Genomic DNA, 114,908 nt, shown 5'->3' with positions numbered 1-114,908 from the left:
GATCATGCTCGGCGGCGACCACTCGATTGGCTTTCCCTGCGTGCGCGGCATCGCCGAATGCACCTCGAAACGCATCGGCATCATCCATTTCGATCGCCACATCGATATCCAGGAAAAGGATCTCGACGAACGCATGCACACGACGCCGTGGTTCTGGGCGACCAATCTGCCAAACGTCTCGCCGAAGAATCTCATCCAGCTCGGTATCGGCGGCTGGCAGGTGCCGCGCGACGGCGTGAAGGTGGCGCGCGAGCGCGGCACCAATGTGCTGACGATCGACGACATCGAAAAGCTCGGTTCGGAGAAGACTGCCGAGATCGCGCTCGAGCTCGCCTGGAAGGACGCCGACGCCGTCTACATCTCCTTCGATGTCGACAGTATCGATTGCGGTTTCGTGCCGGGCACCGGCTGGCCGGAACCGGGCGGCTTCCTGCCGCGCGAGGCGCTGAAGATCCTCGGGCTGGTTGCGGCAGAAGGGCTCTGCGGTCTCGAGGTCGTTGAGGTCAGCCCGCCCTACGACACCTCCGACATCACGGCGCTTTTCGGCGTACGGGTGGTGGTGGAGGCGCTGGGCTCCCTCGTAGCGCATGGCAAGCTCGGCTCCCACAAGCACCTGATCGACATGCCGGTGAGCTTCTGAGGAGACGGCCATGCACGGCGGACATCATCACCACCACGGCGCGCGCTCGCACCACCATGATCATGATCACGGTCACGACCGTCATGTAGGTCCCGGCCATAACCGGCAACGTGACACCGTACAATGGCAGGTGCCGCATCGCCCCGAAAGCAAGGACCTGTCGCCGCCGCACGAACGTGACCTCGATCTCGTCGAGGCGACTTTCGTCGAGAACTTCGCCCGTGCGAGCGATCCGACGAGCTTTCTCAGGCTCGCGGGGATTCCCTTCGCCGGCGTCGACGTTTCCGGGAACGCCCTGCATCTGCTTCGTGTCGAGACCGCGGATCTTGCCGACGTCGGCGCGGTCGTGCCGCTCCTCGGCGGCGGCGGCGTACGCTACGACGTGCTGCCCGCGCGCATGACCTCGCGCCGCCACGACCTGGGCTTCCTCTACCACGACGGCAAAGCGGTCGTCCGGCTTTCGTTCGCCGAGGCACGCAAGCTCGAGGACCGGACCGACGCCTCGCATTTCGACATCGAACCGACCGAATGAATTCTTCCTTCAGAAAGGCAACGTCATGATTTTTCAGACCATCGCTGCGCTCGCCGCCCTCCTAATCACTTTGCCCGGTCAGGCCCTGGCCCATATCGGCGACCATGTCCACGGCATCGAAAGCGGCTTCCTCCACCCCTTCTCAGGCCTTGATCACCAGCTCGCCATGGTCGCCGTCGGGCTGATTGCCGCGCGGCTTGGCGGCCCGGCACTCTGGCAATTGCCAGTCGCCTTCGTCTCGGCCATGGTCGCGGGAGCAGCAGTAGCCATGACCGGCATGACCGTGCCGCTCGTCGAAGCGGCGATCCTCGCCTCCGTGATCATCTACGGCGCAGCGCTGATCATAGACGCGAACGTGCCGGTCACTCTGGCTGTCACGGGCACCGCCGCCTTCGCCTTCTTCCATGGCTTGGCACATGGAGCCGAGGGGCCGGCCGCCGCTCCCTTCGGCTATATCCTCGGGTTCATCGGCGGCACGGTGATCCTGCACATGGCCGGCATCGCCGCTTGCCGTGGGATTGCCCGATATGACGTGGCCGCAGCGGCGTTTCGCATCGCCGGCACGGTGATCGTGAGCGCCGGTGTCGGGCTCGCCTACGTTGCGTAACGCGCGAGGAGATGGATATGCGCCCCATAGCCGATATGTTGATTTGCTGGCGACAGGTCGTCTTCGCGGGTATGGCTTCCCGCTTTGCTGGTCTGCAGAGCCTGCATCCAGCCTCGCCCTGGCGACCACCCGCGCGCAGAGCGAGGTTGAAAAAAGCACTGCGCAAACGTGATAAAGGCAAGTGTGAAGCTCGCATTTGTCGAGGCGGGCTGCGCACCGCAGACCTCCTTGGCCGGTACCGCCGCGACACCTCGCTCGTAGAACACGCTTCCGCAAGCGCATCCACGCGATATGTTGTCGTGACTAGAGACTCCAACTGCGAGGCCTTTCATGACGGAGCGACAACAGAGCCACCTCCGAGAACGCATGACGATCCGTGGCGATATTGATGCGGCCTCGTTCGTTCCCTGGATCCGGCGCCATGCAGCCAAGCTCGGGCTCTCGCAGTCCGTATCCCATGCCGGTTCGGATCGGATCGAACTTGAGATCGCCGGACCGGCGGATCTGATCGACATGATGGAGATGGGATGCTCGCTCGGCCCCATCGACGTCTGGGTCGAAACGATTGACCGCATACCGATCGACCGCGGAAGCGACTAACGCGGCCGCTCGATCATCCACTGCCTTTTATTTCATCAATATTGCCAATGCAGAATAATTATGCAAACGTGATGACACTGAGCAGCAAGCCGTCCGCGTCCACTTCGGATTTGCACCAGTAAAGCGTTGGTATCATTTAGAGAGTTGAGTTATGCTATCCGAGTGGACGCCAGTCGCTCTTTCCGCGGATTTGCCAGCAGGAACCGTCATGCCGGCACGGACACCCGCCGGACCGATTGCCCTCTGGCGAAGTCAGTCCGGGCATGCGGCGGCCTCGGCGGACCGTTGCCCGCATCGCGGTATGCGCCTGTCTCACGGCTTCGTGCGTGGCGAGGCTCTTTCCTGCATCTATCACGGCTGGAGTTATGCCCGGACTGGAAACTGTCTGCGCATCCCGGCCCATCCAGCTCTCACGCCGCCGGAAACGATCCGCGTAGAAACGCATGAGGTCAAAGAGTCCGGCGGAGTCATATGGGTGGCGGTCGGAGAACCCACAAAGCAGCCGCCGCGACTCGAAGGCCTTGCTCCGTTGCGTTCGCTGACGGCGCATGCCGGCATCGCCGTGCTTGAGGCTGTGGCGGGCGCGAAGGCCGATCCTGAGGGACTTGTCTGGCAGGTGCAGAGTTCGCAAGAGATCCGGCTGCTGCTTGTCCCGCAGGAAGACGACCAAACATTGATCCATGTTCTGCTGGACGACAAAAGCAGTGCGTCCCAGCGCGTCGCCGCCTCCCGTGCCACCGAGAGCTTGCGACGGACGGCCGAATATCTTCAGGCGAAAGGCATTGCGTCATGACCGAGGACGCCATGATCGACGAGTGGTATCCCGTCGGCCTCTTTAGCCAGATCGAGGACGGATGGAAAACGGCCCTGATGGGAGAGCCGATCGAGGTGGCATTCGCCCCCGGGGGCGAAGTCAAAGTAACATCTGAAGATGGGCGGACGCTCCCCGTTCGCGTCCGCTACGGTCACGTCTGGTCGTCGCTCGGCAAACCGCGGAAAGACCTTTTTGCGATTCCCGAAGCTGACCAGCCCGGGCGACGATTTGTCGAAGTCGGCGTGGTTCGGGTCCGCTGCTCACCGCTCCGCGCAGTGGAGAACTTTCTCGACATCGCGCATTTCCCTTTCGTGCACACCGACATCCTGGGCGCAGAGCCGCATACGGAGGTGCAGGACTACAAGGTCGAGATCCGGCAGAATGAGGATGAGGTCTGGGCGACGCAGGTGAAATTCTACCAGCCCCAGGCTGCCAAATCGGCAAGCGGCGGCATCACGACGGAATACATGTACCGCGTGCCGGCGCCGACCTGCTGCGTTCTCTACAAGACGTGTCCGCCCCGTCCGGGCGAGTGGGACGTCATCACCCTCTTCGTCCAGCCGCTTGCCGAAGACCTGTGCGATGTCTGGCCGTGGATGGCTCTTTTCGACGATGTCACGCCGATGACCGACCTCATCCACTTTCAGCAGACCATCTTTCTGCAGGACCGGTCGATTCTTGAAAACCAGATCCCCCGGCTCCTGCCGCTCGACCCAGGGATGGAAATCCCCACGAGAGCCGACTTGACGTCGGTCGCCTACCGACGCTGGCTGAAACGCCACAACTACACATACGGCGCACAGCTGGTGGCGCAATGAAGCTCTACGATTACGTTCTCTCTCCCAGTTGCTACAAGGTGCGCCTCATGGCAGCACTCACCGGCGTGAAGCTGGAAATCCGGCCGGCGGACTTCCATCCCGGCGCCGAGCATCGCGGCCCTGAGCTCATGGCGCTCAATCCGGCGGGTTCCATCCCAATCCTCGAAAACGGCGACCTCATCCTTACCGAATCCGCCGCCATGCTCGTCTACCTGGCCGCACAGGCGGGGCCGGAGTGGCTCGGCATCGGCTCACCGGAGGAAAGCGCGCGCGTCCAGCAGTGGCTCTCGTTCTCGCACCGGCTGACGGCGAGCCTCGGAGGCGCGCGCCTCTATGAAATGCTGCTGCGTCCGGGGGACATCGCCAAACTTCAAGCGCAGGGCATCTCGGCGCTTCGCGAGCTCGAAGCTGGCCTGGTCGAACAGGGCCTGCGCGGCATGCGGTTCCTCGCCTGCGACCAGCCGACGGTTGCTGATATCGCATGCTTTCCCTACGTCGCACTCGCGCCCGACGGCGGTGTACCGCTCGACCCCTATCCCGCCATCCGGCTCTGGTCCCGCGCAATCCGCGGCCTCGAACACTTCGTCGAGATGCCTGGGATTCACCGGCTGCACGAGCTGAAGCCTGAACCTGATGTCGAACCGGGGGAGGTTTGACGTGCCCGGTTACCTGTTGCGGAACTGCGCGGCGATCATCGCGGACGACGGCAGGGGGCCGACCGTCTACCGCAACGTAGACTTGCTGACGAATGGTCCCGCGATAGACAAAATCGGCGAAGGCCTTCACAAAGGAGAGTTGCCTGCCGGGACGATCACGCACGACGCCACCGGCTGGTTCGTATATCCGGGCCTCGTCAACACGCACCACCACTTCTTCCAGTGCTTCGTGCGCAACCGCGCGGATCTCGATTGGACGAAGCTTTCGGTGATCGAATGGCTCGACCGTATCTATCCGATCTTCTCGCGACTGACCGAGGACTGCTTCTACCATGCCTCGCTCACGGCAATGGCCGAGTTAATCAAGCACGGCTGCACGACGGCGTTCGACCACCAGTACTGCTTCCCGCGGCACGCCGGCAAACGGCTGATCGACCGGCAGTTCGAGGCCGCCGATCTTCTTGGCATGCGCTTTCATGCGGGTCGCGGCGGCAACACGTTGCCGAAATCCGAAGGCTCGACCATTCCAGACGCCATGCTGGAAACGACCGACGAATTCATTGCCGATTGCACCCGCCTGATCGACACCTATCACGATGCCGGCCCCTTCAGTATGCGGCAGGTCGTGGTCGCACCCTGCCAGCCCGTCAACTGCTACCGCGAGACGTTCGTGGAGTCGGCGGCGCTGGCGCGCGATCGCCGCGTGCAGTTGCATACGCATGTGGGCGAAGGCGAGAGCCCGGTCATCGAGGCCCGGCACGGCATGCGGACGGTGGACTACTGCGCGGAGCTCGGCTTTGCCGGCCCCGATACCTTCTATGCCCATTGCTGGGAACTGACCCACGACGAACTGCGAACGATGGCCGCGAGTGGGACCGGTATCGCTCACTGCCCCGAGCCGGTCTATCTGGTCGGCGCCGAGGTAACGGATATTCCGGCCATGTCGGCCTTCGGTCTCCGGGTGGGTCTCGGCTGCGACGGAGCTGCCTCGAATGACAATTCAAACCTGATGCACTGCGTGCACTCCGCCTACATGCTGCAGTGCCTGAAAGCGTCGACGCGCGCGCATCCCGTCCCGCCCCCGGTCGACTTTCTCGGCTATGCCACCGCCGGTGGTGCGGCCCTCCTCGGCCGCCGCGACATCGGTCGGCTCGCCCCCGGCATGGCCGCCGACCTATTTGCAATCGACACACGGCGCATGGACTACGTCGGCACACGGCATGATCCGCTGAGCCTGATTGCCAAAGTGGGCATCGGTCTGCCGACCGACATGACCATGATCAACGGCCGCATCGTCTGGGCGAAGGGTGAATTCATCGGGCTCGACGAGGCGCGGCTGTTCGCGGAGGCCGAGGCCGCTCTCGCCACAGTGGAACTTTAAGACACAAAACAGGGGAACTGACATGCTGACAAACCTGACTCGCAGGACACTGATGAAGGGCGTTGCCGCCTCCGGCCTCGCCAGCGCGCTCGGCGGCCAGGCCGCCATGGCGGCCGACGAGCCGCTCGGGATCACCCTCGTAATCCCCTCCCCGGTAGGCGATGTCGGTTGGGGCCATGCGCTCGCCGCCGGCCTCGAGCCGGTCAAGGCCGCTTACGGCGACAAGGTGAAGGTCACCGTCATCGAGAACATTCAGGAAGGTCCGGACGCCGACCGCATCATGAACAAGACCGTCGCCGACGGGAATAACATCCTGATCGCAGGCTCGTTCGGCTATCAGAACGGCGCTCTGCAGATCGCTCGCCGGAATCCGGCCGTCACCGTGCTGCATGCCTCCGGTTTTCAGGTGGCTCCGAACTTCTCGCCTTTTGCGGCCAAGTATTTCCAGGGGACCTACTTGCTTGGCATGGCTGCCGCCGCGCTCTCCAAGACCGGCAAGCTGGGCTCCGTATCCGCCTTCGCCATCCCGGAGCTGATCACGTCCATCAACGCCTTCACTCTGGGCGCCCAGGCGGTGAACCCTGATATCGAGGTGTCGGTCGTGTGGGTGAACTCGTGGTTCGACCCGGCCAAAGAGCAGGAAGCGGCAAAGGCTCTGATCGCGCAGAAGTGCGATGTGATCTTCTCAAACGCGCAGGATACGCCGTCCGTCATCGCAGCCTGCGAGGAGGCCGGCGTCTATGCGTTCAACCTCAACTCGTCGATGAAGAGCTACGCTCCGAAGACCTATCTCGGCTGCGTGGCGACCGACTGGTCGCCTTTCTTCAAGGCCTCGGTCGACGCCCATGTCGCCGGCACGTTCAAGGGCGCCAATGCCTTCCTCGGCGTCGCCGACAAGGTCGTCGAGGTTGTCGACTGGAATCCGGATATTCCGGCCGACATCATGACCAGGATCAAGGAGATCGAGGCGAAGATCGCCGATGGCAGCTTCTCGCCTTTCACCGGGCCGATCACCAGGGCCGACGGCAGCGAAGCGGCCGCCTCCGGTGCAACGCTCACCGATGGCGAGATCGTCGCGATGGACTGGCACGTCAAGGGCGTCACCACGCCCCTGCCGAAGTGAGCCATGACCGCTCCCCTCCTGTCGCTTCGCGGCATTTGCAAAAGCTACGGCCAGATCCAAGCCAATCAGGGCATCGGTTTGGACGTGGCTCCACAGTCGATTCATGCGATCCTCGGAGAGAACGGAGCGGGCAAATCGACGCTGATGAAGCTGATCTACGGCGTCGAGCAGCCAGACGGCGGAACCATCGTCTGGGAAGGAGAGCCCTTGAACCTTGCCTCCCCTGCGGAGGCGAGGCGCAAGGGGATCGGGATGGTCTTCCAGCACTTCTCGCTCTTCGAGACCCTGACGGTCGTGGAGAACATTCAACTGGTCGTTCCCGACCGGAAAGCCGATCTCACGGAGCGCATACAGACGCTTGGACGCGAATTCGGCCTCGAAGTCGATCCGCTCGCCCATGTGCACGCGCTTTCCGTCGGCGAGCGGCAGCGGGTGGAGATCATCCGATGCCTGATGATTAAGCCGAGGCTGCTGATCCTCGACGAACCCACCTCCGTCCTGCCGCCGCAATCGGTGGACAAGCTCTTCGATACCCTGCGACGTCTGCGCGACGGCGGTGTTTCCATCCTGTTCATCTCCCACAAGCTCGAGGAAATTCGGGCGATCTGCGACAGGGCGACCATCCTGCGCGCCGGGCGCGTCACCGGCCATGTGGACCCGCGCGAACATGATGCGCATGACCTTGCCCGCATGATGATCGGCCGCGACATGCCGGAGCCGATGCCGGCGCTTCCCCAGTCTGGCGGAGAAAAGCGGCTTGAGATCGTCGGCCTCGACTACCGGCCGGACGACCCTTTTGCCGTGGCGCTGTCCAACGTTAACCTCACGGTCCGTGCCGGCGAAATCCTTGGAATAGCCGGGATTTCGGGTAACGGGCAAAGCGAGCTTGCCGCGTTGATATCCGGCGAAGCGGTCCTGCCGGGGGAACAGCGGGACCGGATCTACATGATGGGCAAGGATGTCGGCACGCTCGACGCGGCTGCCCGACGGCAGCTTGGATTTGCGTTCGTCCCCGAAGACCGGCTCGGACGCGGTGCCGTACCTGAAATGTCGCTCGTTCTCAACAGCCTCCTGACCGCGCATCCGCTCGGCCTTCTCAGGCAAGGTCTCGTCGACAAGGCGAAGGCGAAGGCGTTCACCAACGAGTGCATCCGTCAATACGATGTCCGCACGCTCGGCCCAGACGCGGAAGCCGGCGCGCTCTCCGGCGGCAATCTGCAGAAATTCATTGTCGGCCGCGAGATCATGCTTTCTCCGAAACTGCTGTTCGTGGCGCAGCCGACCTGGGGCGTCGACGTCGGCGCCGCTTCCGCCGTCCGCAGTCGGCTCGTCACGCTGCGAAATGAGGGCACGGCCATCCTCGTCATTTCCGAGGAACTCGAGGAGCTTTTCGAACTCTGCGATTCCATCCAGGTGCTGCACCACGGCACGCTGAGCCCGCCACTCGTCACACGGGACACGCGACCCGAGGAGATCGGCCGATACATGATCGGCGCACATCCTTCGCGCGAGAAGGCTCTGGCATGAGCGCTTTTTCTGCAGCCTTGCTTCCCACTCTTGTCCGCCGGGAGCGCGCCTCGCTTGCCGCGACGGTCCTTGCGCCTCCCGTCGCCCTGGCCGTGGCGACCGTTCTCAATCTCGGGCTCTACGTCCTGATGGGCCGCGATCCAGTCGCCGTCCTATACGCGATGCTTCTCGAGCCGTTCCTGTCCTGGGCGTCGTTCTCAGAGGTGCTGCTGAAGACGGGGCCCCTCCTCCTCATCGCACAGGGCCTCGCGATCGGCTTTCGCGCGAAGGTCTTCAACATCGGTGCCGAGGGCCAGTTCATTCTGGGAGCGATATTCGCCTCGGCCATTCCTGTATGGTTCCCGCAGGCAACGGGCCAGTGGATCTGGCCGGTGATGCTGCTCGTTGGGGCAGTCGGTGGCGCCCTGTGGGCTTCGATTACCGCCTTCTGGCGCGTCAGACTCAACGCGAACGAGATCCTCGTGTCACTGATGCTGAGCCTCGTTGCCGCGCAGTTCCTCAACTACCTGCTCCTTGGCCCCTGGAAGGATCCCAACGGCTTCAACTTCCCTCAGTCCGTCATGTTCCAGTATGACGCGATGGTGCCGGTCCTGATCTCCGGTACCCGTGTCAACGTCTCGCTTCTCCTGACGATCGCCCTGTCGATTGCGGCATGGATCTTCATGCAGAAGAGCTTTGTCGGCTACAAGCTCCAGGTCGGCGGCCTCGCGCCGCGTGCCGCCCGCTACGCCGGTTTCAACGAGGGGTGGGCGATCTGGCTTTCTCTTCTGATCGGCGGATGCGCGGCCGGTCTTGCCGGCGCAGCCGAGGTTAGCGGTCCCCTTGGCCAGCTACAGCGCTCGATTTCGACCGGTTATGGCTATGCGGCCATTATCGTCGCTTATCTCGGCGGCCTGCATCCGATCAGCATCGTTGTCTCGGCTCTCTTCATGGCGATCCTCTACATCGGGGGGGACAATGCCATGGTGTCGACAAATCTGCCGATCGCCGCGGTCCGCGTCTTTCAGGGCAGTCTGCTGCTCGCCTATCTCATCGCAATCGCCTTCGTGCGATACCGTCTCGAATGGCGCCGTCCCGTCTACCGGAGCCAGCCATGAACGCCATCGAGTTCATTCTCGCCGGAATGCTCGCGGCTGCGACACCGTTTCTGCTTGCAGCTCTCGGAGAGCTGGTCGTCGAGCGGGCCGGGGTTCTTAACCTGGGCGTGGAGGGCTTGATGGCATTCGGCGCAGTGCTCGCCTTCATTGTCGTCTATCATGGCGGGGGGCACCTCCTGGGTTTCGTCGCCGCAGGTCTCGGCAGTGCCCTCCTCTCTCTCGTTTTCGCTCTCGTCGCGCTCGGATTTCGCGCGAACCAGGTGGCGACAGGCCTTGCCATAGGTATCCTCGGCCAGGGTCTCTCGGCGCTGTTCGGCAAGACCTATGAAAGCCTTACGGTCAAGGGGCTTCCCAGGCTTGCATTACCATGGCTTTCGGAAATCCCGCTGGTCGGCCGCCTGTTCACTCAGGACATCGTCGTCTGGCTGTCCCTTGCCGCGACCCTCGCCATCTGGGTGATGTTTGCCTGCACGAAGGTCGGCCTCGTCGTCCGGGCGACCGGCGAGAACCCGAAAGCGGCTCACGCCATCGGCTATTCGGTCGTTGCCATACGCTTCGCCGCCGTTGCAATTGGCGGAACGATGGCAGGCTTTGCCGGAGCCTATGCGGCCGTTGTCTACACACCTCTGTGGGCCGACGGGATGATTGCCGGGCGCGGCTGGATCGCAATCGCACTCGTCGTCTTCGGAACATGGCTCACCGCCCGGATCTTCCTGGGGGCATGCCTCTTTGGCGCCGTATCGCTCATGGGCCTCGCAGCCCAGGCGACCGGACTCGACGTTCCGTCACAAGTGCTTGCGAGCCTGCCTTATCTGGTCACGATTGTCGTACTCGGCATCATTTCGGCAGACCGGCGCCTGCTGAAGCTGAACGGCGTCGCCTCGCTCGGCGAACCCATCGAACGTTAGTATAACACGAGGTGTGCCACGCAAAATCTCACGCTCTGAACGGATTCGATCGGTCGGCCCCGCAGTCGAGCTCGCCCGGCCAGGGACCGCCTGTATTCGGATAGAAGTGAAACGGTCAGCCTTGCCAGGGATCGACGACAATGACGCCGGTGCCTTCGAAGTCTCTGGTGTTTCGCGTCACGACGATCATGTCATGGACGAGAGCCGTCGCCGCAATCAGCGCGTCGGCCTCATTGCGCCGGTCGGGGATGTGCAGGTGCGCGCAACGTGTCGCAACCGCATCGTCTACCGGCAGAATACGGGCCGGCGAATTCCGGGCGCACGTGACTGTCAAGCCAAGAACGCAGTCGAGCACCTTGTGCGGCGTCCCGGCGCTGTACCCCGAGGACACCGCGCTCCAGCTCAAGCATGGTGATGGCCGAAAGGAAGAAGCGAGTCGCATCCTCCGCTCCGACCCACGCCACTACATTGGCATCGGCCTGGCGGTCGCCGACCTTGCGCAATTCGGAAATGACATTGGTATCCAGCAGGTACCTCAAGACAAGTCCACTTCGCGCGGCCCGATTTCAACGCGGTGCGGCTCAAAATCGATCGCCGAGAGGCCAGGCATGGCGAGCGCGTTGACAAGACTGCGGTGCTTACCTGTCAAGCGCTCAAATTCATCATAGGTCATTAGGACATGGGAAGGCTTGCCGCGGTCGGTTATGATGACCGGGCCGCCTTTGGCTGCCTTCTTAGCGCTACTCACGTCATGGTTCAGCTCTCGGCTGGAAAGGGTCGTGATACCCACGGCTCACCTCCATGTAGGTAATTACCTACATATAGCATCAGAGGAAGAAATAACAAGTGCAGCGGGACCCCAGCTACCCCAGCGGGCACATCAGCTCTGATGGAGGAATCCGGCGCCGCACCGTTCCAGTCGATACATTATGCGATCTTTTCAGCACAGAACCAGAACAAGCTAGGATTCTTCGTCGAATACGCCATCGCAAACAACGCCCGTTCCCTGCCAGTCGCATGTTTAGCGTAGGGACGAAAGCACCTACAGCAGCGCGGCAAGGATCAGCGCCGCGTAGGTGAGCTGGTGCAGCAGTTGATCGGCTCCGTGCATGGCCCAGTAGGCCCGGGTCGTAGCATCCGCGCGGCTATGCTGTGACAGCAATGCCTTGCAATAATCTATGAGGTAGTGAGTTAGGAATTCCGCGACTACGAGAATGGTGACACGCATCAACCCGATTCCGGCCAGCATCAGCGCCGGCACGGTTCCGAGCGCGTGCCCGCCCGCATGCACATAGCCGCCGATCATGCGGAAATTGCCCTTGCCGCGCAGGATCCAGGCTGGCTGCAGCACATAATCAACGAGGTAGTGCTTGAGTTGCAGGCACGCGAGCATCGCCACCGTCGTAATCGCCATTTCCATCGCTTCCTCCCGCGGACCGAACGTTTGGCTGGTCAATCGTATGTACGCCAACGGGCTTGGCCTTGCCGCGGACCGCCGCAAGCCCGAGCGGCCTCGTTATTGGCTCTGCCCCGAGCTCGCGCATGGTCGCGTCGCTGATCACGATTTCGACGCCGCGCTCCTTGGCCACATTCACCAGCCGGCTCGCGAGATTGACCGTGTCGCCGATGGCGGTGTAGCTCAGCCGCTCGGCGGAGCCGATATTGCCGATCAGCGCCGTGCCGCTGTTGATACCGATGCGCACGCGGATCGCATTCTCGCCGGCCGCAATTGGCGGCTCGTCATGCATTGCCCTCCGGATCGCGACAGCCGCGCGGCAGGCGCGGGCGGCATGATCCGCCTGCTTGCCCGGCGCATTCCAGATCGCCATAACCGCATCCCCGATAAACTTGTCGACCGTGCCACCCTCCGCATGAACAGCGGCGACCGCAATAGTCAGGAAGCGCGTCAGATGCGGCTCGACGCCGGGTCCGAGCCTCTCCGTCAGCTCGGTGAAACCGGGTAGGTCCGCGAACATGACGGTCGCCTCGCAGAGCTCGCCGCCGGGCTTCGGCTCAATGCTGCCTTCGACCAGCGGTCGCACGACATCGAGCGGCATGTAGCGGGCAAAGGCCGAAAGACCGACGGCCATGCGCTTCAATGCCTGGGAGAAATCGTTGAGCTCGGCGAGGAAGGTCGGGTGATGGCGGACGCTTTCCAGCGAGAAGCGCTCGACCGCACGCAATTGCTCCGCCAGCCGGGCGAGCGGACGGGCAAAGAGAAAATTTGCAAAGCCGACGGCAGTTGCTGCGGCAAGCGCGGTCATGGCGAGCACGACTATGGCTATGCGGCGGATATTCTTGTCGATACCGCCTGCGAAGATCGAGCGCGGGGTGGCGGTAACTAGGCGCCAGTTCTCGAACGGCAGGCGCGACGACGACACGAAGACGGGCCCGAGCAAAGCGTTTGGCACTACAGCTCGGAAGGCGTCGACCTTGTTGGCCGCGACAGCCTCGGCGGCCGCCGCCGCCACGGCATCGGAGGCCGGAAAGTCGGAAAAATGCGCCGCCATCACGCCGTCGGAAGGTTGCGATGTCGCAAGTACCCGCCCGCGCTCGTCAAGAACGAAGGCTTTCCCGAGCACTGGTAGTTCTTGCGCCTGCAGCGCCTCGGAAAGGCGCCGGAGGCTAACAGCCACCATCACCACGCCGGTAAACTTTCCGAAGCTCACGACGCGCTTCGACAGCACCACCGCGGGTTCGAAACCGTTCGGCAGCACATTGGTGACCGTCCAAACGGGCTCTCCGGTTTCCTTGCCCAATCGATACCAGGGGGCGCCGAGTGCCACATAGGCGCTCTCCGCCTTGATGCGCTCCTCGAAAAATATGTCGCCCGGGATCGGTCGGTAGAGATCGCGCCGCAGCGGACGGAGCTCGCCGGCTTCCGCGGCGCCGATTTCGACCATCTCGATCCGGCCGTCGGCGGTCGCATGCGACCCGAAAAAGCGCCCATCCGGAAAGCCGAAGCCGATCCAGGCGATCGCCGGCTGCTCGCGCAACAGCGACAGGAACAGGAACTCGCGCTTGACCTCGTCATTGGCGCCGATCGCCCCCTGGAAGAAGATGGAGCGGACAACTTCGGCGGTGCTCGTCACGAGCGACAGCGTGCGGGACAGGTCGTTCCTGACGGATCCCGCCGTCTGGGCATCGAGACTGGCGACGATCTCCTCGATGTTCTCGCCGGCTGCGCGCTGCCAGATGAGATGGATCAGCGCGGCGGTGGAGAGCACCGCTAGCATGAGGATCACGATAATGACCTGGGCCAGCTTCGGGCGGTACATCGCTAGGTGTCGTGTTGGCCGGTGATCAGCCGCGCGGCGCGATCGTTGCGGACATAGGCGACCGCCCAGTCGAGAAAGACGACGAGGCGATTACGGAAGCCGACGAGGAACCAGAGATGGGCGAAGTTCCAGACGAGCCATGCGGAATAGCCGGAGAGCCTGGCCTTGCCGAAATCCGCAACCGCTGCCTTGCGGCCGATGGTCGCGAGATTGCCGTGGTCACGATAACGGAAGGGCGCCGATTGCCGTCCCGCCATGTCGCCGAGAATGGCGTGGGCCGCGTAACGCCCCATCTGCTTGGCTGCTGGCGCCACGCCCGGTACAGGACGTCCGGCCGCACCGGTCACCGAGGCCGTGTCACCGATGACGAATATTTTGTCATGCCCCGGCGGATTTAGACGCCGGTCGACCAAGACCCGTCCGGCGCGGTCCGCCGCCGCACCGATCCACTTGGCGGCGCGCGAAGCCATGACGCCTGCGGCCCAGAGAATGCAGGCGGAGCCGATTTCAGTTCCGTCGGCCAGCCGTACGCCGCTGTCATCACAGCCGGCGACGGCATTGCCGAGCAGGACCTCGACGCCAAGCCTCTCGAGTTGTCTCTGGGCCTTTCTCGAAAGGAAGGGCGGCATCGCCGGCAGTATCCGCTCACCCGCTTCGACGAGCACGACCCGGGCGGAGGATGAATCGATGCGTCGGAAATCACGAACGATCGTTCTTCGCGAGAGCTCGGCGATCGCGCCGGCGAGTTCGACACCGGTCGGCCCGCCGCCGACGACAACAAAGGTCAATAGCGTCTGGCGCAAACGGGCGTCATCGGTCACCTCCGCCCGTTCGAAGGCGGAGAGGATGCGCGCGCGGATCGCCGTCGCATCCGTGATTGTCTTCAGGCCCGGGGCGTGGTCCGCCCAGGCATCGTTGCCGAAATAAGTGTGGCGGGCGCCGGTTGCGACGATCAGGTAGTCATAGGGGATGCGCCGGCTGCCGGTCACGACCCATCGCGCGGCGGTATCGACCGCCTCAACCTTGTCCATCAGGACCGTGGCGTTCGACTGCCGCGAAAGAATGCGGCGGATGGGCATGGCAATCTGCGCCGGTGAGAGTCCCGCGGTCGCGACCTGGTAAAGCAGAGGCTGGAACAGGTGATAGTTTCGCCGGTCGATGACGGTGACTTCCACCGGCGCGCGGCGAAGCGCCATCGCCGCGTTCAAGCCGCCGAAGCCCGCCCCGAGAATGACCACGCGCGGCCGATGCTTTGCCTTGTTCGTGCCGGCCGCAACCTCGCCCGGCACGGAGGCGCTCTGAACAGGCGTCACCGACATCGCTCAGCCTCCGGCACGGACGCGTCGGGCGACCAGATGATCGACGGAAAACACGCCGGCGCCGCGCGAGAGGATGAGCAAAAGCAGGCTCGTCCACATCAGATGCTCGACCCAATGATCCGGGTAGACGAAGATCTGGATGGTGGCGACGACCCCAAGCAGCATCAGTGAGGCGAGCCGCGCGAGCAGTCCCAATCCGAGCATCGCCGCGCCACTGAGTTCCGCCGCTGTCGCCATGAGGGCGGTCAGCCCGGGATCGAGCAGCGGCAAGCGATATTCGAAGGAGAACAGCTGGAGCGTGACCGGCCACGAGGCGAGCTTCGTCTGGGCGGACTGCCAGAATACCTCTGCGACCGCCACGCGCGATGCCAACTGCACGATCGATAGCGGCAGGGCGGTCGCCCACTCCACGACAGTGTCGTGAACCCTGTATATCGTTCTGGAAAAACTCATCGGTGTTGCGCGCATCGTGGTCATGACACTCTCTCCCGTTGGTTGGAAGACTCCTTCGTGCGATGGATGCTGACGACGAGCTCGCTGACGAATAGGCCCGTCAGCGCTCGAGCGATATCGAACTCGGGCGAGTGGCGGCAGGCGCGGGCGACCGCGGCCTCGAGTCCCCTGCCCCGCATCAACACGTGCCAGAAAGCAAACTCCGCGGCGTCTAGGCACAGGAACCGAACGGTGTCGGCATGTCTCCACAGCGCAATGCGCTCCGGCTCGCGTTTGAAATGGGCGAGCCTGTCGGGATCGCCTCCCTGCTGGTGCGCCGCCCATATGCTGAGGGCGGGCCAGCGGCAGGGAACAAGTCGCAGCGAAGGCTGTAGAAAGAGCGCGAAGGACCCGCTCGAAACCCCCTCGTAGAGCTCGATGAGTGTGCTTGGCCGCTCCAATGGCGCGTCGAGCGCTTCGGCGATCTTCCACTCCAGGCGCGCCACCTCGGAAACGAACGGCATATCGGCGGTTCCCTCGAAGCGCGCGAGGAATGGCGCAAATCCTGCGCCGTAACGCGAAAGGCGCGGCTCTTGTGGCGGGCTGTTCCGGATGAAGCAGCCGGCCACATAACCGAAGTAGCGCTCGTCGAGCAGCCGCACCGTCACGGGAAACACGGCCTTCAACGTCGTCGTGAGCGAGACCAGCGTATTGTTGCGGTAGATATTGAGCCGCTTTGCGGGGTCGAAGCGACCCCGCTCGAGAAGTGGCAGGATATCGGCAGGCCCGGTCGTCAGAACCGCACGCGCGACGACGCGCTGCAGGGTTTCAATGGAGGACATGGCCGTCCCTCCTGTAATGGTCTGCTGCGCACTTGCCGCAAGCGGCTCTAACTGCTGCGATGGCAGCGAGCGCCGGGAAACGGATGCCACTCGCGTCGTCGCGGCGGGGGAGCGTCATTGTCTCGAAGCGGCTGTCCGGCACGGCGACCGGCGGCTCCTCCGGGCGCTCGTCGAAGGCGATACGGCGGGCGAGCATGTCCGCCCACATGGCTTCGCCCAATAGGGCCCCGAGCGGCGGCACATCCGTGTCCCACTCGATCAGTGTCGGTCGTGGGCCGATCCTGCGGAGAGCGTGGGCATAGAGCGACCAGACGGCCGGCGGCACACGCGACCCATGGTCGTCGACGAGAATGACGTCGCCGTCCACTTCGTTGACCGCGTGGCCGGCAAGGTGGATTTCGCCGATCGCGTCGGCAGGAAGGGCGTCGATGAAGGCCAGTGCATCGAAATCGAGGTTGCTTGCGGAGACATGGACGTTGTTGACGTCCAGCAGCAAGCCGCAACCGGTCCGGTTGACGAGCTCGCTCAGGAACTCGGCCTCGGTCATGCTCGATTCTGCGAAGGCCAGATAGGCCGAAAGGTTTTCGATGAACACCTGGCGCTTGAGCGTGTCCTGCAGTCGGCCGACGTTCCCGGAAACGATGGCGAGCGCCTCGTCGTCGTAACGGAGCGGCAGGAGGTCGTTGAGGTAGGCGCCGTCGGCGACGCTCCAGGCAAGGTGCTCCGAGACGATCGCCGGCTGGAAGCGTTGGCAGACGAGACGCAGGCGCTCCAGATGCGCTCGGTCGAGACCTGAGGCGCTGCCGAGCGACAGTCCGACGCCGTGCACCGAAAGCGGATAAACGTCGCGCAGCTTCTCGAGCGCATCCACGGCCGCTGATTGCCCCATATAGTTTTCGGCGTGGACTTCCAGCCAACCCGCAGCAGGCCTGCGGGAAAGCATCTCGGCAATGTGTATCGAACGGAGGCCGATGCCCGCAGCGCACGGCACCGGGTGGGTTGGAAACGTCTTGGGCATCGGTCTACTCCCTTTTTTGCTTGTTGTCGGAGGCCGTCAGGCCTTGGGGGCGTTGCTGCCGCCGGCGATTTTTCCGCAGGTGCCGGCAGGCACGTAGATCCAGGCGTCAGCCTGGTCGTCCATCGTCGAGGTGCCGGCGCAGGAATGGGTTGCCGTCTGGCAATCGTTCTGCCCGGCTTTGACGATGCCGTAGCACTTCTCGAACGAGAACTCGGGCTGGGTGGCTGGGCCTGCCGAGGCCGTCGAAGCCGAGACGGAGGCGATCGCCGCAAGCGCGGAACCGATGAGTGTGCGAGTGTTGATCATTGAACATCTCCTGGATCTGACGTTGTTCAGACCGGACATCGGCCTGATGCAGGCAAGCTTCGCAGACCGCTCTCGCTCTTTGAAATGCTGTTCAGGCATGGTTTCGATAGGGACGAACTATCCGCCGGCGATGGGGGCACCGGAGATGAAAAAAAGCCCCCGGGAGGGGGCAAGACTGCCATCGGGAGGGAGATGGCAACGAGGGCTTGCGCGCACTCCGTGGCGACGCGCTGCGATGGTCGGGAAGCGTCGAACGCCCTAAAGATAACGCGTACTGATATCGACGCTCGAACGCTTCCCTATCGCTTCGTAGTTCGCCATCAGCCAGTCCTCCGCGCACTGCCGGCCGCGGTCACGGAGGTCTACGAGGGCTCCCCACTCGGCATTGAGCTTGCTGGAGACGCTGAGGTTTCTCATCGTCTCGTCGTCGGATATCCCATGCACGAAGATGCGCTTGAGACCGAGGGAATTACCCGCCTCCGACTCAGTCAGTTGCGTCACGAAGGCGATTGCCCGCATCTCTCTGAGCAGCGACGAATTGAAGCTTATTTCGTTGATCCTGTTCAGGATTTCGGCCGCTGTCCGCGGCAGTTCCGTTCGCTCAAGCGGATTGATGTGCACCACCAGCACATCCGGCGTATCGCAGCCGTAGATCAGTGGGAAAATAGCCGGGTTCCCCATATAGCCGCCATCCCAATAGGCTTCGCCGTCGATTTCGACGGCCTGGAAGAGGAACGGCAGGCAGGCGGATGCCATCACCGAATCGATCGAGATCTCGTCGTTGGAAAAGACCTTCACCTTGCCGGAGCGCACATTGGTCGCGCAGATGTTCAGCTTGACCGGACAGCGGGACATTCGGATCGCCTCGAGGTCGATCGACTGCTCCAACACTTGGCGAAGCGGATTATAGTTCAGCGGGTTGAACTGATAGGGCGACAAGAGTCGCGTTACCATGTCGAAAATGACAAAGGCCGGCGAAAACTCCAATGATTTCGACCCGGTCATGCGGTCGAGCAGGCTCGGCTGCAGCGGACTGAAGGCGGCCGCATGGCTGATGCGGCGCCAGAAATTGGCGAGCGCCCTTTGCGCGCCACTCCGTCCGCCTTCCGCGAGCCCATAGGCCAGGACAGCGGCGTTCATTGCCCCGGCGCTGGTCGCAACGATGCCTTCGAAAAACAGGTTAGGCTCGTCGAGCAGCCGGTCGAGGACGCCCCAGGTGAATGCGCCATGCGCACCGCCACCCTGAAGTGCGAGGTTAATCGTCCGCGGCGGCCGCCTCTCGGCCATGGAGGACCTTTCCTGGTCCTCTCGAGCTGGCATGTCCACTTTGGCGTGCTTGTTCATGGCTCTCCTCCTCTTCGCATGTTGAAATCAGTGGGCCGTCCATCCCCCATCGACAGGGATCGCCGTGCCGGTTATCGAGGCCGCCGCGGTGCTGCACAGGAAGACGCTCAGCGCCCCCATTTCTTCGACTGTTGCGAAACGCTTCGTCGGCTGGTTCTTCAGGAACACGTCTCGGATTACGGAATCGCGAGCGACACCGTGGGACTTTGCCTGGTCGTCGATTTGCTGCTCGACCAGCGGCGTCCACACATAGCCGGGACAGATCGCATTCGCCGTAACGCCGAACTCGGCACCTTCCAGGGCCACGACCTTGGTGAGTCCGACGAGACCATGCTTCGCCGCCACATAAGCTGATTTAAACGGAGATGCGACGAGTCCATGAGCGGAGGCGACGTTGATAATCCGGCCGTACCCGCGGGCCCGCATCTGCCCATAGGTCGCCTGGACGAGATGAAAGGCGGCGGAAAGGTTGATAGAGAGGATCGCGTCCCACTTGGCCTCGGGGAATTCGGCGATCGGGGCGACATGCTGTATACCGGCATTATTGACGACGATATCCACCTGTCCGAAGCGGGCGCCGGCGCGCTCGACCATCATCCGGATCGCCTCCGGCCTCGACATGTCGGCGCTGTCATAGGCGACGTCGACGTCGTTCTCCTCCGCCATCTCGGCCCGCTGCCGCTCAATCTCGGCCGGGTCACCGAACCCATTGAGCATCACTGCCGCGCCCGCCTTGGCCAGCGCCTGGGCGATGCCTAGACCAATGCCGCTGGTGGAGCCGGTCACAATGGCGCTGCGGCCATCGAGCGTTCTGCGCCCGAGCATTGCATCGGTTTCAACGTCGGTACTCTTCAGCATGTCCACGTCTCCTCAAGTTCGGCCAAAGGGCCTTTTCCGGGAGAGAATGGCGCTGTATTCATTTCAACTGAAATGCCACTGTGCTATGAATTCGATAGGTGAATTGCATTGGCGATGACGACGCGTGCGTAGGAAGTTCGTTGCCTCGACTTCTGCACTCCGCGGCGTCAGGGATTGATGGCGTGTCGCTAGCAACGCTTTGAAGTGTTCCTTTTAGCTTCGGGGTCCGATCCGAAGGAATTGCCGTAGAAAGTCTTCCGGGGGGGACAGGTATGGACATTCACCATGTTCGCTATTTCCTGGCAGTCTGCGAAACGCGCAACTTCACGCGGGCGGCCGAGAATTGCCATGTGACTCAGCCAGCGTTGAGCCGCGCTGTTCAGCAGCTCGAGGACGAAGTCGGTGGGCTTTTGTTCCGACGCGAGCGCAACCTCACCCATCTGACCGACCTTGGAAACTTGCTGCGGCCTCGCTTTCAGTCGATCGTGGACGAGTTATCGGGGGTTCGGCAGGAGGCCTCGCGTTTCCTCTGTCTCGAGGATGCTCATGTGAAGGTCGGCATCATGTGCACGATCGGGCCGCGCCGCTTCACCGGCCTGCTCAGCGACTTCAACATACGGCACCGCGGCATTCAGCTCCAACTTGTCGAAGGCGTGCCGACCAAACTTTCCGAACTGCTTGAGGCCGGAGAAATCGACGTCGCCATCATGGCGAGCAGTGACCAGTTCCCCGAGCGTTTCGACGTGACGCCGCTGTTTCGCGAACGGTTCATGCTCGCGTTTCCCGCCGGTCATCGCCTCTGTCAGTATGATGCCATACCGATCACGGCGATCGACGGCGAGATCTACCTCAGGCGGGTGAACTGCGAATACTGGGACTATCTGTCGGACCTTTGCGACTCGTTCGGAGTGAAGACCCGGGTTTCCTATTCGAGCGAGCGTGAGGACTGGATTCAGAACATGGTGGCCGGTGGCCTCGGGATCTGCTTCATTCCCGAATACAGCGCAGTCATTCCTGGACTACAGGTGCGCCCCGTTGCCGAACCGGAGGTCACGCGGGAGGTATGTCTTGTCACCGTCGCCGGTCGGCGGTTCTCCCCGGCCGTCGCCACCTTCGTCGGCGCGGTGAAGTCTTACGGCTGGGCGGCACCGCATTCCGGCATCGACATGCGGCGCACCCCCGACGCCCATGCCGATGCGCCCCCTCTGCCGCAATAGCTCTGGGCTATGGAAATCAAAAGCAGGCGGCATTTCTTTGCCGGCCAAATATCCCGCAATCTCCTTGTGTCCGCCGGAATATCTCCGGCGTGATCGACAAAGGAGAACCCCACATGCCCCGAAAGCTCATTTCAGGAAACCTGCCCTTGACGGTCGCTGCAACGCTCGGCCTCTTCGCCTCCACCAGCGCGGCGATGCCCGCTTTTGCCGGGGAATGCCCTACCGATCAGGTGACGGCAAGGGCCATGGAACCAGGCGCGACTGCCCCGCAAGGCGTAACCGACGACGTCCTCGCCTCGATTGACCTCTCGTCGAAGGGTGGTGACTGGAAGGGAAATGCGCTTAGGTTTCGCAAGCTCGTCGTCCAGCCGGGCGGCGTCGTGCCGTGGCATTCGCATGAGGCACGACCCGCCAACATATTGATCGTCGAAGGCTCGATCACCGAATATCGCAGCACCTGCAAGGTCCCGATCGAGCACAAGGCTGGCGAAGTCACCGCCGAATTCGGCGGCCTTGCCCACTGGTGGAAGAACAACGGCTCGAAGCCCGCCGTGCTCTATTCGGCCGATATCCTGCCGCCAATGGCCGAGCACGCCGACACCATGTGAGCCAAGCCAACGATCGCACATCATTTCAATCCGGACGTTTCCGGCCGCTGGCGGGAAACGTCCCCGTTTCCGGAGAAAGGTGATGAACCTAGATCAGGCCTCACTGCCGACGCCCCTATCCGTTCTCTCGACCCCGGCAGCCGACCGTTGGCACTTCGGCGTCATTGCACTCATCGCGTTCCTGACCCTCGTCGATCTCTTCGCTGCTCAGGCCATACTTCCGTCCCTGCAGAGAGAGTTCGAGGTGAGCCGCGCCACCATGGGCTTCGCGGTGAACGCCAGCACGTTCGGCATGGCGGCTGCAGGTCTTGCGGTCGGCATCTTCGGGCGCAACCTGGACCGGCGAAACGGAATCTGGATCAGCCTCGCACTGCTTGCGGTTCCGACCGTCTTGCTCTCGACCACCCGGGACATCGCGATCTTCGCTGCCTTGCGGGTCGCGCAGGGCCTGTGCATGGCCACCGCATTCACCCTTACCATGGCCTATCTCGCCGAACACTTCCCGGCCGAGCGGGCAACCGGAGCTCTCGCGGCATATGTCACCGGCAATGTCGCCAGCAACCTCTTCGGCCGCATTCTCTCGGCGGCAGTTGCCGATCTCGGCGGATTGTCGATCAACTTCCAGATCTTCGCGCTTCTCAACCTGGCGGGCGCGGCCCTCGTCTGGACGACATTGAGTCGGACGAAGCGCATGATGCCGGACCGACGCAGGCGAAGCAGGAGCGGAAACTTGCTCTCGGTGCTCGGTAATCGACGCCTGCACAGCGTGCTCGCCATCGGATTCCTGATCCTGTTCGTCTTCATAGGGACTTACACCTATGTCAACTTCCGTCTCGTCGAGCTCGGGCTATCGCCGATGCAGCTCGGCCTCGTCTACTTCGTTTTCCTGCCGTCGCTCTTCACCACTCCGCTGGGCGGGCTAATCTCGCGCCGTCTCGGCGCCGCAGCCGGCATCGTGCTCACGCTGCTTCTCGCCGTCCTCGGGTTGGTCGCCCTTATCAGCAGCAATCTCATCGTGGTGCTTGGGGGCCTCGCTCTGGTCGCAGTCGGCACCTTTCTCGCGCAAGCGCTGGCGACCAGCCAAGTCAGTCGCATCGCTGACGCGGAGAAGGCGGCAGCAAGCGGCGCCTATCTGGCCTCCTATTACACCGGCGGGCTCTTCGGCAGCCTGGTGGTCGGCAAGATCTACGATCTTTTCGGATGGAACACCTCAGTCCTGGTGCTCGTCGCGATGCTCGTTTTCGCCATGCTTTCCGCCGTGCCACTGCGCGCCATGAGGCCCGGTTATCGAAATGGACAACAGACGGCATTATCAAATCGCAGCGGCCGACCGCATCCTTGAGACAGCCCGTTTGGGGCAGTAAGAGGAGCTAGGAAATGATGAAGGTTAGCAAGTCAGTACGGTCAGCCGCCCTAATTGCAGCCACGATCACGGTGTCAGCCCAAATGTCCACGGCCAAGGCCGGGGACAGCGAAGGCATCGTCACCGTAAAGAGCCGCTATTCGATCAGCGAGACGGTCAACCGCATCAAGCGCAGCGTCGCGGAAAAGGGCATCACCCTCTTCGGCGTCATCGATCAGGCTGAGCTCGGCAACGCCGCCGGGAACAAGGTGCGGCCTTCGCGCTTGGTGATGTTTGGCAATCCGGCGCTCGGCACGACCTTCATCACCGCGAATCCCCTCGCCGGCCTCGACTGGCCAGTCCGGGTCCTCGTCTATCAGGCGAAGGACGGATCCGTCTACGCGGCGTACACAGACTTCGACTGGATCGCAAAACGCCATCAAATACGAAGCAGGAATCGCGAGTTCGCCATGGGATCCGAGGTGATCCAGGCAGTCACTGGCAGTGTGAAGGAGTAGAGCCGGAAAAGGCGAGGCGCCCACCCCTCTCCACCCAACAGGGTGGGCGTCCTGCCACACCGCGCGAAATGCCTAATCGGATCCCCGTCCGACTACAAACAAGCTAACGTGAGGCCGATCGCTGTCTGCATCGTGCTTGGACTGATGCATTTAATCGGCAGCGTTGTTCTGTATTTCACTCATTGATCTATGTGCACGCGGCGATAAGCCAGAGGGCCACCCATATTCGTCCGGTGAGGTCGATTGTTGCGGAAATAGCGGTATCGCCTCGCAGTCGCCAAATTGGTACTCAATTCGAAAGCGGCGCGGAAAATTTTCGCCACTGAGGGCGACGGTGGGGGCCGGGGAACACTAGTCGCATTAGGCTGCCGCCTTCAAGAAGTCGAGGGCGGGAACGGCGCGCTTCGGATCGATTTCGTAAGTCTCGGCGGTTACGACCCCTTGCACGACGAAGGGGTCGGCGGCGATACGCGCATCGTACAGATTACGGCTTTCGCCATGAGCGAGGATTGCGCCGCCCGCGGTGGGCTGAAGGGAGCCCACGCAGAGAAACACGCCATCGGCAAAGCCCTGCGCGATCCAGTCGTTGTGTGCCGCCATGAATTTCGGCGCCGCGGTACGGTTCTTTGCGAATCTCAGGAAAGTGACGAACATCGGTGCTCCTCGGTCAAGTGGATTGCGAAAGGTCCGGTATGGACGCTAGCCAGCGTTCGATCCCGGCCACCTCGTTGCGGATGAATGCCTCGTCCTTGAAGGCGGTCGCCATCACCGCCACCCCTTGCGACCAGGCCAGAAGATGCAGCGCCAGCGTCTCTGCCCGATCAAGGGCGCCAAGTTCACGGATCTGTCCGGCGAGCCAGTCGCGGAATAGGCCGAAGATTTCGGTCGCGCGGCCCTGCGCGGCATGGTCGAGCTTGGCGAGTTCAGAACAAAGTGTTCCGGCTGGGCAGCCGAAATCCATGATCCGCTTTCGGTTGGCGATCAGCATATGAATGAAGGACAGTATGCGCACGCGCGGACCTTCGCCCTCGGCCTGCCAGCCGTCGAGCATTGCCCGTGTCCGCTCCATTCGGCGGGCAATCACGGCGTCCAGGATGTCGTCCTTGGTCTTAAAGTGGTGATAGAAATTCCCGCGTGAGATACCCACGGCTGCGGCGATGTCAGCAAAGGAGGTGGCCTCGAATCCGCTCTCGTAGAAGAGGGCGTCCGCCTCTTCGACAACCAAGTCGCGAGTTGACTGTGCTGGCATTTACCTGCGACGCCCTGTTTGACACATGAGAACTAGGACGATTGTCCTAGTTCTGTCAAGAGAACGTAAATCGAGAGCGGCTTCTTCCATCGGACTTCCCCTACCACCCGTTCTGCGACGGTGTTTGCGAATGCTTGGGTGATCAAGCTCTGCTTCTGGCGTTCTATAAAGCTGTTCGGCAGAACCACGCCGAAGGGCTGGCTCCCACCCAACCGAGACGATCGGAAGCCGGCAAAATGCCGCCCAGTCCGGGATGTCGACTCCTATCCCTCGCCTTGAGATCCCATCAGGGTGGATAACGGCCTGCACCGTGGCAGAGTGAGGGGGCTTTGTTCATGAAAATCACTTCCTTCTTGTGCTGGATTTCGTTTCGAGTGGATTGGGAAAACGGGAGCGGTCAGAGGCAAGCCTTCAATCGCGGGATCCTCCGGCGCCGGCCAGCTTGTCCGTCCAGCGTCGGAACACCGCGCTCGCATTGACTCCTCCGAAGCCGAAGCCGTTAGAGATCGCGTAGTCCATCTCCAATGGCCGCGCCTGGTTCGCCACGAAGTCGATTCCGGCGCCGGCCGGATCAGGAGCGCTCAAGTTGAGCGTCGGCGGGGCTATCTGCTCCCTAAGCGCCAGGATCGTGAAGATGGCTTCAAGCCCGCCGGCAGCTCCGAGCAGGTGTCCGGTCGCCGACTTCGTTCCGCTGACAGCTATGGCGGAGTCTGTACCGAAGACCCTCTTGATCGCCGCGATTTCCCCCAGGTCGCCGACTGGCGTCGAGGTCGCGTGCGCATTGAGGTGGCGAATTTCGCGCGGCGAGATTCCGGCCTGGGCAATCGCGATCTCCATCGCGCGACGCGCACCGTCGCCGTCCTCGGGACCGGAAGTGACGTGGTGAGCGTCCCCAGTCGTGCCGTAGCCGACGAGCTCGGCGAGCGGTTTCGCGCCGCGCGCAAGCGCGTGGCTCAATGCCTCGATGACCAGGATGCCGGCGCCTTCGCCCATGACGAAGCCGTCGCGCAACATGTCGAAGGGGCGCGAGGCCCGATCAGGCGCTTCATTGAAGCCGGTCGAAAGAGAGCGTGCCGCAGCAAAACCACCAAGGCTGACGACATTCATGCATGCTTCCGTGCCGCCGCACACCGCGATGTCGGCCTCATTGGCGCGGATAAGACGGGCCGCATCGCCGATCGCTTGAATGCCGGCCGCACACGCCGTCACCGGTGCGCCGATCGGCCCTTTGAAGCCGTAACGGATGGAAATCTGTCCCGCTGCCAGGTTCACCAGGAAAGACGGCACAGTGAACGGTGAAAGACGCCGGACACCGCGCTGATCAACCGTTCGCACCGCCTCAGTTATGGCCAGAAACCCGCCGATGCCGGAAGCGATGATCGTCGCGGTCCGGGCCTGGTCATCTTCCGAGCCCGGCTTCCATCCCGCCTGCGCAAGCGCCTCTTCTGCCGCCGCCAGTGCGAAGAGGATGAATCGGTCAACCTTGCGCTGATCCTTTGGGGCAAAGACGGTATTCGGATCGAAGCCCGCCTCGGGGTCTTCTTCCAGAGAGGGAACCATTCCACCGACCTTCGCCGGCAGGTCCCCCACGACATCGTCAGGAAGCCGTCGGATGCCCGAACGCCCAGATAAGAGCGTAGACCAGGAAGTCGTCACGTTGGATCCGAGGGGGCTGACTGCTCCCATGCCTGTGATAACGATACGACGCATGTGATCTCCAAACTGTCATTTTGTGCCATCCGTCTGCACGCCGTGCAGACGCTCGATCGGCGATTGCCGCTTATTTATTTGGCAATAGTCTCGGCCGAGTGATCTCGAGACCCAGTCCCACGGCCGGGCGGGCAAGGATCCGGGAAGGCAGCGTGCGAACGCGCGAGCAATGACGCCATTGGCGGGAAGTGGACATCTCACGCGTTTCTTGCGGAGGCGGCGATTCGCCGAACTTCGTCGGCGGCTGCCTCGAGAAAGCGCTGCGACATCGCTTCATCATTCAGGATACGAGAGATCGTCACGGCACCCACCATCAGCGACAGCATCGCCATGGCCTTGCCATAGGTCTTTGGGCTTTCCGCCTCCGGCATCAGTTCTTCGAGAATTTGAAGATGCGCTTGGATGCCGTCCTGGAACGGGGCTCTCACTTCCTCGGCTTGACGCGCCGCATCAGCACCAAGCGCCACCAACGGGCAACCGTCGCTCTTCTCTTCGCGATGCCCCATCGATAGGTAGAGCTCAATAACGGCCTCGAGGGGCTCAGGGCTTGCAGCAGCAACAGCCGACCATCTTCGGGTAGCGTGCTCCATCGCTCGCCTCGATGCCTGTGCCGCAAGATCGTCCTTGGATTCGAACTGCTTGTAGAATCCGCCTTGTGTCAGGCCGGCACCCTTCATCAGATCCTTGAGCCCAATGCCATCAAAGCCGTGCTCTCGAAAAAGCCGGCTCGCCGCATTGATGACCGCTTCGCGATTTGCCTCAGCCTGTGCTCGACTAACTCTCATGATCGACCTCAGATTAGATTTCACTTGACATCTATATCATGGTTAGATTTAGATCGCAATCTAATAGAGGCGACGCCCGTCAACAAGGGTCATCTGACATGAAGCGCAAATTTCTTCTCACATCGATCGGCCTTGTGGCTGCAGCCGGTGGCGCGGCGTATGCGTTCGTTTTCGAACCGCCAGCAGGCGACGCGGAGGCCGCGGATCCCCGCGTCGCTTCGCCACTTGTAAGGGTGGTGGAGGCGACGAAGCCGAAAAGCGCCGAGCGAGCCTTTACAGGTACGATCGCCGCGCGGGTTGAGAGCAATCTTGGTTTCCGGGTGCCGGGCAAGATCGTTCAGCGCCTCGTGGATATCGGTGAACAGGTGAAGGCGGGCCAGGCGCTCCTGCGGATCGATGAGACCGATCTACAACTTGCCCTCACCGCCAAGCGCAACGCTGTCGCTGCAGCACGCGCTATCCTGGTTCAGGCGCGTGCGGACGAGAGGCGCTACGCTGTTCTCGTGAAGAACGGACTGGCGGCAACGCCACAGCGTTACGAGCAGGCGAAGGCGGCGCTCGACACCGCGACGGCACAGCTCGCCGCCGCGGAAGCGGAAGCGAGGGTCGCGGAGAACGAGGCGACCTATTCTGTCCTGGCGGCGGATGCGGATGGAACGGTGGTCGAGACGCTCGGGGAGCCGGGGCAGGTTGTCTCCGCCGGTCAGACGGTGGTTAGACTTGCCCACGCCGGTCCCCGCGAGGCCGTTATCGCACTTCCCGAGACGCTCCGGCCGGCGATCGGCTCGGTGGCCGGGGCCAGCCTGTATGGGGGCGACGAGCGTCGCTACACGGCACATCTGCGGCAGTTATCGGACTCCGCCGATCCCAGGACCCGTACCTACGAGGCCCGCTATGTGCTCGACGGCGGGTCCGCGGCAGCACCGCTCGGCGCCACGGTTACCATTCGGATTGCAAACCAGGCGAGCCAGCCGGAGGTCCAGGTGCCGCTGGGAGCGGTGCTCGACGATGGCGAGAGGACTGGCGTTTGGGTGGTGGATAGCGCCACCTCGATCGTACACTTTCGGCCCGTCAAACTTGTTCGCGTGACCAGCGAGGCCGCCATGATCTCTGGATTGAACTCTGGCGATCCGATTGTTTCGCTTGGCGCGCATCTCCTGCAGGAAGGCGCTCGCGTCAGGATTGCCCCTGAGTGGAGTAACTGATGATGAGCCTCAATCTTTCCGCGATCGCCGTTCGCGAACGGGCTGTCACCCTGTTCTTCATCCTCCTGCTGGTGGCCGCCGGTGCCTACGCCTTCCTCATGCTTGGACGGGCAGAGGATCCCAACTTCACCATCAAGACCATAACGGTCACGACGGCATGGCCGGGCGCGACGGCACGCGAGATGCAGGACCTCGTCGCCGAACCGCTGGAGAAGCGGCTTCAGGAGCTGACCTGGTACGACCGGGTGGAGACGACCACACGGCCAGGCTATGCGTATATGACGGTCACGCTGAAGGACAGCACACCGCCGTCCGTCGTGCAGGAGGAGTTCTACCAGGCCCGCAAGAAGCTCGGGGATGAAGCCCGCAAGCTGCCATCCGGCGTCTTCGGCCCCTTCGTCAACGACGAATATTCGGACGTGAGCTTCGCCCTTTATGCGCTGAAGGCCAAGGGCATGCCGATGCGTGAGCTGGCCAGGCAGGCCGAGGTGATCCGACAGGATCTCCTTCACGTGCCCGGCGTCAAGAAGATCAACATCCTCGGTGAACGTCCCGAACAGATCTTCGTCGAGTTTTCCTATGCCAAACTGGCGACCCTCGGCGTGTCAGCACAGGATATTGTTGCCGCCTTGCAGCGGCAGAACACTGTCACACCGGCAGGCTCGATCGACACAAAGGGACCGCAGGTCTTCATCAGGGTCGACGGCGCTTATGACAGTGTCCAGGCGATTGCCGACACACCGATCGCCGCTGCGGGGCGGACGCTGAAGCTCTCCGACATTGCCGAGGTCCGCCGCGGCTACGAGGATCCTGCCACCTACCTGATCCGGCGCCAGGGCGAGCCGACCATCATGCTGGCGGCTGTCATGCAGAAGGGCTGGGACGGTCTCGCGCTCGGCAAGGCGCTGGAGGATAGGACTGCGGCGATCGCACAGGGACTGCCGCTCGGCATGACGCTCGACAAGGTGACCGACCAGGCCGTCAACATAACCTCGGCGGTCGACGAATTCATGATGAAGTTCGCCATGGCGCTCGGCGTGGTGCTGGTGGTGAGCCTGCTCAGCCTGGGCTGGCGCGTCGGCATCGTCGTGGCGGCTGCCGTCCCGCTGACGCTTGCGGTCGTCTTCCTCATCATGCTGGAAACCGGCCGGTTCTTCGACCGCATTACGCTCGGCGCCCTCATCCTGGCGCTCGGCCTTCTCGTGGACGACGCCATCATCGCCATAGAGGTGATGGTGGTGAAGATGGAAGAGGGCATGGACCGCATCAAGGCGGCTGCCTATGCGTGGAGCCACACTGCCGCGCCAATGCTGTCGGGGACACTCGTGACGATCGCCGGCTTCCTGCCGGTGGGCTTCGCGCGCTCGACCGCCGGCGAGTACGCCGGCAACATCTTCTGGGTGGTGGGCTTCGCCCTCATCGTCTCCTGGATCGTCGCGGTGGTCTTCACGCCCTACCTCGGCGTCAAGATGCTGCCCGCGGTCAAACCGATCGAAGGCGGGCACGAGGCGATTTACAACACACCGAACTATCGGCGTCTGCGACGGCTCATCACCTTTGCGGTGCGCCACAAGTTTCTGACCTGCGCCATTGTCGGCATTGCCTTCGCGCTTTCTGTAGTCGGCATGGGCGCCGTCAAACAGCAGTTCTTCCCGACGTCCGACCGCCCGGAGGTGCTGGTGGAGGTTCGCCTGCCGCAAGGCACCAGCATTGAGACGACGACGGCGACCGTCGAGAAGCTCGAAAACTGGCTGGACGAGCAGCCTGAGGCCAAGATTGTCACGAGCTATGTCGGTCAGGGCGCTCCCCGCTTCTTCTTTGCGATGGCACCGGAGCTGCCTGACCCCGCCTTCGCCAAGATCGTCGTGCTGACGCCCGACGCGGAGGCGCGCGAGGCTTTGAAGCATCGGCTGCGCGAAGCCGTGTCACAGGGCCTTGCACCTGCGGCCTATGTACGCGTCACCCAGCTTGTGTTCGGGCCGTACACCCCGTTCCCGGTCGAGTTTCGGGTGATGGGACCTGATCCCGCCCAGCTATACAGCATTTCCGAGAAGGCCCTCGACATCATGCGCGGCGTCCGGGACGTGCGGCAGGCCAACCGCGATTGGGGCAATCGCACGCCTGTTCTCCGCTTCATCCCGGATCAGGAGCGACTGAACCTCATCGGCCTCTCGCCGGCCGAGGCGGCCCAGCAACTGCAGTTCCTCCTCAGCGGTATCCCCGTTACGCAGGTGCGCGAGGACATTCGCAACGTTCCGATCGTCGCACGCAGCGCCGGCGGCGAGCGGCTGGATCCGACGCGTCTGGCGGATTTCTCGCTGATGAGCCGCGACGGCCGCCCGATTCCGCTGGACCAGATCGGCCACTCGGAAATCCGTCTGGAAGAGCCGATCCTGAAGCGCCGCGATCGCACGCCCGTCATCTCGATCCGCTCGGACATCAATGAGGCGACCCAGCCTCCGGAGGTCTCCAAGCAGATCATGACCGCCCTTCAGCCGCTGATCGCATCGCTCCCGGCCGGCTATCGCATCGAGCTGGGTGGATCGATCGAGGAGGCTGGCAAGGCGAATACCGCGCTGGGCAAGGTTTTCCCGGCCATGATTGCCGCCATGCTGATCGTCATCATGCTGCAGGTGCGATCCTTCTCGACGATGGCCATGGTCATGCTGACGGCACCGCTTGGCCTTGTCGGCGTCGTGCCGATGTTGCTCACCTTCAATCAGCCCTTCGGCTTCAACGCCATTCTGGGCCTGATAGGACTGGCGGGCATCCTGATGCGCAATACGCTGATCCTGACCGAACAGATCAAGGAGAACCGTGCTGCCGGCCTTGATGACTATCACGCCGTCATCGAGGCCACGGTGCAACGCACGAGGCCCGTGATCCTGACCGCACTTGCCGCCGTGTTGGCCTTCATTCCCCTCACACATTCCGTCTTCTGGGGATCGATGGCGTATACGCTGATCGGCGGCACGGGGGTCGGCACGGTGATGGTCCTGCTCTTCCTTCCGGCGCTCTACGCCGCGTGGTTCAGGGTCAAGCCGACTGCAGATGAGATCCATGAGGATCCGACAGAGGAACTGGAAGTGTGCCCAGCAATGGCGGCCGAGTAGGGCTGGGTCGTCGTGCGGACACAGTGCAAGGTCTCGCGCGCTGGCCCTGCCTGGACACACGCAAAGCCGGTTGCACGATCTTGCCGCTACAGATTCACAGTGAGCCCGGTAGATCCGATTCACCGGTTCTGGAGAAAACCATGGATCTTCTGGTCCGAACGGGAATTGATTCCGACGAGGTACGCGCGCGCATCCTGGAAGTGGCGGAGGAGCACTTTCGCCGTATCGGCTACGCTAAGACGTCCGTGGCCGATATTGCCTCCGAACTCGGCATGAGCCGCGCGAACGTCTACCGTTTCTTTCCCTCGAGGGAGGCAATCAAGGAGTCCATCTGCAGGCGGGTCTTGAACGGTACCGTTGAGGTCGCCTTTACGATCGCACGCAGGAGCGCGCCGCCCTTGGAGAAGCTCGAGGAGCTCCTGACCGCCGTTCACCACCACAACAAGACGAAACTGCTCAACGACAGGCGCATGCATGACCTGATTGTAACGGCCATGCGGGAGAACCGGCCGGTCATCAAGGCGCATACTGAGCAGATGGTGACGATCTTAGAGGTAATCATCCGCGAGGGCATTGAAACGGGCGAGTGCGAGGTGGAAGATCCCGCCGAAGCGGCGCGCGCAGTCAAGACCGCGTTCATGCCGTTCTTCCATCCTATTCTGATCGAGCACTGCCTTCGACACGGCGAAGACACCGAAGCGGGCCTGCGTGAGCAGATCCGGTTCATCCTAAAAGCGCTCGGTAGGTCGGACGATGCCCGCTGACCAGCCGGATGCGGACCTAGTCTTAGTCTAAGTCTAAGTGCAAGGATCGCCTGCAGGAAGGGCGGCAGAACATCGAGGCTGGAGCACCGGCGCGTAATTCGCCGAGCTGCGCGCCCTCCTGGGACCTACCAATGACGATCCACTCACCAGAGTGGCCAGTGTGTTCGCCGGCTGCGCCAATTCTCACAATGCCCCGTAGCACAAATTCATGATCCATTAACCAACTGAATTAACGCTTATAATCTCACAAACGGAATGAACTCGGCCCAATGTCACCCAGACGGCGATTTTCGCGTCGCATCACTATCGATAGGGCCCCAGGATCGACAGTGATGGATTTGAGCCTGTTTTCTTACCGTTTGCGGCGCCTTTGCTGCTACTCTGAGGCGGATCCTCAAGATGGAGCCTGTCCCAAACGACGTCCCGACCGCGCCTCCAACCCTTGATTTCGCCTCACTAGTAATCAATATTAATCACTGTGATTGATATTGAATCGGCAGGGGCCAAATATGGAAACGAAGGTGCTGACGGCGCACGTACCACTGCCCCTCGCCGAGAAAGTCGATCAGATCGCGGCACGGCTTGAGCGCTCGCGCGGGTGGATCGTCAAGCAGGCGCTGACCGCCTGGGTCGATCAGGAAGAGGAGCGCCGACGCTTGACTCTGGAAGCGCTTGCCGACGTCGACGCTGGCCGCGTTATCGATCACCAGGCCGTCCAGGCCTGGGCCGACAGTCTAGATGATGACAAGCCGCTACCCTTGCCGCTGTGACGAAGCTTGAGTGGACGAGTAAGGCAGTCGCCGATCTAGGGCGCCTCTATGATTTCCTGGCACCGGTAAATCGGCAAGCTGCGGCTCGTACTGTGCAATCGTTGACGAGCGCTCCAGCACGCCTGCTCGAACAACCGCGCATCGGCGAACGGCTGGAGGAATTCGACCCTCGAGAGATTCGGCGAATTCTCGTTGGCCATTACGAAATACGGTATGAGATTCGGCGGTCGACGATCTCCGTGCTGCGGCTTTGGCATACGCGTGAAGGCCGTTAGGAAAGCGCCAGTCGGAAAGGCGTTCATGTGGCAAAGGGAATCCTGTGACAATCGGCGAGGATGCGATCCTGCGCCGCGCCGAGGACTCGACGCGCTCGACGCCATCCTGCCGTTCGACCGTCGCGACCAGCTCGCCGAACTACCTACTGACGACGACGTCGCCACGCTCAAGTATCTCGCCGACGAGGGTATGGGCGAACACGTTGCGGGCGCTTGCCTCGGATTTGGGCTATCTCGAGGCCTGGCGCCAACTGGCGACGGGCGCCCCCCTCCCCTGGCCGGCGCCGGAATCGCTGCTCCTGAAATTCGTTGCCCACCATCTCGGGATCCGGTCAAGCGTGCCGACGATCCGGCCCACGGCAATGCCGGCGGAGGTCGGGGCCGAATTGCGCGCCGAACGCCTGCTCAGGGCCTGCGGCCCGCACGCACCGGGCACGGTGCGCCGGCGGCTGACCATCTGGTCGATCCTGACGCGTTGGCGTGGCCTGACCGGCGCTTTAGTTCCTCGAAACATGCGCCAGCGATCGGCTGGTGGGCGTGCGTGATCGGGCCCTGCTTATAACCGCGTTTGCCTCCGGCGGCGGCCGCCGGTCGGAAGTGTCGGGACTGCGGGTCGAAGATCTTGTTGACGAGGAACCGGTGCGCGCCGATCCGGCCGACAAGAACTCCCCTTCTCTCCCTTGACTCAGTATTCACCTCGGCCACACGAAGACGACCATTTGCGACGACCAGCGAGCATGTGCTGCTGATCGGCCGGCCAGTGACCGCCTTGAAGCAGTGGCTGGCGGAAGCAGCGATCAAGGGTGGGCCGGTGTTCCGGCGCATCGATCAATGGGGCAATGTCGACCGGCGGGCGCTGACGCCGCAATCGGTCAACCTCGTCCTCAAGGCTCGCGCCAAACAGGCCGGGCTCGATCCGAAGCTGTTTTCGGCGCATGGGTTGAGGTCGGACTATGTGACGGAACCTGCCCATCGTGACATTCCACTGCCGGAGGCGATGCAGCAGTCGCGGCACAAGTCGGTGACGCAGGCGGCGAGCTACTACAACAACGCGGAACGGACGAGCGGCCCGGCTGATCGTCTAGGCGAGACTACGCGCCGAACAATGTATCGGCTCGCCTCTCAAACGACTGCCATTCTTCAGGCTCCGCTTCCGGCTCCGAAGTATCGTTCCGGTCAGCGGCCGATGCTGCCCTACCCCACGCTTCAGCACGCTGCATCAGCGACACCATCTCTCCCTTCAAGCGATACGAGCGTTGCAGGTCGGCGGCGTGCTCAGCGTTCTGGCGGGGATCGTAGAACACGCCGATCGCCGCGCCGGCTGCCTGCCGTGCCGCCTCCAATTGTTCTTTCAAGCTCTCCAACTCGGTTTTCGCTGCAAAATACTGTTTCATCACCGCTATCAGCTCGCGGTCACTGGCGCTGATTTCCACGATCCCTCCTCCTTGGAATTCCTCTTTGCGGGCATTGAGCAATAAGAATGGCAGAATCCGGATAGAGTTCCTGTGAAAACGACAAAAGCCCGGCGCGGGAGGAGGTGCGCCGGGCTCCGATAAGTGACCGACAGCCTGGGAGAAAACTGCTGTCCGTCGGATCGAAGCGATTCGGGAGGAGATGAATCGCCTCGATACTTCGAACGTGGTATCGCGGGGCAACATATTCAAGAGCGTTCACGCCGCGGCCGAGTGCAGCATTGTTACCAGTCGCTGAATGCTTCACACGGAAAAGGCCGAGTTGACCCCGGCCTTTCCAAGGCTCGCGTCTGAGGAATCGGTTAGGCCTGCAAATTGTCCGCCGACATCTTGCCGGACTTACGATCCGCCACCAGCTCGTAGGTGATCTTCTGACCATCCTTCAACTCCCGCAGGCCCGCCCGCTCCACTGCGGAAATGTGTACGAAGACATCGGCGCCGCCGTCGTCGGGCTGGATGAAACCAAAGCCTTTTGTTGCGTTGAACCATTTTACTGTACCCGTTGCCATAGCGTCTTCCCTTGATCCTGGCCTGCCGAACCCTTTGCCGGTCAGGCTCGTCATATGCGGCAGCACAGATAGACCGTTCTGGATTCGACGGAAAGCCGAATTATTGGCGGAACGGAAGTTGGGACGGGTGGCGGCTAGTCATCTTACCGTCTAACGGCCCTCAGTCCGTTTGCCTTTCCTATCTCTGGTTTTGGAAACGGTGCTCGTTTTCAGCGGCTTCGCGCTGTCTGGCTGCTTCTTCACCGCGGATTTTGGCGTCTTTTTCGCTTTGGTAGCAATTGCAGGTTCGTGGGGTTCGCCAAGAACCGCAGCATTTTCCAGCACCTCTGCCCCATTGATTTTTCCTGACTCAAGTTCGTTCGCAGCCTGAAACCAATACTTGAGACCATCATCCTCCGGTCGCCCTGCTCTCTCCCACAGCTCATAGGCCCGCTTCCTGATCAGTTCTTCCTTGTCCGTCTTCATGACAACGCTCCTTGTCGACTGAGGTGGGAAACGGCGGCGGGCGGCTGTGAAGCCTGATTTCGTGCTGATGATGAATTTAAGGCGGATGGCCCATCCTCGCAATCGCCACTAGTTTTTTGCGCGTTGCTTCAGGCGAATACTGACCGGACGTCCTTCGGTTTGTTGGACTTCAAACTGGTTTGTCTTGCGAATGAGATCGCTGAGCTTTCGGAACCCGAAGGTGCGCGAATCAAAGTCCGGCGCCAAATTGAGCAATTGCTTGCCCACCGCGCCAAGATTGACCCAGCCGTCGTCGGTTTCCTCTTGGGCAAGAACCTTTTTGATCAACGGCACAGCGGCGCTCGCCGGTTGCAAGGACTTTCCGGCCGACGCGGCGCTCTGATCGTCTTTCAATGCGCCCGGAAGAAGATTCTCGGTGTAGAAGAACCGACGGCAGGCCTGGCGGAAACTCTCCGGAGTTTTCTGTTCGCCAAAGCCAAAGACGTCGATGCCCTGCTCGCGGATACGTGCGGCAAGGCGCGTGAAATCACTATCGGAAGAGACGAGGCAGAAGCCATCAAAGCGGCCGCTGTGCAAAAGATCCATGGCGTCTATCACAAGCGTGATATCGGAAGCATTCTTCCCTGTCGTGTAGGCGAACTGCTGTTGCGGGATGATGGCATGTTTCGCGAGCACCTCCGCCCAGGCTTTGGAACGCGTGCCCGAGAAGTCGCCATAGATCCGACGGACGCTGGCTTCGCCGATCTTTGCAACCTCTTCGAACAACCCGTCGACAATCTTTGCCGAGGTGTTGTCGGCATCGATGAGAACAGCGAGGCGTGGTGATCGTGACTCAGACGGCATGCGACGTTCCTTTCCTCCAATTCGGACTTAGCTTAGCAGCCGCTCCGCAATCGGCCTATCCAGCTTTCATGTCCGCACTCTTACTTTGCCCGCATCAGGGCTAGCTGCCGGCCGAGTTGATATGGCCTGCCTTTCCAATAATGCAGCCGACGGCAAATGTGGTGCTCCCCAAGCCCGTAACATCGTAAGGGATGGGCTGACGCCCGGCATCGGCCGCACCACGACAGCGGCTGTCATCGGGTCGGAAGTTGCCGTTCCCCGTCCCCCGTCCGGCCGGTAATCGCAAATTTGCCAGTCAAAAGGATGGGGAATTCGAATCCATGTGCCGCGCTGTGCCGCGCTCGAGAGGCCCTTATGCTGGAGGCCGAAAAACCCTGACAGCTGTCAGGCCTGACAGCTGTCAGGGTTTTGATATTCCGGTTCCCATTCACCCCACCTGTTTGTCACTTTGCCTATCTGCTCTCAGAAGCGCCATGAGAACCGGCCCAAGCGAGAATTCGCCGCGCGTCGCCTTGCGTGTGAGCTCCCGGAGATATCCGCCCGGTGAATTGATATGCCCGCCGCGCTCGAGGATACAGGCAATCGCCGCCGCCGCATTTTTCCGGCCTCATCACCTCGCAGGCCTCCTGATAGGCCGACGGGCTGACGCCCAGCATTGACCGGACCACCACCGCGGCCGACATAAGCAGGACATCTCTTTGTCAAGACGGGCTGCTGCGCGCCAATTCGGGCCAATGCGCTTTTCCCGCACCGCAGCAATTTCATGCGCGGCGCGTCTATGTTACGAAGGCGGGGCCGGCCCTGCCGGGGGACGCAGAAAGACACGAGGGACCATGGCGGCACGCCAGCGCATCATTCCCGTTCGACGAGAATACAATCGCTGGGTCGCCAACCAGACGCTCGAAGACTATGCCCTGCGCTTCACCGCCAAGAGCGCGCGGCGCTTTTCCTCCGAGCGCATCTCGCAGACGGCGATCGGCGCCATCTCCTTCCTGGCGCTGGAGGCGATCGGCGGCGCCATCACGATGTCCTACGGGACCACCAATGCGATCGTCGCGATCCTTGTCGCGAGCGTGATGATCCTGCTGGTCGGTTGGCCGATCAGCCGCTATGCCATCCGCCACGGCGTCGACATCGACCTTCTGACGCGCGGCGCGAGCTTCGGCTATATCGGCTCGACGATCACCTCGCTCATCTATGCGAGCTTCACCTTCATCCTCTTCGCGATCGAAGCGTCGATCATGTCCGGGGCGCTGGAATTGGCGCTCGGCGTGCCGCTGTGGATCGGCTACATCGTCAGCGCCGTCATGGTGATCCCGCTGGTGACCCACGGCGTGCGACTGATCAGCAAGTTCCAGCTCGTCACCCAGCCCTTCTGGATCGTCCTCAACATCCTGCCGTTTGCCTTCATCGCGCTTGCGGATTGGGAAAAGGTTGGCCTGTGGCTCGCCTATGCCGGCATCCACCACGCCTCCGGACCAGCCGGCACCGTCGCGCCCTTCGATCTCGTCGAATTCGGCGCGGCTTCCGCGGTAATCTTCGCGCTGATGGCGCAGATCGGCGAGCAGGTCGACTTTCTGCGCTTCCTGCCGCCGGACGGGCAGCGCAAGCTGCATCACCCCATCGCGGTGTTTCTCGCCGGCTCCGGCTGGGTGATCGTTGGCGCGCCGAAACTGTTGGCCGGCTCCTTTCTCGTCGTGCTCGCGCTCAGCGCCGGCGTGCCCTCGACCAGGGCCGCCGACCCGGCACAGATGTATTACACCGCCTTCGGCTATATCGTCCCGTCGGAGACGGCTGCGCTCATGCTGATGGTCGCCTTCGTCGTCGTCTCGCAGCTGAAGATCAACGTGATGAATGCCTATGCCGGGTCGCTCGCCTGGTCGAACTTCTTTTCACGGCTCACCCACAGCCATCCGGGCCGCGTCATCTGGCTGGTCTTCAACGTGGCGATCGCGCTGCTCCTGATGGAGCTCGGCATCTACCGTCTGCTCGAGGAGACGCTCGGCATCTTCTCGATCATCGCCATGGCCTGGCTCTGCACCATCTCAGCCGATCTCTTCGTCAACAAGCCGTTTGGCTTGTCACCCCCCGGCATCGAGTTCAAGCGCGCCCATCTCTACGACATCAATCCCGTCGGCCTCGGCACCATGGGGGTATCGGCGCTGCTGGCGCTCGCCGCGCATTTCGGCGCCATGGGCGAGGTTGCCGCCTCGCTCGCGCCTTATATCGCCCTCGTCACGGCCTTCGTCGTCTCGCCGCTCATCGCCTGGTGGACGGAGGGCAAGTTCTATCTCGCCCGCAAGCCGCGCAAAAGCTGGTTCCGCGAGAGCGAGATCACCTGCTCGATCTGCGAGCATCCGTTCGAACCGGAGGACATGGCCTGGTGCCCGGCCTATGCGGCGCCGATCTGTTCGCTCTGCTGCTCGCTCGACAGCCGCTGCCACGACATGTGCAAGCCGAAGGCGCGGCTGAACACGCAGATCTCCACCGTCGCCAAGGCTTTGCTGCCGGATATGGTCGTGGCGAAGCTCGCGACAAGGCTCGGCCGCTATGCGATTTCGGCGGTCATCTCGATCACCGGCATCGGCATAATCCTGGCGATGATCGCCCACCAGACGACCGCCGCCTCGCCGGAGACCGCAGCCGTCGTCGAGCGGACCATCGCCGTCGTCTTCTTCGTCTTCGCCATCCTTGCTGGCGTCGTCTCCTGGTTCTATGTGCTTGCCCACGACAGCCGCGTCGTGGCGGAGGAGGAATCCTCCCGCCAAAACACGCTGCTCCTGAAAGAGATCGCAGCCCATAAGAAGACCGACGCAGCGCTGCAGAACGCCAAGGAAGCGGCCGAATCTGCGAACCGCGCCAAAAGCCGCTACGTCGTCGGCTTGAGCCACGAGTTGCGAACGCCGCTCAACGCCGTGCTCGGCTACGCTCAGATCCTCGAACGCGACGAGACGATCCCGTCGTCGCGGCAGGGCGCGATCAAGGTGATCAAGCGCAGCGCCGACCATCTTTCGGGGCTGATCGACGGCCTGCTCGACATCTCCAAGATCGAGGCCGGCAAGCTGCAGGTCTATTCGAACGAGATCAACATTCACGACTTCCTCGACCAGATCATCGACATGTTCCGCCCGCAGGCGCAGGCCAAGGGCATCGGCTTCGAGCACAACCGGGCCGCCTCGCTGCCGCAATATGTGCGCACCGACGAGAAGCGGCTCCGGCAAATCCTCGTCAACCTGCTTTCGAACGCGGTGAAATTCACCGATCAGGGCCACATCCGCTTCGAGATCGCCTATCGCAGCCAGGTGGCGACCTTCACCATCGAGGATAGCGGCCGCGGCATCAGCGACAAGGACCTGCCGAAGATCTTCGATCCCTTCCAGCGTGGCGACGCGGAACACCGCATGCCCGGTCTCGGTCTGGGGCTCACCATAACGCGTCTGCTGACCCAGACGCTCGGCGGGGAAATCTCCGTCACCAGCGAAAAGAACAGGGGCACCGCCTTCAAGGTGCGGCTGATGCTGTCCGCCATCGACCGCCCGGCGGCCTTCAAGGACCCGGTGCGCAAGATCCGCTCCTATAGGGGAGCGCACCGCACCATCCTCGTCGTCGACGACAATGCGGACCACCGCGACCTGATGCGCGAGGTGCTCGTGCCGCTCGACTTCACCGTGCTGACGGCGGCAAGTGGCGCCGATTGCCTGGCGCTCATCGAAGCGACGCGGCCCGACCTCCTCCTGATCGACATCTCGATGCCCGGCATGAACGGCTGGGAACTGGTGACAAAGCTGAGGGAACACGGCCAGACGGCGCCGGCGATCATGCTGTCCGCTAATATCGGCGACGGCTCGGCGGCCGGCGCGATCGGTCACAACGACACGCTCGCCAAGCCCTTCGGCGTGCGCCAGCTCACAGACAAGCTGGCAATCCATCTCGGCCTGGAATGGATCCACGAAGGCGACGTCAAGGACCTGTCGCCCATTGGCAAGACCGGTACCGTGACAAGCCCCGGCGACCATCACGTCAGGGAATTGATCCAGCTCGGCGAAATCGGCTACGTGAGGGGCATCGAGGCGAGATTGACGGAGATTGCCCTGAACCCGGAGAACCAGCCCTTTGCCGAGGCGGTCAGCGCCTACGTCCGCGCCTTCGACCTGTCGGGCTACGACGCCTATCTGAAACGGCTGCTTTCCGAGGAGACGAACGCCCGTGCCTGAGGCCACCAACCCGCGTGACATCGTGCTGCTCGTCGACGATTCTCCAGAGGCTCTCGGTTTCCTGACCGAGGCGCTGGAGCAGTCCGGTTTTTCCGTGCTGATCGCCACTTCCGGCAATGCGGCGCTCAACATCGCCGACCGCATCACGCCTGACATCATCCTGCTCGACGCGGTGATGCCCGGCATGGACGGGTTCGAGGCCTGCACCCGGCTGAAGGCGAATGCCTCGGTCGCCCAGGTGCCGGTAGTGTTCATGACAGGGCTCACCGAGACGGAACACGTGGTGCGGGCGCTTGAGGCCGGCGGCGTCGACTACCTCACCAAGCCGATCAATATCGACGAACTGTGCGCCCGCATCCGCGTCCATCTTTCCAATGCGCGTTCGGCCCAGAGCGCCCGCGTCGCGCTCGACGCCGCCGGCCGGCATCTGCTTGCCGTGCGCGGCGACGGCACGGTGCGCTGGTCGACGCCGCAGGCGACCCGCCTCGTCAACGCCGCCACCGGCAGCGACGACGGACTTGCGATCGTCACTGCCCGCATCGCCGCGTGGATGCGGGAGCGGCAAGGCGGCGAAAGACAGGGCAACCTGTCGCTCCATCGGGCCGGCCAGACGGGCCTGCAGATTTCCTATCTCGGCGCGATCGGCGCCAACGAATATCTCTTTCGGCTGACCGCCGAAAACGGCATGAACGACGACGAGATGCTCCGCCAGCATTTCCAGCTCACCCAGCGCGAATCGGAGGTGCTGCTGTGGATCGCCAAGGGAAAATCCAACCGCGACATTGGCGAGATCCTAGGCTTGAGTTCGCGCACCGTCACCAAACATCTCGAACAGATCTATGTGAAGCTCGGCGTCGAGAACCGCGCTTCGGCGGCGGTCAAGGCCACGCAGGTGCTGCACGGGATCTGAGTATCCTCGTTAGTTCCAGAAAAAAGGCGCGAACCGAGTTAACGGACCGCGCCAAATTCGCACTTATCGTGCGTTGCCCTGGGAGGCAAGTTATTCGGCAGGCTGAACCACCGCCGGATTGGTCTCGATGGATGCATCGCCGCCAAGCGCGACCGAGAGCTGCGCCTGGTCGAGCTCGCCTTCCCACTTCGCCACGACCAGCGTCGCGACGGCGTTGCCGACGAAGTTGGTGAGCGCCCGGCACTCGGACATGAAGCGGTCGATCCCTAGGATCAGCGCCATGCCGGCAACCGGCACGGACGGCACGACGGAGAGCGTCGCGGCGAGCGTGATGAAGCCTGCGCCAGTGATGCCGGCAGCACCCTTCGAACTCAGCATGGCAACGAGCAGGAGCAGGATCTGGTCGCCGTAGGACAGCGGCGTGTCGGTCGCCTGGGCGATGAACAGCGCTGCCAGCGTCATGTAAATGTTGGTGCCGTCGAGATTGAAGGAGTAGCCGGTCGGAATGACCAGGCCGACGACCGAGCGCTTGCAGCCGGCCTTCTCCATCTTGTTCATCAGGCCCGGCAGTGCGGCTTCAGAGGACGAGGTGCCGAGAACGAGCAGCAGCTCCTCCTTGATGTAGCGGACGAGCGCCACGATCGAGAAGCCATTGTAGCGCGCCACGGCGCCGAGCACGACGAAGACGAACAGGAACGATGTGAGATAGAAGGTGCCGATCAGCATGGCGAGGTTGGCGATCGAGGCGACGCCATATTTGCCAATGGTGAAGGCCATGGCGCCGAAGGCACCGATTGGGGCGGCCTTCATCAGGATCGCCACCAGCCGGAAGATCGGCAGCGTCAGTGCCTGCAGGAAATCGACGACCGGCTCGGCCTTCTTGCCGACCATGGCGAGCGAGATGCCGAAGAGCACCGAGATGAACAGCACCTGCAGGATGTCGCCCTCGGCGAAGGCGCCGACGAGCGTCGTCGGAATGATGTTCATTAGGAAGCCGGTGATCGACTGCTCATGGGCTTTCGCCGCATAGGTGCTGATCGCCTTCGCATCGAGCGAGGCCGGATCGATATGCATGCCCGCACCCGGCTGCACGACATTGGCGACGATGAGACCGACGACGAGCGCGAGGCTGGAGAAGGTCAGGAAGTAGATCATCGCCTTGCCGGCGACGCGGCCAACCTTGGCGAGATCGGTCATGCCGGCAATGCCGGTCGCGACCGTCAGGAAGATGACCGGTGCGATGATCATCTTGACGAGCTTGATGAAGGCGTCGCCGAGCGGCTTCAGCTGAGTGCCGAGCTCAGGGTAGAAATGCCCGAGCAGGATGCCTGCGGCAATCGCCGCCAAGACTTGGACATAGAGATGGCGGTAAAAGGGTGTCTTGCCGCGGACCTCCGCGGAATGTTCGATGATCATGTGTTATCCTCCACGTGGGTCGCCCAGTCCGGCAACGCGCCGGGCCTCCCGGGCCACTTTTCCGAAGATCGACAGCGCGCGGCTGCCTTGTGGAGATCGTGAGCAACAAGCGTGCCAGTTCGCCGCTTATGCTTCAGGCCTTTGAAATCGCTTGGTTTTTGCCGAGCGACCCAAGCACACCGCGTCGCGCGTGCGGAAATCCGCACAGCGCGGCTGGCGCTCTGGGCGAAAACATGCACAATGTCGCTATGTTGAAATACCCGCCGGGCACGGACGAGTTGGGCGCGCTGCGTCGCCGGGCGTGGCAATCATGGCTCGTCTTCGCGGCCGTGACGCTCATATTCCTGGTCGCGGGCCTGCTCTTCGCCGGCGCCTATGGCCGATCGCAGGCGCTGGCCGACCTTGCCGAGCAGAGCCGGCTCGATGCCAGCCTGAAGGCCTCGCTGCTAAGGGCGGTCGTCGAACGGCAGCGGGCTCTGCCCCTGGTTCTTTCCGACGACACCGCCATTCGCGAAGCGCTGGTCTCGCCCAACCCTCGATCGCTGGAGCCGATCAATCGCAAGCTCGAAAGTCTCGCGACAAGTGCCGAAGCGGCCGTCGTCTATCTGATCGACCGCGATGGCGTCGCGGTAGCCGCCAGCAATTGGCGGGAGGCGACGAGCTTCGTCGGCAACGACTACGCCTTCCGCGACTATTTCCGCCAGGCGATGCGCGACGGCAAGGGCGAGCATTTTGCCATGGGAACGGTGAGCAGGCGGCCTGGCCTCTACATCTCGCACCGTGTCGACGGGCCGGAGGGACCGCTCGGCGTCATCGTCGCCAAGCTCGAATTCGACGGCGTCGAGGCCGACTGGCGTGTCACGGACAAACCGACCTATGTCACCGACCGCCGCGGCATCGTGTTGATCACCAGCCTGCCCTCCTGGCGCTTCATGGCGACGAAAGAAATCCCCGACGACCGCGTCGCCGACATTCGCGAGAGCCTGCAGTTTGGCGATGCGCCGCTGCTGCCGCTGCCCTTCCATCGGATCGAAGCCTGGCCGGACGGCTCCTCGACGCTGGAGGCGCTGCTGCCCGGTGATGGCAGCGAGGCATTCCTGCGCATAGAAACGCTAGTGCCGTCGACGACCTGGCGGCTCGAACAACTGTCGCCGCTCAAGGCAGCGCTCGCGGCGGGCGCACGGGAGATGCGGCTCATCATGCTTGCCGCACTGGTGCCGCTTCTCGCGCTTGCCGCCCTTCTCTTGCGCCGGCGACAGCTGGTCGCGATGCGGTCGGCGGCGGAGCGGCTGGCGCGCAACGAGCTCGAAGTGAAGGTCGAGGAGCGGACGCGTGACCTCAGCATGGCACGCGACCGCCTCGAAACCGAGATCGCCGACCACCGGCATACGGCCGAGAAGCTGCAGGCCGTCCAGCAGGATCTCGTCCAGGCGAATCGGCTGGCGATCCTCGGCCAGGTCGCCGCCGGGGTCGCCCATGAGATCAACCAGCCGGTCGCGACGATCCGTGCCTATGCGGACAATGCCCGCGTCTTCCTCGACCGCGGCCAGAGCGCAACGGCCTCCGAGAACATGACGAGCATCGCCGAACTCACCGAGCGCGTCGGCGCCATCACCGACGAGTTGCGGCGCTTCGCCCGCAAGGGTCACTTCGCCGCCGAGCCGACGGCGATGAGGGACGTCGTCGAGGGGGCGCTTCTGCTGTTGCGCAGCCGCTTTGCCGGCCGCATGGACGCGATCCGCATCGAACTGCCGCCGGACGGCCTCAAGGCGCTCGGCAATCGAATCCGGCTCGAACAGGTGCTGATCAACCTGTTGCAGAACGCGCTGGAAGCGATCGGCGACCGCGACGGCGCTGCGATCCGGGTGCGATGCGAGGAGACGGCGGGTGGCATCTTGCTTACGGTCGCCGACAACGGCCCAGGCATTCCGGCCGCCATCCGGGACGAGCTGTTCACCCCCTTCAACACCTCCAAGGAGGAAGGCCTCGGTCTCGGACTGGCCATCTCGAAGGAGATCGTCTCCGACTATGGCGGAACGATCGAGGTCGATAGCGGCCTGTCCGGAACGACATTCACCGTGCATCTGAAGAAGGCTGACATGCTATGAGCGGCGCCCCCTCCGCGTTCCTGATCGATGACGACCGCGACCTGCGCAGGGCAATGCAGCAGACCCTGGAACTCGCTGGCTTTACGGTCGCGCCCTTCGCCGGTGCATCGGAGGCGCTCGCGGAACTCGATCCCGGGTTCGAGGGGGTTGTCATCAGCGACATCCGCATGCCGGGCATGGACGGGCTGGCCCTCTACCGCAAGATCGCCGAGCTCGACGCGGACCTTCCGGTCATCCTGGTGACCGGCCATGGCGACATACCGATGGCCGTCCAGGCCATCCAGGACGGCGTCTATGACTTCATCGCCAAGCCGTTTGCCGCCGACCGGCTAATCCAGAGCGCCCGGCGGGCGGAGGAGAAGCGTCGGCTGGTGATGGAGAACCGCGCGCTTCGGCAGGCGGCGGAGGCGGCTTCCGAAAGCCTGCCGCTGATCGGCCAGACGCCGGTGATGGAACGGCTGCGGCAGACGCTGAGGCATATCGCCGACACCGACGTCGACGTATTGGTCGCCGGCGAGACCGGCAGCGGCAAGGAGGTCGTGGCGACGCTTCTGCACCAGTGGAGCCGGCGCCGGAGCGGCAATTTCGTCGCCCTGAATTGCGGCGCGCTGCCCGAAACGGTGATCGAGAGCGAGCTTTTCGGCCACGAGCCCGGCGCCTTCACCGGCGCCGTCAAGAAGCGCATCGGCCGGATCGAGCATGCGAGCGGCGGCACGCTGTTTCTCGACGAGATCGAGGCGATGCCGCCGTCAACGCAGGTCAAGATGCTGCGCGTGCTCGAAGCCCGCGAGATCACGCCGCTCGGCACCAACACTGTCCGCCCGGTCGACATTCGCGTCGTTGCGGCGGCCAAGATCGACCTAGGCGATCCGGCCGAGCGCGGCGAGTTCCGCGAGGATCTCTACTATCGGCTGAACGTCGTGACCCTGTCGATCCCGCCGCTCCGCGAACGGCGCGAGGACATTCCGCTGCTCTTCTCGCATTTCCTGAAACGCGCCGCGGAACGCTTCGGGCGAGAGGTGCCGACGATCTCCGTCGCCGTGCGCGATCACCTGATGTCGCACCCCTGGCCCGGCAATGTGCGCGAGCTTTCGCACTTCGCCGAACGGGTGGCGCTTGGCGTAGAGGAGACTCAGGTCAAGACGGCCGGCGCGCCTGCGCCGAGCGCCGGCACACTGCCCGAGCGACTGGAGCGCTACGAAGCCGATATCCTCAAGGAGGCGCTGGCCGCCCATCGCGGCGACGTCAGGGAGACGCTGCAGGCGCTTGGCATTCCCCGCAAGACCTTCTACGACAAGCTGCAGCGCCACGGGATAAATCGGGTGGACTATGCCGGGCGGACCGCCGCCGAGGAGCCTTGACGGCGCCCGATCGATGCTGGACGCAATCGCTTGACGGCGAACCTCCTGGGCCTATCTCCAGCCCATGGACACGACCGAGCGCAGGCGATCCGCCTTCACAAATTTCCGATCGCTGCGGATTGCACTGCGACGCCTTGAACGCGGCCGCGATTCCTGGGCGCTGCGCTGGCAGGCACTGCTGGCATTTATCGATCTCAGCATCCTCGCCTTCTTCATACTGGGCCCCTATCTCCGGGCGGGGCCCTCCTATCTCATCATCGACTACACGATCGCAGCCTGGATCGGCATCGAACTGCTGGCGCGCGTTTTCGCGGCTCCTTCTATCCCGGTTTTTCTCAAGAGGCCGACGACATGGGTCGACGTGGTCATCCTCGCGACGCTTTTGTTTCCGGACCTGTTGTTCAATTTCGCGTTCTTGAGGGCCATGCGGATCTGGGCGATCGGGAGAAGCCCGCTGCTTCGCGAGGGTTTGCGCCGCGTTGGCGGCGCGCATCTTCAGGACGTGGTCCGCGCCTGCCTGAATTTCCTCGTCTTCCTGTTCATGATGACCGGCTTCGTCTACACGACCTTCTTCTATGCACAGGAAGGCGGCGAAGGGTTCGTCGATGCGCTTTACTTTACCGTGGCGACCGTCACCACGACCGGCTTTGGGGACATCACGCTGCCCGGCACATTGGGCAAGCTCACCTCCGTCGTGACGATGATCATCGGTATATCGCTCTTCGTCAGGCTCGCCCAGGCCGTGGTTCGTCCGCACAAGGTGAACTTCCCCTGCCCCCAATGCGGGCTGCAGAGGCACGACCTCGATGCCGTCCACTGCAAGGCCTGCGGCCACCTCCTCAATATCCCCGACGAAGGCGACTGAGAGGCTACTTCCGTGCGAAGCTGAAGGTGAAGTGGCTGCCGCGATGATAGTCGATGGCGTGGACGACGGGGGCGCCGGCCGTGCTGAAACAGGTTTCGCGAATGAGCAGCGCCGGTCCGAAGTCTCTGAGATCGTGGCGTTCGATCACGTCCTCCGGCAGCATGACGGCCGAAACGGTGGCCGAAGACATGCGCGGCCGGTGCCGGAAGCGATCAAGCAGATCGAGCAGCGAACCGCCCCAGTCGATGTCGTAGAGGCGGTTCGGAATGATGCTGCGCGGAATGTAATCGACGCAATAGAGGATCGGCTCGTCCTTCTGCAGGCGCAGCCTTTCGAGACGGATGACGCGCTCGCCCTGCCCTAGCTTCAATTGTTCAGCGGTGACCGCGTCGGGCATTTCCTCTGCGATCGAAAGCACCTTGTTGAGGGTCGCATAGCCGTAGTGGCGCGTCATGTCGGTGACGCTCTCGAACACGGTGATCGGCCTGTCCACCTGGACGGCCGACATGGCGGAAACGAACCGGCCGCGCCCGTGCTCAACATAGATGACGCCATCCTGTTCGACCAGTTTCAGGGCCTCTCTCAGGGCCGGTCGCGAGATCTTGAAACGCTGCGTCAGTTGCGCCTCGGTCGGCAATTTGTCGCCGGGTTTCAGCCCCTCCTCGCGGATCAGGTCGGCAATTCGATCGCGAAGCTGGATAACCAGAGTGCGCGTATCGCGAAACGGTTCGTCCAATTCTTTCTCCAATGCGCTGGCGGACGCGACCTTCTTGTCTGACAAATTCGCTGGGGTCAAGGGCATGCAGGCACAGGCGGCAATTCAGGAACCCGACAGACGACGTTCATTCCCTAAAGAACGTCTTCGCCTCTTGACACAACCTACCAATGTCGTCAGTTGTCTTACAACATTTCCAACGTAGGCCGGTGATCGCCTGCCACCATCGAGAGGGAACCATGCTGAATTTTGACGAACAGAGATTTCTTCGGATCCAGTCCGGCGCCGTCGCCCTCGGGCCGCGCCTCGACGCGGTCATTCGGGCCTGCCTCGATAAGGGGGCCGAGAATATCTTCTTCCTGGGAACCGGCGGCGCCGCCATCCTGATGCAGCCGGCCGTGCAGTTGCTCCAGCGAAAATCATGCTTCCCCGTCTTCGCCGATCTTGCCGCAGAGCTTGTCGTGACCGGCTCGGCCAATCTGACGGAGAAGTCGATCGTCGTCATACCGTCCCTCTCCGGCACCACGAAGGAAAGCGTGGCGCTGCTTGGCAAGGTGAAGGAGATCGGCGCGACCGTGCTGACGCTGGTTGGGCATGAGGACACGCCGCTCGGCAAAGGCGGTGATCATGCCTTCGTCAACTTCGCCGAAGACGACACGTCCTGCGAATCCCTCTACCTGCAATCGCTCTTCATTGCGCTGTCGATCCTCCGGCACCGCGGCGAAATTGATAATTGCGAGCAGATCGTCGGCGAGTTGGAAAGGCTTCCGCAGTTGCTGCTGGACGTGAAGCGCAGCTACGAGGCCAAGGCTGAACACTTCGCCGACACTCTCGCCGGCTCGGACTATCACATCATCACCGCGGCGGGGAACGCCTGGCCGGAAGCATTCTATTACGGCATGTGCATTCTCGAAGAGATGCAGTGGATCCGCACCCGTCCCGTGCACGCCTCGGACTTCTTCCACGGCACGCTGGAACTTGTCGAGAAGGGCGTCAGCGTCATTCTCTTCAAGGGCGAGGACAGCTTGCGGCCGCTCGCCGAGCGCGTTGAGAATTTCGCTCCGATCTATACGGACAAGCTGACGGTGCTCGATACGGCGCAGTTCGACCTGCCCGGCATATCGGCCGAAGTGCGTGGTCTCGTCTCGCCCATCGTCCTTGCGACAGTGCTCGAGCGCATCAGCGCGCATCTCGAAGTGATGCGCAATCATCCGCTGACGACGCGGCGCTATTACAAGCGCGTTGCGTATTGAGCCGGCAAGCGGCACGAAGGGTCGCGGGTGCAACAGCATTCGCGACCCCGCTGGGCAATTTTCAGGGACAGCCATGACCTCCTTCCGCCTTGCCGCCGTCGGCGACAACTGCATCGATCGCTTTCGTCCGCCGCTCGCCCAATCCTATGTCGGCGGAAATGCGGTCAATGTTGCCGTGCAGCTCGCGCGACTCGGTCATCAGTCATTCTATTTCGGCGCCGTCGGACGGGACCCGGACGGCGCAAAGATACGTCGGCTCCTGCATGAAAATGGAGTGAGGCTGGATCATCTGCAGGAAAGCGACGGCAATACCGCCTATACGGACATCGATATGACGTCCGCGGGCGACCGGATTTTCGTCCACGAGGACTTCGGAGTCTGCGCCGGATATCGGCCGGGCCGGGCCGAAATCGAGATCCTGAAGACGATGGATCACGTTCATATCGGCTGGCTCGATGACGGAGGGGCGCTGCGTCACGCCCTTTCGGCGGCGGGTGTCAGCGTCTCGCAGGACGTCTCGGTCAACGCTTCGGTCGCGCACCTCGGGGTCGAGGGGTTGTCGATCGCCTTTGGGTCGGCGGGCGAGAATGACACTGAGGCCGAACGCCTGGCCGCCGACTTCCTGTCACGCGGCGCCCGGCTTGCCGTGGTGACCCGCGGTGGGCGTGGCTCGCTTGCAAGCGACGGCAAGGAGCGAGCCTCGGCCGGTATCCGGCCCGTCGAGGTCGTAGACACGACGGGTGCCGGAGACAGTTTCATCGCCGGCTTCATCGCAGCCCGGGTGGAAGACCGGTCGCTTGCAGAATGCTTGCAAGCCGGTCGCGACCTCGGCTCCCTCACCTGCACCCATATCGGCGGTTTCCCGCAAGACCCGCAGCCGCTCTGAAGTCCAGGTCTGCCGCATCTAGTCGTGCGCTTATGGCGCTGCCATTCTCAAGGAAGCAACTGACTCTGGAACAGGTTGGCACGTTCACACTTCGGGTGAGCGAAGAACGCCGCCGGTTCGCCCCTTCGACGATGCGCCCCCCAACTCATGAAGATCATAACGCGGTGTCTGCATAGGCGATGAAGCTCAGCGCCGCGGCGCGCAGATGCACTTGCCGGCTCGACATTCGCATCAACGGACATCGAAGCGACCGAACCGGGCTTCGATGCGGGACTGGAGATACTCCAGGCAGACCGAGAGAAGCCAATAAATCATCGAGGCGGTGATCAGCATCTCGATATGGCGGAACTCCGTCTGCCCCTGGGTGCGGGCGAGATACATCAGCTCCCAGACACCGACGACGGATACGAGCGATGAATCCTTCAGCATCGCGATGAACTGGTTGCCGGTCGGCGGGATGATGACGCGCATCGCCTGCGGCAGGATCACCAGTCCCATGGTCTGGGCGGAGCTCAGGCCGAGAGCCGTTGCGCCTTCCGTCTGGCCGCGCGGGATGCTCTCGATGCCGGCCCGGAAAATCTCGGTCATATAGGCGCCGTAGCACAGCGACAGCGCCAGAATGCCGGCAGGAACGGCGCTGATGACGTAGCCGACCTGGGGCAGACCCAGATAGATGATGTAGATCTGCATCAATAGCGGCAGGCCGCGAAACAGCGAGGTGTAGAAGGTGGCGAAACCGTAGATGACGCCGTTCTTCGACAGCTTCGCGATCGCTCCGGCCAGTGCGATGATCGTCGCGACCGCTATCGAGATCACCGATATGTAGAGTGTCGTGACGACGCCTTGCGAGACGAGAAAGCCGATCTTCTTCGCGATGAAGGCGAAGGATAGATCGAAGGAATAGAAGAACAGCATCAGGAGCGCGAAAAGCTCCATCCAGACGCCGACCACCTGCAGGTGGCGCGGCAGCTGGCGCAACGCCTTCCAGTTCACCGCCGCCGTGATAGCTATCAGCAATGCCCCAAGGAATTGCCCAAGCGCGGGATGGGCGGCGATCCAGTCGGAAGCCGACGGCAGCACATGCGCGATCCAGGCCGGACTGATGCCGAGGCCGTAGATGGCAACCGTGACGAGCGCGAGCATAAGGAAAACGCCGGTGCGTCGCGCCGCGTCCGGGTAAGTCAGTACCAAGCGACCAATCATCCAAACTCTCCGGCGTTCAGGCAGCGCGCTCGCGCCACCAGTCCTGGGCCTGCAATTTCCAATAGGTGAGTTGAGCGACCGCGAGGCCGGCATAGCCGCCGGCCCAGACGAGCCCGAAGGGCTTGAAGAGCTTGTAGCGGTCGGACTGGCCGAGGATCGCCTCGGCGACAAGCTTTCCGCCGATCGCGGTCGTGTTGAGCCCATGGCCGCCAAAGGCCGCGCAATGCCAGGCGCCCGACTGCATTTCGCCGATCTGTGGCATCAGATGGCGCGCATAGGACATGAGGCCGGACCAAGCGAGTTCCGTCTTCAGTTCCTCAAGCTGCGGATAGGTCCCGACCATCTCGCGGCGCAACTCCCGTGCAAGCGCCGCCGGCGAGGCCGCCCGCGTCGTGATCCGCCCGCCCCACAACAGCCGTTTACCGCCGTCGACGAGCCGGTAATAGTCGCCGGCGCGGCGATTGTCGCCGACCGCGTCGCTGGTCGTGACGGCAGTGCGGATGAGCTCCCGCGCTTTCTCGCTCAGCATCACATAGGTGGCGATCGGCAGGAACGCGCGGTTCAATCGGCCGTTCAGAGAGCCGGTATAGCCCCCGGTGCTGAAGACGACCTGGCGCGCCCGGACCTTTCCGCGGATCGTCTGGACGGTCTTTTCGGCCCCGTTAAGCGCCGTTCCAATGGCCGCCGATCGCTCGTAGATCCGCCCGCCGAGGCGCTCGACCTCGTCCGCTACGCCGCGAAGGTAGTTCAACGGATGAATGTGAAAGGCTCGGCCGTCCCGCAGACCGTGGAAATAGCGCTTCGACTTCAGGACGGAACGAACCTGGTCAGTGTCGAGATATTCGAGCTCGTAGCCGTAGCCGCGCCTCATCTCGTCCGCATGCGCTCTCAAGCTCTTGCCATCGTCATGGCGCAGCACACTGACAAGTCCGGCCTGAGGCCGGGCGCCGTCGATCTTCAGCGTTTCGATCGTCTGCCGGACGAAATCGACACCCTCTATCGAGAGAAGATGCAACTGCCGGGCTGCTTCGCCGCCGGCCCTTCTGGCAATCTCCGCAGTGCCGGTGGCATAACCCGGGCTGACGAAGCCGCCGTTCCGGCCCGAAGCGCCAAAGCCGACACACTCGGCCTCGAGGACCACCACGGACTGGCCGGCGCGGGCGAGCTGGAGCGCGGTTGTCAGACCAGCGAGGCCTCCGCCAACGACAACAGTGTCGCATTCGACGGCTTCGGAGAGAACTGGTCTGACCTTCGTGTCGGCCATCGTCTGTTTGTAATAGGTATTCGGATAGGACATGATCACCCGCAGAGATCGACGCATGACAAGGCTGCGGGCGGCACAGCCGCCCGCAGCAAGGATCAGTCGGCGCTATAGTCCTTGCCGTACCACTTGGTGGTCAGCGTCGCGAGCGTACCGTCCTTTTTCATCTCGGCGATGATATCGCCGACCTTCTTCGTCCAGTCCGGATCGACCTTTTCGGCAATCACGACCAGCGGCTCCTTGAAGGCGTATTCGCCGTCGAGAACCCGGAGCGGGTAACCATTCTTGATGGCGTTCATGGCGGTTTGTTCCGGCGCGATGACGGCGTCAAGCCGTACGCCGTTGCCAAGGCGCAGATCGTCGAAGGGAAGCATGGAATCGGCGAAGGTGCGGATTTCGCCGGGCTCGAGCTTGTATTCGACCGGCGAAAGGCCGGGCGCGTCGATCTCGAGCTGGCGACGAATGAAGTCCTCGGAGGTCGTGGCGGTCTCCACGCCGATGATCTTGCCGTTCAGATCAGTGACGGACTTCGCCTGGCTGTCCTTGTGAAGGACATAGACATAGGGGCTGTAGTAATAGATGCCGGCAAAGTCGATCACCTGCGCACGCGCCTTGGTCGGGGTGACGGAACCGACGCCGAGATCGTAGCGCCCCTGCCAGCGGCCGCCGGTCAGCGTCGCCCAGTCGGGAGTCTCGAAGCTGACTTCGACGCCGAGCCGCTTGGCGATCTCCTTCGAAACGTCAATGTCGAAGCCGACCATCTCGTTGTTGTCGTCGAGATAGCTCTGGGGCGGCCAGCCGCTATTGGTGGCAACGACCATGGCCTTCTTGTCCATGACCCGGTCGAGCGTTTCGCCCGCCTGTGCGGCGGTCACGAACGCCAGTGCGGCAGCGCCGATGGCCAGCTTTGCAAACAGTCTCCTCACGCAATCCTCCTGTTCAAATCCGTCAGCGGACAGTTCCCGTTTATGTAAGATGTCTGACAACTAGATTTGTAAGTCGAAGCGGCTGGCTGTCAAGGCCGAATGGCTGCCCGACCCATGAAACGAAGTGATGAGACCATGTGCTTTCGTGATGACAAGGTCGCAGACTGCGCGGCGGGCGCCTCTCGGTGCGAATAGGTCCTACGCGGCTGGTCGCCCGTCGCGGATCATCGCGAAGTAATCGTCCAGGCCGACCTGGCCGCCTTTCAGCGCCACGTGCATGCCGTCGATCAGCGGGTCGGCGCTATGGGCGGTGCAAAGCGGCGATCCCGGCGATTGCGGCAGCGGCAGCCGCAAGGTCAGCGCGTCGACGGAAAGCTGGCTCAGTGCGTGGCTCGACGTGTCGCCGCCGGCGATGACGGCGCGGCGAAGGCCGGCCCTTTTCACCAACTCCTTGAGCAGCAGGCCGAGCCGCTCGCCGATCCGGTGGCGGGACCCGTCCTCCAGGCGAATCGCATTGCCGCGGTCGCTCGAAGGGCCAAGCGCCGTATAGAGGATGACGCTCCGCCCCTCCGCAAGAACCGCAAGGCCCCGCGCAATCGCATTCTCGAGCGCGGCACCGCCCTCCGCGGCGGCAAGCGCGACCGGATCGACCCCGATCCCCTCAAAACCGTTTTGGAGGGCGTGGCGGATTTGCCGTTCGGTGGTCGGCGAGACGCTGCCGGAAACGACGGCGATCCGCTCGACCGGTCCGGGCGCCGTGAAGGCGGGCGCTTCGCCGAGCAGGCCAAGCCGGCGCCATTCGCGCACGAGCGCATATTCGAGGCCGGAGGAACCACAGGCAAACTGACCGCCGGACATACGCTTGCGCCAAAGCTGCCGCCCGACGGCGGCCTGACTCTCCGCCCCCGCGACGTCGAGGAGAACGATGTCACTTCCCTCGGCGAAGGCGAAATCGGTGACCGCGTCGGCTTCACCCGAGGCGAGTTGGGCGATATCGACCAGCCCCGTCTTCAACGACGTCTGCCGCGACAGGTGCAGGCGGACGTCTGCCTCGTCCATCGGCGTCACCGGATGCCGGCTCATCACCGGATGGCGGTCGATCCGGTAGGTCTCGCCGCGAAAGGCGGCGAAGAGATTGCCGAAGGCCGTGTAACGGCGAATTTGCGGCGCGCCGAGCACCAGCGGCACCGGCGCCTTGCCGAACACCTCCCGACCGATCTCGATCGCCTTGCCGATATTGCCGACCGTCGGGCTCGAATCGAAGGTCGAACAGACCTTGTAATGGGCGATCTCAGCCCCCAACGATTTCAGCCAGACAAAGGCAGCGGGGAGATGTTCCGCCATCCAGTCCGGTGTCTGGCTACGGCTCGTGCCGGAAAGACCGAAGGCGCGGCAATGGGCGAAGCGTTCAAGCAGCGCCGCCTCCGGAATTTTGAGGAAAAGGGCCGTTTCGACGCCGTGCGAGGAGAGCGCCTCCATGACGTCGGTCGAGCCGGTGAGGTCGTCGCCGTAGTAACTCAGCAATGGTGTCTGCATGCGCGGCCTTCCATGGCTCAACTTGAGTGGGTCAGGTGCCCTTGCCGTCGGCGAATTTCACCAGGGACTGGGCGAGTTCCGGATGATCCTTGGCATAATCGGCAAGCGGAATACCGGCGACCGCCGCCTCCCAGGCATGACGAACCGCCCTGACCCCGGCGCCAGCGCCGCCCGGATGGCTGACGATGCCGCCGCCGCAGAGATAAAGCAGATCGGTCGAGCCGCCGGTCCGGGCATAGGTCTCGGGCGCCTGCCCGCCCCATTGGCCGGAGCCGACCACAGGCAGCGGGCAATCGCGTTCGGAAAAGAGCGGCGTGCTGACCGCCTTGAAGGATTTCACGAAGCTCTCGTCCGGTTCCCAATATTTGACGCGGATGCCGTTGATCTGGAACTGGTCCACGCCGATCAGCCGCCAGAACTGCTGCCAGACGGAGAATTCCATTCCGAGACCGCCGTGGCGGGTCAGGATATCCCAGCCGTTCCGGTGCGCGTGGAGCACGATCCCCGAGCGCTTGCGTAGGAAGGCAAGACCCCCCATTCCGATCGAATTGATGTTGACGACCCCCGCATTGCCACCCGCCTGAACGACGTGATCGTGGTTGCGCATCATCTCGTCGAGGTCGGTATGGGAGATGCCGAAGGCATACATCACCTTCTTGCCGGTCTTCTGCTCGTGGTCGAGGATCCTCGGCATGATCGCGGCGATGCGCTCCTTCAGCGGCGAATAGACCGGGCTCATCAGCTTCTCGTCGTCCTTGATGAAATCGACGCCGGAGGAGAGCAGTTCACCCACCAGTTCACCCGTCTCCTCCGGCCTCAAGCCCAAGGCGGGCTTGACGATTGTGCCAATGATCGGGCCCTCTTCGACACCGGTCAGCTGGCGGCTCCCGGCGACGCCGAACTGCGGCCCGGGATGGGCGGCGCCAAATTCCGGCGGCAACTTCATATCGACCACCCGAACGCCCGTCATCCCCTTGATCGAATAGACCCCTCCGATGGCGATGGTCATCAGTGCGGCGAGATCCGTACCGACCGCATCGAGCGGAAATTCGATATCAGCGTCGGCCCGGTTGAAGCGTTTCGCCTCGCCCGCCTCCTCGGGCCAGGAGGGGCGGTCGGTCGGCTCCAGATTTCTTATTGCGACGACCCGGGCCGCGACGCGCGCCTTCAATTCCTCGGTTTCGCCGGGGACCGGCACAAAGGTTCCGGTCGACTGATCGCTGGCGATCTTGGCCGCCAGCGCCACAACGTCGCCCGGGGTCTCGATGCGGTAGGTGATGCGGATCACGGCACTTCGCTCTTCGTGAAATAAGTAGCCTCGCTCGCCCCCACTGGTATAATGAGTACCTGAGCTACGCAAGAGAAATCACGTGAGTTATCCGGCAAGGTGAGATTTCCTCGCCACGGCAAACGTGCATAAAGAAGGATAAGCGACAATAACGGTGGAGTTCACATGGCGATTCAATCCGAACCGATCGTTCGCAGAAAGCTCTCTGACGAGGTCTTCGCCCGGCTGAAGGCGCTGATCGAGACCGGCGACTTGCAGCCTGGCGACGAGATGCCATCGGAACGGATGCTGATGGAGCGTTTCCAGGTCGGCCGCCCCGCCATCCGTGAAGCGATGCAGGCGCTCGCCAATATGGGACTGATTGAGATTTCGCACGGCGAGCGTGCCAAGGTGCTGCAGCCGACGGCGCAATCGCTGCTGAAACAAATGGACGTCGCCGCCAAGATCATGCTTTCGGCGTCTTCGGATTCGCTTGAACACCTGAAAAACGCGCGCATTTTCTTCGAACGCGGCATGGTGCGCGAGGCGGCAAGCCGCGGATCGCCCGCCGACGTCGCCGCGCTCGAGGAGACCTTGAAGCGGCAGCGTGCCGCGCTCGGCGATTCCGACGCCTTCATTGCCGCCGACATGGCGTTTCATGGCCGTATCGCGCAGATTTCCGGCAATCCGATCTTCAGTGCCGTGAGCGAAGCCATGCTCGGCTGGCTCAAGGAGTATCATACGGAAATGCTGATCTGGACCGGCAAGGAAAACGTGACGCTCTCGGAACACGCCGAAATCATCGACTGCATCCGGCGCGGCAATCCCGATGAAGCCGAACAGGCGATGATCAAGCATCTCGAGCGCTCGCGAGCGCTCTATGCGCCCAAAGGCAAGGTCGAGAGCCAGAGCGCGTAGCGAACGAGACGGCCCTCGCCCCCTCATCAGCACAAGATCAAGGGATGTCGATACGGGCGACCGCATAGGCGGAGAGCACGAATTTTTCGCCCTTGTGCGCCCTCGCCTCCGGCGTTTTCCCGCCCGCCCGAAGCCATGCCTCGTCGAGTTCCGTGAGCCGGCACCCGTCCGCTCCGCCTTCGGTGAGCACCAACTCCTGAGGCTCGGACGTCAGGTTGGCGAACAAGAGCGTCGCGCGGCCGCTTGCCGCGCCGAGTCCGACGACCCGATCGGGCGCGGATGTGTCGACGGCGATGCGTCTACCGCCCGAAATCTCGGCAAGCCAGCGCAGGACGTGGAACAGAGGCCTCGGATTACCCTTTCTGACCGGCTCGCCGATTTCGGCCACTAGGCCGAATGGGCCGGCGAGCGTCGAAAGCGTCAACACCTCTGGCTGCGCATCCGCGACCGTCGCCGCATAGGCAAGCGTCCAGGCCGCACCGAAGAGCGCATTGTGGCGCGGATCGCGGTTCGCCATCGCGATGCGCTTGCCGAGCGGATTGTCCTTGGTCCGGCTCCCATAGGGATTCTGGCGCATGGCGATGGTCGAGGGACCGATGCGATAGGGCTTGTCGCCGTAGATCGCCCGGACGGACCGCGTCACGTACCGCAGCGCCTCGAAGGTCTGCATGACGCTCAGGTCGTCGGCGGCGTGGACGATCGGGTTGGTGCAATGAGTCACATAGGAAAGCCGATCGGCCGGCGCGCGCTTGCGGTTGAGCTCGGTGAAATAGCTGAACATCCCGCCGCCGAGCGGCACGCCCGGAAAGGCTCCTTGCGCGGCGGCATAGACATCTTCGAGCGGCGGGCATGCCGGCCAGACGCTGCCCGGCGGCGTCGAATCGCGATCGACCGATGGGGACACGGCGAGACTTGCGAGCTTCAGGCCGCTGGCGCGCACCATCCGGGCGATGTCGCTCAGTTCCTCATCCACCGGGCGCCGGCACGGCACGAAGCATTCGAGCGTCACTGCCGCGCCGGAGGCATCGGCCATTTGCCGGAAGTGCCTCAACGCTGCTGCGCCATGGCCGGCATCGGGATCGAAGTGGCAGATCAGATGGCCGGCACCTAGCTCGCGGATCAGACCTGCGTCGAGCAGTTCGTCGCTAACCTCGTCGGGTCTCAACCCGATGCCGATTGCCGACAGTGTTCCTTGATCGCGCCTCAGTGAAACTTCGATCCGGCTTGGCGTTTGCTCGACCTTCGGGGTAGCCGCGCCGATCTGCCGAATCGACAGCCGAATGGCCTGATGAACCGTTTCCCCGGCTTTCAGCACATAGGGCCAGGGGAGTGCCAGCGGCCTCACATATGTCTTGTAGGAGCCGTCGGTCCAGTTCCGCTGGTCCTCCATCTCGAATACGTCGCCCGCCATGCGGCACTCGGCCTCGACCCCGGGCATGACCTCATGGGTGATCGCGGCGATATCCTTGAAGGGCTGCCAGGGCTCGATCAGATCGGGAAAAACCGATCGCTCGATCGATCCGTCTCCATGCTCGACCGTGATTGGCCGGCCGGCCACAGCGACGATGGGATGCAGAATCGCAAAGCCGGCGCGCGCCGTCTCGAAATCGCGATCGGGCGTGAGACGCGCATCGAAGATGAGAGCGTCGGGGAATACTTCGATCGTCGCCCGGCAGCCGAGGATCGCTCCGTCGGGCGCCTGGAAGCGAACATAGTATCGGACGATCGTCGCCGCATCTTCCTCTTCGACAGTCAGATCGGTGATTGCGGCCCCGCATGTTCCCCAATCCCGGTCGCGTACGAGAAACGAGATCGCCCGCAGCACCTCCTTGCCGGAAAAGCGAGTCGTACGCAGATTGCCGCCGACAAGCTCGGCGCTGAAGCGACCTGCTTCGAGACAGCGCGCTTCCGGCTCCTGCTCTTCGGTGCCGAAGAGGAGAAAGGCGCGCGAGGCCGTCATTGCAGGAAGTCCTCGACCGGGACGGTTTTGCCCTTGGCGGCGCTGCGATAGGATGCCTCTACCAGTGCGAAGGTCTTGAGATTGTCCCTGCCGGAGGTGTCCGGCTCGCGGCCGGTGCGCAGACAGTCGACCCAGTGCTGCTGAATGAGGCTGACGCTCTCCTGAATGTTGTGCCAGGGGGCCGATGCCCAGGGAAGAAGACGCGGCGCGACATCCGTCATCTCCGTGCCGCCCCGCGAGCGAACGTGAAGGCGGTAGCCCTGCGAGAGCCGCAGCGTGCCCTTGCTTCCGTCCACCTCCAGCAAGGTTTCGGGGAAGGGCTCGACCGGCAATTTGGTGGCGTAGCTGCAATCTACAATCGAGGTGATCCCGGCCCGATGGTCGAGCATCATGGTCGCAACGTCCTCGCCGACGATATGCGGATTGACCCGGCGCGTGCGGGCGGTCACCGACGTCGCATCGCCGAAGAGAAAACGCGCGACATCGAGCGCGTGGATGCCGAGATCCTCGATGATAAAGCGCTTGCCGGTCGCCAGATACGGCTGGCCGGAAAAGACGTCATAGGCCGACCGGAAGCTCACGCGGCCCCAAAACACCTCGCCGATCGCGCCGTTGTCGATCGCGGCTTTGGCGGCCCGGATCGGCGATTGCCAGCGGAAATTCTCGTGCACCATCAGCGGTACGCCCGCCGCGGCGCAGGCGGCGACCATCGCCTTGGCGTCCTCCATCGTCGGCGCAATCGGCTTTTGACAGATCGTCGGAATGCCATGCCGCGCGGCCATCTCCACGAGCGGGCGGTGGCTTCTGACGGTCGTCGCAATATCGACGAAGTCGAAGCCGCCATCGGCAAACAGATCCTCGGCCGAGGTGTAGCGTCGCGTGATGCCGAACTCGTCGCCAATTGCCCGAAGCCTTGTGGGATCGCGGTCGCAGATGGCGACGATGCGCGCCCCCTCAGCGTCGCGCCAACCATGCATCTGGTTGACCGCGAAAAAACCGCAACCAATCAGCGCACCCTTCAGAACTGCCATTCACTCAACCCTTCTTTGCGAGTTGCATCAGCGTCACCTGCTGCTGCAGCCGGCGTTGCGCCTGGTCGACGACGACCGCAACGATAATCACGATGCCCTTGATGACCATCTGCCAGAACGACGAAATCCCCATCATGACAAGACCGTCGGAAAGTATGCCGATGACGAAGGCGCCGATGATGGTGCCGCCGATCGTGCCCCGGCCGCCGGACATCGACGTGCCTCCGAGCACGGCGGCGGCGATGGCATTGAGCTCGAAGGAATTGCCGGTCGCCGGGTGCGATGCCATCAGTTCCGACGAGATGACCAGGCCGACGATCGCCGCGCAGAAGCCGGAGAACATGTAGACGAACATCTTCACCCGATCGACGCGGATGCCGGACATGCGGGCGGCTCGCTCGTTGCCGCCGACCGCGAAGATATGGCGGCCGATCGGCGTGCATTTCGCCACATAGGCGGCGGCAAGCGCCACGACGATGAGGATCCAGATCGACACCGGCAGGCCGAGCAGCCGGCCGGAGCCGAGGAAGGCGAAGCCGGTCGTCGACAGTTCCGGCTTGCCGACGAGGTTCGGGAAGGTCTGGCCGTCCGACGACAGCAGCGCGAAACCGCGCGCGACATAAAGCGTGCCGAGCGTTGCGATGAATGGCGCGACATTCAGCTTGGTGATCAGCAGGCCGTTGATCGCACCGATCACGATGCCGACCGCCAGCGTGATGAGACACACCTCGAAGACATTGAAATAGATCGTGTAGCCGAACTGCAAATCGATGCCGTTCAGGATCAGGCCGCCGGCCACCATGCCGCAGAGCCCGACGATCGAGCCGACGGAGAGGTCGATGCCGCCGGTGATGATCACGAAGGTCATGCCCATGGCGAGGAAGGCGTTGAGCGCCACGTGCTTCGACATCAGGATGAGGTTCGCGGTCGAAAGGAAGTTCGGCGCGAAGACCGAGAAGAAAGCGATCACCGCGAAGAGCGCGATGAACGTCCTGAGCTTCATCAGGGTCAGCAGGAGAGAGCCGTTCGGGGCATCCGCGGCGTTGGGGGTCGTCGTTGCCGTCGTCATCAGGCGTGTTCCCTTGTCGTCTTGTGGCCTGCGGCCGAAGCCTTCACGATCATCTCTTCCGTCGCCTCCGGGCGGTCGATGACGGTGACGAGCCGTCCATTGCTCATGATGGCAATGCGGTCGGAGAGCGCCATCACCTCTTCGAGGTCGGAAGTGGAAAACAGGATCGCCAGCCCCTCGCCGGCGAGCCGCCGCATAGTGCGGAAGACATCGGCCTTGGCGCCGACGTCAATGCCGCGGCTCGGCTCGTCCATCAACAACACCTTCGGCCTGGTCATCAGCGCCTTGCCAATGACGACCTTCTGCTGGTTGCCGCCCGACATCGAAGTGACCTCGAAATCCGGATTCGGCGCCTTGATGGAAAGGTCGCGGATCGCCGCCTTGATCGCCGCCTGCTCTTTCTCGCCGACAATATGGAAACCGAAGCGCAGAAAGCGCTCGAGGCTCGCCAATGTCAGGTTGCCGGCAATCGAGAGCGCCTGCACCAGCCCTTCGCGCTGGCGATCCTCCGGGATCATCGCCAGGCCTTGCTGGATCCGCTCGGAGGTATCGCAAGCGGAAACCTCGACGCCGCCGACATGGACGCGCCCGGTCGAATGGCGATGCTGGCCGATGACGCACTCGAAGAACTCGCTTCGTCCTGCACCCATCAGCCCGTAAATGCCAAGCACTTCACCGGCGCGCAGCGAGATTGACACGTGGTCGACGGCAAGCCCGCCGGTGCGCCGCGGCAGGCAGATGTCTTCGGCGCGGAAAGCCTCTTCACCGAGGCGATGTTCGAGCGACTTGGCGAAATCCTTCGCATCCGAACCGATCATCGAGCGGACGATCCACTTGGTATCGATGTCCCTGACCAATGCGTGGCCGGTGATCTGACCGTCGCGGAGCACCGTGATATAGTCGCCGATCCGCATCAGCTCTTCGAGGCGATGTGAGATATAGACGATCGCCACTCCTTGTGCCTTCAATTCGCGAATGACCCTGAAGAGCACGTCGACTTCCGCCGCCGAAAGCGCCGAGGTCGGTTCGTCGAGAATGAGGATGCGGGTATTAAGCGAGATCGCCTTGGCGATTTCCACCAATTGCTGCTGGCCGATCGGCAGATCCTCGACGAGGGTCTCGGCGTCGATACCGGCATTCAGTCTATCGAGGAAATGGTTGGCCTTGTCGATCTGGGCGCGATGATCGATGCCGCGCAGGCCGCGGGTCACTTCACGTGTCGCGAAAATATTTTCGGCAACGGATAAGTTGCCGAAGAGATTGAGCTCCTGGAAGACCATGCCGATCCCGTGGCGCTGGGCATCGGCCGGCGAGTGGAAGTTGACCTCCTTGCCATCGAGCAGAATGCGACCGAGCGAGGGCTTCTCGACGCCGGCGATGATGCGCATTAGCGTCGACTTTCCGGCGCCGTTCTCGCCGACAAGGACGTTTACGGCACCGCGCCGCAGCGCCAGGTTGGCGTGGCGCACGGCGACGATGCCGGAATAGACCTTGGTGACGTCCTCAAGGCGCAGCACGCAATCGTCGTTGTCAGGCGGCCGCATGGTCATCCACCCACCGTCAACTGCGCCGGCGCGAAGACCGGCAACTGCCCCTTGGCGGGTGCGGGATAGGCCCCGACCGCATCCAGCTTCTTGCCGACGAGTTGGTCGCGCGAGAGCTTTTCGAGCACCAGGCCGTTCACATGGGTATTGAAGGCCTTGCCGTATTGTGCCCACTCAATCTGGTTCTTGAACTCGTTGAAGTTCACGAAGTCGAGGCTGTCGCGGATCGCCGTGCCGCGGATCGCCGGACCGATCTGGACGCGCGCATCCGCCTTGCCGTCGCCGTCGGCATCGACGTCTACATAGGCCGAGCGCGACTTCGTCTCCGCCTTGACGATGGTGCCGGAGAGGCGCGCGGCGAAGGTCCAGGGGCTACTTCCCTGCTTCTCCTTGTGCCCATATTTTGCGCCGGCCGCTTCCAGATTGCTTGCGGCGAGCGAGGCGACCTCGGAGAACGGTCCCGCCTTCCTGTCGAGATAGGGCACGACCTTGCTGTCCCAAATCTCCGCGACCATCCGATCCGGATTGAAGCCACCGGTGGCGGATTGCGCCGCCTCCTCCGCCGTTGGCGTCTTGATGAACTTGCAGCCGGCCAGCGCCAGCACCACCCCAAGGACGATGACGGACGCGCCCCTCGTAATTGGCATCGAAACCTACTCCATAGGGAATGCAGGCGCGCGAGGCTGCTGCCGTCGCACGCCAAACGCCGATCAGTTAGTGAGTGCGAAGGTCTCGAGCTGGTCGGCGTTTTCGCTGTTGATCAGCACGCAATCCATGAGCTGCTTTTCTTCCGCCGGCTTCTTGCCGGTGGTGATGTACTCATGCGCCTGCTGGACCGCCATCTGCGCTTGGGCATAGGCCGGCTGGAGCACGGTCGCCTTGATGCCGCCGGACTTGATCGAGTCGCGCACGTCGTTGGAACCGTCGAAGCCGACGACGATGATGTCCTTGCGGCCGGCGGCCTGCAGCGCGGCGATCGCGCCCATGGCCATCGTGTCGTTGCCGGAGATGACGCCCTTGATGTCAGGATTGGCCTGCAGGATGGTTTCCATCTTGCTGTAGCCCTCGGTCTGGCTCCAGTTCGCCGACTGCTGCGCCACCATCTTCATCTCTGGATATTCGTCGATGACGTCGTGATAGCCCTTGGAGCGGATGCCGGCGTTGAGATCGGCTTCGCGGCCGAGCAGTTCGACATAGTTGCCGGACTCGCCCATCAGTCGGACGAATTCCTCGGCGCCGAGTTGGGCACCCTGGTAGTTGTTGGAGACGATCTGCGAGACGGCGACGCCGGTGGCGTTGATTTCCCGGTCGATCAGGAAGGACGGCACGCCGGCGTCCTTCGCCTTCTGCACGGCGGCGATCGAGGCTTCCGAGCCGGCATTGTCGAGGATGATCGCCTTGGCGCCGCGGCCGATCGCGGTGTCGACCAGTTGCGATTGCTTGTTGGCGTCGTCGTCATGCACGAGGACGAGCGTCTCGTAGCCGAGTTCCTTGGCCTTCGCCTCAGCCCCGACCGCCTCGGCCTTGAAGAACGGGTTGTCATGCGACGGCGTGATGATCGCAATCAAGTCCGCCGCGTAAGCGGGAATAGCGGAGCCCGCCGCCAGGAATGCGGCAAAGGCGGCCACGGTCATTCTGCGTGTCAGTTTCATCGGTTCTCTCCTCCCAGGTTGAAAAATGACCGGCGCCGCCCCATGGCCCCGGTGTCTCACGCGCGATCAGGTGATGCGTCGGATGCTGTCGGCGATCTCCTGCGGCTCGAAGACGCGCTTCCAGTCGTCGCGCATCAGCATCGGCTTGCCGAACTCGATCGCCTTGTTGCAGGCATCCGAGAAGACGCCCTCGACCTCTTCGAAGATCACGGCGCCGAGCACGTTCATGTGGCCGAGCAGGAAGTCGCGGGCCGCCTCTTTCGGCACGCCGCGGGCGACGCATTCGTCCATGGCCTCGCGCATGACGACGAGCAGCGATGCGCAGACCGTCTCCGACAGGCCGGGCTCGAGCAAGGCCATCTGCTCGACGGTGACCCGATGCGAACGCATGACCGGCGCCCAGATGATCTTGGCGATCTCCTCGCCTTTGGCGTAGTCCGCCTCCGGCCCCTGCATCAGCGCGGAGACGATGTGCTGCTTGGCGGCGACGCCGCCGAAATGATCCTTGCGCGCGGCAAGCTCCGTCTCGTCGTTGAAGATCGGCGGATGGCAGGGATGCGTGACGAAATAGGTCAGGTCGTCGCGCCGCGGCAGATGACCGGCAAAGGGTGCGGCGGCATCAAGGACGATCATCATCGTGCCGGGCTGCAGCTTGTCGACAATGCCGGCCGCTACCTTGCCGATCGCCGTATCCGGCACCGCAAGGATGACGACCTCGGCCCCGTCGAGTGCGGTGTCGATCGAGACCGTCTCGAGTCCGAGTTCCTTTACCAGCCGCGCTTTGCCGGTCTCGCTAACCTCGACGTGGCGAACGTCGAAGTGCGAGTCTTTGAGGTTCTTGGCGAGCCGGCAGCCCATCTTTCCACCGGCGCCCAATAGGGCAATCGAAGTCATCTGCATCTCCCGCATGTCGATAACGGAAGCGATAGACGAACTGGTATGATGAGTCAATGAGTATATCAGCAACGGCATCCCTAGCGCCGCAGTTGCGATTTCTTGCCTAATCCTGCACGCTTCAAAAGAATGTGATAAACAGATGATTTGACATCTACCGGCGGAGCGGCGACAGCCATGCCCATGAGCGAGGCCAAGGCCATCATTGAGCGACAGCGCCTACGCGAGGAGACCGCGCCGCTTCGTGCGCGTATCCTTGACGAACTCGCGCAGCTGCAGTGGGACGGTCTGCGCTACAGCCACACCGTCCCGGAGCTTTCCCTTTACCGTGTCGTCGAGCCGGCCGGCCCTTTTTCCGCCGTCTATGAGCCTAGCCTGTCCTTGATCATCAAGGGGAGCAAACGCGTCCATGTCGGTAATCAGACGCTCGTCTACGACGACTCCTGCTTTTTCCTGACGGCCCTCGGACTGCCGGCGACCGGCCAGATCTGCGAGGCGAGCCTGGACGAGCCCTATGTGGCAGCTTCGCTCCGGCTCGATCTCGAGAGGCTGCGGCGGATCATCGCCGACCACGACCTGCATCCGACGGAGGCGCCCGAACGCGACCTCGTCGGCGTCGCCGTCGGCGCCGCGACACCCGCACTGTTCGACGCTTTTCTGAGACTGATTTCGCTTGCAAATGCGCCGGCCGACATACCGTTCCTGGCAAGTCACATTCACAATGAAATCCTCTATCGGCTGCTCACCGGCGAGCAGGGCGCGCGACTCAGACGCTTCGCGCTGGCCGGCACCAACAGCAACCGTGTCGCCCGAGCAATCGCATGGCTGAAAGAGAACTACACCCAGCCGCTGCGCGTCGAAGAACTGGCGGAGATCGCCAATATGGGGGTCTCGACGTTGCACCACCATTTCCGCGCCATGACCGCCATGAGCCCGCTGCAGTTCCAGAAGCACCTCCGCCTGCACCACGCACGGGAACTGATGCTGTCGCAATCGCTCGACGCGGCGACGGCGGCGCTGCGCGTCGGCTATGAGAGCCCGACACAGTTCAGCCGCGAGTATCGCCGCGCTTTCGGCCACCCGCCGCTGCGCGACATCAGGGCAATCCTGAACTCCAGCGATTCCACCAAGCGCGATTCCGTCGGTTAGCGCAGACGCGTCTCAAACCGCGCCTATGATCACGATCCCGTCACCGCGACAGGAATAGGCAATTATCCGACAGGATCGAATCTACCGGGCCGGAAGCTTGTCTTCTAATCTGCCGCTGCAGCCTGGCGAATGGCTGCGGCGCGCGAGCGGTATTTTCCGACCATCCCGAGATCCGCGTCTCAACGCGAGGAGCACACCATGGCAATTGTGACTATCAACGGCGTCGAACATTCGGTCGATGCCGAGGCGGATATGCCGCTTCTTTGGGTGATCCGTGATCTGGTTGGATTAACCGGCACGAAGTTCGGCTGCGGCATGGCGCAATGCGGCGCCTGCACAGTCTATGTCGACGGTTCGGCGGTCCGATCCTGTCAGACCATGATCGGCGACATCGAAGGCGCGCAGATCACCACAATCGAGGGCCTGAAGGGCAAGGTCGCAGAAGCGGTGCAGGCCGTCTGGGCCGATCTCGACGTCCCGCAGTGCGGCTACTGCCAGTCGGGCCAGATCATGTCGGCGACAGAACTGCTGACGAGCAATCCGAGGCCCAACGACGAGGACATCGACGCTGCGATGTCGGGCAATCTCTGTCGGTGCGCCACTTATCATCGCATCCGTGCCGGCATTCACGAAGCCGCAAAGCGCCTGGAGGGCTGAACCATGCTACCAAAACTGATGCAATCGGTTACCCTCCCCGCCGCGCGGGTCGAGGCTTCGCGGCGGCAATTCCTGATCGGCGCGCTGGCGACCGGCACCGGCCTTGCCATCGGCTTCCGCCTCCTGTCTGCGTCGCCGGCGGCGGCGAGCGAGACGGCGACAACACACGGTTCACATGCCTTTTCCCCCTATCTCACGATCGATGGCGATGGAAAGGTGACCGTCCTTTCCTCCCAGTTCGAAATGGGGCAAGGCTCCTATAACGGCATCGCCACGCTGGTGGCAGAGGAACTCGATGCCGACTGGTCGACGATCGACGTGAAGGGGGCTGCCGGCAATATCAAAGCCTACGGCAACATCGCCTTCGGCGGTACGATGCAGGGAACCGGAGGCTCGACCTCCATGGTGACCTCGTGGGAACGCTATCGCAAGGCGGGTGCCGCGGCCCGCGCCATGCTGGTTGCCGCCGCGGCCTCCGAGTGGGGTGTCGATTCGGCCGAAATCGCCGTCGAGAAGGGCGTTCTCTCCCATCCCTCCGGCAAGAACGGCGGTTTCGGCGTCTTCGCCGCCAAGGCGGCAACAATGCCGGTGCCCCCGGATGTGACGCTGAAGCAGCCGAGCGACTGGAAGCTCATCGGCAATTCCGAACTGAAGCGTTTCGACAGCGCCCGCAAGGCGAACGGGACGGAGCAATATACGATCGACGTCAAGCTTCCCGGCATGCTGACTGCGGTGATCATCCATCCGCCGCTTTTCGGCGCCAAGGTGAAGTCCTTCGATGCGGCGGCCGCGCGCGCCATCAAGGGCGTTGTCGACGTCGTTGAAACGCCGCGCGGTGTCGCCGTGGTCGGTGAAAACATGTGGGCGTCGATCAAGGGACGCGAAGCCGTCACCGTCGAATGGGACGAGGCAGGAGCGGAAAAGCGTGGAACGCAGCAGCTCATGTCCATGTACCGCGACCTCGTGAAGAAGCCCCCGGCGGCGGTCGCGCGTAAGGACGGCGACGCCGAGGCTGAATTCGCTAAGGCCGCGAAAGTCATCGAGGCGAGTTTCGAGTTCCCCTACCTGGCGCATGCGGCGATGGAACCGCTGAACGCGGTCGCGCGCATGAACGAAGACGGCACTCTGGAAATCTGGGGCGGGCACCAGTTCACGGACGTTTACCAGAAACTCGCTGGAGATGCGGCCGGAATCGCCCCTGAGAAGGTACGCCTGCATGTCATGAAGACCGGCGGCAGCTTTGGCCGGCGGGCGGTCTTCGACGGTGACGTCGTCGTCGAGGCGGTGCATGTGGCCAAGGCCATCGGTTTCCGTGCGCCGGTAAAGCTGCAATGGACCCGCGAGGACGACATGCGGGGGGGCCGCTATCGACCCGCCTATGTGCACAGCCTCAAGGCCGCCATCGACGACGGCGGAAAACTCGTGGCCTGGAACAATCACATCGTCGGCCAATCCATCGTGGCAAAGACGGCGTTCGAGGGTATGGTCAAGAACGGGGTCGACCCGACCTCCGTCGAGGGGGCAAGCAATCTGCCCTACACTATTCCCAACCAGACAGTCGGCCTGACGAGCACGGAGGTGGGCGTTCCCGTTCTATGGTGGCGCTCGGTCGGCTCGACGCACACCGCCTTCGCCGCAGAGACCTTCCTCGACGAAGTCGCCGAGGCGGCGGGACGCGATCCGATCGAATTCCGTCTCTCCATGCTCGAGCCGGAGTCGCGTCACGCAACGGTTCTCAAGCTGGTGGCGGAAAAAGCCGGTTGGCAGAAGCCCTTGCCGGAAGGACGCTTCCGCGGCGTGGCCATCGCCGAGAGCTTCGGTTCCGTGGTCGCCGAGATCGCCGAGGTCTCGACCGACGGCAAAGGACAGATCAAGGTGGAACGCGTCGTCGCGGCGGTGGATTGCGGCCTGGCGATCAATCCGGATCAGATCCGCGCCCAGGTCGAGGGCGGGATCGGCTTCGGGCTCAGCGCCATATTCGGCGAGGAAATCACTCTGACTGACGGCAAGGTCGACCAGGGCAATTTCGACCTCTATACGCCGCTGCGGATCGATGCGATGCCGGCAGTCGAGGTCCACATCGTCGCCTCCGCAAACCCGCCCTCCGGTATCGGCGAGCCCGGCGTGCCGCCGATCGGCCCTGCCGTTGCCAACGCCGCCTACAAGGCGCTCGGCAAGCGGATCCGCGTCATGCCTTTGGCAAAATCGCTGAACGCGTAAACCTGCCTGCCCGGCTGGCCAGACGGTCGGCCGGGCAAGCATGCTCGCGGCGTCAGGCAGCTTCGAATCTTTCCGGTCGGAAATTCGCGAGCATGGGGTGCTTCTCACCCGTGGCGATTTCGAAAGCCAGAAGCTCGCCGGCGATCAGGCCAAGCGTCGCTCCGCTATGGCTGAAGGCGACGAAATAACTCCGGATCGCCTTGAGTTCGCCGAAGACTGGCTCGCCATCGCCCGGGATCGGCTTGCGGCCGACGCCATAGCCTTCGAGTTCCAGCCTTGGATTGCCCTCAAGAACCCTGGAAGCCTCGGCGAGCAGACCCTCGAGCGTTTCGGCCCTCACCTCGTAGTTTCCCTCCGATGTCTCGACGACTTCCTCCTCGGACCAGGCGGCATCGAGAACGAAGCGCTGCTCGGGCGCCGGGCGGATCGCGACGCGCGGTGTATTGAGTACCGCCTTCAAGGGCAGTTCGACAGGTCTCGTCGTCACGAGCAGCGACACCGGCGTTGCATCGTCGATCCGCTGGCCGGCCTCCGCGACCATCTTCGGCACGGACGGCCCCGTCGCAAGAAGGACGACATCGCCGCGATAGACGGTTCCCGAGGACGTCGAAGCACCCAAGGCACGCCCGCCCTCTACGACCACGCTGGCGCGGCCGCTATCGGTGACCAGTGTGCCGCCGCGTTCGGCGAATTCGGCAAGCAGCACGCCGATCAGCTTCGGCAGGTCGACCCAGCCCTCGCCGGGGTTGAAAATCGCCCCCTGCCTGGTGATCGCTCTTGCGTCCACGCCGGGGGTGATCTTTGCGACGGCGTCTGGCGCCAGATGGAGCGCATCATAGGCGAGCGAGACTTCGTGGCGATAAGCGGCCTCGATCTCGTTCGTCTCGTCGTCCGCATCCCAGGTGAGGCCACCGTCGAACGACAGCCAATCCGCATCCGGCTGACGGGCCTTAAGCGTCCGATAACGGTCGATACCGGCCATGCGCAGGCGGTGATAGGCCTGCGAACGCATGCGCGAGGAATTGAGCCAGGAGAGCGAACGGCCGGAGGCACCGTTTGCCGGGGGACCGTCATTGACGATGGTCACCTCTATTCCTCGACGCGCCAGTTGCAGGCCGGTGGATACGCCGAAGATGCCGGCGCCGATGATGACGACTTTCGATACTCTGTTCTTCTGCATGGGATTTTCTTCCAGGCCTATGACTCAAAGGTTTGATGAAGATTTCGGTGTTTCGGGCGACACGGCTAGAGGACTTCCGCCAGGAAGCGTTTCAGCCGTTCGCTTTGCGGGCGATCGAAGATCTGCTGCGGCGGGCCGGCTTCGATGACCTTGCCTTCGTCCATGAAGACGACTTGATCGGCGACGCGGCGGGCGAAGCCCATTTCGTGGGTGACGACGACCATCGTCATGCCCCGGCGGCCAAGATCGGCCATCAGGCTCAGGACGCCCTTCACCAGTTCCGGATCGAGCGCGCTCGTCACCTCGTCGAAGAGAATAACCTCCGGCTCCATCGCCAGGGCCCGCGCAATCGCGACGCGCTGCTGCTGCCCACCCGAAAGACTCCCCGGGCGGTGATGCTTGCGGCCGGCAAGCCCGACATCGTCGAGGCCCGCCATGGCTATCCGCCCGGCCTCCTCCTTCGGCATGCCCTTGATCTTCACCAGCGACAGCATGACGTTTTCGAGTGCCGTGTGATCGGGAAAGAGGTTGAAATGCTGGAAGACCATGCCGACCCGGCGGCGCAATTTCTCAGGTTTCATGGCAAGAATGCTCTCGCCGTCGAGACGAATGTCGCCACCTTTCGGCTCGACAAGGCGATTGAGGCAGCGAAGCAGCGTCGACTTGCCGGAACCGGATGGGCCGATGACGCAGGTAACGGTTCCAGGCTTGACTGTCAGATCGACGCCCTTCAGCACGTCGAGATCGCCATAGGCCATGCTGAGCTTGCGTACCTCCAGGCTGCCGCCCTTGAAGACCGGCAGGGTTTCGTCCTTGGCCTTGCCTTCCGACTCCAGCTCGCTGACCTCGTCGAGGCCGCTGGTGACCCCGCCCGGGTGCTGCTTGCCGAGGCGCAGGCGGTTGTCGATCGCGTTGACGACATGGGTGAGTGGCACGGTGATGACCAGATAGAAGACACCGGCGAGCAGCAGCGGAGAGAGGTTGCCCGTGACCACGGCCTGATCCTGGCCGACACGGAAGATCTCCCGCTCCGAAGCAAGCAGGCCGAGGAAATAGACCAGGCTCGAATCCTTGACGTTGCCGATGAACTGGTTGACCAGCGCCGGCAGCACCCGCCTGACGCCCTGGGGCACGACGATCAGCCGCATGCCCTGGCCATAGCTCATGCTGAGCGCCCGGCAGGCCTCCATTTGCCCGCGCTCGACGCTCTGGATACCCGAGCGGAAGATCTCGCCGATATAGGCGCCGGCAATGAGGCTCAGCGCCAGGATGCCGAGCGGGTAGGGAGACGGCCCGAAGATGTCGCGACCGAGCCGCGCAAAACCCTGGCCGATCAAAAGGATGGTGACGATCGCGGGCAGGCCGCGGAAGATGTCTGTATAGACCCTTGCCGGGATGCGCAGCCAAGGCGAGCGCGAGATGCCCATGATCGCCAGCATCATGCCGATGACGACGCCGAGCACCGTCGAGGCCGCCGCGAGAATAAGGGTGTTCTTCAGGCCGACGGCAATCATCGTCGGCAGCACTTCCGCCATTGCTTCCCAGTCGAGGAAGCTGCGGCGCAGATTTTCAAGCCAATTCATGGGAATGTCCTTGCCCCTTCAATCCCGGCGGCCCGGCCGCCGTATAGGCGACCGGGCGCGGATCACTAGTTCTTGGGAAGGTATTCGTCCGGCATCGGAGAGCCCGGGAACCACTTTTGGTAAAGCGTCTTCCAGGTTCCGTCCTGCATGGCCGCATGCAGTCCCTCGTTCAGCGCTTCGCGCAGGCCGTCATTGCCCTGGCGGATGACGAAGCCCGCGGGCGCATCGAAGCTCGGGATATTGACCGTCACCTTCAGGTTGTCGTAACGGCCGGTGTAGTCCTTGGCGGCTTCGTAATCGAGGAAGTGGGCGTCGATCGTCCCGTTGTTGAGAGCGACGACCGCCGAATTGTTGTCCGGGAACTTGACCAGATCCGTGCCGGCGAAGTTCTTTTGCGCGTAGATTTCCTGCAATGTTCCTTGCACGACGCCGAGGCGCTTGCCTTTCAGGCCCTCAGGCTTATTGATCGCCTCGTCGGCCGTGAGGATGGACAGATAGCCGGCAAGGTAGCCGTCGGAGAAATCAACCGTTTTCTTGCGCTGCTCGGTCGTCCCGATGGCGGCAACCGCCACATCGAAGCGTCCATTGGCGACGGATGGCATCAGCGCCGAAAATTCCTGGCCGGTGAAGACGACCTGATCCTTCTTGTAGCCGATGCGCTCGGCGACATTGAGGAAGAGCTCGATATCGAAACCGGTGAACTGGCCATCGGCGGTGGCGAACGTATAGGGCTTGGCGTCCCCCATGGTTCCGACGCTGATCACCTTGGGGTCGATGAGTCCCAGCTTGTTTTCCTCGGCGGTGGCGCCCGAAACGGCGGCACCGAGGACAGACAGCGCAAGCGCCACAAAAGAGGCGCGCGTTCGAGTGAGCAACGATGCTCCAGTCTTCATCATGTTCATCAAGAGGTTCTCCGCTCTGGTGTTCCGTTATTGCTGCGCCGACGGTGCCTTTCAGGCAGAGCAGTCGCGTGCGGACAGGAGGTCGGCACGGCCCGTCCGGCGAAATGCCTTTTCGGCATGCCGGTGCAGCTTATCCGATGAGACCGGTCTCTTTTGTGAATGAGACCGGTCTCTTCCGGACTTGATGATTGTTAGCTGCGCATTGACCACTCGTCAACATCTCTTGTAATGCTAATGCATGGATGAGCATCTCCCGCGAAAACCCTCTGTCACGGTGGCCGACGTCGCGCGCGCCGCAAACGTATCGAAAGCCACCGCTGCGCGCGTTCTCGGCGGCTATGGAACGGTCAGCGACGGCGTCCGGGAAAACGTCCTGCAGGCGGCGCGCAGGCTCGACTACAGGCCGAACGAGCTGGCACGCAGCATGACGACCGGCCGATCGGGGACGATCGGCGTCGTCGTCGGCGATATCGAGAACCCGTTCTTCAGTGCCGCGGTACGCGGCATCGCGGATATTGCCAAAACCGCCGGGTTCAACGTCATCCTCGCAAACTCCGGCGAGGACATCGAAGCCGAAAAAGCCGCGGTCAAAACCCTGCTCGCCAAACGCGTCGACGGTCTGATCGTCACGCCCTCGCGCGCTCGTGAGACGTCGCATCTCGAGGACGTGGTTCGATCCGGAAGGCCGCTGGCGCTTCTGGACCGCGCCATACCAGGCCTGTCGGTCGACGCGGTTACCGTCGACGACCGTGAGGCGGCAGAGGCGGCGACAGAGCTGTTGATTGGCCGGGGTCACCGCAAGATCGCCTATATCACCGCCTGCGATACGCCGGAGCACCGCTACGCTACCATCGAAGACATTCACACGGCCTCGGTTCGCCTGCGCATCGAAGGGTTCCTCGCTGCCTGCCAAAGGGCGCGGATCCTCGATCCCACCGGTTTGATCCGGCTCGGCGCCAACGGCCGCGCCGAAACCCGCAAACTTGCCCTCGAGCTTCTCGGCTCACACGAGCGGCCGACCGCGATACTGGCCTCCGACAGCCTCATCGCCCTGGAAGTGTTCAAGGTGATCCGCGAACTGTCCCTCCGGATCCCCGATGACGTGTCGCTGATCACCTTCCACGATGCGGACTGGACGAGCGTCACGACCCCGCCGATCACCGTCGTCGACCAGCCCGTCTATCGGCTTGGCGAAGCCGTGGCGAAGCTCCTGGTGGCGCGCATGAAGGGCGAGGCTGCGGAACCTCGGCACATTGTTCTGCCCACGACGCTGATTTCGCGCGCCTCCGTTTCGGAGGCGACAAGTTCCAACTGACAACGGAAATGGGTGGCAATTACCCCTCTGGCCGACGGGCATCTCCCCCAATTAAGCATCGCTTCGGAAGTGAGCAGTGGTGCGAAACCCCGACAACCTCAGGCGCCGGCACTACTGCATGCTTGCTCAGATGGCAGCCAATTTAAGGATAAACATGGAGCAATTCAAAGTGCTACAGCAATCTTTGCGCGCCTGATAAGACGCGTGGCGCTGTAGAGCACATTGAAGACGCCCGGTTTCGCTCGCGCCAGGAAGCCGGGCTGAGGGAGGTCACGCGGCGGAATTCCCGATTGAAGTTCGACTTCGTTTGAAAACCGGATTCGAACATCGCTGCGGTCACCGACATGTCGGTTTCCCGAAGGAGCCGGCAGGCTTCGGCAATTCGGAAATCGTTGATATATTGAGAGACGTTCTTGCGCGCCAACGGGTTGACTGCACCGGATATCTGCCGGGCCGGCACCCCGGCGCGCCGCGCCAGCCGCGACAGGGTCAGGTTTTCATCACGGGCCAGTTGCTGTTCGGCGAACAGATGGTCGATCCGATCCAGGACTTCACGGTCTTTCGCCGCCAGCGACGAAGCCTGATCGATGTTCGGGGCGGCTGCCGGCAGCGGCCGCGCGCGGGCCGCGACGCTTGCGGTAAGGCCGAAGCTCGTCACGAACGCGCTCGACTACACCGAAGACATGCGCAACGACCCTGCGGTCTATCTCGACGGGCGCGCGGTCGGTTGCATTACCTGCGCCTATGGCCCGCAGGCGGCCGGCACGACGCTGGTCGCGCTGCGCTCCATCGTCCATGCTCTGCGCGGCTGGCCGACCCCGCTCGGTGTCGGCATCAACAGCGCCTCCTGCCGTTTCTCGCGAGGCGAAGAACCGAGCGACGCCGCAATTGCCGATCAGTTGAAGATCCTGGCCACCCAGGTCATCCAGGGCGCCTTCGCGATGCGGGCCGGGCTGGCTGCGGCCCGGAAGCCGGGCCGCCTGATCTCGGTAGCCTGAGGCAAGGCCGCAAACGACTCCTGAAAGGCACGAGTTCATGACCATTGCAGTAAAGGTGAACCAGACCAGGGTCGCCGTTGTCCGCGCACGCTGGCACGCCGATATCGTCGACCAGAGCGCAAACGCCTTCGTCGATGAATGGGAAGCCCTCGGCGGCCGGCGAACAGAAGTCGATCTCTTCGACGTACCGGGTGCGCTGGAGATCCCGCTCCAGGCTCAAACGCTGGCGCCCGGCGAATATCAAGCGATGGCTGCGCGTTTGTGGTCGATGGCGGCAATTTACCGCCACGATTTCGTTTGCCAGAACCGTTCTCGACGGCATTATGCGCGTCCAGCTCGACACGGGGGTGCCGTTTCTGTCGGCTGTATTGACGCCTCGTAATTTCCAGGAGACGGAGGCGCACATCCGCCTTTGTGATCAAAGGCCGCGAAGCGGACCAGGCCTGCCGGGCGATGGTCGCAGCCCGGGCCGATCTACTTGCATCTCGGCCAAGACCGGACTTTCAACGCGGCATCCACCGTCGCGACCTCGCCGATCCCGCCTTCCGATAAAAACAGTCTTGACGGCGCGGCGATATCGATGACTATTGGCGTCCATTCACCAGGGGGGTCCCGGCAAGGGGCTGAGATACTGCTAGAGCGCGCAGTGACCCGTTGAACCTGATCCAGTTCATACTGGCGTAGGGACGGTGCAGACGCTTGATGCCAGGATTCCGTATTTCCCACGATCCATCGGCGATACGTCTTTTCATCCTTCCGGCTTCAGAACTGGGTCTCCAACGCGAAAACTTTGGAGCCTCAAGATGAACGTTTTCAAGCCTCACCCCGCGACACCGTCGGTCACGCAGGGGCCGCTTCCGGCGTCCCGCAAGGTCTACAAGGCGGGAGAGATCCATGCCGATATCCGCGTGCCTATGCGCGAGATCGCGCTGCATCCGACATCCGGCGAGCCGCCGGTCACCGTCTATGATGCCTCCGGGCCCTACACGCTGGAGGACGCCGACATCCGCATCGATCAAGGCCTGCCACGTCTTCGCCGCGACTGGATTCTTGCTCGCGGCGATGTCGAAAGCTACGACGGACGCGCCGTCAAGGCGGAGGACAACGGTTTTGCCACCGGCGAGCGGCTGACGGCGGAATTCCCCCTGCGCCACCAGCCGCTGAGAGCCAGGCCGGGGCAAGCGGTCACGCAGCTTGCCTATGCCCGGGCGGGCATCATCACGCCGGAGATGGAATTCATCGCCATCCGCGAGAACCTCGGCCGCAAGGCGGCGAAAGAGACGCTTCAGCGCGACGGCGAGAGCTTCGGCGCGGCGGTGCCCGATTTCGTCACTGCGGAATTCGTCCGCCAGGAAGTGGCGAGCGGGCGGGCGATCATTCCGGCCAATATCAACCATCCGGAATCCGAGCCGATGATCATCGGCCGGAACTTCCTGGTGAAGATCAACGCCAATATCGGCAATTCCGCCGTCACCTCGTCGATGGCCGAGGAAGTCGAGAAGATGGTCTGGGCGACGCGCTGGGGCGCTGACACGGTCATGGACCTTTCGACCGGCCGCAACATCCACAATATCCGTGATTGGATCATCCGCAATTCGCCGGTGCCGATCGGCACGGTGCCGCTCTACCAGGCGCTGGAGAAGGTAAACGGCATCGCCGAGGACCTGACCTGGGAGGTCTTCCGCGACACGCTGATCGAGCAGGCCGAACAGGGCGTCGACTATTTCACCATCCATGCCGGCGTGCGGCTGCATTACATTCCGCTGACCGTCAACCGCGTCACCGGCATCGTCTCGCGCGGCGGCTCGATCATGGCCAAGTGGTGCCTGCACCACCATCGCGAAAGCTTCCTCTACGAGCATTTCGACGAGATCTGCGACATCTGCCGTGCCTATGACGTCTCCTTCTCGCTCGGCGACGGGCTGCGCCCCGGCTCGATCGCCGACGCCAACGATGCGGCGCAGTTCGCGGAGCTCGAAACGCTCGGCGAACTGACGCAGATCGCCTGGGCGAAGGACTGCCAGGTGATGATCGAGGGCCCCGGCCACGTGCCGATGCACAAGATCAAGGAGAACATGGACAAGCAGCTTGAAGTCTGCGGCGAGGCGCCCTTCTACACGCTAGGGCCGCTGACGACCGACATCGCCCCTGGCTACGACCACATCACCTCCGGCATCGGCGCGGCGATGATCGGCTGGTTCGGCACCGCCATGCTCTGCTACGTCACGCCGAAGGAGCATCTGGGACTGCCGGACCGCAACGACGTCAAGGTGGGCGTCATCACCTACAAGATCGCCGCCCACGCCGCTGATCTCGCCAAGGGCCATCCGGCCGCTCGCATCCGCGACGACGCCCTGTCGCGCGCCCGCTTCGAGTTCCGCTGGGAGGACCAGTTCAACCTGTCGCTCGATCCGGAAACGGCCCGCAATTTCCATGACGAGACGCTTCCGAAGGAGGCGCACAAGGTCGCGCATTTCTGCTCGATGTGCGGCCCGAAATTCTGCTCGATGCGGATTTCCCACGACATCCGCGCCGAGGCGCAGAAGGAAGGGCTGGAAGCGATGGCGGCGAAATACCGCGACGGCGGCGACCTCTACATGCCGCTCGACGGTGCCGGCCAACCCGCCGGAGAGTAGAATGCGCGTGCTGATCAAAGGGGCCGGCGTCGCCGGCCTTGCGGCCGCCCATGCGCTCGTCGCGCGCGGCGTGGAGATCGCCGTTTCGGAGCCCTCTCCGGGCGTCGCCGGCGCCGCCTCCTGGTATGCAGGCGGCATGCTGGCGCCTTGGTGCGAGCGGGAAAGCGCCGAGGAAGCGGTCCTCACGCGCGGCATCGGCGCAGTGGACTGGTGGGAAGCCGCCCTTCCCGCCGGTTCCGTGCATCGCAACGGCACGCTTGTCGTGGCGCCGCCGCGCGACAGCGGCGAGCTCAGGCGCTTCGCCTCACGGACCTTCGGTTTCCGCTGGCTCGCGGCGGAGGAAATCGCCGCGCTCGAGCCGGCGCTTGCCGGCCGTTTCCGCGAGGCGCTGTTCTTTCCGGAGGAAGCGCATCTCGACCCGCGCCACGCACTTTCGACACTCAGGGCGGACCTCGAAGCCCGCGGTGTCCCGCTCGGCGGCGATATCGACGAGAGCGACTTCGACCTGACCGTCGATTGCACCGGCGCCGCAAGGATCGGCGACGCTGCGGGACTGCGCGGCGTTCGCGGCGAAATGCTTTATCTGCATACGGATGAGGTCGCGCTCTCGCGTCCGGTGCGCACGCTGCATCCCCGCATCCCGCTCTATGTCGTGCCGCGCGGCGACGGGCTCTTCATGTGCGGGGCGACGATGATTGAGAGCGACGACGCCGGCCCGATCACCGCCCGTTCGCTGATGGAGCTGTTGAACGCCGCCTACGCGTTGCATCCGGCCTTCGCCGAGGCGCGCCTCGTCGAGACCGGCACCGGCGTGCGCCCGGCTTTTGCCGACAACCTGCCGCGCGTCTCCCTGCAGAAGAACACCATCACCGTCAACGGGCTCTACCGTCACGGCTTCCTCCTGTCTCCGGCGCTGGCCGAGGAGGTCGCGACGCTGGTCGTTGGCGGACAATTGAAGAGAGGACATGCCCGATGAAGCTCATCGTCAATGGCGAGGAGCACGAACTCCAGGCGGCCACCCTGGCCCAACTGCTCGTTTTCCTCGAATACGACGGCGACTGGCTCGCCACGGCCGTCAATGGCGAGCTGGTGCACAGCGCCGATCGCCGAATCCATCTCCTGAAAGACAGCGACCGCATCGAGGTCCTGTCACCCATGCAGGGAGGCTGAACATGCCGCAATTCTATGGAACCGAGGTGCGGTCGCGACTGCTGCTCGGCACCGCCCGCTACCCCTCCCCGGCCATACTTGCCGAAGCCGCGCGCCGCTCGGGCACCGATATCGTTACGGTGTCGCTGCGCCGCGAGTCAGCCGGCGGCAGGAATGGCGGCGCGTTTTTCCAGCTCATCCGCGAGCTCGGTGTTCACGTGCTGCCGAACACAGCCGGCTGCCATTCCGTGTCGGAAGCGGTGCTGACGGCCAAGATGGCGCGCGACGTGTTTGCGACCAACTGGATCAAGCTCGAGGTGATCGGCCATCATGATACGCTGCAGCCGGATGTCTTCGGCCTCGTCGAAGCGGCCGGCATCCTCACCGGCGAAGGCTTTGAGGTGTTCCCCTATACGACCGATGATCTGATCGTTGCGGAACGGCTGCTCGAGGCCGGCTGCAAGGTGCTGATGCCCTGGTGTGCGCCGATCGGCAGCGCCGTGGGTCCACGGAACCTGGCCGCGCTACGCACCATGCGCGCCGCGTTTGCCGACGTGCCGCTGATCGTCGACGCCGGCATCGGCCGCCCGTCGCATGCGACAACGGTCATGGAGCTCGGCTATGACGCCGTGCTGCTCAACACCGCCGTTGCCGGGGCCGCCGATCCGGCCGCCATGGCCGAAGCTTTCGCCAGCGCGATTGAGGCAGGACACATGGCCCATGGCGCCGGCATGCTGGAGCCGCGTGACATGGCCGTCCCTTCGACCCCCGTCATCGGAAAGGCGGTCTTCTCGTGAAACTCGACCCTTTCTATCTCATCGTCGACAGTGCCGCCTGGATCGAACGGCTGGTGCCGCTCGGCGTCAAGCTCGTGCAACTCAGGATCAAGGACTCCAGCGACGAAGAAATCCGCGGCCAGATCCGTATTGCCAAATCGGTCTGCGCCGCCCACGGCTGCCAACTGATCGTCAACGACTATTGGCGGCTGGCGATCGAGGAAGGTTGCGGCTTCGTCCATCTCGGTCAGGAGGATCTGGCCGAGGCCGATCTCGGCGCGATCCGCGCCGCCGGGCTGAAGCTAGGCGTCAGCACCCATGACGAGACGGAACTCGAAACGGCGCTCGCCGCCGAGCCGGACTATGTGGCGCTGGGGCCGATCTATCCGACGATCCTGAAACAGATGAAATGGGCGCCGCAGGGCCTGGCGCGGCTTTCCGCCTGGCGCGATCGCGTCCAGCCGCTGCCGCTTGTAGCGATCGGCGGGCTCAATCCGGATCGGATCGACGGCGTCTTTGCCCATGGCGCCGATTGCGCCGCCGTCGTCACCGACATCACGCTCAACGCCGACCCGGAAGGCCGGACGACGGAATGGATCCGGAAGACGGCAGCTTGGCGTTAGCCCCCGTCATCTGGTCGCCATGCTGGCGACCAGATCGCTGAACCTTTCGCCCTGGATGCCCACATGGGTCCGCAGCAGCCGGCGGGCCTCTTCCCCATCCCCAGCAAAGATCGCGCCGACGATGCCGCAATGTTCCGAGAAGGACGTCGAGAGGCGATTGCGCACGCGCAGCTGCAGCCGACGATAGGGACGCAGCCGCCGATGCAGTTGCATGCATTGCTCCTCGAGGAAGTCGCTGCGGCTTGCCGCGTAGATCGCCTTATGGAATTCCTCGTTGTCGTAATAGTAGGCGTCACTGTCGCCGGCCTCGGCTGATTGCTCGCAGCGCTTGTGGGCCGCCGTGATCGCCTGACGGGAACCCTCGTCGAGGCGGCGGGCGGCAAGCGACCCGGCCAGGCCCTCGAGCTCCGCCATGACCTCGAACATTTCGTAGATGCGGTGCGGTCCCGGATCGATGACGACGGCGCCGCGCCGAGGCCGAATCTCGATGAGGCCGATCGCATTGAGCTGCATCAGCGCCTCGCGAACCGGCGTCCGCGATACGCCGTAGCGGCTGGCCAGAACCATCTCGTCCAGCCGTTCGCCAGGGGCGAACTCATTGGAAAGGATTGCGTTCTCGATCTCGTCCCGGAGCCACCGGCCGACATTCTCGGACATTCGTTCGTGACCTCATAATACAGCACTGAAGTTCTTGTATACACGACGATTGACGTCGTGCACGCAGTGTGTCACCTTATATACTATACTGCCAAGCCTCAGAAATGAGAACGCTGGCGAATGCGGAGGCCTTAGTCGGTCGTCCCGCCCATGCAGCAGGAGGAGAGTGGCATGCCCGGGACCTCTTTTTTCAGCGACATGCTCCAGGGTATCACCGAGCGCGGCCGCAAGCTGTTGTTTGCCGGTTCGCGCACCACGGATGCCACGGTCGAAGCCGATCTCGCGACGCTATGCGAAATGCTGCTGTCGAGCCGCGGCGAAGCCTCCGGCATGGCCATTGCCGCCGAGATCCTCGAGCGCTGGAGCAAACTCGACAGTGCCGGCGTGCAGCAGTTCCTGCACATGTTCTCTGAGAAATTCGGTGCCGATACGGCGAAGCTCGACAAGGCGGTCGACAGGTACCGTGCCGAAAAGACCCCCACGGCGATCATCGCGCTTCACAAGGCGGCGGAACCGCGCCGCCAGGAGCTTCTGCGCCGGCTGAACCTGGCGCCGAACGGCACGGCCAAGCTCGTCCAGATGCGTCAGCAACTGCTTGGGCTGAAGGAGCGCCCCGAGGAATTTCGCGCCGTCGACACCGACTTCGCGCATCTGTTCGGCTCCTGGTTCAATCGGGGCTTCCTGACGCTGCGCCCGATCGACTGGACGACGCCGGCGCACATCCTCGAAAAGATCATCAAATACGAGGCGGTGCACGAGATCGCCGGCTGGGAGGAATTGCGCCGTCGCCTGGCGCCGGCCGACCGGCGCTGCTTTGCCTTCTTCCACCCGCGACTGGTGGACGAGCCGCTCGTCTTCGTCGAAGTGGCGCTCACCCGATCCGTCCCAAGCGCCATCAAGGACGTGCTCGACGAAGGCCGGGAGCAGATCAATCCCGACCAGGCGACGACCGCCGTGTTCTATTCGATCTCCAACTGCCAGGACGGCCTGCGCGGCATCTCGTTCGGCAATTTCCTGATCAAGCAGGTCGTCGAGGACCTGCGCCGCGACCTGCCCGGCCTCAGGACTTTCGTCACGCTTTCACCGGTTCCGGGCTTTGCCCGTTGGCTCGCCAAGGCGCGCAGCCCGGAAGCCGAGCCGCTGCTGACCGACGAGGACCGCAATGTGCTGGTGCTGCTCGATGATCCGGCATGGGTTAATGACGCGAGCACGGCAAGCGAGGTCGAGCGTGTGTTGCTACGGCTCGCAGCCCATTATTTCCTGGTCGAACGGACGCCGGAAGGCCGTCCCGTCGATCCGGTCGCCCGCTTCCACCTCGGCAACGGGGCCCGGCTGGACAGGCTGAATTTCCTCGGCGACCGCTCCGCCAAGGCCATGCAGCAGGCGCACGGGCTGATGGTCAACTACCTCTACAAGCTCGAGGACATCGAGGCCAACCACGAGGCGCTGGCGCAACGCGGCGAAGTGACGGCATCGCCGGCCGTCAAGAGCCTCATCGGCCGAAACGGGGACAGCCGCCGTGGCGGCAAGAACGAACTTTCGCGACCGTTCGCACAGGTCATGAACGGCAAGATTGGAGGAGGGCGCAAGTGAGCAACCATCTTTTCGACGCCATGCGGGCGGCCGCTTCCGGCGATGCGCCGTTCATCCGGCTCAATGGCGGCCGGACCTGGTCCTATCAGGACGCGCGCGACCTATCGAGCCGCATCGCCGGCGCCATCGATACGCTCGGCATCCGCCCGGGCGACCGGGTCGCGGTACAGGTCGACAAGAGCCCCGAAGCGCTGATCCTCTATCTCGCCTGCCTGCGCAGCGGCGCGGTCTATCTGCCGCTGAACACCGCCTATACGCTCGCCGAACTCGACTATTTCATCGGCGACGCCGAGCCGCGCCTGGTCGTCGTTTCCTCGGCGGCCCGGGAGAGTGTCCGAACAATCGCAGAGCCTCACGGCGCCATCGTCGAAACGCTCGACGCCGACGGCAAGGGCTCATTGCTCGATCTCGCCCGCGACGAACCGGCCGACTTCGTCGATGCCTCGCGCACCGCCGATGACCTGGCAGCGATCCTCTATACGTCGGGAACGACCGGCCGGTCCAAGGGCGCTATGCTCACTCACGGCAACCTGCTCTCGAATGCCATGACCTTGCGCGACTGCTGGCGCGTGACCGCCGGCGATCGGCTGATCCATGCCCTGCCGCTCTTTCATACCCATGGGCTGTTTGTCGCCACGAATGTAACGCTGCTTGCCGGCGCCTCGATGTTCCTGCTTCCGAAGTTCGATCCGGAAGAGGTCTTGTCGCTGATGCCGCAGGCGACGCTCCTGATGGGCGTTCCGACCTTCTACGTGCGCCTCCTGCAGAGCCCGCGCCTCGACCGGCTGGCGGTCGCGAACATGCGCCTCTTCGTTTCCGGTTCCGCGCCGCTGCTGTCCGAAACACATGTCGAGTTCAGGAAGCGTACCGGTCACGCGATCCTCGAGCGCTACGGCATGACCGAGACCAACATGAACACCTCGAACCCCTATGACGGAGAAAGGATTGCCGGAACGGTCGGCTTCCCGCTGCCCGGCGTGACGGTGCGCGTCACCGATCCGGCCACCGGCGCTGCCCTGCCGCCGGAGGAGACCGGCATGATCGAGATCAAGGGGCCGAACGTCTTCAAGGGCTACTGGCGGATGCCGGAAAAGACCGCCGCGGAATTCACCTCCGATGGGTTCTTCATCAGTGGCGATCTCGGCAAGATCGACAGGGATGGCTATGTCCATATTTCCGGCCGCAGCAAGGACCTGGTGATTTCCGGCGGATACAATATCTATCCCAAGGAGGTCGAGGGCGAGATCGACCAGCTCGAGGGTGTCGCCGAAAGCGCCGTGATCGGCGTCCCGCATCCCGATTTCGGCGAGGGCGTCACGGCCATCGTCGTACGCAAGCCGGAGGCGGCGCTCGACGAAAGCGCCATCCTCGGCGCGCTCAAGGACCGGCTGGCGCGCTACAAGCAACCCAAACGCATCCTCTTTGCAGACGACTTGCCGCGCAACACGATGGGCAAGGTCCAGAAGAACGTGCTGCGGCAGCAATACGCCGACCTATACGCCAGGACGTGACCGCGCGCCCTCTGGGAGGAAGGCGCACGGACATCATCTTCAATCTCGGAAAGCGATAACTACGGCGCTGGACGCGCCGGAGGGAGGGGAATCATGAGCATCGAAATCCTATCCATACTGCTCTTGATCGGCATGTTCGTCATCGCGACGATCCAGCCGATCAACATGGGAGCGCTGGCATTCGGCTGCACCTTCGTGCTCGGATCGCTGATCATCGGCATGAAGGCCAATGATATCTTCGCCGGCTTCCCGAGCGACCTGTTCCTGACGCTGGTCGCCGTTACCTACCTCTTCGCCATCGCGCAGATCAATGGCACGATCGACTGGCTCGTCGAATGCGCCGTGCGGCTGGTGCGCGGCCATGTCGCCTGGATTCCCTGGGTGATGTTCCTGGTCGCCGCCGTCATCACCGGATTCGGCGCGCTCGGGCCGGCGGCCGTCGCCATTCTGGCGCCGGTGGCGCTGAGCTTTGCCGTGCAGTACCGCATCCACCCGGCGATGATGGGCCTGATGGTCATCCATGGCGCGCAGGCCGGCGGATTCTCGCCGATCAGCGTCTATGGCGGCATCACCAACCAGATCGTCGTCAAGGCAGGCCTGCCTTTCGCGCCGACATCCCTTTTCCTCTCCAGCTTCTTCTTCAACCTGGCGATCGCGGTGCTGGTGTTCTTCGTGTTCGGCGGTGCGCGGGTGATGAAACAACAACCCGCATCTTTTGGTCCCTTGCCCGAACTGCATCCCGAAGGCGTGTCGGCGTCGATCAGAGGCCATGGCGGCACGCCTGCCAAGCCGATCCGGGCGCACACGTACGGCACCGCAGCTGACACCGCTACGACGATGCGACTGAACAGTGAGAGGATCACGACGCTGGTCGGCTTGACGGCGCTCGGCATCGGCGCCCTGGTCTTCAAATTCAATGTCGGCCTGGTGGCGATCACCGTCGCCGTCGTGCTCGCGCTGCTGTCGCCGAAAACCCAGAAGGCGGCAATCGACAAGGTGAGCTGGTCGACCGTGCTGCTGATCACCGGCATCATCACCTATGTCGGCGTCATGGAGAAGGCCGGGACAATCGACTATGTCGCCAGCGGCATCTCAAGTCTGGGCATGCCGCTCCTGGTGGCGCTGCTCCTGTGCTTCACCGGGGCGATCGTCTCCGCCTTTGCCTCCTCGACGGCACTGCTCGGCGCCATCATCCCCTTGGCAGTGCCGTTCCTGCTGCAGGGCGAGATCAGCGCCATTGGCGTCGTGGCCGCGATCGCCATCTCGACGACGATCGTCGATACCAGCCCGTTTTCGACGAACGGCGCGCTCGTCGTTGCCAACGCGCCGGACGACAAGCGCGAGCACGTGCTGCGCCAGCTACTGGTCTACAGCGCGCTCATCGCCATCATCGGGCCGGTGGTCGCCTGGCTGGTCTTCGTCGTACCTGGCCTGGTTTGACGGCAGGGTCGCCGATCGAGGAATGCCCGGTGCCGTTCATCCAAACTGGAGGAAATACATGTTGAAACGCTTGGCCTTCATGTCAGCCATGCTGTCCTTCGCTCTGCTGCCGAGCAATTCCTGGGCCCGCGTGATCGCCTTTGAGATCAAGGCGTCCGGGCCTGCCTTTGAGGGCAAAGCCTTCGGCGAGATCGGTACCTACGAACGGATTGATGCGATCGCCGCTTTTGCCATCGATCCGAAGTCGCCGCGCCTCGCCGGTATCGTGGATATCGACAAGGCGCCGGCGAATGCGTCGGGCGAGGTCGTGTTCAGCACCGAGGTTTCGATCCTGCGGCCGTCGAATGCGGCGCAGCGCTCGGCCTTTCTCTTCTACGAGGTGCCGAACCGCGGCAGGAACCTGAGCTTCCAACTCCTTAACCGCGCCAAGTCTACTAATGTCCCAGCCACCACCGCGGACGCCGGCGATGGGTTTCTCATGAAGCGCGGCGACACCATCGTCTGGAGCGGTTGGCAGACGGGCCTTGCCGACGAGTTCCTGAACATCGACCTGCCCGTCCTTGACGGCGTCACGGGCCAGTCGCGCGAACAGTTCATCTTCGACAAACCCGGTCGATCGAGCACGGCGAAACTCACTTACCCGGCGGCCGACCTCGATCCGTCGAAGGCCAGGCTCACGGTCCGCGCCAGGGACCGCGACGCGCCGCAACAAAGGCCGGGGCTGGGCTTCAGATATCGGAGTCCGACGGAAATCGAAATCACCCGGCCTTCAGACATGGATGCCGGTGCGATCTATGAATTCGTCTACCCGGCAAAGGATGCGGTCCCGGCCGGCCTGGCTTTCGCCGCCACCAGCGACCTGATCTCTTTCCTGCGTGGCAATCAAGGTCACGAGGCGGAAAATCCGCTCGACGGCGTGCAGCACACGATCGGCATGGGGATCTCCCAATCGGGGCGCTTCCTTCGCGACATGATCTTTCAGGGCTTCAACGCCGACGAGAAAGGTAACAGGGTCTTCGACGGAGCGATCCCGCATATCGCCGGCTCGCGCAAGAGCTTCACCAATTTCCGCTTCGCCCAGCCGGGCCGCTATTCGCGCCAGCACGAGGACCACGACTATCCGGGCGATCAGTTCCCCTTCACATACACCGAAACCCGTGACCCCGTGAGCGGCGAGAGCGGCAGCATTCTTTCGGTCTGCAGCCCGACGGACACGTGCCCGAAGATAATGCATACCGACACCTCGACCGAGTTCTGGCAGGCTCGCGCGTCCCTGGTCACGACGTCGCCGGACGGCAAACAGATCGAGATGCCTGACAATGTGCGGCTCTATTTCATCGCGGGGGCGCCGCATTCCAACGATTGGTCTGCGAAATCCGGAGAGGAAGCGGCCTGCGCCTTTCCGACAAATCCGCTGAGCGCCGCGCCGGTCATGCGGGCGCTATATGTGACGATGGCGGACTGGGTCTCTGAGGACAGGGCTCCACCTCCCAGCCGCTATCCGAGCCTGACAGACGGAACGCTCGTCAGCCTGGACAAGCTGAAACTGCCGAAGATCAATGGCGAAGTGGCGCGGCCGGTCTTCAACGAGCTCAGGGCGATGGATTACTCCTCCCAACCGCCGTCGCGCGGCAAGGCCTATCCGGTATATCTGCCCGCCGTAGATACGGACGGCAATCCGCTCGGCGGTATCAGGATGGCCTATGTTCAGGCGCCGCTTGGAACCTATGCCGGCTGGAACCTCCGCAAGAGGGGCTTCGGAGAGGGCGAGCTCTGCAGCCTTACCGGTACCTTCATCCCGTTCCCCAGGAAACGAAGCGATGCCGATAGTCGAGACCCCTTGAGCGACCGCTATGCCGATAGCGAAGCCTATGTCGCGGCGGTCAAACGTGCCTCGGAAGGACTGGTCGCCGATGGCTTCATGCTTCCCGACGATCTCGGCTACGTGCTCGATCGCGCTCGTGAGGACAGTGCGTTGCTGCCCTGATCGACCCGGCAAGGGGCGCAGCTCTCTCCTCCGCCCTCGCCGCTGGCGGCACTCGAAGAAAAGCCCCGGAACTGACGTTCCGGGGCCATCGGTCGCCTGACCGGGAGAAATAAATCAGGCGGCCTGTACCTTTTTCGAAATACGGGCCCATTCGGGAATCCAGTCTCGATGGGCGACGAGCAGGTCGTCGACGAGCGACCAGATCTGGTCGAGGTCGAGCTCGGCGGCCGTGTGCGGATCCATCATCGCCGCGTGATAGAGGTGCTCGCGGTTTTCGGTAACGAGCGCCTGCACCGTCAGCTCTTGCACGTTGATATTGGTGCGGATGAGCGCGGTCAGCTGCGGCGGCAGCGCGCCGACATAGGTCGGCTGGATGCCGGAGGCATCGACGAGGCAGGGGACTTCGGCGGCGCAGTTTTCCGGCAGCGAGGTGATGCAGCCGTTGTTCCTGAGGTTGCCGTAGATCACCGATGGCTCGCCGGTCCAGACCGAGTTCATGATCGACGAGGCGTATTCGTGGCTCTCCGCCACCTCGATCGTCTCGGCCTCCTTGTAGGCGGCCGCCTGCCCCTTCCAGCGCTCGATCTGCTCGATGCAGCGCTTCGGATATTCGTCGAGCGGAATGCCGAATTTCTCGATCAGGTCCGGACGGCCGTCCTTGATGAAATAGGGCGTGTATTCGGCGAAGTGCTCCGAGCTCTCGGTGACGAAATAGCCGAGCCGCGTCAGCATCTCGTAGCGCACCTTGTTCGGGCAGCGCGGGTTCCAGTGGCTGGGCTTCGGGAACCGCCCTTCGCGATAGCCGCGGATCAGATCCGGATAGAGGTCGCGGTAGCTGCCGTCGTTCTGGCGATGCTCGAACTTCAGATAGAAGGCCATGTGGTTGATGCCCGCGGCCCGGTAGCGAATTTCCTCGAGCGGAATTTCAAGGTCGCGGGCAAGCTCGAAGGCCGTCCCCTGCACCGAGTGGCAGAGGCCGACCTGCTTGATCGTCGGGAATTTTTCGGCGATCGCCCAGGTGTTGATCGCCATCGGGTTGACGTACTGCAGCAGGATCGCCTCCGGGCAGACCTGAAGCATGTCCTCGCATATCTTCCAGAGATGCGGCACAGTGCGAAGGCCGCGCATGATGCCGCCGACGCCGAGTGTGTCGGCGATCGTCTGGCGCAGGCCGTATTTCTTCGGCACCTCGAAATCGGTGACGGTGCAGGGCTCATAGCCGCCGATCTGGAAGGCGACGACGACGAAATCGGCGCCTTCCAGGGCCGTCAGCTGGTTCGAATGGGTTTCGACCTTTGCTTGGACGCCAAGGGTGCGCACCAGCTTGCCGGCGACGATCTCGCTTTCGGCGAGGCGCTCCGGGTTCAGGTCCATCAAGGCGATCGTTGCGGCCGAAAGCGCCGGCCGCTGCAGAACGTCGCCGATGATGTTCTTCATGAAGACGGTCGAGCCGGCGCCGATGAAGGTGAGCTTGGGTTGTCTCGTCATGGAATAGCCTCTGTTCTCTAAGGTCACGCGGCCACTTCGAAGGCGGCTCTGACGAGCCGCTCCGTATAGGCAGTCTTGGGATTGGAAAGAATTTCGTTCACGGGGCCCTCTTCGACGATCTTGCCGTGCTGCATCACCACGACGCGGTGGCAGAGCGCGCGCACAACCTTCAGGTCGTGGGAGATGAAAAGGTAGCTGAGCCCCCGCTCGTCCTGCAGCTTGCGCAACAGGTCGATGATCTGGGCCTGCACCGAGAGATCGAGCGCTGAGGTCGGCTCGTCGAGCAGGATGAATTCCGGCTCGAGCGCGATGGCACGGGCAATGGCGATGCGCTGGCGCTGGCCGCCGGAAAATTCATGCGGAAAGCGCGACAGGATATTGCCCGGCATGCCGGCGCTGACCAGCGCATCCTGGACACGGGCGAGCCTGTCCTTGCGGTTCTCGCCGATGCCGTTGACGATCAGCCCCTCCTCGATGATCTGGCCGATCGACATGCGGGGATTGAGCGAGGAGAACGGATCCTGGAAGACGATCTGGATCCGCGACCGCAACGGGCGCATGCCCCAGCGGTCCTTGTTATGGATCGGCTCGCCATCGAAATAGATCTCGCCGCCCTCGGTGTTGATCAGCCGGATCAGCGCCTGGCCGAAGGTGGTCTTGCCGGAACCGGACTCGCCGACGAGGCCGAGCGTCTCATGCCGGCGAAGATTGAGGCTGAGGCTGTCGACGGCGATGAGCTCCTTCAGCTCCGGCTTGAAGAAGCCGCCCTTCTTCAGCATGAACGAGACCCGGACGTTGCGGCCGTCAAGCACGATCGGTGTATTGTCGGACAACGGTTTCGCCGAGCCCGACGGTTCTGAGGCGAGCAGCCGTCGCGTATAGGCATGCTGCGGGTTGGCAAACAGCGCCGCCGTCGTATTGTGCTCCTTCACCTCGCCGAGCTGCATCACATAGACATAGTCGGAGAACTGCCGCACCACCGTCAGGTCGTGGGTGATCAGGATCACCGCCATGCCGAGATCCTGCTGCAGCTTGCGAATCAGGTTGAGGATCTGCGCCTGCACGGTGACGTCGAGGGCCGTCGTCGGCTCGTCGGCGATCAGCACGTCCGGATCGTTGGCAAGCGCCATGGCGATCATCACGCGCTGGCGCTGGCCGCCGGAAAGCTGATGCGGATACTGGTTGAGCCGTGCCTCGGGATCCGGGATCTGCACGTGGCGCAGCAATTCCAGCGCGCGGGCCGCAGCCGCGCGGCGGCTCATCCGGCGATGCGCCCGGATCGCCTCGATGATCTGGCTGCCGATCGTATAGACCGGGTTCAGCGAGCTCATCGGCTCCTGGAAGATCATCGAGATGCGGTCGCCGCGCAGCGCCCGGCGCTGCCGCGCCGAGAATTTCAGGACGTCGCGGCCGTCATATTCGATGCGCGAATGCGAGGCGACCGTGGCACGCTTCGAGAGCAGCCCCATGATGCTGCGCGCCGTCACCGACTTGCCCGATCCGGACTCGCCGACGATCGCCACGGTCTCACCGCGATAGAGCTGGAAGGAGACGTCCTTCACTGCCTCGACGGTGCCGTGCTCCACCTTGAAGGTGACGGCCACCTTGCGGGCGTCGATGACCGGCCGCGTATCCTTGGTGTGGCGGTCAATCCGTTCGTCGGGTGCCGGGACAATGCTTTCGATCGCTGCCATCGGCGTTCTCCTCAATAGGGGTCGATTGCGTCGCGCAGGCCGTCACCCAGCGCATTGAAGGCGAAGACGGTGACGAGCACGAAGGCGACGGGCGAGAGGATCCAGGGATAGGAGCCGATCGCCGAATAGTTCGCCGTGTCCTGCAGCATCAGCCCCCAGGAGATCAGCGGTGGCTTCACCGCAAAGCCGAGGAACCCGAGGAAGGATTCGAGCAGCACCACCTGCGGGATCGACAGCGTGACGGCGACGATCACGTGGCTCATCACATTCGGGAAAATGTGCTGGAAGATGATGCGCCGGTCAGTCGCGCCGATGGCGATCGCCGCCCGCACATAGTCGATCCGCGCCAGCGCCAGCGTCTTGCCGCGGACTTCGCGCGACATCTGCGCCCAGCCGAGCGCCGACATCACGATGACGACAAAGGCCAGGAAGACATTGGTCGGCGCCGTCACCGGAATCAGCGAGGCGAGCGCCAGGTAGAGCGGCAACTGCGGGAAGGCCAGCACAAGCTCCACGAAACGCTGCACCCAGGCGTCGAAGCGTCCGCCGAAATAGCCCGACACCATGCCGACCGTCGTGCCGACGACGGTCACGATGGAGACGACCGTCAGCGCGATGATCAGCGATATGCGTGAGCCGTAGAGGATGCGCGACAGCACGTCGCGGCCGAACTTGTCGGTGCCGAGCAAATGCACCGGCGTGCCGTCGACGGCGCCAAAGAGATGGCGCTGGGCGGGAATGAGCCCGAAGAGCCTGTAGGGCGCGCCCTTGACGAAGAAGCCGAGGACCTGCGGATTTTCGTAGTCGGGGCCGATGATCGGCTGGAAGGTGATCGGGTCGAGCTCTTCCGTCTCGCGCACCGGGTAGCTGCGCGGCGAGAAGACGAAGTTGCCGTCCTTGTCGCGGAAGCTGATCGCCTGCGGCGGTGCGAAGGCGACGCCGGTCGCCTTCGGATCGACCGGCGACAGGAAATCGGCGAAGATCGCCATGACAACCAGCAGGCTGACGAGGATCAGGCCGAGCAGGCCCGTCCAGGAGCGTTTCAGCCGCCGCCAGACAAGGGCGGTATAGCTCTCGTGGTGGTGCTTTTCTTCCGGCTGCATTGCGACCGGTACGGTGCTATGGGCTTCGATGGTCATGCGTAGGCCCCTCCTCCCATGCGCACGCGCGGATCGAGCGCGGCGAGCAGCATGTCGGCGATGATGTTGCCGACGATCAGCGTTGCCGAAAGAACCAGCATGAAGGTCGCGGTGACATAGACGTCGCCCACCCACATGGAGCCGACGATCGCCGGCCCAACGGTCGGCAGCGCGAAGATGATCGCCGTCTCGATCTCGCCGGTCAGCATGTAGGGAAGCACGACACCCTGATACATGATGAGCGGGTGCAGCGCGTTCGGAACGGCATGCCGCATCACGACGGCGCTCTCGCTCAGGCCCTTGGCGCGGGCCGTCTCGACATATTGGGCATTCAGCGTGTCGAGCAGGTTGCCGCGCATGACGCGCATGTTGTAGGCGAGCCCGCCGAACGTAGCGATCGCCACGACCGGCCAGACGTGCTTCACAAGATCGACGAACTTGTCCCAGGACCAGGGCGCGCCGCCATAGCGGGCGGAATGAAAGCTGTTGATCTCGCTGACATTGAAATGGAAGACGAGGACATAGACGATGATCAGCGCCATCAGGAAGCGCGGCACCGTCATGCCGAGGAAGGAGACGGTCGAAAGCAGGCTGTCCACCCAGGAATATTGCCGGGTCGCGGCGAGGATGCCGAAGCCGATGCCGATCACCGAAGCGAGGATGTGGCAGACGAGCGCCAGCGCCAGCGTGCGCGGCAGGCGTTCGCCGACGACGTCGGCAACCGGCTTGTTGTAGTAGAGGCTATGGCCGAAATCGCCGCGCGTCACGATACCGGTCACCCAGTTGACGTATTGCAGCGGCAGCGGCTTATCGAGGCCATGCTCCTTGCGATAGGCCTGCGCCTGGGCGTCGGCTTCCTCGAAGGAGGCGCCGCCCTGGTTGATGAGTTGCGAGCGGATGTAGTCGCTATAGTCGCCGGGCGGCGCCTGGATGATGGCAAAGGTCACCACGCTCAGGACGAACAGCACCGGAATGGCAGAGGCGATGCGGACCAGCAGAAATCTGAACATGGCCGTTTCCTTCTGTCGGTTTTCCGTTGGCGGTGCCGGCCAGACCGGCACCGCCCGGAGTGAAGGGCGATCCTCCCGGCTCCGAAGGTCAGGAGCCGGGAGAGACGATCACGTTCAGTTGCTCGGGCCGCTTTCGCCGGGCTTGCCCGGAAGCTGCTCTGCATAGAGCTCGTAGTCGCCCTGCTTGTCGGCCGCAACGTAGACCCGCTCGCGGATGATCGTGTCTTCAGCCCAGTTGAACATGAAGATCGGCGCGCCCGGAGGAATGTTCGAGAAGCGCTTGTTGATGATCAGCGCCCCCGGATATTCGGTCAGGCCGACGGTATCGACATTGGTCGTCGAGACCTTCTGGAACTGCTTCATCAGATCGGCGCGCGCCTCGTTGTCGTTGCTCGCGATGAACTTGTTGACGATGTCGACGAGTTCCTGCTCGTAAGGCATGAGATCGACCTTGCCGCTTTCCGGCGCCCGGTGGTGCCAGCTCGTGCGCGGGCCGGTGGGGGCCAGCTGCGTCGTGTTCTGCACGACAGAGGTCAGCTCCTGGTCGTTGCGGCGGATCAGCCAGTCGAACTTGCCGGCATATTGCGTCGCATCGCGCTTGGTACCGTCGACCGCATTGAGGACGACCTTGAGACCGAGCTGCTCCATCTGGCCGATCAAGCCTTCCGCGAGGTTGCGGTCGGTGCCGTAATCGGAATTGACGAGCATCACGATCTGCACGTCGGCTCCGCCGGCGGTTCCTTGCGGAAAGTTGACGATGCCGTTGCCGTCCGTGTCCTTGAGCCCGGCCTTTTCGAGGAGCGCCTTGGCGCCTTCGAGGTCAAAGGGGTAGTAGATGGTCGAGTTCCGGTCGTAAAAGCTCGTGCCGGAGGAAAGCCCGCCCGGGTAGATCGCCGTGAAGGGGCCCTTCACCAGCGCTTCGCCGAGCTTCTTGCGATCGACCGCCATGGTGACGGCCTGGCGGAAATCCAGGTTGCGGTTGAGTTCCCGGACCGCCTGGGCGCGTTCGTCCGGCTCTCCCCAACCATTGGCCGAGTAGTTCATGCGCAGATTGTAGCCGATGACGCGCGGACCGAAGGCGAGCCGCGCCGGGGCGGATTCATTGGCTGCGCGCTTCAGCGACTCGACGAAGTTCTCCGGCTGCTCGAGGTTGGAGAAATCGCCCGATCCGGCGATCGCCTGAACGTCGCGGTCGGCCCAGGTCGACAGCTTGTAATGCACTTCGTTCAGATAGGGCAGCTGCTTGCCGGACTCGTCGACCTTCCAGTAATAGGGATTGCGGCGCAACACGATGATGTCGTCCGGCCGGTAGGCGACCGGCACCCAGGCGCCCATCACCGGAATGTTCATGTATTCCGGCGGGAAGCCGTTCTTGTACTGGTCGTAGGTCGTGCCGGCATATTTCGGATGCTTGGTCTTGAGGATATGCGATGGGCCGGGGCAGAAAGTGCCATAGGCCATGGAATAGAGATGCTGGCGCGGGAAGGCCTCCTTGAAGGTCCATTCGACGGTATTCTGGTCGATCTTCTTCAGTGTCGTTCCTTCACCGAAGGTCTCCGGTGTCGCGCCGTTCAGCGGCGAGACGTTCGGATCGACGACATTGTCGTCCCAGTAGAACATCACATCGTCGGCGTCGAAGGGGTCGCCGTCGGACCATTTCGCGCCCTCGATCAGATGCATCGTCAGCTTGTGGCCATCCTCGGACCATTCCCAGCTCCGGGCGAGGTTCGGCAGCGGCTCGACGTCGCTCGCCTCCACCTGGTAGAGCGGCGCGGTGCGCGTCAGGCATTCGGACATGCCGATGTCGATGCCGCCCCACCCTTGAGTCTGGCCGGCGCTGTAGTTCCAGCCCTCCGGCCGGCCGCCGATGACATGGCGCATGACGTCGCCATAGACGCCGACACCGTCCGGCATGTTGCCGGTCTTGAAGACCATCGGCTCCCTCGGCAGGCGCTCGGCAACAGGCGGCAGCTTGCCGGTCTTGACGAATTTCTCCGTGACCCATTCCGGCTCTTTGTATTCGGGCAAAGCCTTGAACTCGAGAATGGACTCGCGCGGCACAAAGGTGATCTTGCCCTGCGCCGGCACGGGCGGCTGCTCGGGCACCACGGTCGGTTCGGACGCGAAGGCCTGCACGGCAAAGGCGGATATGCCGATCAGCAGGCTGGCCGTTGTTTTCAGTCGATGCGTTCTCATTGTCTCAGGTTCTCCCTCCTGTGTTCGCCACGCCGGGACGGGTGGCGCTCCTCCTAACGGTCTCCGACGTGGCGTCATGCGCCCCCGCCGGACGACATTCGCTTCCTCACGCGGATGCCGTTTCGCGCTGTCCTTTCAAAGGCTTGGCGCAGATACGAGCGGAAGACCGCTCACATTTTCCTCAGCCGGGCCTAGCCGGCAGCGCGCAGCTTTGCGGCTTCCTTCTCGGCGCGGATTTCCTCGATAGAGCGCACCTCGCGCCGGGCCGCGCCCGTCCATTCGCGGGTCTTCACCGTCGATCGGGCGAGCCGATCCTTGGCCGCCTCGACGGCATGGGCATATTGCGGCAGCCATTGTGCTTGAGCGACGACCATTTCGTCGACCATCTGCCAGACCTCCTCCGGCGTGCAGATCGCGCCGACCAGCGGGTCGTGCAGCACCGCGAGCTTCAGAAGGTCGATGTCCCCGGTGATCGCCGCATGAACGGACATGCGCTGGACATTGATCGACGAGATGCAGGTGGCGGCACAGGCCTCGGGAAGCGTAATGCCGGACACCATGTTAATGCCGAAGCGATCCACGAAGCCAGGAGATTCGATGATCGCATCCGCCGGCAGGTTGCTGATCACGCCATTGTTCTTGACGTTGAAATGACCGCGATAGACGCGCCCGGTCTCGAGCGCTTCGAGGATATGGCTCGCATGCTCGTTCGAGCGCTTGATCGTATCGAGCGGCCTGCCGGCCTCTTCGAGGAAGCGCGGATACTCGGTCTCGAACCAGTTGCGGGTCTCGGTCGAATAGCGCAAGTAGCCGCCGGTCTCGCCATGGATCCAGTCCGACATGTCGATCCATTTGGTGATCTCGTCAGGGCGCTTGCGGTACCAGGGCAGGTATTCAGAGAGATGGCCGTTGCTTTCGGTCGAATAGACGCCGAAGCGCTTCAGGACGTCGATTCTGAGCTTCTCCTGCTTGGAGAAGACCGGATGGGCCTCGAAGGCGGCAATGAGCTCGTCCTTGCCGATCTTGCGGCCGTTGAGGCGGACGTCGATGAACCAGGTCTGGTGGTTGATGCCGGAGCAGACATAGTCGAACTCGCCGTCCTTGGCGCCGAGGATCTCGGCGATCTGCTCGGCGCCGTGCTGGACGCCGTGGCAGAGACCGACAGTGTCGACCTTTCCATATTCAATCGCCGCCCAGGTGTTCATCGCCATCGGGTTGGCATAGTTCAGGAACTTGGCCCCGGGCTCGGCGACCTCGCGGATGTCCTTGCAGAAATCGAGGATGACCGGAATGTTGCGCTGGCCGTAGAGAATGCCGCCGGCGCAGATCGTGTCGCCGACGCATTGGTCGACCCCGTATTTCAGCGGAATGCGGATATCGTCCGCATAGGCCTCGAGGCCGCCCACCCGGACGCAGCTGATGATATAGCGAGCGCCTTCGAGCGCCTTGCGTCGATCTGTGGTTGCCGTGACGCGTGTCGGCAGATTATTCGCCTCGACAATCCGGTCGAGGATCGTCTTGATCATGCCGAGATTGTGCTCGCTCAGATCCGTCAAGGCGAACTCGACGTCGCGGAGCTCCGGCACGGACAGGATGTCGGTGAAAAGCTTCTTGGTGAAACCGACGCTGCCGGCGCCGATAATGGCGATTTTGAAGCTGCCCATTTTCGTTTATGCCTCCTCGCAATGGCGATCTTCGCGCTATAAGGGTAAAATCAATTCATCGAATTGATCCGGCCGCATTCGGCGGGCCGTCCTCACCGAAAACCCTTGCTTCAAACGCCGGTTAGCCGTGCGTCTTGCGCGATCTGTGGTCATTATGTGTATAATCCGGAGCGCGACTAGAGAGGGATTGTGCTTTCATGGGTAATTCTGTGCTGCAGCATTTGATCGACCGCGGGCCGGTGATGCGGACAGTTTCGCTGCCGCGGGGAAGACAGAGCCTGCATACGATGCCGACCAGCACCGGCTACGAAATCAGAACCGACGGCAGCTACGACTGGGACGGGCGCAAGCGCGGCCAGACGCCGTTCACGGTGCTGCAGCACACGATCGGCGGCGCCGGAAACCTGCGCTACGAACAGCGCAGCTTTCGCGTGCGTGAGGGCGACACGCTGCTCCTGCTCGTGCCGCACAATCACCGCTATTGGCTGGAGGACGGCGGGCGCTGGGAGTTCTTCTGGATCTCGATGAACGGCGAGGAGGCGCTGCGCATCCACCGCTCCATTCTCGCCGTCACCGGCCCTGTCCTGAAGCTGCAGCCGGAGACGGTCGAGCACTTGGCCGACTGCAGCCTCCGCCTCATTGACGGCGGCGAAACGCCCGGACGCGCCTCGGCGATCGCCTATGAGGCGGCGATGACGCTCTATGACGACGTCTTCGGATCGCATCCGGTCATCAGCGAAGAGTACCGGAAGATGCAGCACGTCATCGACCACATCCTGGCGAATCTCGAAAAGCCGCTGCCGGTCGAAGAACTTGCCCACGTCTCCGGCTTGAGCCGCGCCCACTTCTCGCGCGTCTTCGCGGCAAGCGAGGGCATGCCGCCCGCCGAGTTCGTGCTGCAGAAGCGGCTGCAGCGGGCGGTGAAGCTCTTGACCAAGACCGCGGACCTGCCGGTCAAGGAAGTGGCCATCCTGTCCGGCTTCGAGGACCCCAACTACTTCGCCAAGGTCTTCCGCCGGGTATTCGGCGCGAGCCCGACGGAGTTCCGCACCACCGGCATGTATGCGAGCGTGCCGGCGAAAACCACCAAGATAAGCGAATCGGTTACAACGCTGGCTGCGGCTTGCGATTGAAATCTTCGCGATAAAATTTTACTAAACACAGCGCACGAAGTACGTGGCTGACTGGCGGGACCTAAGGGAATGGTGACAATCAAGGAAATCGCAGCCGCCGTCGGCGTCTCTTCGGCGACCGTGTCGCGGGTTCTCAACTACGATCCGACACTGTCGATCTCCACGAAGAAGCGCCAGGCGATCATCGAGACGGCAGAAGCGCTCAATTACGCGACGCCGCGCAACCGCAGCCGGGCGGCTCAAGGTGTCGGCGTCGGGGTCAAGCTCGCCCTCGTGCATTTCCTCGAGCCGGCCCAGGAACTGGCCGACCCCTATTACGTCGGCGTGCGGCTCGGCATCGAAAGCCGGTGCCAGGCACTGAAGAGCGAAATCGTCAAGGTCTTCCACACAGGCAGCCCCCCGGAGGCGGCGATCCTCGAGGGCGCCTCGGGCGTCGTCGCCGTCGGCCACTACTATGGCGAGCAGCTCGAATGGCTGCGCCGCCACAGCCGCCACCTCGTCTTTGCCGACTACGCGCCGGCCGGAGATGCGGACGACAGCGTGTTGAGCGACGTCGCGATGGCAATGATCCGGCTCCTGGAAGCGGTTCACGGCATGGGCTATCGCCGGATCGGCTTCATCGGCTGGATCGATGCTTTCCACGAACCCGAAAACATCCATTCGGAGCGCCGTTGCCGTACCTATATCGAGTGGATGGTAAAGGCCGGGCTCTACGATCCGGCTCTGTGCATGGTCGAGCGGATGACACCCGACAGCGGCTACGCGCTCACCAAGGCGATGTTGTCGAAGCCCAATCCGCCGAAGGTCCTGATTACTTGCAACGACAACATGGCGCTCGGCGCCTATCGGGCCATTCGCGAGATGGGCCTCAGCATCCCAGAGGACATTGCCGTGGCGAGTTTCAACGACATTCCCGTTGCCCAGTTTCTGGGGCCGCCGCTTTCCACGGTGAAGATTCCGGCCGAACTGATCGGCGAAACCGCCGTCGACCTGCTGCTCGAGCGCCTTTCCGGGCGCGAGGTTGCCAAGAAGGTGGTCCTCGGTACCGAGATCGTCTGGCGGGGGAGCACCCCGGCGCGGGATGATCCTGGAGTTGGCCGAACCACGGCCGCACGCGAAGAATTAGGCTCCGTCTAGACGTCGGCTCTATGTTCGTCGCGCTGCTTTGCCCATTTGGAGGCAGGCGCGACCGCGTGGCGGCATGCCCCGGCTTGCAGGCGGCGTATATCCCACATAGAATATACGTATATTCGTATTTGGAATATACAGATGAGGAGTCCCCGATGTCCCTCTATATTCGCGACGGTGCCGTCGACGCGCTTGCGAAGCAGGTCCAGCAGGCGATCAATGCTCCTAACAAGACGGAGGCGGTGCGCAGGGCGCTGCTCAATGAGTTGGAGCGGGCAAAACACGCTATCCCGTTGAAAGACCGGATCAAGCGGCTGCAGGAGGATGTTCGCGCCATGGGTCCGGACGATCCGGACTTCGATATGAAGAAATTTACCGATGAACAGTGGGGCGGCATCTGATGTTCCTCGATGCCTCTGCCATCGTTGCAATCCTTGGCAACGAGGAAGACGCCGATCTTCTGATTGCCAAGATCGAAGAAGCGGCGAAGCCGATCTACTATTCATCGCTTTCCATATTCGAGGCGGTCATCAGCCTCGCCCGAAAAAAGCGGGTCGGTGCGCTTGGACACCAAGTGCCGATGCCGCCGTACCTAATTGATTTGGCGCAACAGCACGTTGAGGTTTTCATCGAAGCGATTGGGGCGAAAGAGTTGACGATCGATAGCGCAATGCATCGCACGGCGATCAACGCCTGCCGGACCTACGGCGGCGTAGTCGCCCACCCCGCAAGGCTCAATTTCGGAGATTGCTTTTCCTATGCGTGCGCCAAAGCTCATCGCCTACCGTTGCTCTTCAAGGGCGAGGATTTTTCCCTGACGGACATAGAGCGCGCCTAAGCTGGTCTGTGAAAAACCCGCGGTAAAAATTTACTGAAAATATTGCGCTGCTCCCAATTTTAGGAAATACTCCCGGCCAGAGACAGGGAGGACTGTCTCGGGGAACGAACCTTGAGGGAGGAATGAATGGATATTTTCGCGCGTACCCGTCTGCCGCGGATCACCGCTCTCGCTTTGGCGAGTGCTAGCTTTCTGGCGGTGACCGCCGCTGAGGCGAAGGAAATCACCATCTGGTGCTGGGATCCGAACTTCAACGTCGCGATCATGAAGGAAGCGGGCGCCCGCTACACCAAGACGCATCCGGACGTCACCTTCAACGTCGTCGATTTCGCCAAGACCGACGTCGAGCAGAAGCTCCAGACGGGTCTCGCCTCCGGCACCGCCGATGCGCTGCCTGACATCGTGCTCATCGAGGACTACGGCGCGCAAAAATATCTGCAGTCCTTCCCCGGCGCCTTTGCGCCGCTTTCCGGCACCGTCGATTATTCCGGCTTCGCTCCCTACAAGGTCGAGGTGATGACCGTCGACGACCAGGTCTACGGCATGCCCTTCGATTCCGGCGTCACCGGTCTCTATTACCGCAAGGACTACCTCGAGCAGGCCGGCTTCAAGCCAGAGGACATGCAGAACCTCACCTGGGATCGCTTCATTGAGATCGGCAGCCAAGTCGAGGCGAAGACCGGCAAGAAGATGATGGGCCTCGACCCGAACGATGGCGGCCTTGTCCGCATCATCATGCAGTCCGCCGGGCAATGGTATTTCGACAAGGAAGGCAAGCCGAACATCACCGGCAATGCGGCGCTGAAGGCGGCGCTCGAGACCGTCGGCAAGATCATGTCCGCCAACATCTACAAGCCGGCCAATGGGTGGTCCGACTGGGTTGGCACCTTCACTTCGGGCGACGTCGCCACGGTCGTTACCGGTGTGTGGATCACCGGCACCGTCAAGGCGCAGCCGGATCAGGCCGGCAAATGGGGCGTCGCGCCGATCCCGGCGCTCTCGATCGAGGGGGCGACGCATGCCTCGAATCTCGGCGGATCGAGCTGGTATGTGCTCGAAAGCTCGGCGGAGAAGGCCGAGGCGATCGACTTCCTCAATGAGATTTACGGCAAAGACATCGACTTCTACCAGAAGATCCTGCAGGACCGCGGCGCCGTCGGCTCGCTGCTCGCCGCCCGCGGCGGCGCAGCCTACGAGGCCGCCGATCCGTTCTTCGGCGGCGAGAAGGTCTGGCAGAACTTCTCCGACTGGCTCGTGAAAGTGCCATCGGTCAAGTACGGCGTCTTCACCAACGAGGCGGATCTCGCGGTCACCGCGCAGTTGCCGGCGCTGACACAGGGCACGCCGGTCGACGAGGTGCTGAAGGCGATTGACTCCGAGATCAGCGGGCATATCCAGTAAACCGAGAGCGGGATCAGGCAGCGGATCCGTCCGCGCCTCGACTCAGCAGGTTGCCCATTTACTGACCCACGGCCGTGGCGGCTTGAGCCACGGCCAACGATATCAGTTACTCATGAGGTTGACGATGGCTCTCGCCCGCCGCGGCGGCATCGGCCGATATTATGACGTCAATGGCTGGCTGTTCGTCGCACCGGCGCTCGGGCTGATCGCCCTGTTCATGGTCTATCCGATCCTCTGGTCGCTCTGGATGTCGTTCCAGTCCGGCCGCGGCATGATGATGAAGTTCGCCGGATTCGGAAACCTCGTCCGCCTCTGGAACGATCCAGTCTTCCTCAAGGCGCTGACCAACACGATGACCTATTTCGTCGTGCAGGTGCCGATCATGATCCTGCTCGCCCTGATCCTGGCGTCGCTCCTCAACAATCCGCGGCTCGTCGGCAGGGGGTTCTTCCGCACCGCGATCTTCCTGCCCTGCGTCACCTCGCTTGTCGCTTACTCCGTGCTCTTCAAGGGCATGTTTGCGCCCGACGGCATCGTCAATTCGACGCTCCAGGCGATCGGCATCATCGCCTCGCCCATTCCCTGGCTGACAAATCCCTTCTGGGCGAAGACGCTCGTCATCATCGCCATCACCTGGCGGTGGACCGGCTACAACATGATCTTCTATCTGGCGGCCCTGCAGAACATCGACAAGTCGATCTACGAGGTCGCGCGCATCGACGGCGTCCCGGCCTGGGCCCGCTTCACCCACATCACTATCCCGCTCCTGAAGCCCGTCATCCTCTTCACCACGGTGATTTCGACGATCGGCACGCTGCAGCTCTTCGACGAGGTCTATAACCTGACCGAGGGCAAGGGCGGACCGTCCAATGCAACGCTGACCCTGTCGCTCTACATCTACAATCTCACCTTCCGCTTCATGCCGAACTTCGGCTATGCGGCGACGGTCTCCTACGTCATCGTCATCCTCGTCGCCCTTCTCGCCTTCCTGCAGTTCTTCCTGGCCAGGGAGCGCGAGAAATGAGCGCCAACCCCGCACGCATCGCATCGGCTGTCTTCACCTACGGCTTCGTCGGGCTGATGGCCTTTCTCTCCGTCTTCCCCTTCATCTGGATGGCGCTCGGCGCGACCAATTCCTCGATCGACATCATCAAGGGCCGGCTCGTGCCCGGTGAAGTGCTGGCAACGAACATCGCCAACTTCTTCACCCTGGTGAATGTGCCCCTGGTCTTCTGGAATTCGGCGAAGGTCACCATTTTCGCGACGGTGCTTACCCTGGCGGTCTCGTCGCTCGCCGGCTACGGCTTCGAGATCTTCCGCTCGCGACGGCGCGAGGGGCTTTACCGCGCCATGCTGTTGACGCTGATGATCCCCTTTGCGGCGCTGATGATCCCGCTGTTCATCATGATGGGCAAGATGGGCCTCATCAACACGCATATCGCCGTCGTGCTGCCGACGATCGGCTCGGCCTTCATCGTCTTCTACTTCCGGCAGAGCACCAAGGCGTTTCCCTCGGAACTGCGCGACGCCGCGAAGGTCGACGGCCTCAAGGAGTGGCAGATCTTCCTCTACATCTATGTGCCGGTGATGCGCTCGACCTACGCGGCCGCCTTCATCATCGTCTTCATGACCGCCTGGAACAATTATCTCTGGCCGCTGATCGTGCTGCAGTCGAACGAGACGAAGACGATTACGCTGGTCATCTCCTCGCTCGCCTCGGCCTATTACCCCGACTACGGGGTGGTGATGGTCGGTACGTTCCTGGCGACGCTTCCCACCCTCACCGTCTTCTTCTTCATGCAACGCCAATTCGTCCAGGGCATGCTGGGCTCGGTCAAATAGGAACGATGATGCGCTCTGTTACCTCATTCAACGATTCATGGGTCTTTTCCGAAGGCTTCTCTGTCGCCGACGCTGGCGCGCTTCAGCCTGGCCAGGCCGTCAGCCTGCCGCATAATGCCGTCGAGCTGCCCTTCAACTATTTCGACGAGACCTCCTACCAGCGAGCCTTCACCTATCAGAAGGTCATTGTCTCAAGACCGGACTTCGACGGTCGCGAGGTCTCGCTCGTCTTCGACGCCGCGATGGCCGATGCCGTCGTCTATCTGAACGGCGAGGGGATCATCGCCCACAAGGACGGCTATACGCCCTTCGAGGCGCGCCTGACCGGCAGGCTTTGCGATGGCGACAACCTGATCACGGTCAAGATCGACGGCAGCGAGAACCCGGAGATCCCGCCGTTCGGCGGCCGGATCGACTATCTCACCTATGCCGGCATCTATCGCGACGTCTGGCTCAAGGTCACCGACCAGGTGTCGATCGCCAACATCAAGATCGAGCCCGGCGACGTGCTATCCGACACGAAGTCGGTCGCCGTCCGCTGCGACCTCGCCAACCCGCAGGGCCTCGCCTTCGCCGGCACCGTGACCGCACTCCTCAGGGATGCGAAGGGCGAGGTCGTCGCCGAGGCGGTCGCCGAGACCAGCGGCGAGGACGTCACGCTCGAATTGACCGGCCTCAAGGGCCTGTCGCTCTGGGACATCGACCATCCGGTGCTCTACCAGGTCGAAGTCCAGCTCCGGACCGATCACGGCCGCGACCGGCTCGCCTCGCATTTCGGCTTCCGCACGGCGGAGTTCACCGTCGACGGTTTCCGGCTGAACGGCCGGCCGCTCAAGATCCGCGGCCTCAACCGGCACCAGGCCTTCCCCTATGTCGGCTACGCCATGGGGCGCAGCGCGCAGGAGCGCGATGCGGAGATCATGAAGCACAAGCTCCACTGCAATCTCGTGCGCACCTCGCACTATCCGCAGTCGAAATGGTTCCTCGACCATTGCGACCGCATCGGCCTCTTGGTCTTCGAAGAAATCCCCGGCTGGCAGCACATCGGCGGCGAGGCATGGAAAGAGGAGGCGATCCAGAACGTCCGGCGCATGATCGAGCGCGACTGGAATCATCCGTCGATCGTCATCTGGGGCGTCAGGATCAACGAGTCGCAGGATTCGCACGATTTCTACGTCGAAACGAACCGCCTCGCCCGCGACCTCGACCCCACCCGGCAGACCGGCGGTGTGCGCTACATCACCGACAGCGAGTTTCTCGAAGACGTCTACACGATGAACGACTTCATTCTCGGCAACGAGGAACTGCCCGGCTCGAACCGGCCCCGCACGGCGCTGCGCCCGCAGCAGGAATGCACCGGGCTTTCCGGCAAGGTGCCCTACCTCATCACCGAATTCGGCGGCCACATGTATCCGACGAAGATCTACGACCAGGAACAGCGCCAGGCCGAACATGTCCGCCGGCATCTCGAGGTGCTGAACGCCGCTTACGGTGACGACAGCATTTCCGGCGCCATCGGATGGTGCATGTTCGATTACAACACCCACAAGGACTTCGGCTCCGGCGACCGGATCTGCTATCACGGCGTCATGGACATGTTCCGCGAGCCGAAATTCGCGGCTTACGTCTATGCCAGCCAGTGCGAGCCGTCGGAAGAAGTGGTGATGAAGCCCGTCACCTTCTGGGCGCGCGGCGAGCGCAATATCGGCGGCGTGCTGCCGTTGATCGTGCTCACCAACTGCGACGAGATCGAACTGAAATACGGCTCGCTTACGAAGCGGGTCGGCCCGGACCGCGAGACCTTCCCACATCTGCCGCATCCGCCGGTCGTCATCGACCACCGCCACTTCACCAAGGACGAGCTCGGTGTCTGGGGCATGAAATGGGAAAGCGCCGAATTCACCGGCTTCATCGACGACAAGGCGGTCGCCCATCTCCGGATGGCTGCCGATCCGCTGCCGACGACGCTTGCCGTTGAAGCCGACAGCAGGACGTTGCAGGCCGAGGGGCGCGACAGTGTGCGCGTCATCGTCCGCGCCCTCGATCAGGCCGGCAATATCCTGCCGTTCCTGAACGACGCCATCGATATCGCGGTTGATGGCCCGGCACGGCTTCTCGGACCGGAGCGCGTCGTCTTCCAGGGTGGTTCGACGGGCTTCTGGCTGGAATCAACCGGCAGTGTCGGCGACATTCTCGTCACCGTAACGTCGTCGCGTCTCGCCACGACCAGGCTTGCGCTGTCCGCCACTACCGAAGGAGCGGCGCGCGCATGAGCGAGCTCCAACTCAGCGATGTCCGCAAGTCCTATGGTGGTTTCGAGGTCATCAAGGGCGTCGACCTCGAGATCAAGTCGGGTGAGTTCGTCGTCTTCGTCGGACCGTCCGGCTGCGGCAAGTCGACCCTGCTCCGGATGATCGCCGGTCTCGAGGAGATCACCTCCGGCGATCTGACGATCGACGACGTGCTGATGAACGATATCGACCCATCGAAACGCGGCATCGCCATGGTCTTCCAGTCCTATGCGCTCTATCCGCATATGACGGTGCGGGAGAACATGGGCTTTGCGCTGCGCTTTGCCGGCGTGCGCAAGGCCGAGATCGAAAAACGGGTCAGCGAAGCCGCCAACATCCTGGAACTCGGGCCCTTGCTCGACCGCAAGCCGAAGCAGCTTTCCGGCGGGCAACGCCAGCGCGTGGCAATCGGGCGGGCGATCGTCCGCCACCCGAAGATATTCCTCTTCGACGAGCCGCTCTCCAACCTCGACGCGGAACTGCGCGTCCACATGCGCATCGAGATCGCGAGGCTCCACAAACAGCTCGCCGCCACGATCATCTATGTGACGCACGACCAGGTCGAGGCGATGACGCTTGCCGACAAGATCGTCGTCATGCGCGGCGGGGTGGTCGAACAGGTCGGCTCGCCGCTCGATCTCTACGACGATCCCGCCAATCTCTTCGTCGCCGGCTTCATCGGCTCGCCGAAGATGAATTTCTTGAAGGGCGTGATCGACAGCGAGGGCGGAGAGACCCATGCACGCCTGCCGGACTATGCCGACGCAAAAATCCCCGTCGGCTTGAAAGGGATGGCAACGGGCACGCCGGTGACGGTCGGCATCCGTCCCGAACACTTCAAGGAGCATGGCTCGGCGAGCCTGGAGCTGACGATCGATATGCTGGAGCATCTCGGCGGCGAGACTTTCGCCTATGCTCGTCACGGCAATGGCGAACTTGTTATTATCGAAACGAAGAACGGCCGCGGCCTCAAATCCGGCGACCGCATTTCTGCTCGCTTCGATCCGGGCTGCGCGCTGGTGTTCGACGGGGATGGGAAGCGGCTGCGGTAGTGCGGCTTCAACTGGCGGCGACAGTCGGGATAGCGTCCGATCCGGCCCCCCTTATCCGCCCCGGCTGAGAGGTCCGCTACCTCGCCCCCATCCGCAATGCCCCGTCGAGGCGGATGACCTCGCCGTTCAGCATGTCGTTCTCGCAGATATGCCGAACCAGCGCGGCATATTCGCCCGGCCGGCCGAGGCGCGCCGGGAAGGGGACGCTCTTGCCGAGCGAATCCTGCACCTCCTGCGGCATGCCGGCCATCATCGGCGTTTCGAAGATGCCTGGTGCGATCGAGACGACGCGGATGCCGGAGCGGGCGAGTTCGCGTGCGATCGGCAGGGTCATTGCCACGACGCCGCCCTTCGAGGCCGCGTAAGCCGCCTGGCCGATCTGACCGTCGAAGGCGGCGACCGAAGCGGTATTGACGATGACGCCGCGGCCGCCTTCGAGATCCGGCTCCTCCCGGGCAATCGCTGCGGCGGCCAGCCGGATCATATTGAACGTGCCGACAAGGTTGATGCCGATCGCGCGCGCAAAACTGTCGAGCCGGTGCGGCCCGTCACGGCCGAGCACTTTTTCGCCGGGCGCTATCCCGGCGCAGTTCACCAGCCCGTGGAGATGCCCGAAGCTTTCGATCGCCACCTCCACCGCGGCCGCACCTTCAATCTCGCTCGTCACATCAGTGCGCACGAAGCGGGCGCGGGCGCCGAGTTCCGCGGCGATCGCCGCCCCAGCCTCGACATTGACGTCGGCGATGACCACATGGGCGCCTTCGGCGACGAACATCCGCGCCACGGCGGCGCCGAGCCCGGATCCACCGCCGGTGACCAGAAACACCTTGTCGAGGATCAGCATGGCCGCGCTCCAGCGGGCCGTGCGGCCGAATTCTTCCGTATCATCCTATCCTCCCGTGTCGCATCGCATCGGCTAGCCGCCGAATCCTCCGTGGCGACTATAGTCGGACGCGCCATCGCAGGCGATACCGAACGGAAGCGGATGCCTCACGCGCCCGTGCGTGCCACCAACGGCACGTAATTCTCGAGCTCCGGCGCCGGAAAATTGAGCGTCGCGCCGATTTCGGCCGAGCGGTAGAGTCCCATCAGGATCTCGACCACGGCGAGCCCGTCCTCGAAGGTCTCGATCGGTTTGACGCCCTTGCGGAAGCACTCGACCATATGCCGGTTTTCGTCCGTGTAGCCATAGACGCCGGCCTCGTCCTCCAGCACAGGCATCAGCCCCTGTTCGGCGTTCTGCTTTTCGACCAGGTCCTCGCCCTCGGACCCCTGCACCGCCCGCGACAAAAAGATCTTCAGCCCCGTGCCGAGCGAATTGTATTCGAGTGCATATTCGGGGCCGAGAAGCTCCAGCTGGATGCGTAAGCCGGCGCCGACATAGGCCCAGGAGGTCGTCGCCTCGATCATCAGTTCGCGGCCCTCCTCGTCCTCGAGCCTGACGGTGGCGCGGGCGAAATCCTCCGAGGGGCGCTTCAAATAGTCGACATCGCTTCCATATCGCTGGCGCAGTTGATCGGCATAGGCCGGGCGGGTCCATTTGAGGTTCGCCACCGTGCCGTTCACCGCCTTGACCTTCAAGGAACTGCGCCGCGCGCCGGGCGCCGTCAAGAGATGGCGCGCCACCTCGACGCTATGGCACATCATGTCCGACAGCACCCCGCCGCCCTGCTTGTCGCCCTGCCAGAACCAAGGCTCGTGCGGGCCGGAATGCTCTTCCGCGGCGCGTGCCAAATAGGGCCGGCCCGTCGTCGAGGCGGCGCGGCGCCAGATGATCTCCTTGCCGCGTAGAACCGGGGTGCAGAACACTTGGTTTTCCAGATAGCCGTGATTGAGGCCGGCGTCCTCGGCGAGACGCAGCATCTCGCGGGCTTCGGCGACGGTGCGCGCCAGCGGCTTTTCGCAGGCGACCGCAAAGACCCTGCTGCGACCCGCCTTGATTTCCGCATGGAGCGTTCGCATCACCTCGAGCCGCGTATAGTTGGGCGAAAGGATCCAGATCGCATCGACATCGCTGGCTGAGAGAAGCGACGCGAGGCTGTCATGGGCGCGACAGGTCCCGAGCTCAAGCCCCTTCACCGCTTCCACGAAGCGGTCGCGATTTTCCGCATTGCGGCTGTAGACGCCGGTGACCTCCACATTGCGCACGCCGGTGAGCGATTGCAGATGGAAGCGGGCGATGAAGCCGGTTCCGACAAATCCGACGCGCAGTGTCCCTTTCGGCAATGTGGTCATTTCCTTCCTCCCCAGGATGGCTCACGTGCAAGGCGGCGCCGTACTGCCCCGAATGTTGAGCGCCGTCGGCAGCACGATCGGTTCGCCGCCCTCGACGCTTCCGCCCGACAGGATGCTGAGCAGGAGGCCCATCGCGGTGCGGCCGATCTCGGCGCGCGGCTGGCTGACGGTCGTCAGCGGCGGGTAGAAGGCCTTGCTCAAATAGAGATCGTCGAAACCCACGACCGAGACCTCACCCGGGACGTCGCGCCCCATGCGCCTCAGCTCATGGGCGGCGCCATAGGCCATCTCGTCATTGGCGACGAACAGCGCAGACGGCGGTTCCGGCAGGGCGAAGAGCGCCCGGCAGCATTCCTGTCCGCTTTCCAGAAGAAAGTTGCCGCGCACCTCGTAGCCTGCGGGGATCTCCAGTCCGGCTTCGCGCATGGCGAGCCGGTAGCCCTCCCGGCGATAGACGCTCATCGGCTCGGGGACGGGACCGCTGATATGGGCGATCCGCCGGTGCCCGAGCCCTATCAGATGCGCGACCGCTCCACGCGCGGCCCCGACATTGTCGACCTGCACATGCGGCAGTCCCGAGCCCTCGATCATTTCGAGCGCGACCACCACCGGCAGATGGTTCGAGGCGCCGGCACGATCGCCACTCGCCGGCGGCAGTTTGCCGGTCATCAGGATCATGCCGTCGGCATGGCCGTCGCGCAGCATGTTAAAATACTCGATCTCGCGGACCGGATCGTTCTCGGTATTGCCCATCAGCACCGCATAGCCGGCTTCCCGCGCCGTCGCTTCGACGCCTTTCAGGATGTCGAGATAGAAGGGATTGCCGACATCGCGCACGACGAGGAGCACCGCCATCGACTTGCGGGTCCTCAAGTTTCGGGCGCTGACGTTGGGGCGATAGTTGAGCTCACGGGCGAGATCATGGATGCGCTGGCGCGTCTCCGCCGTCACCAGCGCCGAATCCGAAAGCGCACGCGAGACGGTGGCGACCGACACGCCGGCCTTCTGAGCAATATCCTTGATCTTCGGCCGCTCCCTCATGCGCGCATCGCCCGACCCCGCCCATAGAACATCATAAGGAGCAGCAAGGTCGCCCCGAACACCATCTGCCGGCCGGATTCGTCGATGTTTACGGTGGTGAGGATCCCCTGCAGGATGACGAGCAGGAAGGCGCCGGCCATGGTGCCGGTGTAGCCGCCCTTGCCGCCGGCGAGCGACGTGCCGCCGAAGACGACCGCGATGATCGAAGTCAGCGTGTATTGCTCGCCGACATTGGCGAAGGACGAGCCTGAATAGCCGAGCAAGCAGAGGCCAGCGATGGCCGCGAACATGCCGGAGATCATGAAGAGCGCGATGCGCATAAGCTTGACCGGAACGCCCGCCATATAGGCGGCGTGCTCGTTCGAGCCGACCGCATAGATGCGGTGGCCGAAAACGGTGCGGTTGAGCATGAAGGCCATGAGGATGCCGAACGCGACCCACAGCCAGATGATTCCGGGCACGCCGAAGAAAAGCGGCTGGGTGACGAAACGCGACAGGGCCGGCGCAGCCTGGCCGGAGGGAATGCCCATGCGGATGACGACGAGAAGGCCCTGCAGCACGCCGAGCATGCCGAGCGTCATTACCAGCGGCGGGATACGCAGCAGCGTGATGCCGAGGCCGTTCAGGAGGCCGAAGAAGGCACCGGCCGCGAGGCAGGCGACGATAGCCGGCACAATACCGCCATCGGCACCATTCATGACATTGCCGGCAATGATCGCCGACAGCGAGACGACACCGCCGACTGAGAGATCGATGCCCTCTCGCCCGCCGAGGATCACGACGTTCTGCCCGGCCGCGACGATGCCCAGCAGCGAGGCGACGATCAGGAGCCTGAGGATTTGCGCACCACTGGCAAAGCCGGGAGAGAGCAGTTCGCCGAGATAGAGGAGGAGAACGATCAGGACGAGCGCGACGACGATCGGCTGGCGAAGGAAAGAGATTACGCTGGTCATGGACGCGCCCTCCGGCCGGCAAGTACGCCGGCCATCAGCACGATAAGAATTGCGAGGCCCTGGACGAAATTCTGCCACTCCGAAGGCGTGCCCATGAAGAAGACCACCGAACTGATCAGCCCGATCGTCAGCGCGCCGAGAAGCGAGCCGACCACTGTTCCCCAGCCGCCCGAGAGCGCGCTGCCGCCGAGTACCACCGCGGCGACGCTGAAGAGCGTCATCTTGCCGCCGACCAGCGGATCGCCGCTCGCCGTGTCTCCGGTGATGCAGAAGGCGGCAAGCGCCGAGAACAGGCCGCAGAGCAGGTAGCCGCGAATCCTGATCGCCACCACCGGCAGCCCGGTTTGATAGGCCGCCTGCTGGTCGTCGCCGACGGCGAGCAATTGCGTGGTGAGGCGCGTGCGGCCAAGTACCGCGAGGAGAACGACCAGTCCGGCCAGGATATAGAAGACCAAGGGCAGCCCGAAGAGCCGGCCGCCATAGGTGCGCCAGAAGATGGTCGGCGCCGGGGTGCCGGCAACCGGCAGGATGTAGAGCGCCAGGCCGGTAAAGAAGATGCTGGTCGCGAAGGTGGCGACGATCGCCTGCAGGCGCAACGCCGCAACGACAAGCCCGTTGACGAGGCCGCAGGCAAGCCCCAGCAGCAGGCCGATGGCAAGCGCCAGCACCACCGCGCCGGCGCCGCCGCCCCAGCGCTCCATCAGAACGACGATCGCGACATTGACGAGCGAGAGGATCGAGCCCGCCGACAGGTCGATGTCCCCGGCATAGACGACATAGGTCTGGGCGATAGCAAGCAGGATCAGCGCCATATAGGTGCTCAGAAGCCCGGTCAACGAGCGGTAGCTGAGGCTGTTCGGCGAGAAGACGCCGTTCAAGGCAAGCAGCACGAGGACGATGGCGAGCGCCGGCAGGAAGGGGTAGCGCTCGAGCAGTCTGCGGATGCCGCCGGCGCGCCGGTAGGTCGGGCCTGTTGCAATCTCTGCCATCAGGCGGCCTCGTACGCGGCTTGATAGAGATTGTAGCGGGTGCGATCCGCCCCGGTGAGTTCCCGGCTGACGGAGCCGCCGTTGAAGACCAGGATGCGGTTGGCATTGCCGAGCAGCTCGGCGTCTTCCGAAGAATAGAGAATGATGCCGAGACCCTCCGCCGCCAATTGCCGGATCAGCGCGAAGAGGTCGGCCTTCGCCGAGAGGTCGATCCCCTTGGTCGGGTCGTCAAGCAGCAGCACGTCCGGGCGGTCGATCAGCCAGCGGGCGATGATCACCTTCTGCTGGTTGCCGCCGGAGAGCGAATTGATCGGATGGAAGAGGCTCGCGAATTTCGTATGCATGCTTTCGAGCGCCGGCTGGACCCGGTCGCTGAGCTTCGAGGGCCTGGCGATTATCAGCCGGTCGCGCAGGTAGTGGATCGGCGTGACGTTCTCGATGATCGGCCGGCCGCTGATGACGCCGTCGCGGCCGCGGTCGCCGGAGACATAGGCGCAGCCGCGCCGAATGGAATCGCGCGGACTAGCCGCATCGAACCGATCGCTGCCGATCAGGATTTCGCCCGACGCGATCGAACCGGCGCCGAAGATCGCCCTAAGCAGCGCCGACTGTCCTTGGCCGTGCAGCCCGCCGAATCCGAGGATTTCGCCGCGCGCAACCTCGAAGCTGACATTGCGGAAGCCGACGCCGGAAAGGTCGCGGACCGTCAGCGCCGCCCCGTCCTTGGCGTCGACGGCGGCCGGCGCCGAAGACTGCGAAGCTGGCATGTCGCCGGCTCCCCCGACCATGAGCCGGATAACCGTGCCGGCATCGGTCTCGCCGAGATTGAGCGTCGTGATTGTCTCGCCGTCGCGGATGATCGTAACGCGGTCGCCGATCGCCTTGATCTCGTCCATCCGGTGCGAAATGAAGATGATGCCGCGGCCGCGCCGCTTCAGATCGCGCAGAATCTCGAAGAAGCGCTCGACCTGTGCACGGTCGAGCGCGGAAGTCGGCTCGTCGAAGATGAGAAGCGGCGCCTCGCTGGCCAACGCCTTCATGATCTCGACGAGCTGGCGCTGGTCGGGCCTGAGATTGCCGACCAGCGCGTCGGCGGAAAACCCTTCACCGGATACCCCCTCGAACAGCGCGATATAGCGCGCCGCGCGCTCTTCCAGTGCCGTCCGGTCGACGAAGAGAGCGGCTTTGACCGGCAGGGCGGCAAGGCAGATGTTTTCCTCGACTGTCCGGTGGGCGGCGAGGCTGAGCTCCTGATAAAAGATGCCGATGCCCTGGGCGCGGGCCGAACGCGGCCCGGTAATCGTCACCGGCGTGTCGTCGATCAGGATCCTGCCGTCGTCCGGCCGCACGCTGCCGGCGATGATCTTGCAGAGCGTGCTCTTGCCGGAGCCGTTGGAGCCCATCAGCACGTGGACCTCGCCCGCCAGGACTTCGAGGTCACCGCGGCGGAGCGCCAAGGTCGCGCCGTAAGCCTTGCTCACCCCGTTCAGTTTCAATTTCGACATGGAACCGTGTCCGTTACGATCCGGTGGCCGAGCGCGGGCCGAGAGGGCCCGGGCCTGACTTCGAAAGGCTTACTTGAAGAGCGCTTCCGCCTCTTCGATCGACAGCGAGCTCGTATAGGAATAGTAGCCGGGCTTCCCATCGAGCTGCTTTGCCGCCTCTTCGACGTTCTTCGAGTCGATGAACGGGATCGGCAGATAGAGCGCGTTGCCGTATTGGCCCGCCTTGGCCGGCTCCTTCAGCTCCTTGCCCTGCAGCATCAGCACGGCGACGTTGAGCGCGCTCGCCATCACGCCGGGCGGGTTCACGGTCGCACCGGAATTCAGCTTCTCCTTGATCCAGAGGTCGATGAAGTCCTTTCGGATCTCGCCGGTCGCGGCGATCTGGTCCTTCTTGCCGGCATCCGTGATCGACTTCCAGGCGCCGGCCGCCATGCCGTCCTGTACGACCACGCCGTTGATGTCGGGATAGGTGGCGAGAATGTTCTGCATCGCCTGCTGTCCCTGGGCCTGATCCCAATTGGCGTTCACTTCATTGACGATCTGGATATCCGGGAAATCCTTGAGGACCTGCTTGTAGCCGGCGACCCGCATCTCGTTTGCCGGATGCCCGGCAACGCCGTTGATCGCCACCACCTTGCCCTTGCCGTCGAGCGTCTCGGCGAGCCACCTGGCGCCCGCAGCACCCCAAGCGGTCTGGTCGATCCCGACATAGACCGCATCGGGCGAGGAGACTTCCGCGTCCGTCGCGATCACCAGGATGCCGGCCTCCTTCGCCTGCGCGAAGATCGGGTCGAAGGCCGTCGGGCTGTTCGGATTGACGATGATGGCGTTGACGCCTTCCGCGATGAAGTTGCGGATATGGGCGATCTGCCCGGGCACGTCGACATTGGCGCTCTGGACGGAAACCTCGACGTCGACGCCCTTGTCCTTCCATTTCGCCGCGGCGGCCTTCGCCTCGTCAATCATCTGGGTGCGCCACTCGCTGCCGACCCAGCCGTT

101 protein-coding genes, 5 pseudogenes and 1 riboswitch (2 of these 107 cut by a window edge) are annotated in these 114,908 nt (G+C 63.1%); of the genes and pseudogenes, 54 read left to right on the top strand and 52 right to left on the bottom strand.

The features are described from left to right. The 12 genes from CO676_RS16490 to CO676_RS16435 all read left to right on the top strand — a co-directional run. Window positions 1–640: the 3' portion of an agmatinase family protein gene (locus tag CO676_RS16490; protein ID WP_097521857.1), read on the top strand. The gene continues 566 nt to the left of window position 1, outside the view; the window shows 640 of its 1,206 coding nt (coding positions 567–1,206); its start codon lies off the left edge, out of view; the stop codon is at window positions 638–640. A gap of 10 nt (window positions 641–650) precedes the next feature. Beyond that, window positions 651–1,172, top strand: a complete 522-nt coding sequence (locus CO676_RS16485) for a hypothetical protein (protein ID WP_097521856.1) — start codon at window positions 651–653, stop codon at window positions 1,170–1,172. 25 nt (window positions 1,173–1,197) lie between these two features. After that, window positions 1,198–1,779, top strand: coding sequence for a HupE/UreJ family protein (locus tag CO676_RS16480; RefSeq protein WP_097521855.1), 582 nt, complete (start codon window positions 1,198–1,200; stop codon window positions 1,777–1,779). Window positions 1,780–2,109: 330 nt separating this feature from the next. Further along, window positions 2,110–2,379: an acylphosphatase gene (locus tag CO676_RS16475; RefSeq protein WP_097521854.1), complete on the top strand. Its 270-nt coding sequence runs from the start codon at window positions 2,110–2,112 to the stop codon at window positions 2,377–2,379. A gap of 151 nt (window positions 2,380–2,530) precedes the next feature. Next, window positions 2,531–3,172, top strand: coding sequence for a Rieske 2Fe-2S domain-containing protein (locus CO676_RS16470; protein ID WP_097521853.1), 642 nt, complete (start codon window positions 2,531–2,533; stop codon window positions 3,170–3,172). Further along, on the top strand, window positions 3,169–4,011 hold the full coding sequence (locus CO676_RS16465) for an aromatic ring-hydroxylating dioxygenase subunit alpha (RefSeq protein WP_097521852.1): 843 nt from the start codon (window positions 3,169–3,171) through the stop codon (window positions 4,009–4,011). The genes CO676_RS16470 and CO676_RS16465 overlap by 4 nt, the downstream gene beginning before the upstream one ends. Continuing rightward, complete coding sequence (locus tag CO676_RS16460) at window positions 4,008–4,667, top strand: glutathione S-transferase family protein (RefSeq protein WP_097521851.1); 660 nt, start codon at window positions 4,008–4,010, stop codon at window positions 4,665–4,667. Before CO676_RS16465 ends, CO676_RS16460 begins: the two co-directional genes overlap by 4 nt. Before the next feature lies 1 nt (window position 4,668). Next, window positions 4,669–6,048: an amidohydrolase gene (locus CO676_RS16455; protein ID WP_097521850.1), complete on the top strand. Its 1,380-nt coding sequence runs from the start codon at window positions 4,669–4,671 to the stop codon at window positions 6,046–6,048. Between the two features lie 25 nt (window positions 6,049–6,073). Further along, window positions 6,074–7,171, top strand: a complete 1,098-nt coding sequence (locus CO676_RS16450; RefSeq protein ID WP_179875509.1) for a BMP family ABC transporter substrate-binding protein — start codon at window positions 6,074–6,076, stop codon at window positions 7,169–7,171. Between the two features lie 3 nt (window positions 7,172–7,174). Next, the gene (locus CO676_RS16445; protein ID WP_097521848.1) at window positions 7,175–8,698 is read left to right on the top strand and encodes an ABC transporter ATP-binding protein; all 1,524 of its coding nucleotides are present in this window, start codon (window positions 7,175–7,177) and stop codon (window positions 8,696–8,698) included. Further along, the gene (locus tag CO676_RS16440; protein WP_097521847.1) at window positions 8,695–9,795 is read left to right on the top strand and encodes an ABC transporter permease; all 1,101 of its coding nucleotides are present in this window, start codon (window positions 8,695–8,697) and stop codon (window positions 9,793–9,795) included. Before CO676_RS16445 ends, CO676_RS16440 begins: the two co-directional genes overlap by 4 nt. Beyond that, window positions 9,792–10,703, top strand: coding sequence for an ABC transporter permease (locus tag CO676_RS16435; RefSeq protein ID WP_097521846.1), 912 nt, complete (start codon window positions 9,792–9,794; stop codon window positions 10,701–10,703). Before CO676_RS16440 ends, CO676_RS16435 begins: the two co-directional genes overlap by 4 nt. A gap of 115 nt (window positions 10,704–10,818) precedes the next feature. Here the strand turns inward: CO676_RS16435 and CO676_RS16430 are convergent. The 11 genes and pseudogenes from CO676_RS16430 to CO676_RS16380 form a co-directional block, all read right to left on the bottom strand. Beyond that, window positions 10,819–11,242, bottom strand: a pseudogene (locus CO676_RS16430) (type II toxin-antitoxin system VapC family toxin). Then, a complete protein-coding gene (locus CO676_RS16425) occupies window positions 11,239–11,493 on the bottom strand; it encodes a type II toxin-antitoxin system Phd/YefM family antitoxin (protein WP_097521845.1) in 255 nt (84 codons plus the stop codon). Before CO676_RS16425 ends, CO676_RS16430 begins: the two are co-directional and overlap by 4 nt. A 252-nt stretch (window positions 11,494–11,745) precedes the next feature. Next, entirely contained in the window at window positions 11,746–12,123 is a 378-nt protein-coding gene (locus CO676_RS16420) for a DUF3307 domain-containing protein (protein WP_097521844.1), read from the bottom strand. Continuing rightward, window positions 12,059–13,981, bottom strand: a complete 1,923-nt coding sequence (locus CO676_RS16415; protein ID WP_097521843.1) for an adenylate/guanylate cyclase domain-containing protein — start codon at window positions 13,979–13,981, stop codon at window positions 12,059–12,061. Before CO676_RS16415 ends, CO676_RS16420 begins: the two co-directional genes overlap by 65 nt. A 2-nt stretch (window positions 13,982–13,983) precedes the next feature. Next, window positions 13,984–15,300, bottom strand: coding sequence for an NAD(P)/FAD-dependent oxidoreductase (locus tag CO676_RS16410; RefSeq protein WP_097521842.1), 1,317 nt, complete (start codon window positions 15,298–15,300; stop codon window positions 13,984–13,986). Between the two features lie 3 nt (window positions 15,301–15,303). Further along, a complete protein-coding gene (locus CO676_RS16405; RefSeq protein WP_097521841.1) occupies window positions 15,304–15,777 on the bottom strand; it encodes a DoxX family membrane protein in 474 nt (157 codons plus the stop codon). After that, window positions 15,774–16,574: a putative DNA-binding domain-containing protein gene (locus CO676_RS16400; RefSeq protein WP_097521840.1), complete on the bottom strand. Its 801-nt coding sequence runs from the start codon at window positions 16,572–16,574 to the stop codon at window positions 15,774–15,776. Before CO676_RS16400 ends, CO676_RS16405 begins: the two co-directional genes overlap by 4 nt. Continuing rightward, a complete protein-coding gene (locus CO676_RS16395) occupies window positions 16,561–17,592 on the bottom strand; it encodes a DUF692 domain-containing protein (protein WP_097521839.1) in 1,032 nt (343 codons plus the stop codon). Before CO676_RS16395 ends, CO676_RS16400 begins: the two co-directional genes overlap by 14 nt. 36 nt (window positions 17,593–17,628) lie before the next feature. Continuing rightward, window positions 17,629–17,898 carry a DUF2282 domain-containing protein gene (locus CO676_RS16390; protein WP_097521838.1) on the bottom strand — a complete coding sequence of 90 codons (270 nt, stop codon included), beginning with the start codon at window positions 17,896–17,898 and terminating at the stop codon, window positions 17,629–17,631. Window positions 17,899–18,156: 258 nt separating this feature from the next. Continuing rightward, complete coding sequence (locus tag CO676_RS16385; RefSeq protein ID WP_097521837.1) at window positions 18,157–19,242, bottom strand: patatin-like phospholipase family protein; 1,086 nt, start codon at window positions 19,240–19,242, stop codon at window positions 18,157–18,159. A 27-nt stretch (window positions 19,243–19,269) separates the two neighbouring features. Beyond that, window positions 19,270–20,100 (bottom strand): 3-hydroxybutyrate dehydrogenase, encoded by an 831-nt coding sequence (locus CO676_RS16380; RefSeq protein WP_097521836.1) that lies wholly within the window; start codon window positions 20,098–20,100, stop codon window positions 19,270–19,272. Between the two features lie 272 nt (window positions 20,101–20,372). Between CO676_RS16380 and CO676_RS16375 the strand changes: the two genes are divergently transcribed. The 4 genes from CO676_RS16375 to CO676_RS16360 all read left to right on the top strand — a co-directional run bounded on the left by CO676_RS16375 (window position 20,373) and on the right by CO676_RS16360 (window position 23,785). Next, window positions 20,373–21,317: a LysR family transcriptional regulator gene (locus CO676_RS16375; protein WP_014763090.1), complete on the top strand. Its 945-nt coding sequence runs from the start codon at window positions 20,373–20,375 to the stop codon at window positions 21,315–21,317. Window positions 21,318–21,430: 113 nt separating this feature from the next. Beyond that, window positions 21,431–21,925: a cupin domain-containing protein gene (locus CO676_RS16370; protein WP_097521835.1), complete on the top strand. Its 495-nt coding sequence runs from the start codon at window positions 21,431–21,433 to the stop codon at window positions 21,923–21,925. Window positions 21,926–22,004: 79 nt separating this feature from the next. After that, window positions 22,005–23,267, top strand: coding sequence for an MFS transporter (locus tag CO676_RS16365; RefSeq protein WP_097521834.1), 1,263 nt, complete (start codon window positions 22,005–22,007; stop codon window positions 23,265–23,267). Between the two features lie 35 nt (window positions 23,268–23,302). Then, complete coding sequence (locus tag CO676_RS16360) at window positions 23,303–23,785, top strand: DUF302 domain-containing protein (RefSeq protein WP_097521833.1); 483 nt, start codon at window positions 23,303–23,305, stop codon at window positions 23,783–23,785. Window positions 23,786–24,145: 360 nt separating this feature from the next. Here CO676_RS16360 and CO676_RS16355 read toward each other — a convergent pair whose 3' ends face one another. From CO676_RS16355 to CO676_RS16340, 4 genes are all read right to left on the bottom strand, one after another. After that, window positions 24,146–24,439 carry a YciI family protein gene (locus CO676_RS16355; RefSeq protein WP_097521832.1) on the bottom strand — a complete coding sequence of 98 codons (294 nt, stop codon included), beginning with the start codon at window positions 24,437–24,439 and terminating at the stop codon, window positions 24,146–24,148. 13 nt (window positions 24,440–24,452) lie between these two features. Next, window positions 24,453–25,034 carry a TetR/AcrR family transcriptional regulator gene (locus CO676_RS16350; protein WP_097521831.1) on the bottom strand — a complete coding sequence of 194 codons (582 nt, stop codon included), beginning with the start codon at window positions 25,032–25,034 and terminating at the stop codon, window positions 24,453–24,455. Window positions 25,035–25,445: 411 nt separating this feature from the next. After that, entirely contained in the window at window positions 25,446–26,744 is a 1,299-nt protein-coding gene (gene fabF, locus CO676_RS16345) for a beta-ketoacyl-ACP synthase II (RefSeq protein WP_097521830.1), read from the bottom strand. Between the two features lie 197 nt (window positions 26,745–26,941). Then, window positions 26,942–27,529, bottom strand: a complete 588-nt coding sequence (locus CO676_RS16340) for a TetR/AcrR family transcriptional regulator (RefSeq protein ID WP_097521829.1) — start codon at window positions 27,527–27,529, stop codon at window positions 26,942–26,944. A 98-nt stretch (window positions 27,530–27,627) separates the two neighbouring features. Here CO676_RS16340 and CO676_RS16335 point away from each other — a divergent pair, with 98 nt between their 5' ends. From CO676_RS16335 to CO676_RS16310, 6 genes and pseudogenes are all read left to right on the top strand, one after another. Beyond that, window positions 27,628–28,734: an efflux RND transporter periplasmic adaptor subunit gene (locus CO676_RS16335; RefSeq protein ID WP_179875502.1), complete on the top strand. Its 1,107-nt coding sequence runs from the start codon at window positions 27,628–27,630 to the stop codon at window positions 28,732–28,734. A 2-nt stretch (window positions 28,735–28,736) separates the two neighbouring features. Further along, window positions 28,737–31,847, top strand: a complete 3,111-nt coding sequence (locus tag CO676_RS16330; protein ID WP_097521892.1) for an efflux RND transporter permease subunit — start codon at window positions 28,737–28,739, stop codon at window positions 31,845–31,847. A 140-nt stretch (window positions 31,848–31,987) separates the two neighbouring features. Then, window positions 31,988–32,611 carry a TetR/AcrR family transcriptional regulator gene (locus CO676_RS16325; RefSeq protein WP_097521827.1) on the top strand — a complete coding sequence of 208 codons (624 nt, stop codon included), beginning with the start codon at window positions 31,988–31,990 and terminating at the stop codon, window positions 32,609–32,611. A gap of 509 nt (window positions 32,612–33,120) precedes the next feature. Next, on the top strand, window positions 33,121–33,381 hold the full coding sequence (locus CO676_RS16320) for a ribbon-helix-helix domain-containing protein (RefSeq protein WP_014763081.1): 261 nt from the start codon (window positions 33,121–33,123) through the stop codon (window positions 33,379–33,381). After that, the gene (locus CO676_RS16315) at window positions 33,378–33,656 is read left to right on the top strand and encodes a type II toxin-antitoxin system RelE/ParE family toxin (RefSeq protein ID WP_097521826.1); all 279 of its coding nucleotides are present in this window, start codon (window positions 33,378–33,380) and stop codon (window positions 33,654–33,656) included. The genes CO676_RS16320 and CO676_RS16315 overlap by 4 nt, the downstream gene beginning before the upstream one ends. A gap of 44 nt (window positions 33,657–33,700) precedes the next feature. Continuing rightward, window positions 33,701–34,740, top strand: a pseudogene (locus tag CO676_RS16310) (tyrosine-type recombinase/integrase); the annotation flags it as partial. A gap of 7 nt (window positions 34,741–34,747) precedes the next feature. On the opposite strand, the gene CO676_RS16305 reads toward CO676_RS16310, so the two are convergent. The 5 genes and pseudogenes from CO676_RS16305 to repC form a co-directional block, all read right to left on the bottom strand. Next, on the bottom strand, window positions 34,748–35,089 hold the full coding sequence (locus tag CO676_RS16305) for a hypothetical protein (RefSeq protein WP_041415134.1): 342 nt from the start codon (window positions 35,087–35,089) through the stop codon (window positions 34,748–34,750). 341 nt (window positions 35,090–35,430) lie between these two features. After that, window positions 35,431–35,637, bottom strand: a complete 207-nt coding sequence (locus CO676_RS16300; protein WP_014763078.1) for a cold-shock protein — start codon at window positions 35,635–35,637, stop codon at window positions 35,431–35,433. 150 nt (window positions 35,638–35,787) lie between these two features. After that, window positions 35,788–36,102, bottom strand: a complete 315-nt coding sequence (locus tag CO676_RS16295) for a DUF2934 domain-containing protein (protein WP_014763077.1) — start codon at window positions 36,100–36,102, stop codon at window positions 35,788–35,790. Between the two features lie 108 nt (window positions 36,103–36,210). Next, window positions 36,211–36,945 (bottom strand): NYN domain-containing protein, encoded by a 735-nt coding sequence (locus tag CO676_RS16290; RefSeq protein ID WP_014763076.1) that lies wholly within the window; start codon window positions 36,943–36,945, stop codon window positions 36,211–36,213. A gap of 427 nt (window positions 36,946–37,372) precedes the next feature. Further along, a pseudogene (gene repC / locus CO676_RS16285) lies at window positions 37,373–37,643 on the bottom strand (replication initiation protein RepC); the annotation flags it as partial. A 135-nt stretch (window positions 37,644–37,778) separates the two neighbouring features. Here repC and CO676_RS16280 point away from each other — a divergent pair. Both CO676_RS16280 and CO676_RS16275 read left to right on the top strand, forming a co-directional pair. Beyond that, a complete protein-coding gene (locus CO676_RS16280) occupies window positions 37,779–41,159 on the top strand; it encodes an ATP-binding protein (protein WP_097521825.1) in 3,381 nt (1,126 codons plus the stop codon). After that, window positions 41,152–42,069 carry a response regulator transcription factor gene (locus CO676_RS16275; protein WP_014763074.1) on the top strand — a complete coding sequence of 306 codons (918 nt, stop codon included), beginning with the start codon at window positions 41,152–41,154 and terminating at the stop codon, window positions 42,067–42,069. The genes CO676_RS16280 and CO676_RS16275 overlap by 8 nt, the downstream gene beginning before the upstream one ends. Before the next feature lie 90 nt (window positions 42,070–42,159). Here CO676_RS16275 and CO676_RS16270 read toward each other — a convergent pair whose 3' ends face one another. Continuing rightward, window positions 42,160–43,485: a dicarboxylate/amino acid:cation symporter gene (locus tag CO676_RS16270; RefSeq protein ID WP_097521824.1), complete on the bottom strand. Its 1,326-nt coding sequence runs from the start codon at window positions 43,483–43,485 to the stop codon at window positions 42,160–42,162. A gap of 233 nt (window positions 43,486–43,718) precedes the next feature. On the opposite strand from CO676_RS16270, the gene CO676_RS16265 reads away from it, so the two are divergent. From CO676_RS16265 to CO676_RS16255, 3 genes are all read left to right on the top strand, one after another. Next, window positions 43,719–45,593 (top strand): sensor histidine kinase, encoded by a 1,875-nt coding sequence (locus CO676_RS16265; RefSeq protein ID WP_097521890.1) that lies wholly within the window; start codon window positions 43,719–43,721, stop codon window positions 45,591–45,593. Further along, a complete protein-coding gene (locus tag CO676_RS16260) occupies window positions 45,590–46,954 on the top strand; it encodes a sigma-54 dependent transcriptional regulator (RefSeq protein WP_097521823.1) in 1,365 nt (454 codons plus the stop codon). The genes CO676_RS16265 and CO676_RS16260 overlap by 4 nt, the downstream gene beginning before the upstream one ends. 64 nt (window positions 46,955–47,018) lie before the next feature. Next, window positions 47,019–47,819 carry a potassium channel family protein gene (locus CO676_RS16255; protein WP_014763070.1) on the top strand — a complete coding sequence of 267 codons (801 nt, stop codon included), beginning with the start codon at window positions 47,019–47,021 and terminating at the stop codon, window positions 47,817–47,819. A gap of 4 nt (window positions 47,820–47,823) precedes the next feature. Here the strand turns inward: CO676_RS16255 and CO676_RS16250 are convergent, their stop codons facing one another. Further along, a complete protein-coding gene (locus tag CO676_RS16250) occupies window positions 47,824–48,555 on the bottom strand; it encodes a GntR family transcriptional regulator (RefSeq protein WP_097521822.1) in 732 nt (243 codons plus the stop codon). 218 nt (window positions 48,556–48,773) lie between these two features. On the opposite strand from CO676_RS16250, the gene CO676_RS16245 reads away from it, so the two are divergent. Next, window positions 48,774–49,787: an SIS domain-containing protein gene (locus CO676_RS16245; RefSeq protein WP_179875501.1), complete on the top strand. Its 1,014-nt coding sequence runs from the start codon at window positions 48,774–48,776 to the stop codon at window positions 49,785–49,787. Between the two features lie 73 nt (window positions 49,788–49,860). Then, window positions 49,861–50,673: a PfkB family carbohydrate kinase gene (locus CO676_RS16240; RefSeq protein WP_097521820.1), complete on the top strand. Its 813-nt coding sequence runs from the start codon at window positions 49,861–49,863 to the stop codon at window positions 50,671–50,673. Between the two features lie 231 nt (window positions 50,674–50,904). On the opposite strand, the gene CO676_RS16235 is transcribed toward CO676_RS16240, so the two are convergent. From CO676_RS16235 to oiaX, 5 genes are all read right to left on the bottom strand, one after another. Continuing rightward, window positions 50,905–51,876 (bottom strand): amino acid ABC transporter permease, encoded by a 972-nt coding sequence (locus CO676_RS16235; protein ID WP_014763066.1) that lies wholly within the window; start codon window positions 51,874–51,876, stop codon window positions 50,905–50,907. Between the two features lie 16 nt (window positions 51,877–51,892). After that, on the bottom strand, window positions 51,893–53,173 hold the full coding sequence (locus tag CO676_RS16230; RefSeq protein ID WP_097521819.1) for an FAD-binding oxidoreductase: 1,281 nt from the start codon (window positions 53,171–53,173) through the stop codon (window positions 51,893–51,895). A gap of 62 nt (window positions 53,174–53,235) precedes the next feature. Next, the gene (locus CO676_RS16225) at window positions 53,236–54,063 is read right to left on the bottom strand and encodes a transporter substrate-binding domain-containing protein (protein WP_014763064.1); all 828 of its coding nucleotides are present in this window, start codon (window positions 54,061–54,063) and stop codon (window positions 53,236–53,238) included. A gap of 198 nt (window positions 54,064–54,261) precedes the next feature. Next, on the bottom strand, window positions 54,262–55,599 hold the full coding sequence (locus CO676_RS16220; protein WP_097521818.1) for a four-carbon acid sugar kinase family protein: 1,338 nt from the start codon (window positions 55,597–55,599) through the stop codon (window positions 54,262–54,264). Between the two features lie 31 nt (window positions 55,600–55,630). Next, window positions 55,631–56,887 (bottom strand): 3-oxo-isoapionate-4-phosphate decarboxylase OiaX, encoded by a 1,257-nt coding sequence (oiaX, locus tag CO676_RS16215; RefSeq protein WP_097521817.1) that lies wholly within the window; start codon window positions 56,885–56,887, stop codon window positions 55,631–55,633. 165 nt (window positions 56,888–57,052) lie between these two features. Here oiaX and CO676_RS16210 point away from each other — a divergent pair, with 165 nt between their 5' ends. Next, the gene (locus tag CO676_RS16210) at window positions 57,053–57,784 is read left to right on the top strand and encodes a transcriptional regulator NanR (RefSeq protein ID WP_097521816.1); all 732 of its coding nucleotides are present in this window, start codon (window positions 57,053–57,055) and stop codon (window positions 57,782–57,784) included. Window positions 57,785–57,821: 37 nt separating this feature from the next. Here the strand turns inward: CO676_RS16210 and CO676_RS16205 are convergent, their stop codons facing one another. The 7 genes from CO676_RS16205 to CO676_RS16175 form a co-directional block, all read right to left on the bottom strand. Continuing rightward, window positions 57,822–59,744 (bottom strand): hypothetical protein, encoded by a 1,923-nt coding sequence (locus tag CO676_RS16205; protein ID WP_097521815.1) that lies wholly within the window; start codon window positions 59,742–59,744, stop codon window positions 57,822–57,824. Then, a complete protein-coding gene (locus CO676_RS16200) occupies window positions 59,741–60,775 on the bottom strand; it encodes a Gfo/Idh/MocA family oxidoreductase (RefSeq protein ID WP_097521814.1) in 1,035 nt (344 codons plus the stop codon). Before CO676_RS16200 ends, CO676_RS16205 begins: the two co-directional genes overlap by 4 nt. Window positions 60,776–60,779: 4 nt before the next feature. Further along, window positions 60,780–61,844, bottom strand: coding sequence for an ABC transporter permease (locus tag CO676_RS16195; protein ID WP_097521813.1), 1,065 nt, complete (start codon window positions 61,842–61,844; stop codon window positions 60,780–60,782). Then, window positions 61,844–63,394, bottom strand: coding sequence for a sugar ABC transporter ATP-binding protein (locus CO676_RS16190; protein WP_097521812.1), 1,551 nt, complete (start codon window positions 63,392–63,394; stop codon window positions 61,844–61,846). Before CO676_RS16190 ends, CO676_RS16195 begins: the two co-directional genes overlap by 1 nt. Continuing rightward, complete coding sequence (locus tag CO676_RS16185) at window positions 63,391–64,035, bottom strand: DUF2291 family protein (RefSeq protein ID WP_097521811.1); 645 nt, start codon at window positions 64,033–64,035, stop codon at window positions 63,391–63,393. Before CO676_RS16185 ends, CO676_RS16190 begins: the two co-directional genes overlap by 4 nt. 63 nt (window positions 64,036–64,098) lie before the next feature. Then, window positions 64,099–65,040 carry a D-ribose ABC transporter substrate-binding protein gene (locus CO676_RS16180; protein WP_014763055.1) on the bottom strand — a complete coding sequence of 314 codons (942 nt, stop codon included), beginning with the start codon at window positions 65,038–65,040 and terminating at the stop codon, window positions 64,099–64,101. A gap of 66 nt (window positions 65,041–65,106) precedes the next feature. Beyond that, complete coding sequence (locus CO676_RS16175) at window positions 65,107–65,934, bottom strand: phosphogluconate dehydrogenase C-terminal domain-containing protein (RefSeq protein ID WP_097521810.1); 828 nt, start codon at window positions 65,932–65,934, stop codon at window positions 65,107–65,109. Window positions 65,935–66,117: 183 nt separating this feature from the next. Between CO676_RS16175 and CO676_RS16170 the strand changes: the two genes are divergently transcribed. The 3 genes from CO676_RS16170 to CO676_RS16160 all read left to right on the top strand — a co-directional run bounded on the left by CO676_RS16170 (window position 66,118) and on the right by CO676_RS16160 (window position 69,960). Next, a complete protein-coding gene (locus CO676_RS16170) occupies window positions 66,118–67,083 on the top strand; it encodes an AraC family transcriptional regulator (protein ID WP_041415132.1) in 966 nt (321 codons plus the stop codon). A gap of 198 nt (window positions 67,084–67,281) precedes the next feature. Then, complete coding sequence (locus CO676_RS16165; protein ID WP_097521809.1) at window positions 67,282–67,740, top strand: (2Fe-2S)-binding protein; 459 nt, start codon at window positions 67,282–67,284, stop codon at window positions 67,738–67,740. Window positions 67,741–67,743: 3 nt separating this feature from the next. Further along, on the top strand, window positions 67,744–69,960 hold the full coding sequence (locus tag CO676_RS16160; protein ID WP_097521808.1) for a xanthine dehydrogenase family protein molybdopterin-binding subunit: 2,217 nt from the start codon (window positions 67,744–67,746) through the stop codon (window positions 69,958–69,960). Window positions 69,961–70,012: 52 nt separating this feature from the next. Here CO676_RS16160 and CO676_RS16155 read toward each other — a convergent pair whose 3' ends face one another. The 3 genes from CO676_RS16155 to CO676_RS16145 form a co-directional block, all read right to left on the bottom strand. Further along, a complete protein-coding gene (locus CO676_RS16155) occupies window positions 70,013–71,140 on the bottom strand; it encodes an FAD-binding oxidoreductase (RefSeq protein WP_097521807.1) in 1,128 nt (375 codons plus the stop codon). 65 nt (window positions 71,141–71,205) lie between these two features. Then, window positions 71,206–72,723, bottom strand: coding sequence for an amino acid ABC transporter permease/ATP-binding protein (locus CO676_RS36785; RefSeq protein WP_097521806.1), 1,518 nt, complete (start codon window positions 72,721–72,723; stop codon window positions 71,206–71,208). A 65-nt stretch (window positions 72,724–72,788) separates the two neighbouring features. After that, window positions 72,789–73,625 (bottom strand): ABC transporter substrate-binding protein, encoded by an 837-nt coding sequence (locus tag CO676_RS16145; RefSeq protein ID WP_014763048.1) that lies wholly within the window; start codon window positions 73,623–73,625, stop codon window positions 72,789–72,791. A 238-nt stretch (window positions 73,626–73,863) separates the two neighbouring features. On the opposite strand from CO676_RS16145, the gene CO676_RS16140 reads away from it, so the two are divergent. Further along, a complete protein-coding gene (locus CO676_RS16140; RefSeq protein ID WP_097521805.1) occupies window positions 73,864–74,940 on the top strand; it encodes a LacI family DNA-binding transcriptional regulator in 1,077 nt (358 codons plus the stop codon). Between the two features lie 172 nt (window positions 74,941–75,112). Here the strand turns inward: CO676_RS16140 and CO676_RS16135 are convergent. Next, a pseudogene (locus CO676_RS16135) lies at window positions 75,113–75,586 on the bottom strand (AraC family transcriptional regulator); the annotation flags it as partial. A gap of 37 nt (window positions 75,587–75,623) precedes the next feature. Between CO676_RS16135 and CO676_RS16130 the strand changes: the two are divergent. The 7 genes and pseudogenes from CO676_RS16130 to CO676_RS16100 all read left to right on the top strand — a co-directional run bounded on the left by CO676_RS16130 (window position 75,624) and on the right by CO676_RS16100 (window position 81,122). Beyond that, window positions 75,624–75,938 carry a hypothetical protein gene (locus CO676_RS16130; RefSeq protein ID WP_245424330.1) on the top strand — a complete coding sequence of 105 codons (315 nt, stop codon included), beginning with the start codon at window positions 75,624–75,626 and terminating at the stop codon, window positions 75,936–75,938. A gap of 37 nt (window positions 75,939–75,975) precedes the next feature. Beyond that, window positions 75,976–76,490: pseudogene (locus CO676_RS16125) on the top strand (6,7-dimethyl-8-ribityllumazine synthase). Between the two features lie 41 nt (window positions 76,491–76,531). Then, window positions 76,532–76,643, top strand: a riboswitch (TPP riboswitch). Between the two features lie 98 nt (window positions 76,644–76,741). Further along, a complete protein-coding gene (gene thiC, locus CO676_RS16120) occupies window positions 76,742–78,574 on the top strand; it encodes a phosphomethylpyrimidine synthase ThiC (protein WP_097521804.1) in 1,833 nt (610 codons plus the stop codon). Window position 78,575: 1 nt separating this feature from the next. Beyond that, entirely contained in the window at window positions 78,576–79,550 is a 975-nt protein-coding gene (gene thiO, locus CO676_RS16115; protein WP_097521803.1) for a glycine oxidase ThiO, read from the top strand. After that, window positions 79,547–79,744, top strand: coding sequence for a sulfur carrier protein ThiS (gene thiS, locus CO676_RS16110; protein ID WP_097521802.1), 198 nt, complete (start codon window positions 79,547–79,549; stop codon window positions 79,742–79,744). Before thiO ends, thiS begins: the two co-directional genes overlap by 4 nt. A 2-nt stretch (window positions 79,745–79,746) precedes the next feature. After that, the gene (locus CO676_RS16105) at window positions 79,747–80,520 is read left to right on the top strand and encodes a thiazole synthase (protein ID WP_097521801.1); all 774 of its coding nucleotides are present in this window, start codon (window positions 79,747–79,749) and stop codon (window positions 80,518–80,520) included. Continuing rightward, window positions 80,517–81,122 carry a thiamine phosphate synthase gene (locus CO676_RS16100; protein ID WP_014763040.1) on the top strand — a complete coding sequence of 202 codons (606 nt, stop codon included), beginning with the start codon at window positions 80,517–80,519 and terminating at the stop codon, window positions 81,120–81,122. The genes CO676_RS16105 and CO676_RS16100 overlap by 4 nt, the downstream gene beginning before the upstream one ends. A 6-nt stretch (window positions 81,123–81,128) precedes the next feature. Here the strand turns inward: CO676_RS16100 and CO676_RS16095 are convergent, their stop codons facing one another. Then, a complete protein-coding gene (locus CO676_RS16095) occupies window positions 81,129–81,779 on the bottom strand; it encodes a GntR family transcriptional regulator (protein WP_097521800.1) in 651 nt (216 codons plus the stop codon). Between the two features lie 171 nt (window positions 81,780–81,950). Between CO676_RS16095 and CO676_RS16090 the strand changes: the two genes are divergently transcribed. The 4 genes from CO676_RS16090 to CO676_RS16075 all read left to right on the top strand — a co-directional run bounded on the left by CO676_RS16090 (window position 81,951) and on the right by CO676_RS16075 (window position 88,310). Continuing rightward, a complete protein-coding gene (locus CO676_RS16090; protein WP_097521799.1) occupies window positions 81,951–83,372 on the top strand; it encodes a malonyl-CoA decarboxylase in 1,422 nt (473 codons plus the stop codon). Continuing rightward, entirely contained in the window at window positions 83,369–84,883 is a 1,515-nt protein-coding gene (locus CO676_RS16085) for a malonyl-CoA synthase (RefSeq protein ID WP_097521798.1), read from the top strand. Before CO676_RS16090 ends, CO676_RS16085 begins: the two co-directional genes overlap by 4 nt. Window positions 84,884–84,976: 93 nt before the next feature. Further along, a complete protein-coding gene (locus CO676_RS16080) occupies window positions 84,977–86,323 on the top strand; it encodes an SLC13 family permease (protein ID WP_097521797.1) in 1,347 nt (448 codons plus the stop codon). A 58-nt stretch (window positions 86,324–86,381) separates the two neighbouring features. Continuing rightward, window positions 86,382–88,310 (top strand): alpha/beta hydrolase domain-containing protein, encoded by a 1,929-nt coding sequence (locus CO676_RS16075; RefSeq protein WP_097521796.1) that lies wholly within the window; start codon window positions 86,382–86,384, stop codon window positions 88,308–88,310. A gap of 114 nt (window positions 88,311–88,424) precedes the next feature. Here CO676_RS16075 and CO676_RS16070 read toward each other — a convergent pair whose 3' ends face one another. The 6 genes from CO676_RS16070 to CO676_RS16045 all read right to left on the bottom strand — a co-directional run bounded on the left by CO676_RS16070 (window position 88,425) and on the right by CO676_RS16045 (window position 97,501). Then, complete coding sequence (locus CO676_RS16070; RefSeq protein WP_097521795.1) at window positions 88,425–89,798, bottom strand: alpha-glucosidase/alpha-galactosidase; 1,374 nt, start codon at window positions 89,796–89,798, stop codon at window positions 88,425–88,427. Window positions 89,799–89,821: 23 nt separating this feature from the next. Beyond that, a complete protein-coding gene (locus tag CO676_RS16065; RefSeq protein ID WP_014763034.1) occupies window positions 89,822–91,492 on the bottom strand; it encodes an ABC transporter ATP-binding protein in 1,671 nt (556 codons plus the stop codon). A gap of 11 nt (window positions 91,493–91,503) precedes the next feature. Then, window positions 91,504–92,631 (bottom strand): ABC transporter permease, encoded by a 1,128-nt coding sequence (locus CO676_RS16060; RefSeq protein WP_014763033.1) that lies wholly within the window; start codon window positions 92,629–92,631, stop codon window positions 91,504–91,506. Further along, window positions 92,628–93,641 (bottom strand): ABC transporter permease, encoded by a 1,014-nt coding sequence (locus tag CO676_RS16055; protein ID WP_014763032.1) that lies wholly within the window; start codon window positions 93,639–93,641, stop codon window positions 92,628–92,630. The genes CO676_RS16060 and CO676_RS16055 overlap by 4 nt, the downstream gene beginning before the upstream one ends. A gap of 114 nt (window positions 93,642–93,755) precedes the next feature. Further along, window positions 93,756–95,837 carry an ABC transporter substrate-binding protein gene (locus CO676_RS16050; RefSeq protein ID WP_014763031.1) on the bottom strand — a complete coding sequence of 694 codons (2,082 nt, stop codon included), beginning with the start codon at window positions 95,835–95,837 and terminating at the stop codon, window positions 93,756–93,758. Window positions 95,838–96,028: 191 nt separating this feature from the next. Beyond that, window positions 96,029–97,501 (bottom strand): alpha-glucosidase/alpha-galactosidase, encoded by a 1,473-nt coding sequence (locus CO676_RS16045; protein WP_014763030.1) that lies wholly within the window; start codon window positions 97,499–97,501, stop codon window positions 96,029–96,031. 197 nt (window positions 97,502–97,698) lie between these two features. On the opposite strand from CO676_RS16045, the gene CO676_RS16040 reads away from it, so the two are divergent. From CO676_RS16040 to ugpC, 9 genes are all read left to right on the top strand, one after another. Next, window positions 97,699–98,634, top strand: a complete 936-nt coding sequence (locus CO676_RS16040; protein WP_014763029.1) for an AraC family transcriptional regulator — start codon at window positions 97,699–97,701, stop codon at window positions 98,632–98,634. 69 nt (window positions 98,635–98,703) lie between these two features. Further along, window positions 98,704–99,771 carry a LacI family DNA-binding transcriptional regulator gene (locus CO676_RS16035; RefSeq protein ID WP_097521794.1) on the top strand — a complete coding sequence of 356 codons (1,068 nt, stop codon included), beginning with the start codon at window positions 98,704–98,706 and terminating at the stop codon, window positions 99,769–99,771. Window positions 99,772–99,917: 146 nt separating this feature from the next. Next, window positions 99,918–100,163 (top strand): type II toxin-antitoxin system VapB family antitoxin, encoded by a 246-nt coding sequence (locus CO676_RS16030; protein WP_014763027.1) that lies wholly within the window; start codon window positions 99,918–99,920, stop codon window positions 100,161–100,163. Then, on the top strand, window positions 100,163–100,600 hold the full coding sequence (locus CO676_RS16025; protein ID WP_097521793.1) for a type II toxin-antitoxin system VapC family toxin: 438 nt from the start codon (window positions 100,163–100,165) through the stop codon (window positions 100,598–100,600). The genes CO676_RS16030 and CO676_RS16025 overlap by 1 nt, the downstream gene beginning before the upstream one ends. Window positions 100,601–100,726: 126 nt before the next feature. Beyond that, window positions 100,727–102,001 (top strand): extracellular solute-binding protein, encoded by a 1,275-nt coding sequence (locus tag CO676_RS16020; protein WP_014763025.1) that lies wholly within the window; start codon window positions 100,727–100,729, stop codon window positions 101,999–102,001. Between the two features lie 124 nt (window positions 102,002–102,125). Then, complete coding sequence (locus CO676_RS16015) at window positions 102,126–103,025, top strand: sugar ABC transporter permease (RefSeq protein ID WP_014763024.1); 900 nt, start codon at window positions 102,126–102,128, stop codon at window positions 103,023–103,025. Further along, window positions 103,022–103,843 carry a carbohydrate ABC transporter permease gene (locus CO676_RS16010; protein WP_014763023.1) on the top strand — a complete coding sequence of 274 codons (822 nt, stop codon included), beginning with the start codon at window positions 103,022–103,024 and terminating at the stop codon, window positions 103,841–103,843. Before CO676_RS16015 ends, CO676_RS16010 begins: the two co-directional genes overlap by 4 nt. An 8-nt stretch (window positions 103,844–103,851) precedes the next feature. After that, window positions 103,852–106,116 (top strand): glycoside hydrolase family 2 TIM barrel-domain containing protein, encoded by a 2,265-nt coding sequence (locus CO676_RS16005; protein ID WP_097521792.1) that lies wholly within the window; start codon window positions 103,852–103,854, stop codon window positions 106,114–106,116. Further along, window positions 106,113–107,186 (top strand): sn-glycerol-3-phosphate ABC transporter ATP-binding protein UgpC, encoded by a 1,074-nt coding sequence (gene ugpC, locus CO676_RS16000; RefSeq protein ID WP_014763021.1) that lies wholly within the window; start codon window positions 106,113–106,115, stop codon window positions 107,184–107,186. Before CO676_RS16005 ends, ugpC begins: the two co-directional genes overlap by 4 nt. 76 nt (window positions 107,187–107,262) lie before the next feature. On the opposite strand, the gene CO676_RS15995 is transcribed toward ugpC, so the two are convergent. The 7 genes from CO676_RS15995 to CO676_RS15965 form a co-directional block, all read right to left on the bottom strand. Further along, entirely contained in the window at window positions 107,263–108,030 is a 768-nt protein-coding gene (locus CO676_RS15995) for a 3-hydroxyacyl-CoA dehydrogenase (protein WP_014763020.1), read from the bottom strand. Between the two features lie 146 nt (window positions 108,031–108,176). Beyond that, window positions 108,177–109,421 (bottom strand): Gfo/Idh/MocA family oxidoreductase, encoded by a 1,245-nt coding sequence (locus tag CO676_RS15990; RefSeq protein ID WP_097521791.1) that lies wholly within the window; start codon window positions 109,419–109,421, stop codon window positions 108,177–108,179. 21 nt (window positions 109,422–109,442) lie between these two features. Beyond that, window positions 109,443–110,462, bottom strand: a complete 1,020-nt coding sequence (locus tag CO676_RS15985) for a LacI family DNA-binding transcriptional regulator (RefSeq protein WP_014763018.1) — start codon at window positions 110,460–110,462, stop codon at window positions 109,443–109,445. Further along, entirely contained in the window at window positions 110,459–111,415 is a 957-nt protein-coding gene (locus CO676_RS35240) for an ABC transporter permease (RefSeq protein WP_014763017.1), read from the bottom strand. The genes CO676_RS15985 and CO676_RS35240 overlap by 4 nt, the downstream gene beginning before the upstream one ends. Then, complete coding sequence (locus CO676_RS15975; protein WP_097521790.1) at window positions 111,412–112,404, bottom strand: ABC transporter permease; 993 nt, start codon at window positions 112,402–112,404, stop codon at window positions 111,412–111,414. The genes CO676_RS35240 and CO676_RS15975 overlap by 4 nt, the downstream gene beginning before the upstream one ends. Further along, the gene (locus CO676_RS15970) at window positions 112,404–113,909 is read right to left on the bottom strand and encodes a sugar ABC transporter ATP-binding protein (protein ID WP_014763015.1); all 1,506 of its coding nucleotides are present in this window, start codon (window positions 113,907–113,909) and stop codon (window positions 112,404–112,406) included. The genes CO676_RS15975 and CO676_RS15970 overlap by 1 nt, the downstream gene beginning before the upstream one ends. Before the next feature lie 69 nt (window positions 113,910–113,978). Beyond that, on the bottom strand, window positions 113,979–114,908 hold the 3' portion of the coding sequence (locus tag CO676_RS15965; RefSeq protein ID WP_014763014.1) for an ABC transporter substrate-binding protein. Its footprint extends 96 nt past the window's final position; 930 of the gene's 1,026 nt are visible here — the last part of the coding sequence; its start codon lies beyond the right edge, outside the window — the gene reads right to left on this strand; it ends in the stop codon at window positions 113,979–113,981.

Origin of the sequence: Sinorhizobium sp. BJ1 (assembly GCF_002531555.1) — a bacterium.
Taxonomy (GTDB): Bacteria; Pseudomonadota; Alphaproteobacteria; order Rhizobiales; family Rhizobiaceae; genus Sinorhizobium; species Sinorhizobium fredii_B.
The sequence above is the reverse complement of the archived record's forward strand: the minus strand, read 5'-3'. Positions and strand labels throughout refer to the sequence as shown.

Excerpts from the sequence above, each read along its gene's own strand:
- CO676_RS16390 (WP_097521838.1), bottom strand. The coding sequence starts at position 17,898 with ATGATCAACACTCGCACACTCATCGGTTCCGCGCTTGCGGCGATCGCC.
- CO676_RS16415 (WP_097521843.1), bottom strand. The coding sequence starts at position 13,981 with ATGTACCGCCCGAAGCTGGCCCAGGTCATTATCGTGATCCTCATGCTA.
- CO676_RS16330 (WP_097521892.1), top strand. The coding sequence starts at position 28,737 with ATGAGCCTCAATCTTTCCGCGATCGCCGTTCGCGAACGGGCTGTCACC.
- CO676_RS16465 (WP_097521852.1), top strand. The coding sequence starts at position 3,169 with ATGACCGAGGACGCCATGATCGACGAGTGGTATCCCGTCGGCCTCTTT.
- CO676_RS16070 (WP_097521795.1), bottom strand. The coding sequence starts at position 89,798 with ATGACGAGACAACCCAAGCTCACCTTCATCGGCGCCGGCTCGACCGTC.
- CO676_RS16200 (WP_097521814.1), bottom strand. The coding sequence starts at position 60,775 with ATGGCAGTTCTGAAGGGTGCGCTGATTGGTTGCGGTTTTTTCGCGGTC.
- CO676_RS16300 (WP_014763078.1), bottom strand. The coding sequence starts at position 35,637 with ATGGCAACGGGTACAGTAAAATGGTTCAACGCAACAAAAGGCTTTGGT.
- CO676_RS15975 (WP_097521790.1), bottom strand. The coding sequence starts at position 112,404 with ATGGCAGAGATTGCAACAGGCCCGACCTACCGGCGCGCCGGCGGCATC.
- CO676_RS16050 (WP_014763031.1), bottom strand. The coding sequence starts at position 95,837 with ATGAGAACGCATCGACTGAAAACAACGGCCAGCCTGCTGATCGGCATA.
- CO676_RS16170 (WP_041415132.1), top strand. The coding sequence starts at position 66,118 with ATGAGCGAGGCCAAGGCCATCATTGAGCGACAGCGCCTACGCGAGGAG.
- CO676_RS16175 (WP_097521810.1), bottom strand. The coding sequence starts at position 65,934 with ATGACTTCGATTGCCCTATTGGGCGCCGGTGGAAAGATGGGCTGCCGG.
- CO676_RS16320 (WP_014763081.1), top strand. The coding sequence starts at position 33,121 with ATGGAAACGAAGGTGCTGACGGCGCACGTACCACTGCCCCTCGCCGAG.
- CO676_RS16385 (WP_097521837.1), bottom strand. The coding sequence starts at position 19,242 with ATGAACAAGCACGCCAAAGTGGACATGCCAGCTCGAGAGGACCAGGAA.
- CO676_RS16090 (WP_097521799.1), top strand. The coding sequence starts at position 81,951 with ATGCCCGGGACCTCTTTTTTCAGCGACATGCTCCAGGGTATCACCGAG.
- CO676_RS16260 (WP_097521823.1), top strand. The coding sequence starts at position 45,590 with ATGAGCGGCGCCCCCTCCGCGTTCCTGATCGATGACGACCGCGACCTG.
- CO676_RS16165 (WP_097521809.1), top strand. The coding sequence starts at position 67,282 with ATGGCAATTGTGACTATCAACGGCGTCGAACATTCGGTCGATGCCGAG.
- CO676_RS16395 (WP_097521839.1), bottom strand. The coding sequence starts at position 17,592 with ATGCCCAAGACGTTTCCAACCCACCCGGTGCCGTGCGCTGCGGGCATC.
- CO676_RS16205 (WP_097521815.1), bottom strand. The coding sequence starts at position 59,744 with ATGACGGCCTCGCGCGCCTTTCTCCTCTTCGGCACCGAAGAGCAGGAG.
- CO676_RS16290 (WP_014763076.1), bottom strand. The coding sequence starts at position 36,945 with ATGCCGTCTGAGTCACGATCACCACGCCTCGCTGTTCTCATCGATGCC.
- CO676_RS35240 (WP_014763017.1), bottom strand. The coding sequence starts at position 111,415 with ATGACCAGCGTAATCTCTTTCCTTCGCCAGCCGATCGTCGTCGCGCTC.
- CO676_RS16055 (WP_014763032.1), bottom strand. The coding sequence starts at position 93,641 with ATGTTCAGATTTCTGCTGGTCCGCATCGCCTCTGCCATTCCGGTGCTG.
- CO676_RS16335 (WP_179875502.1), top strand. The coding sequence starts at position 27,628 with ATGAAGCGCAAATTTCTTCTCACATCGATCGGCCTTGTGGCTGCAGCC.
- CO676_RS16340 (WP_097521829.1), bottom strand. The coding sequence starts at position 27,529 with ATGAGAGTTAGTCGAGCACAGGCTGAGGCAAATCGCGAAGCGGTCATC.
- CO676_RS16035 (WP_097521794.1), top strand. The coding sequence starts at position 98,704 with ATGGTGACAATCAAGGAAATCGCAGCCGCCGTCGGCGTCTCTTCGGCG.
- CO676_RS16220 (WP_097521818.1), bottom strand. The coding sequence starts at position 55,599 with ATGCAGACACCATTGCTGAGTTACTACGGCGACGACCTCACCGGCTCG.
- CO676_RS16160 (WP_097521808.1), top strand. The coding sequence starts at position 67,744 with ATGCTACCAAAACTGATGCAATCGGTTACCCTCCCCGCCGCGCGGGTC.
- CO676_RS16015 (WP_014763024.1), top strand. The coding sequence starts at position 102,126 with ATGGCTCTCGCCCGCCGCGGCGGCATCGGCCGATATTATGACGTCAAT.
- CO676_RS16130 (WP_245424330.1), top strand. The coding sequence starts at position 75,624 with ATGCGCAACGACCCTGCGGTCTATCTCGACGGGCGCGCGGTCGGTTGC.
- thiC (WP_097521804.1), top strand. The coding sequence starts at position 76,742 with ATGAACGTTTTCAAGCCTCACCCCGCGACACCGTCGGTCACGCAGGGG.
- CO676_RS16325 (WP_097521827.1), top strand. The coding sequence starts at position 31,988 with ATGGATCTTCTGGTCCGAACGGGAATTGATTCCGACGAGGTACGCGCG.
- CO676_RS16375 (WP_014763090.1), top strand. The coding sequence starts at position 20,373 with ATGGACATTCACCATGTTCGCTATTTCCTGGCAGTCTGCGAAACGCGC.
- CO676_RS16405 (WP_097521841.1), bottom strand. The coding sequence starts at position 15,777 with ATGACCACGATGCGCGCAACACCGATGAGTTTTTCCAGAACGATATAC.
- CO676_RS16210 (WP_097521816.1), top strand. The coding sequence starts at position 57,053 with ATGGCGATTCAATCCGAACCGATCGTTCGCAGAAAGCTCTCTGACGAG.
- thiO (WP_097521803.1), top strand. The coding sequence starts at position 78,576 with ATGCGCGTGCTGATCAAAGGGGCCGGCGTCGCCGGCCTTGCGGCCGCC.
- CO676_RS16445 (WP_097521848.1), top strand. The coding sequence starts at position 7,175 with ATGACCGCTCCCCTCCTGTCGCTTCGCGGCATTTGCAAAAGCTACGGC.
- CO676_RS16020 (WP_014763025.1), top strand. The coding sequence starts at position 100,727 with ATGGATATTTTCGCGCGTACCCGTCTGCCGCGGATCACCGCTCTCGCT.
- CO676_RS16435 (WP_097521846.1), top strand. The coding sequence starts at position 9,792 with ATGAACGCCATCGAGTTCATTCTCGCCGGAATGCTCGCGGCTGCGACA.
- CO676_RS15990 (WP_097521791.1), bottom strand. The coding sequence starts at position 109,421 with ATGACCACATTGCCGAAAGGGACACTGCGCGTCGGATTTGTCGGAACC.
- CO676_RS16245 (WP_179875501.1), top strand. The coding sequence starts at position 48,774 with ATGCTGAATTTTGACGAACAGAGATTTCTTCGGATCCAGTCCGGCGCC.
- CO676_RS16080 (WP_097521797.1), top strand. The coding sequence starts at position 84,977 with ATGAGCATCGAAATCCTATCCATACTGCTCTTGATCGGCATGTTCGTC.
- CO676_RS16270 (WP_097521824.1), bottom strand. The coding sequence starts at position 43,485 with ATGATCATCGAACATTCCGCGGAGGTCCGCGGCAAGACACCCTTTTAC.
- CO676_RS15995 (WP_014763020.1), bottom strand. The coding sequence starts at position 108,030 with ATGCTGATCCTCGACAAGGTGTTTCTGGTCACCGGCGGTGGATCCGGG.
- CO676_RS16040 (WP_014763029.1), top strand. The coding sequence starts at position 97,699 with ATGGGTAATTCTGTGCTGCAGCATTTGATCGACCGCGGGCCGGTGATG.
- CO676_RS16060 (WP_014763033.1), bottom strand. The coding sequence starts at position 92,631 with ATGACCATCGAAGCCCATAGCACCGTACCGGTCGCAATGCAGCCGGAA.
- CO676_RS16470 (WP_097521853.1), top strand. The coding sequence starts at position 2,531 with ATGCTATCCGAGTGGACGCCAGTCGCTCTTTCCGCGGATTTGCCAGCA.
- CO676_RS16190 (WP_097521812.1), bottom strand. The coding sequence starts at position 63,394 with ATGACCATGCGGCCGCCTGACAACGACGATTGCGTGCTGCGCCTTGAG.
- CO676_RS16440 (WP_097521847.1), top strand. The coding sequence starts at position 8,695 with ATGAGCGCTTTTTCTGCAGCCTTGCTTCCCACTCTTGTCCGCCGGGAG.
- CO676_RS16295 (WP_014763077.1), bottom strand. The coding sequence starts at position 36,102 with ATGAAGACGGACAAGGAAGAACTGATCAGGAAGCGGGCCTATGAGCTG.
- CO676_RS16185 (WP_097521811.1), bottom strand. The coding sequence starts at position 64,035 with ATGCCAATTACGAGGGGCGCGTCCGTCATCGTCCTTGGGGTGGTGCTG.
- CO676_RS16280 (WP_097521825.1), top strand. The coding sequence starts at position 37,779 with ATGGCGGCACGCCAGCGCATCATTCCCGTTCGACGAGAATACAATCGC.
- CO676_RS16005 (WP_097521792.1), top strand. The coding sequence starts at position 103,852 with ATGCGCTCTGTTACCTCATTCAACGATTCATGGGTCTTTTCCGAAGGC.
- CO676_RS16420 (WP_097521844.1), bottom strand. The coding sequence starts at position 12,123 with ATGGAAATGGCGATTACGACGGTGGCGATGCTCGCGTGCCTGCAACTC.
- CO676_RS16030 (WP_014763027.1), top strand. The coding sequence starts at position 99,918 with ATGTCCCTCTATATTCGCGACGGTGCCGTCGACGCGCTTGCGAAGCAG.
- CO676_RS16255 (WP_014763070.1), top strand. The coding sequence starts at position 47,019 with ATGGACACGACCGAGCGCAGGCGATCCGCCTTCACAAATTTCCGATCG.
- CO676_RS16370 (WP_097521835.1), top strand. The coding sequence starts at position 21,431 with ATGCCCCGAAAGCTCATTTCAGGAAACCTGCCCTTGACGGTCGCTGCA.
- CO676_RS16230 (WP_097521819.1), bottom strand. The coding sequence starts at position 53,173 with ATGTCCTATCCGAATACCTATTACAAACAGACGATGGCCGACACGAAG.
- CO676_RS16010 (WP_014763023.1), top strand. The coding sequence starts at position 103,022 with ATGAGCGCCAACCCCGCACGCATCGCATCGGCTGTCTTCACCTACGGC.
- CO676_RS16180 (WP_014763055.1), bottom strand. The coding sequence starts at position 65,040 with ATGAAACTGACACGCAGAATGACCGTGGCCGCCTTTGCCGCATTCCTG.
- CO676_RS16355 (WP_097521832.1), bottom strand. The coding sequence starts at position 24,439 with ATGTTCGTCACTTTCCTGAGATTCGCAAAGAACCGTACCGCGGCGCCG.
- CO676_RS16485 (WP_097521856.1), top strand. The coding sequence starts at position 651 with ATGCACGGCGGACATCATCACCACCACGGCGCGCGCTCGCACCACCAT.
- CO676_RS16045 (WP_014763030.1), bottom strand. The coding sequence starts at position 97,501 with ATGGGCAGCTTCAAAATCGCCATTATCGGCGCCGGCAGCGTCGGTTTC.
- CO676_RS16140 (WP_097521805.1), top strand. The coding sequence starts at position 73,864 with ATGGATGAGCATCTCCCGCGAAAACCCTCTGTCACGGTGGCCGACGTC.
- CO676_RS16065 (WP_014763034.1), bottom strand. The coding sequence starts at position 91,492 with ATGGCAGCGATCGAAAGCATTGTCCCGGCACCCGACGAACGGATTGAC.
- CO676_RS15985 (WP_014763018.1), bottom strand. The coding sequence starts at position 110,462 with ATGAGGGAGCGGCCGAAGATCAAGGATATTGCTCAGAAGGCCGGCGTG.
- CO676_RS16235 (WP_014763066.1), bottom strand. The coding sequence starts at position 51,876 with ATGATTGGTCGCTTGGTACTGACTTACCCGGACGCGGCGCGACGCACC.
- CO676_RS16380 (WP_097521836.1), bottom strand. The coding sequence starts at position 20,100 with ATGCTGAAGAGTACCGACGTTGAAACCGATGCAATGCTCGGGCGCAGA.
- CO676_RS16480 (WP_097521855.1), top strand. The coding sequence starts at position 1,198 with ATGATTTTTCAGACCATCGCTGCGCTCGCCGCCCTCCTAATCACTTTG.
- fabF (WP_097521830.1), bottom strand. The coding sequence starts at position 26,744 with ATGCGTCGTATCGTTATCACAGGCATGGGAGCAGTCAGCCCCCTCGGA.
- CO676_RS16025 (WP_097521793.1), top strand. The coding sequence starts at position 100,163 with ATGTTCCTCGATGCCTCTGCCATCGTTGCAATCCTTGGCAACGAGGAA.
- CO676_RS16400 (WP_097521840.1), bottom strand. The coding sequence starts at position 16,574 with ATGTCCTCCATTGAAACCCTGCAGCGCGTCGTCGCGCGTGCGGTTCTG.
- CO676_RS16360 (WP_097521833.1), top strand. The coding sequence starts at position 23,303 with ATGATGAAGGTTAGCAAGTCAGTACGGTCAGCCGCCCTAATTGCAGCC.
- CO676_RS16075 (WP_097521796.1), top strand. The coding sequence starts at position 86,382 with ATGTTGAAACGCTTGGCCTTCATGTCAGCCATGCTGTCCTTCGCTCTG.
- CO676_RS16265 (WP_097521890.1), top strand. The coding sequence starts at position 43,719 with ATGCACAATGTCGCTATGTTGAAATACCCGCCGGGCACGGACGAGTTG.
- CO676_RS16475 (WP_097521854.1), top strand. The coding sequence starts at position 2,110 with ATGACGGAGCGACAACAGAGCCACCTCCGAGAACGCATGACGATCCGT.
- CO676_RS16095 (WP_097521800.1), bottom strand. The coding sequence starts at position 81,779 with ATGTCCGAGAATGTCGGCCGGTGGCTCCGGGACGAGATCGAGAACGCA.
- ugpC (WP_014763021.1), top strand. The coding sequence starts at position 106,113 with ATGAGCGAGCTCCAACTCAGCGATGTCCGCAAGTCCTATGGTGGTTTC.
- CO676_RS36785 (WP_097521806.1), bottom strand. The coding sequence starts at position 72,723 with ATGAATTGGCTTGAAAATCTGCGCCGCAGCTTCCTCGACTGGGAAGCA.
- CO676_RS16240 (WP_097521820.1), top strand. The coding sequence starts at position 49,861 with ATGACCTCCTTCCGCCTTGCCGCCGTCGGCGACAACTGCATCGATCGC.
- CO676_RS16145 (WP_014763048.1), bottom strand. The coding sequence starts at position 73,625 with ATGAACATGATGAAGACTGGAGCATCGTTGCTCACTCGAACGCGCGCC.
- thiS (WP_097521802.1), top strand. The coding sequence starts at position 79,547 with ATGAAGCTCATCGTCAATGGCGAGGAGCACGAACTCCAGGCGGCCACC.
- CO676_RS16155 (WP_097521807.1), bottom strand. The coding sequence starts at position 71,140 with ATGCAGAAGAACAGAGTATCGAAAGTCGTCATCATCGGCGCCGGCATC.
- CO676_RS16410 (WP_097521842.1), bottom strand. The coding sequence starts at position 15,300 with ATGTCGGTGACGCCTGTTCAGAGCGCCTCCGTGCCGGGCGAGGTTGCG.
- CO676_RS16350 (WP_097521831.1), bottom strand. The coding sequence starts at position 25,034 with ATGCCAGCACAGTCAACTCGCGACTTGGTTGTCGAAGAGGCGGACGCC.
- CO676_RS16460 (WP_097521851.1), top strand. The coding sequence starts at position 4,008 with ATGAAGCTCTACGATTACGTTCTCTCTCCCAGTTGCTACAAGGTGCGC.
- CO676_RS15970 (WP_014763015.1), bottom strand. The coding sequence starts at position 113,909 with ATGTCGAAATTGAAACTGAACGGGGTGAGCAAGGCTTACGGCGCGACC.
- CO676_RS16195 (WP_097521813.1), bottom strand. The coding sequence starts at position 61,844 with ATGACGACGGCAACGACGACCCCCAACGCCGCGGATGCCCCGAACGGC.
- CO676_RS16105 (WP_097521801.1), top strand. The coding sequence starts at position 79,747 with ATGCCGCAATTCTATGGAACCGAGGTGCGGTCGCGACTGCTGCTCGGC.